The sequence below is a fragment of the Trichococcus shcherbakoviae genome, assembly GCF_963666195.1.
Taxonomy (GTDB): domain Bacteria; phylum Bacillota; class Bacilli; order Lactobacillales; family Aerococcaceae; genus Trichococcus; species Trichococcus shcherbakoviae.
In genome coordinates this window covers 806,119-921,461 of the sequence record NZ_OY762653.1, presented here as the reverse complement: position 1 = coordinate 921,461, position 115,343 = coordinate 806,119, and the positions used below count along the sequence as shown (strand labels likewise).

The window sequence follows — 115,343 nt, the reverse complement described above, 5'->3', positions numbered from 1 at the left end:
TTATTGATTTGGATCAACCATTTACGCAAATAACTGAACAGCTATTAAAACTTGCTGAAAAATCTTTTCTTAGGGTGAATAAGGGTTTTAAATAGTTAATGATTAAGTCTAAAGAATAGATAAAGAGCGACAAAAGAGATAGAATATTTGGTTTCATAAGAGGGGTAAATCTTTCAATGTAAGATTCATCTGACTAAGTGGTGTCTGTCCGCGGAGGTTTATCATTTCCAAATTGTAAGTAAGTGTATTAGACTATTATTACAAAGGAAAAGGAGTGATTTAGATGACTGAACCTATTTTGAAGGATCCAAGAGAGTTGTATCACACTGGAAAATTTGCAGATCAGGATCAAGACACCCCAGCTTTGCAAGCTAAGATGCTGCCGGAACCCGATTGCGGGGAGGAAAGCTATGTGGGCAACCACCTGTTGGAGAATCGCCGTGTATTGATCACTGGTGGGGATTCCGGAATCGGCCGGGCGGCTGCGATAGCTTATGCCAGAGAAGGCGCCGATGTGGCGATCCAATTTTTCCCTGGCGAAGAACGCGATGCAGAAGAAGTCGCCGAATATATAGAGAAGGCCGGCAGGAAGGCTGTATTGCTTCCATACGACCTTCGCGATGAATCCAAGTACCAAGAAATAATCGATAAAACCGTCAAAGAACTAGGTGGATTGGATACACTTGTATTGAATGCCGCCCAACAGATCGCGCGGGAGTCCATTTCGGAGTTGCCGTTGGAACAAGTCAAAGACACTTTCACCGTCAACATCATTTCGATGTTCGGACTGGTGAAAGCTGCTGAACCACATCTGCCGGCGGGAGGCGCAATCATCACGACAACCTCAATCCAGGCTTACGATCCCAGCCCTCATTTGATGGATTATGCTGCAACCAAGTCAGCGATTGCTAGCTTCACGATCAGTTTGGCGAAACAATTCGCCAAGAAAGGCATCCGCGTGAACGGCGTGGCGCCGGGTCCAATCTGGACACCGTTGCAACTGGACCAAGGACAACCGGAAGGTGCTTTGCCGGAATTCGGGCAAAAAACCTTGTTGGGTAGGGCGGGACAGCCGGTCGAACTGGCGCATGTCTATGTCTTCCTGGCATCCAACAACGCCAGCTATGTGACCGCCCAAATCTATGGCGTGACCGGTGGCGACGTAATCGATTTGTGATTTCTGAATCATCGATCGGAAATTGTTGAAGACACTGTACAGAAAAAGTAATTTCAAAACAAGAAGAAGGACGAGAGCAGCCAGGTGCTCTTGTCCTTTTTTTTCGTCTTTACTTATGCGCTTAACGGCGGTATCCAGCGGTATGCTGTAGCCCATTAGCAAGAAAGCACACCGCTGTTTGTGGCTTTGCCGATTGTCATTGTCTTGACTGCATTCGTCCTCTACCTGATTTGGAACAGAAGGATCATAAAAAATAAGTCCAATTTTTTAAAAAACTGGCGTATTACATGCTCTATCCACATCAAAAGGGATAGAGTTTTTATTTTGTGGAAATGAAAATCATGGACAAGGCCCATGGTTTCGGATAGCCTCCGTCAGTGTAAAAAAATTCTCACTAAGTGTCAGAATATATTCGGTTTGCCAACCAATAAATATTCATGACTTATGAGGATTCAGCTGCATGGCGCGCACGGTTATCTGATCAATCAATTTTTGCCCCCACTGACCAACGAACGGACGGATGCATACGCCGGTTCGCTAGAAAACCGTTACCTGTTTGCAAAAGAAATCATCGAGCAAATACGCGGCTCCTTCAAAGGTTCCTTATGGATCAGATTATCCCTGACAGCATACGCTGATTCAGAAAAAACAAAATAGCTTGAAAGATTGGAAAATAATCGGGAAATGGCTTGAAAAAGACGGCATCGATTGCATCGATGTTTCCTCAGGAGGGCTTCTTGACAAGAAACCGAACATCCCCGTCCGCCCAGGCTATCAAGTCCCTTACACCACCGCGATGAAAGAAGCCGTTTCGATTCCGGTATCCGTGGTCGGCCTATTGGACAATCCTGGCTTGTGCGAACAAATCCTGCAAACCAACCAAGCAGACCTAATCCTGCAAGGCAGAGCGCTTATCCGCAACATCAACTTGTTAGCTGAGGCAGTGGAAGACCTTCGCGACATTAATTTCGAAGTGTACAATCATTCTTACCAAAGAGGGCAGAGAAGAAGTTAGAGGGTTGTTGTTCCTGCGATGGAAAGTGTGATGTGGTAATCAGAGCAACCTGTTAAAATAGATTGAAAAAAATCTCTCAGGAATTCATAATTCTAAATTTTTTATAAAAGTCTGTTTATTATAATTGGAGGATTTCATTCAAAAAAGTGGCTTTTTTTTTATTTATTCTGCGCTTTCTTTATTCATGATTCAGTATTCGAATCATGTTACACTAATAAATTTGTATCAATTTTATCTAAATTTTGTTAAAATCTATAGTAATAGAAACTTTAGGAGGCTTATAGATGATTAGAGTAGTTGACTTATTTTCAGGAGCTGGCGGGTTAACTCTAGGTTTTAAAAATAAGATTCTCAACGATACTTTTGTGAAATCTGACGACTATAACATTCTATTTGCTAATGAGATAGATAAGAATGCATCTGATGCCTTTTCGTTAAACTTTCCGCAAATTCCAATGTTGAACTGTAGTATAACGCAGATAACACAAAACTATTTAGTTGAAAATAATATTGAATATTCCGATGTTGATTTAGTAATTGGAGGGCCCCCATGTCAATCATTTAGTACTGTTGGAAGACGACAATACGATGAGAGAGCCCAGATGTACAAGGAATACCGAAGAATGTTGTCTTTTTTGCAACCAAAGGTATTTCTTTTTGAAAATGTAACAGGGCTTATGACTATGAAGAATGCTGAAGGCTTACCTGTACTCGAGGACATAAAATATGAATTCAGCGATTTTTCTGATTTTGGCATTAACTTATCTTATGAGATTAAAGAAAGTGTAATGAACGCCAAACATTTTGGTGTTCCACAAAATAGAGAAAGAGTATTTTTAGTAGGGATGCGAAGAGACTTAGAGAGTGAATTCAATTGGGAGTTTCCAGATGCAGAACTTATTTCAGAAGATGAGTTTTTAACTTTGGAAGATGCCATAGGCGATTTGCCTGAATTAGGCAATGGAGAAAAAAAGGGATATTACGAAAGTAATCCATATACTTTTTATCAAAAATTGATGAGAAATAATTCGGTTGAATTAACGCATCATGTTAATGGCTTAAATGGAGAAAGAATGTTGAAAATTATGAAGACTGTTACTCCCGGAAAAGGGAAAAATTATATTAATGAACTTGTTGAAGCAGGAAAGTTAGATGAAAAATATTTTTTAACTTCCGGATATCACAATACTTATGGGAAACTATGGTGGGACAGACCAAGTTCAACAATTACAAACAATTTGTCGACACCTTCTTCATTAAGATGTATTCATCCTATTCAAAACAGAGCACTAACACCCAGAGAAGGTGCAAGAATACAATCATTTCCTGATACATTTCATTTTATTGGGAATAAAGAAAACATAAATAGTCAAATTGGCAATGCTGTCCCCCCGCTTTTGGCTATGGCAATTGCACAGAAATTAACGTCTTTCTTTGATAATTTTTGACATAACTGTTCACGGGGAGGAAAAATGGAAAGTAATAATAATGAAATATATTTTAATTTTTCTTATTACGCTTTAAACTTATTAGGGAAACAAATGTATACAAATAAATGGAGTGCTATTTCAGAACTAGTTGCGAATGGTTTAGATGCTGATGCCTCGATAGTTCGAATCTATATCAATTCTACAATAAAAGACAAATCTACTATTGAAATTTTTGATAATGGTAGCGGTATGAGTTACTTTGACTTAGCAAATAAGTATGCATTAATAGGGAGAAACAAAAGACAAGAAGATAGCGAAATATCTGACAAGGTAAAAGGCAGAAAAGGCGTTGGAAAGTTAGCAGGACTGTTTCTTTCTAAAAAGTACTATATTATTACAAAAAATAAAGGAATAGAATCCGCTTGGGTTTTGGATTCAAAAGAAGTCAAGGACTCTGATTTACCAAAATTAGATAAAATTGATGTTGAGAATGTAAGACTCGAAAGTCAGAAGATTTGGGATACCTATAGTCAGGGAACACTCATTAAATTAACTGATGTTGATATGACCAATTTTGCTGAAAAAAAATTAGATGGATTAAAGAGGAGAATTGCCGATTATTATCTGTTGGACGAATTAGGGGCGAGAATCGAAGTTGCATATGTCACAAATTCAAATGAAACCATTGATTTTCAAATAGTAACAAAAGAAGTAGCCTTTAAGAACTTCTACGCTTTTTTTGAAAGTGAGAAAAATTTAAAAAGCAAAGAGTTGAGTGCGGCTATACCTATTAAAAATAGTGGGATAGTAGAGTTAGATGATAAAAAGCGAAATGTGATTCTTTTGACTCCGGAAACTATATCATCGAATTTTGCAATTAAAGGGAAAAAAGAATTTATAGGCTTAGATGGGGGAGAGGTAAAAGTTCCATATGAGCTGAAGGGTTGGATTGGTATCCATGCTACCATTAATTCTGATGAAGCTCGATTAAATGATACTCGTTTTATGAAAAATGAGGTCTATAGCCCAAACAGATTAAAGCTCTATGTAAGGGATAAACTAGCTGTGGAGAACTTCCTGGAATATTTGAATAATAATCAGGCTTTTTCAAACTATATAGAGGGCGAAATATCTTTTGATGTTTTAGATGATGATAGATTACCAGATATTTCCACGACTAGCCGAGAAGGATTGTCTAAGGATGATGAAAGAGTTCAACTTTTAATTGACATTCTAAAAATTATTGTTAATAAACTTATTAGGGAACGAATTAATATTAGGCAAGTAATAAAAGGAGAAGCAGATGCTATATATGAACAAGAATTAGAGAATCAAAAAGCAGCTAAACAAAGAGAGCAGAAGGCTAAAGAAGAAGAGAGAAAGGCAAGGAAATCAGCGGAAGAGCATTCACAGCGATTAAATGTAGAGAACAGAAGTCTAAAAGACGAAAACATGAGTTTAAGTACACAAAACAAAATGAAAGATATTTTACTGAATGAAAGTGATCCTACAAGACAAACTTTATTAGTTCATGAACTAACGGGAGTTAGTAATCAAATTGATTATGTCATTGACGATATGGCTGAAGATTTCTTTAGGACTGAAGAATATACTCGCATTGCTCCTTATTTGGCGGATTTGAAAAAAAGTTCAGATAAATTAACAACAATAAAACAACAGTTTTTGAAGCTAAATGATTATGATATCATAGGCAAACAAAATATTGATTTAAAAGGTTATCTTAGAAGCTATTTCGAAAATATTCATTTATCAAGAACCCATATAAAAATTGCAATTACTAGTAGTTCCTATTTAGCTAAAGTGGAGATTTTTGAATTAGGAGTATTACTGGATAATTTAGTATCTAATGCTGTTGAAAGAGAAGCTAGTTTTATTGAAGTGATATTTTCAGATGCTCAAAACGAATTTCACGTCATTTCTGATACCGGGCCAATTGAAATTACACCAATAGATAATATTTTTAATTTGGGAGTTAGTAGTAAGAAGAATGGTACAGGGATAGGAATGTATTTATCCAAGGAAATTTGCGAAGATTTTGGCTGGACAATTTCTGCTAGGTCTCAAAAGAGTATTGCGGACTTTACAATTAAACTGGGGGCGCACAAATGAGAGGGAAAGTAGAAATTATTTGGCTAGAAGATAACCTAAAGAATAGAGAACATACCAGCAAGATTAAATCAGTTAGAGAAATAATTGAAAAGAAAGGTTACGATAGTAATATTGAAGAAATAAGTGAACTTGAAACTGCTAAACAAATGTTGTCAGATCCAGAAAGACGTGTGGATTTCTTTATTTCTGATTATAATTTAGGTGTTGGTGAAACTGGGTTAGAATATTTGCTAGAAATAAGAAGAAAAGGTCTATATAAGCAGTTTTTTATTTTGTACTCTAAAAATGAATATAATGAAATTCGTAATGGTGTTATTGATAAGTTAAAAGAAAATAACATTGAATTATTTTGTAATTTTACATTTATTTCCTTAGCAAATAGCTCCCCTCAAATGATAAAACAAGAATTTTCCAAAGCTGTTGATATTAGTCTTAGTCGTTGGGATGAATTAAATGCCATTAGAGGTTTATATATGTGTGAACATGCTGAATTAGAACTACTATTAAGAGAAAAGTATTCATGCTTTGATGAAAATAAAACATATAAGGATTTGTTTTATCGGTTAAAAAAATCAACTACTCCTGCTTATTTAAAACGAAGTAAAAAAATATATGAGGATTGGTCTGAACTAATTGAATATAGAAATTTATTAGCTCATACGTTAGAAGGATATGATATTAAGAATGGTTTCTATATAAAATCTGCTTTGAATGAACAAATTATTATTTATGAAAATCAATTAGATAAGTACAGATTAGACTTAAAGAACTTAAAGAAAAAGATAATTTTTTTGATTAGAAATCCCAATCGTCCATTTCCACATGAGTGGCATTGATTTTTTATTTAGAAATGCATTCAGTATTTTTGTTATTATTGTTACAATAATAACAAAAATATTGAAAAAATTAGATTCTTGCTTCATTTATACGAAATTATTTATAACAAACGTGATGGATTGATTAAAATCTCTTAAGGCATTTATATTACCGGCATTTTCCGAAATCTTCATTATAAATTTCCGGTAAGGTATAATTCAGTCAGATTTCAATCAGGATTTACGCTCATTAACTGTAACATCAAAATAAGCCGTCCAAGGGTTTCCTGTGGCGGATGTTCAGAATATGCACTTTACCACAAAAAAGGTTCCAATCACCCGATTTGGTGATTGGAACCTTTTTTTATTAACTTTATCTAATTATGTCCTAGATTTATTTGTATTAGCTCTTCTCCAATTCTTCTCACTATCTCAGTAACAAGTGCATTTCCCATAAAGAACATACGCATACGATCAGAAACATCTACTACTTCTCCAGTAGATATTTTTTTGTACTTCGTCCAGTCATCTGGGAAATCCTGAAGTCTTTCAGCCTCTATAGGTGTTATTAATCGATAACGCCCATTTATCTTCAATAAATGGGTTGAACGGTTGATAGATCCTTCAGAAGTCAACATAGTTCTTCCTGGCATAGATAAATCGTCAAATGGGGACATACTACCTTCAGAAAATGTATATGTATGGCCTTCTATAGAGGTTCTTTCAATTTTTTTAGGACCACGTAAGTATTCAAATTTTTTAATTCTACTGAGGTCTGTTAGAAAGTATTTGTCATCTATTTCATTTTCAGCTTGAATTATTTCACCTAGAGTTATAGGTTTCTCATCACCGGTAGGTTCTGTATCAATAGTAAAGTATCTTCCATGTCGCATTATTCCAGTATTCCAAACAGTTCCCGTAAAATTATCAGATACTTCAACTATGTCATCAGACAGTTCATGGGATGCTTGACGATTCTTATAGGGTTTTTTTTGAACAGGAAATTGTCTCGCAAAAAGCCCCTTATTGAAAATATAGTCATCATATAAATGCTCATCAAATAAGATATTTGGCTCATTCGACTCGAACTTATTATCAATATTGTGAGCAAAATCAGTGTCATTCCGGTAAACAAAGAAGAATACTCTACGCCTTCTCTGGCTTCTTCCGTACTCGGCTGCATTAATAACACGCCATTCCACAGAATAGCCAAGTTCATTGAAAGAGGCCAGCATAATAGCAAAGTCTCGCCCTCTCTGCTTAGAGGGGGATTTTAACAAGCGATCAACGTTCTCTAAAATAAGATATTTGGGTCTGATATGGTTAGTCGCTCGGATAATTTCCCAAAATAAAACCCCTTTCTTACCTTCAAGTCCCATTTCATGTTTCTTGCTTCGAGCAACAGAATAGTCTTGGCAAGGAAATCCTCCCACTATGATATCTGCGTCCATTTTTTCAAAGACTTCATTAGGAATTTCTTCAATATTTTCATTAATATTTATGCTATTCGGGAAGTGATAATCATATACTTCAAAAGCATCTTGAGTTTTTCTAGAAGGCTCCCATTGGTTTGCCCACTTTGTTTCAAAAACATTGGAATCAGCATTTTCTAAACCAACTCTGAAGCCCCCAACGCCAGCGAAAAGTTCCAAGACTTTTAATTTTTTTGTCATTAAGAGAACATCCTTTCGATTTGCTATCGATATTATACACCAAAATCTAAAAAAGATCAAGATCGAATTCTTAAAATGTTATAATCATAGTGATGATTATAACATTATCTACAATATATAATCCGCTATTCAATTCAATTCAATTCAATTTATGAGAGTAAGAACTGCAAACTTTTTTGGGAGGCTCATGTATGGAAGAAAAAAAATGGAGTTCAGTAGAGGAAGTTCATAGTCATGCACAGGATGCAATTGGAAAACTAGTCAAAAGTTTAGTCACAGAGACGACACTTCAAAAGTATTTTGACAAGCCTGACAATAAAGGCTGGATAGGGAATGCTATCGAAAGAGATTGGTTCGGTATTCCAAATAATTCAAGACATGAAGCGGACATACCGTATCTTGGGTTAGAGATAAAAGTTACTCCAATAAGAAATACCAGAAATGGATGGAGTGCCAAAGAACGTCTAGTTTTAAATATTTTCGATTTTAAGGATGAATATAAGAGAGACTTCGAGCGTTCATCATTCATTGAGAAAGCAAATCTGATTGAGCTTATATATTATGAATATATAAAGGGAAAAATAGGTCCAGAATTCTTTATAACAGCTGCAACTCTTTTCGATTTAAAAAAATTACCTAAAGAAGATATTCTGATTATTAAGCAAGACTGGGAAATCATAGTGAACAAAATCAAAGAAGGTAAAGCTGAAGAGTTATCAGATAGTTTGACAAAATATCTTGGAGCAACAACTAAAGGTTCAAAAACAGAAAAAAATATGACCTCGCAGCCTTTTAGTGACAAAAAAGCCCATAGACGTTCTTTTACATTGAAAGGAGCGTATATGAGTGAAGTTGCTCGTAAAGTGATGGCTGGTGAACACTATTGTGAAGAAAAAATTATTGAAGATATCGATGAGCTAGAAGTTAAATTATTTGAAGACATCGTTTTAGAAAAATTCAAGCCCCACATCGGGAAGACTAAGGTGGACTTGGCCAAAAAATTGGGTGTCGATATCCCGAAAAAGGATGATAAAGCTAGTTCAGCAGTATTGGCCAAAAAAATGTTGAATCTGCAGGGCGATATAGAAGACACCGAAGAATTCAAAAAAGCAGATATATCTGTGAAAATCGTTACTGTCGATGCCGCTAATAAAAAGACAACTGAGGGTTTTAAAATCATTATTCCAGGACAAAGCGTGATTGATCCTGCGAAATTATATAATGAGAAATGGGAGGAATCTTCTTTAAGGGAATACCTCTCATCTTATCAATTTTTGTTAGTCATTTTTGAAAGGACAACAGAGGGCGTCTATTTCAGAGGTGCAAAATTTTGGCATGTCCCATACGATGATTTAGAAGGTGAGATAAAGCAGACTTGGGAAGAGGCAAGAGATAAACTCATGAAGGGTGTTCGATTAGAATATAAAAAACTAAATAAACCCACAAAAACTGGTAAATTGTATGAAGTGACCAATGACTTACCAGGGATGTCTTCAGGAGAAATATTGCATGTTCGCCCTTCTGCTAAAGTTGCATGCTATTATGACGATCCTCGCTACGCCATGAAATTGCCAGCTAAGTCTAATTGGATAAATCGGCCTGAGTCCACTGATTGGGAGGAAGGGAGAAAACCAGCCGAAATGGTTGTCAATGAATTATCAGATGAGTACATGACAAAACAAGCATGGTGGTTGAACCGAGATTATATGTATTATCAAGTGCAAGAATTTTTTGAGTAATCAACTTCTTTGATAAATAACTGAATTGTTTTAGATTAGCGGTCTATTTATAGATTTCATTCATGATTATAGCTATGCAATCATCAAGCTGTTTGATGACCTGTTTTTCCCAAAAGTGTAGAGGAGTCCATCCTAGATTAAGTAGAAGTAAATCATTTCTTTTATCACGTGCTATGTTCTCTTCTATCTTTTCAATCCAATAATAACGATTTCTATTGAGTCGTTTTTTTCGATAACCCCAATTTTCGCCACGCCAGAACTCACCATCAACAAAAATGGCGATTTTATATTTGGTGATAGCAATATCAGGAGAACCAGGCAGTATCTTATAATTTTTACGGTAGCGTACTCCATTATTCCATAGTGATTTTGCAAGCAGGATCTCAGCTTTTCCACCTTTCAGATGAACATTTGCCATTCTTTTAGAAGTTTCTGGTATAGTCTTTAACTTTTTATGTTTCATAAGTCATTCCACCTTCAAATAACAATATCTGATTTGTATTGATTATATCACGAAGGAGCCTTTTGTAATTTCAAGTTATTAATTGCTCCTGATACTAAAACATCACTGGAGTGTTAAATATTTCAGATAGGGCGTATTTCTATGTAAAATAAGAACTAATTTAGGGCTAAAAGAAGTTGGGTGCAGTTCCACAAAAGTGCATGAAACAGCTGATGGGCCCATAGTAAAGGTAATCTTATAAACTTCTCGGTTCTGCAAAAAAACGGGAAGGAACTTTCATGGGGACGGTTCTAACTTATTGGTGGAGGATTTTATTTCGGAAGGAATTTGGATATGGATGTTTCATTCGATGAGCAGGAGGTGATAATGTCGTGTCGGTTTGCGTTGCGATTTTGGAAAGAGGAAACAATGTAGACACAATGGGCAATAATCGGGATGATGGTGGTCGTTGAAGGGTATCCGTTGTATTGTGGAATGAAAAGGACTTGGGTAGGTCTTCCTGGAATCCAACAATGCCAGCTACGTGATTGCCAAGATTTATGGTGTGGCGGCGGCGATGTGATTGACCTTTAATTGGACTTGCAGATGCAAGATATCTAATCGATTTTTGACTAAAATTGCAAAAGAGGAACGGGAGCATCTCTGGACTGCTCCCGTTCCTCTTTTTGGAGCCTACAGCATAAAAACAAAAAAATTCCAAAATCGCAGTTGACTTTCGGAATCGGTTCCATTATACTCTGTTTATGAAATCGATACCACAAACATGAAAGGAGTGATTCGCATGGCGACGATCAAGGACGTTGCGAAAAAGGCCGGGCTGTCTGTTTCAACAGTATCCCGGTATCTGAACGATCATCCTTATATTTCCGATGAGAAGAAGAAACGCATCAAAGCCGCGATGGATGAATTGAACTATTCGCCCAGCATGGTGGCGACACAACTGCGCTCCAAAAAAGGCACCATGATCGGGATCCTGGTTTCGCGCATAACGAATCCATTCTTCTCCTACCTGGTGGATTCGATCGAGAAGAACAGCAAGCATTTGGGCTACAACGTGTTGGTCATGCAGACCTACGATGATCCGGCGGCCGAGCTGAAGATGCTGGAAATGCTGAAACAGCAGGTGATCACAGGTTTGATCATGTGCTCAGTAGAAGGCAATCCCGATGTGATCGAAACGTATCAAGAGTACGGACCCATCGTTTTCTGCAACGAAAGGATCCCAGGTTCGACGATTCCGCAAGTCTATACGGATCAGGAGCAGGCAACTTTTGAAGCCACAAACTACCTGATCGGGAAAGGCTACAAAAAAATCGCCTACTGCACGGGCGGCAGCCTGACAAAGGGCGGCCACGGAAATGCCCGGACAGCGGGATTCGAGAGGGCGCTTTTGGAAAGTCGACTTCCGATGAAGAAAGATTGGATCTTCAAGGAGGTCCATACCATCGCGGATGGCCATCAGATTGCCGAGAACATTTTGAGCTTGCCGGCAAGCAACCGCCCGGATGCGATCTTTACAGGCAGCGATGAAGTGGCCAGCGGCATTCTGCAGAAGTTCCTGGAGGCAGGGAAGAAAGTTCCCGAAGATTTGGCGATCATGGGCTTCGACAATCAGCCGTTCACGGCGATGCTTGCGGTCAAGTTGACGACGATTGCGCAACCGGTCGATGCATTGGGAAGAGAAGCCACGAAGGTGTTGGTAGCGCAGATCGAAGAGACTGCTTATCAGATAGATACGAAAGAACTGAAATTAGAATTGATCAAACGGGAATCCGCTTAGGCGGGTTCTCAAAAAACAAAAATGTGGTATCGATACCATAAACGGAGGAGTCAGCATGAATAACGCAACCAAGGAAAGAAAGGGCAGTGAACGCATGGAACAAAAGCAGTGGTGGAAAGAAGATGTCGTCTATCAGGTTTATCCGAAGAGCTTTTATGACAGCGACAACGACGGCAGCGGGGACATCAAAGGAATCACAAAGAAATTGGCTTATCTGGAGGAATTGGGGATTACGATGCTGTGGATCTGCCCGATCTTCACTTCACCGATGGTCGACAACGGCTACGACATTTCCGATTACCAGGGGATCCAGCCCGAGTTCGGTTCGATGGCTGATTTTGAGGAATTGTTGGATGAAGCCAAAAAGCGGAACATCAGCATCATCCTGGATCTGGTCGTGAACCACTCCTCAGATGAACATGACTGGTTCAAGCAGGCTTTGCGCAATCCGGCAAGCGAATACCGGGACTATTATATCTTCAAAGAAGGCAAGAACGGAAACCCGCCGAACAACTGGCGGTCCATTTTCGGCGGCAGCGTTTGGGAAAAGGTTCCGGAAGATGAAAACCTGTATTACTTCCATACCTTCGACAAAAGACAGCCGGACTTGAACTGGGAAAATCCAGCCTTGCGCGAGGAAATCTACGCGATGATCAATTGGTGGTTGGAGAAAGGCATTGCCGGCTTCCGCATCGACTCCATCACCTTCATCAAAAAGGATCAGGATTACAGCGATATGCCAGCCGATGGCGCAGATGGTTTGGCCAGCGTGAAGCACAAAGGCAGGAACCGTCCGGGAATCGCCGACTTCTTGGCGGAACTGAACCGGAAAACTTTCAACAACTATCCATGCGTTTCTGTTGGCGAAGCGCCCGGTGTGACTTATGATGAATTTGACCAATACATCGGGGAAGGCGGCTATTTCAACATGATCTTCGATTTCCATTATGCGGATATCGATGTGGAGAACGGCAGCGAATGGTTCCGCAAGACCGACTGGAAGACGAAGGAACTGAAGGAACTGATTTTCGAAAGCCAAAAAGCTGTCCAAAAAGCCGGCTGGGGAGCGAACTTCCTGGAAAACCACGATCAGCCGCGGTCCCTTTCTAAATACATCAAGGATGAAGCCTATCAGAACCAAATCGGCGCGAAAGCCTTGGGAACCCTCTACTTCTTTTTGCGGGGGACGCCATACATTTATCAGGGTCAAGAAATCGGCATGAAGAATTTCAAACGGGATTCGATCACTGACTTCAATGATGTGTCCAGCCTGGATAACTATCCGCGCGCGGTGCTGGAGGGCTTCACCGCGGAAGAATCGCTTGCTTTTGTGAACCAACGCTCCCGCGACAACGGGCGCACGCCTTTCCAATGGGATGCCACGAAAAATGCCGGTTTCAATGAGGGAACAGAACCTTGGCTCAAACTAGTCGGCGATCACGAAGAAGTCAACGCTGCGGATCAAGTGAACGATCCGGATTCCATCTTCAGCTTCTATAAACAGATGATCCAGCTCAGAGACCATTCTGTGTATAAGAATACGCTGATCTATGGAGCATTCAGGTCGTTGGAGACGCCTGATGATGTAATCGGCTATGAGCGCATCGGGGATGAGGTCATCCAGATTTTTGTGAACATGAGCAATCAGGAAACCGCAGTAGAGAAGGTTTCCGGAGAAGTTTTATTGAACAACTACGAAAACATCGAACAATCCGGAACGCAATCGACTTTAAAACCATACCAAACCATCGTGATCAGAAAGGATGAAGAACATGTCTAAATTGCCGAATTACCAGGAGATTGCCAAAAAAATAGTAGCGATAGTGGGGGACGATAATATCGTCTCCGCTACCCACTGCGCGACGCGTTTGCGTCTGCAGGTGAAGGACCGCAAAGCGATCGATGACGATCAGGTGGAGGAAGTGGAAGAAGTCAAAGGCGTTTTCTATAACGCCGGCCAGTATCAGATCATCCTCGGAGCCGGCATCGTCAATAAAGTATACGCTGAATTGCAAGCGCTATATTCCTTCGGCGAAGCTTCCAAAGACGAGATCGCGAGGGATGAATCATCGGCATTGCAGCGGGGAGTCCGCAATATTGCGGATATCTTTGTCCCGATCATCCCGATTCTGGGCGCAACCGGACTGTTCCTGGGACTGAAGGGCGTGCTTTTCAATGAAACCGTACTGGGCGCGATGGGGCTTACGCCTGATGCCATACCAACTTGGCTGAGCGCCAGCGTGACCGTGTTGACGGACACAGCCTTCGGTTTCCTGACCGCCTTTATCTGTTGGTCGGCGTTCAAAAAAGTCGGCGGTTTGCCTATCATCGGCTTCCTAATCGGTTTGATGCTGGTTTCGCCGGCCTTGCCGAATGCTTATGCCGTAGCGGGCGGAACTGCTGAACCGATTATGGCTTTCGGTGTCATTCCATTGGTCGGTTACCAAGGCTCCATTTTGACTGCCTTGATCACCGGGATCATCGGCGCCAATCTGGAGAAGAAGCTGCGTAAGGTGATGCCGAACGCGATGGACCTAATTTTCACGCCGTTTGTGGTCATCCTGGTTTCCGTATTCATCGCGCTGTTTGTGCTCGGCCCCTTGGTGCACGGGTTTGAAGCTCAGGCTGTCAAACTGATCGAGATGTTCCTGCATTTGCCGTTTGGTATCGGCGGCCTGATCATCGGTTTCCTCTATCCGATAGCGGTCATGACCGGAATGCACCACATGTTCATCATGATCGAAACGTCGCTGATCGCTTCAACCGGATTCAACCCGCTGATCACAGTTTGCGCGATGTACGGCTTCGCGAACGCTGCCGTGTGTCTGGCGATTGCTTTGCGGACAAACAGCGCCGCCGTAAAAACGGCCGGCATTTCCGCGACCGTTACCCAGATGCTGGGCATCAGCGAACCGGCGCTGTTCGGGGTCGTGATGCGCACCGGTATGAAGGCGATCGGCGTGATGTTGGCGAGTTCCGCTCTGGGAGGCATGGCCCTTTCGCTGCTAGGGATCCAGGCGAACAGTTACGGATTGGCGGTGTTGTTGTCGCCGCTGATGTATATTTACGATCCGTACCAATTGACGATGTATGTTGTGATCGGCATCGCTACCTTCATCCTGGCCTTTGTGTTGACGAACGTGCTGGTGATGGGGAATGAAACAATTGTGACGAAGGTCAAAATACAGCATTAATTTTCAGACCAACTATCCACAGTAACATATGGATAGCTGGTCTTTTTGGTATCGTTTACATAATTGGTGGATCAAGAACAGGACAGATATCGTGAAAAACGTTCACAAATTGTTAATAATAAATCCGTTGTATGCGCAAAAAATGCGTGGTATATTTTGTGTGTAAATGTTACGTCGTTTCATTTGAAAACGTTTATCGTTTTTTAATCGCAACCGAGTATCGCAATGTGATATTGTTTCTATCCATTTTATCAACTGGTTCGGCGTCGATTTATCAATATAAGAAAAGGGGTCATGAAATGCAACACGCAAGCGCAAATAAAGTACAAAATGTAACCGATGACAAAAAAAATGTAAGGGAATTCGGATTACTGGATAAAATAGCCTATATGGCGGGGGATATGGCAAATGACTTGTTCTTCATTTTCTCAAGTTCTTTCTTGATGTTGTTCTATACAAAAGTATTAGGAATCAGCGGAGCAGTTGTCGGTACGTTGTTCTTGTCAGCACGAATTATTGATGCTTTTACCGATATGGGTATGGGACGTCTCGTTGATACCCTGAAGCCTTCGAAAGACGGCCGCTTCCGTGTTTGGATCAAACGTGTAGCACCATTCGCTGTTATCGCCGGTTTCCTGATGTTCTTATCAGTCGTTCAAAACTGGTCTATGACTGCAAAAATCGTCTACATTTTTGTTACGTATCTGTTCTGGGGAAGCATCTGCTACACAGCGATCAACATTCCTTATGGATCGATGGCATCCGTAATCAGTGAGAAACCTGAAGACCGTGCATCACTTTCTGTATTCCGCAGCATGGGAGCCAGCATTGCCAGCATCTTCATCTCATTCTTTGTTCCTTTGTTCGTCTATACGACTGATGCGAACGGTGCACAAGTAGTCATTCCGGAACGCTTCACGATCATTGCTGCAATCTTTGCAGTGCTTGCTTTCGCGCTATATCAGTTCTGCTATCACTTCACGATCGAACGTGTACAGATTCCGCAAAAACCGGCAATTGAAAAACAATCTTTCGGTAAAGAAATGGCTGTTCTTGTCAAAGGCTTATCAACAAACCGCGCACTAGGCGGAATCATCGCTGCAGCGATCTTCCTGTTGTTGTCCATGCTGTTGGTGAACACGATGAACGCATATCTGTACGCTGATTATTTCAAGAGTTCCAAAACATTGGCTGTTGCCGGTATCCTTGGTACTATCGGTACGCTGATGATTGCACCTTTTGCAAATAAAATCGCTTCTCGTTTTGGTAAAAAAGAATCAGCGACAGTAGCGTTGTTCTTCTCAGCAGTTGTATATGCAGTCCTGTACTTTATGCATACGGATAATGTAATGGTCTTCCTTCCGATGGCATTTCTTGCAAGTCTGGGAATGAACTACTTCAACGTTGTTATCTGGGCATTCATCACAGACATCATCGACTACCAAGAAGTCAAAACCGGAAGTGCGGATAGCGGTACAGTATACGCCGTCTACTCCTTCTCAAGAAAACTTGGACAAGCATTGGCTGGCGGATTGGGCGGTTTCGCACTGGCTGCTATCGGTTATGCATCAGCTGCGGCAACACAAGAAGCTTCTGTTCTTAACAGCATCTACGATGTGGCTACACTCGTGCCGGCTATCGGGTACACAGGCGTTGCGTTATGTCTATGGTTCATCTATCCGTTGACTAAGGAAAAAGTTGCAGAGAACGTGGCGATCTTGTCAGAACGCCGTAAACAAGCAGCAAAATAATATGAAGTAAGCTCGTTAAAGGGGCACCATCCTGTTGATCAGGGTGGTGCCTCTTTTTTGTGTGCTGTCTTTTTTTAATGTCTGACCGTCAGCTCCGGCCAAGCGAACTTTCGCCGTAGAAGACGGTCCTATTTCATCCCCAACTTCGGCGAACAGCGGCTGACCGGAGCTGAGGGTCAGATCATATCCGCTCCTCCGGCCAGGCAATCCTTCACCGGAGAAGGCGGCCATTGTGACTACCGCAGCCCAATCCATTTGATGGCACTAAATTTACATCCGCACAAAAAAATACTTCGTTTACAAAGATGCTACAAACTTCGTGTATATTTCATTGTATTTTGACGGGATATTTACAATGCCTTGCTATAGTGAATTAATAAGCAAAATGAAGGAGGTATCATCAGAATTGTCCTATCTAACAGCGCAATCCGGCAGTGATGGATTGGCGGACAACAGCATGGAGTTTGTTGGGTTCTTCTGCGACAAACAGGAAATTTCCGCCATCAAAGTTGATGTTCGGATGAACAAGGAACACCAACTTGTTCTGCACCACGATACATTGGAGGAGGGACAGTATTATGTCGCCTTGGAAGATGTGTTTGCGTATATCGCCCGGAAAAACAGCCCGATCCGCATCAATTGCGACCTGAAGGAAACAGGTCTCGAAGAGGCCGTGTACGGATTGGCCAACAAGCACGCACTTTGGCCGCAAGTGGAGCTGAGCGGAACGGTAGCCTGCAGCTATCTGTTAAAGTGGAGCAATCAGATTTTGATGAACATCGAAAACGGTATGGATGATTCATTTCATGGCGAACACATCGGGCGATGGGGAGAAAATGTATTGCTCGAAGCATTGGTCAAATTATCCCGAAGCCATGCAAGAGTCATCAACATCAATCATCAGTTGTTCACGGATGCCGTGCAGGAAAAAGGCAAGCAGTTAGCGTTGGAATTTTCCTTGTGGACTGTGAACGACTTGAACGCGATCGGAAATTACGAAAAGGAAAATATCTACAACATCACGACCAGAAAAGCCTGGAGCTACATCCAACAGAAAGGGGGGCAGGCAGGATGAAATACCTCAATCCAAAACGGATGTACCGAAGTTTCAGGAAGGTCTTCTTTTTTGAGATGCTCATTTTCGGTGTTGTTGCGCATCCGTCACACTCACGCAATAGGTGCCTTTCACAGCTAATCAGCAGGAGGCACTTTTTGTGGTTGTGAATAGAGAATTATCCAAGGGAGGAAATATGATGATCCAAATGCACACAAGAATAGAGTCCATGGAAACGATAGTAGAGAAGGAAATGGTTTTGACGCCGGCCGGCCATCAGAGGCACAACAAGATTCCGTTCGTGCTGACGAAAGCCTATCAGAGTCTGTATGCAAACTTTTCCTTTTCGACGCAGCGTGTGGATCGAGAAAAGGCTTTGGTCATCATCTCTCAGGTGCTCCCTGACTTTTTTGCGGGAACATCCGCATTGTCTGACTTGGACCAAGACCAGGTCAGACTGACGATTCAAGGAGGAAATTTAAGTGGACTATTACGCAATCGAGCTGCACGCGCACACGAATCACAGCGATGGCGGCTTCACGACTGAGGAACTGCTGGGAAGCGCCCAGAATTTCGGCTATGACATCCTGACGATCACGGACCACAATACGGTCGCGCCTTATGAGGAATGGAAAAATAATCGGCACTGGTCGGGCGATATGCTGGTCATTCCAGGGATCGAGTGGACGACCTACCTAGGCCATATGTTGGTCATCGGTTCGAAGCAGATGATTGATTGGCGCAAAGCTGATCGGGATACAATCGATTCCCGCATCAGCGAAATCAAAGGCAGTGGCGGTATCGTAGGCATTGCCCATCCTTTTTCGATTGGCAGTCCAATCTGTACCGGGTGCCGATGGGAATTTCAGGTGAAAGATTACGACAACGTCGACTTCATAGAATTATGGAACCGGGTCAATCCGGACGAAAGCTTCCGGAGCCGATTGGCATACGAAATGTGGACAGATTTGCTGAAGAAAGGCCACCGGATTTCCTGCAGCGCCGGACGTGATTGGCGCCGCATCGAAAGCGAAATGGACAACACTGCTCTGACGTATATCGGATTGCAGGAGCTGACTGAGGACGGCGTCAAGGAGAGCCTGGAGAACGGCAACTTTTACATCACGCTCGGTCCGCGGCTGCAGATGCAGATCGAACAGAATGAGCGTTTTCATCACCTTGGGCAGGAACTCCAGACTGGAGAAGCGCGGATGCATGTCAGTCTGGAATCGATTTTACAGGAGAAATTACGGAACTTCGGCTTCAAAGGAGAGCGGCTCGTCGTCATCCAAAATGAGAAAGTCATCAAAGAAATCGAGCTGAAAGAAAACCAGTCAAGGGAAGTTCCGCTTACGCTCCAACCGGGGTATGTGAGGCTGGAATTGTACGGGGAAGCGAAGGGCGAAAAGGATCGGCTGTTGGTGATTGGCAATCCGTTCTATGTGGTCTGAATCGGGCTGGCGTGCCTGCCATCCCGCACATAAAACAAACAAGAGGCTCCCTCAACTGAGAGAGCCCCTTGTTTGTTTTACTTCATTCAAACTGGACAAAAATGTCCAGATCATAAGGCGTATAGGCTGTTTCGACTGTTTTTGAATCATCCGAATAGACTTTGTAGCGTCCTCCGGTGACATAGACGAATGCGGTGAAATCCTTTTTTCCGTAATAAGGGCTTATTTCGTTCCACTGTTCTTCAGGAAGTTTCCCAAGGGACAGGCCCTCAATCATAAGGTTGCCGTCTTTGATGGCCACGTTCAGCGTCGTGACTTGTTCGTATTCGTAGATCCGCCGATTTGTCCGAGCAATCGCTTCATCCTCAAGACCTCCGAACGGTTTGCAGAAGGGATCTTCCAGGATGATGTGCTGCGCAACTTTCTGGATAAGGCTGTTATCCGCGAACAGTGCACTGCTTTTCCAGCGTGTCTGAAACAGTATTCGGCCAACGCCGTCGTTTGCATCTTCTGAAGCGTCGGCAACAGGCCGAGCCTTTTCTTTAGGCCTTTTTTTGAAAAAGTCGCGTATACCCATGATACATCTCCGTTCATTTGTAATAGTTCCTTCAATTGTATCACAGCGCCACCAAGTTCGGAATTGCGGAAAGAAATGTGTAAACAGACCGATCGGACATAGAGGATCTTTTTAGGACGGTCACTCCTGCTCGCTGCGATAGAATCCAATGCATATTAACGTATGTCATCTGTCCATATTCGGTTATTCTTAAACTTTTAGAACCAAGTGCTGTGCTATAATGGAACAATAGTGCTTGTTACTGAAGCGTTTTTTCGGCTCTAGGAACAGGCAAACGAAGAACTAAGGGGATAAGCCGATTGGAAAAATTGAAAAGAAAAATAATGAATTTTATGCGCGGAAGATACGGCGCGGATCAGCTTTACAATGCGTTGATCATTTTGGGGATGGTGTTGTACTTTTTGGGTGCAATGACAGACTTGGGTGTGTTGGTCTTCGTGGCGCAACTTTTGATCTTCTGGGCGCTGTTCCGAGTCTACTCGAAAAAAATCAATAAACGTGCTGAAGAAAACCGCAAATTCCTGAAGTGGTGGCAGCCGAACCAGAAAAAGCTGAAGTTGTTGTTCAGAAGGTTCAAGGAAATCAAAGTGGCCCGTTTCCGCAAGTGTCCTAACTGCAGGACGACATTGCGTTTGCCCGTCAAACGCGGTAAGAAGACAGTCAAATGTCCGACCTGTCATCAAAAATTCGAATCCCGCATCATTCTATAACCAAAAAAGAAGCCCCGCCAATAAAAATTGAGCGGAGGCTTCTTTTGTTTATGCTTCGTGAATCAGTACTTCTTCTTGGGTTCCCAGAAGGATTGTCTTTTCGGAAGGGCGTAGGCTGCCTTTGTTTTCGTCGCGTCCCTGCAGAACGATGCGCGGGTTTGCGTCCTCGATTGTGCGGAATGCTTCGCGCGCCAATTTTTGGGTGTCGTCGTTCATGTAGCGGTTGAAGAGGACGCAGAGTTTGGCGTCCTGCAGTTCCACCATCATATCGTAGTCGCCGGTGCTGTCCCCGAAGAGTATCAGCGGCTGTTTTTCGTTGTGCTTCGGCATCAGTTGTTCCGTGATGACGGCTGTTTTGCCTGGGCCTTTGGTGATGTTTTTGCCGGGTTCCATGCACGGTTGGATCAGGCCGTTTTCATCCTTGTTGTAATACATGCCGATGACGTGCTCGTTGTCCAACCCGTAACCGAAGTCCGGATGCGTTGCGGCGACTTGGACGACATCCACAGGTGAAGCCGAAATGACATAGACGACGATGTCGTTCGCCTTCAGGACGTGATAAAGTTCCTTCAATTCGGTAGGGAACGCCAAGCCTGTATCGTAATGGGATACGATGACGCCGGCTTTGCTCGGCAATTCAGCCGGGCTGGTCAAGGTCACGCGTTCAAATTTGCCGTACTGCAACCAATAAGAGATGGATTGGTAAGCAAGTTGGCGCAAATCTTCGCTGGTGCGTTGCGCGAAAAGGTAAGTCATCCAGGGATAGCCGGCTTTTCTTTTGAAATCGCCGTTGATGACCGTGTAGAACAGACGGATTTTTGCGGCGAATTCTTCATAGTAAGAAGTTTTTTTAGCTTCTTCAAGAGAAAGGGTACCGCCTTGCAGAAAGCCCTCATAGTTATCATAGAGCCAAGCATAGGCCGATTTGATATCGTCAGCGATATTGCCGATAGTTGCAAGCGGATTGGTCTTATCGAGGAGCGTCGCCTCTGTTGCACCGACATTTTCGAGGCCATCAGTCAAAATCGCGTGGAACTGATCGGGCGTCAAACGGTAATCCAAATGCAGCAACATGTAAAGCATCAAGGTATCTTCTATATCCATGATGGCGGAAGTATTGTCGAAATCAAATACAACGTATGGAGGGTCAGCTGGGTCGAATGAGCTGTTTTGGTTCCCGTAGGCAGCAATGACAGCATTCAGCGCTTGGTGCGTATGCGGTGCCCAGTTTTTGGAAGAAAGAATTTTATTGTGTTTTTCTGGCAAATTAAGTACCCCTTTATCATGGAATTTTCATCTGCAGTCATTTTATCAAAAAACTGCTGAAAGAGATACTGAAATGTGTCCATTTCGGCTGATCCAGTCCACAACCGCGAAATGAAATGAGAATTAACAATAAATTGTTCGTTAGGAAATATATTGTTAATGGCGCTTTATTACTCAATAAGTTTCATTTACGCGGATTTGTCTTTATGAAAGCAAGTTCTGTGGAAGTATTTCTCATAAAAAAGGCATAAAAACGGCTTTTTTTAAAGATTAGGTTAGCATACAAGAAATCGATGTTAGAAAACCTGACATTTTCACGGAACAATTTAATTGATTTTTAATCATGCTTTCATTATAATTTTGCTTAATGGTATAATAATAAGAAGCGGTCCTTTCTTGATAAGGATCCAATCCATGCTCTTGAAATAATAGTAGTATGATGACGAGCACAAAAGGGGTTGAGGCAAAATTGATTAAGTTAGAGCACGTAAATAAGTATTTCGGCGCCAACCATGTGTTGAAGGATATCAACCTGGAAGTTGCCGAAGGGGAAAAAGTGGTCATTATCGGTCCTTCAGGTTCCGGTAAAAGTACAACGGTGCGTTGCATGAATTTCCTCGAAGAACCTACAGATGGAAAAGTTTTTATAGATGGCACAGAAGTCACAACAAAAAACAAGTTGGATATTGTGCGCCATTCCTCTGCAATGGTTTTTCAACAATTTAATCTATATCCACATATGACAGTGTTAGGGAACCTGACAATCGGCCCTATGAAGCTGCAAGGCAAATCCAAAAAAGAAGCGGAAGAAATGGCTTACGAATATTTGGATATCGTTGGCTTGCGCGAAAAGGCGAATGTTTATCCTTCAACGCTTTCAGGCGGGCAACAACAAAGGGTGGCAATTGCAAGAGCGCTTTGCTCACAGCGAAAAATCATTCTTTTCGATGAACCTACTTCAGCATTGGACCCTGAAACGGTTCAGGAAGTATTGGACGTCATGATCAAGCTTTCCAGCATGAACATCACGATGGTTGTCGTGACGCATGAAATGGGCTTTGCGAGACAGGTTGCTGATCGGGTCATCTTTATGGCTGATGGCATGATTGTAGAAGAAGGCACTCCGGAGCACTTCTTCGATAATCCGACACATGAGCGGACGAAAGCATTCCTGGGTAAAATTTTAAGATAACCGAACTTTTCGGAATACAACATTATAGGAGGAATTTGGTATGAAAAAGAAAAATCTATGGGTTTCATTATGTTTATCAGCTGCATTGTTCTTGGGTGCGTGCGGCAGTGACGCTACGGATACAGCAGATTCTGCAGCTGGATCTGCAACAGATGCTTCCGGTCAAGTGACTGTAGAGTCAATCAAGGAAGCTGGCGTATTGAAAGTCGGCGTTAAAGAAGATGTACCGAATTTTGGTTTAAGAAACACTGAAACAAACGAAATCGAAGGCTTTGAAATCGACATCGCTAAGAAAATCGCTGAAGAAATCTTAGGCGATCCTGAAGCAATCGAATTGGTTCCAGTAACCGCAAAAACGCGTGGTCCATTATTGGATAACGGCGAAGTGGATATGATCATTGCAACTTTCACTGTAACAGAGGAACGTAAAGAAACGTATAACTTCTCTGATGCTTACTACGTGGATGCAGTCGGCCTTTTGGTTAAGAAAGATAAAGGCTATGCAGGATTGGCAGACATGGACGGCGCTACAGTCGGGGTTGCCCAAAGCTCGACAACAGCCGATGCGATTACTGCTGAAGCTGAACAATACGGCATCACTTTGAACTATTCAGAATTCGCGACTTACCCAGAAATCAAAGCAGCTTTGGATTCCGGCCGTGTGGACGCATTCAGCGTGGACAGATCCATCTTGGCTGGCTACTTGGATGATTCAACTGAAATCCTGAAAGACCGCTTCGCTACGCAAGATTACGGTGTTGCGATAAAAAAATCAAACACAGAATTGGCAACATCTGTTAATGAATTAATCACTGCATGGGGAGAAGACGGCACTCTTGATGCACTGACTACAGAGTGGGGCTTGGGCGAATAATGAGAAGTACCAATCCATTCGCTCTCTGGCGTTGGGAAAGCCTTCTTGAAAACAGCAGCGACTTTGGAGCCGGATTTATCCGGACGCTCCTAGTCGCTGTGTTGGCGTTATTGCTGGCTTTGGTAATCGGGGTTGTCGTGGGGACCATGTCCACGGCAAAAGGCCGATTGCCTCGTGCTGTTGCCAGAATATACGTAGAAATGTTTCAGAATATCCCGTTGCTCATCCAAATCTTCTTCATGTATAACGGGCTTGCCATGGCAGGCTTGGTTTTGAGTGAATTTACAATCGGGGTAGTCGGTGTAGGGATATATCACGGTGCCTACATCGCTGAAGTCGTTCGTGCAGGGATCCTCGCTGTTCCGAAAGGCCAAGAAGAGGCAGCTTACTCAGAGGGCTTCAACTACATCCAAACAATGCGTTACGTCATCTTGCCGCAGATGGTCAAAATCATTTTGCCGCCATTGACCAATCAAGCCGTCAACTTGATCAAAAATACTTCCGTATTGGCGATCATTGCCGGAGCGGACCTGATGTATGTGGCAGATTCTTATGCTTCTTCAAGTTTGAACTACGGTCCTGCTTACGCAGTAGCCGGTTTGCTTTACTTCCTGCTTTGCTTCCCGCTTGCAACATTTGCGCGGAAATACGAGCAAAAACTGAAAGACAATGATTCGGTTGTCGTCAACATTGGCGTAGATATTCCGGAGGTGATGGAATGATGGAATCAATCAGAACAGTCTTCACACCATCGAATGTGTCGTTCATGATGGAAGGATTGAAACTGGCATTGCTGATTTCGGTCGGTGTCGTCATCCTTTCAATCATCTTCGGTACGGTATTGGGTCTGTTGCGTAATTATGATAAAAAATTCTTCGGAAAGTTGGCCGGTGCCTACATCGAGCTCTTCCGGAATACACCGTTATTATTATGGATGCTTTCATGTTCATTCTTGATACCGGGCAGCACGATCACCTTGAAAGGGTCTTTTGCCCTGTTCCTGTACACATCGGCAGTTGTAGCCGAAATCGTGCGCGGCGGATTGAATTCGATACCGAAAGGGCAATTTGAAGCTGGGCATTCGCAAGGATTCTCATTCATGCAGACTTTGAGATACATCATTCTGCCGCAAGCTTTCAAGAAAATCATCCCTTCGTTGTTGTCTCAAGTGATCACAACCATCAAGGATACGTCTTTCCTTGCCGGGCTGGGGATCATGGAATTCACAAGAAGTGGGCAAGTTATTCTCGGAAAAGTGACAAAAACTTCAGAAGTGTTTTTGGTCTATGGCTTCCTGGCGTTGGTGTATTTCATCATCTGCTTTACGCTTTCGGCAGTCGTCCGAAGCTGGCACAAGCGCAATGCAGAACATGCTTAACAATATGAATAGCCCCCGACTTACAGCTTATAACGCTGCAGTCGGGGGCTTTTTGTCTTTATTGGATTAATGGTACTTGCGTTGTCCGATAATCCGGAAGAATCGGACAACCGGAGAGCGAATGTAGTGCGGAATGTCCGATAAACCGGAAGAATCGGACAACCAGGGAACGACTGCAGTGCTGAATGTCCGATAACCCGGAAGAATCGGACAACCAGGGAACGACTGCAGTGCTGAATGTCCGATAATCCGGAAGAATCGGACAACCGGAGAACGAATGTAGTGCGAAATGTCCGATAACCCGGAAGAATTGGACATCAGTAGTCTTTATCTTTATTCACTTCAGCCGTAGTAGCTGCCGCGGTTTTTTCCTATCATTTGGTAGTCGTGCCTGAGAATTCTATAAATGCGCTTTTGATTTCCGCAACCACACCAGTCCATTATGCGGCTGGATGTCAATTTATCTTCCGGGAATAATGTGCGAAAATCCTCGATACTGGATTGTATGGCCTTTTTGACGTTTACTTTTTTCTCACATTTGTTGCAAGAGTGGAAATAACCGCTATAGATCTTCGATAAGGTTCCGCATTCTGGACAAATGATGCCTTTGTTTAAATCAGAATAATTATATTGCGGGTTTTTTCTTAGGTAAATCGGGTCATGCTGGTTTGTAAGCATTTCGGCCAGTTTAATTTGTTCAGTATTAAGTTGAGCTGGAGCCTGTATGTTTCGAAAATGCCCGAGAATCTGGCTCGGAAGAATAAAATTTGCGTCACTGGGTGCTCCTAGCAAAGTGAATTCTGGATTTACAAAAATGACATATGCCTCTACCTTCAATGAATACCCTTTTTCCAACAGTAAAAGTTCCAGACGAACCTTCGTTTTCTCCAATTGCATCGTTGGGTTTTCCAAAAAAGTACCAGATGTTCTTGTGAATTTTTCTTTTCCCCATTGATAGAGGCCCTCAAAATTCTTGATTTCATAAAGCACAAGCACTTTGGTAGAAATCATCAAAGCATCTATTTGAAATGATGAATTTCTGATTTCCAACTGAAGGTCGTTCAGGAACAGGTGATCAATTTTAAATTGTTTTGTGTACTCATCAAACAAAGATTCTCCATCGAATCCTTTTTTTAGGTTGAGAAAATAGTAGTAAGCATCTTTTGAAATCTTGGTTCGTGTGAGCAGTATTTCGTATATGCGAAGAACTTCAGGCTTTATCCGGTCTTTGTATGCCATAAAAATCACCTCAAATAAGTTTGTTGTTGCTATTGGTAATATACGCCAATAAAAACACTCAGCTTGATTGAGAGTAAGAAGTAATCCGGTGTTGGTTGTCCGATAACTCGGAAGAATCGGACAACCAGGGAGCGACGGCAGTGCGGGATGTCCGATAACCGAAAAGAATCGGACAACCAGGGAGCGACGGCAGTGCGGGATGTCCGATAACCGAAAAGAATCGGACAACCAGGGAACGACGGCAGTTCGGGATGTCCGATAATCTGGAAGAATCGGACAACCAGGGAACGACGGCAGTGCAGAATGTCCGATAACCATAAAAATCCGACAACCGGAGGCTAGATATAGCACAAGTTGTCGGATTCTTCAATTATTATTCAGTTTTGCAATCTATCTGAAAGAAAAGAGCACCCTGTGTTTTTTACATTTGTCAAACAATCGATGCGTCATAGATGGATTGGATCGATTCGGCCAAGCTGGTCCGGAATTCATCATCCGTCAGATCAACAGACAGGCCTTCGGATAACGCCCGCGAGAAGCTCGCGATCAATCCGGGATTGTGAGTCAATTTTTCGTTGGCTTCTTTCCGCGAATAGCCGCCGGATAATGCCACGACCCGCAACACTTGCGGATGGGCGATCAGTTCCTTGTAGAAATCATCCACACTCGGAATCGAAAGCTTCAGCATCACGAACTGATCCGGATTCAGCCCATCCAGCGCCGACAACAATTCTTCCTTGAGGATCGCTTCTGATTCAGCTTTGTCCGCACTGTGGATGTCGACTTCCGGTTCGATGATCGGGATCAGACCGGCCGCAAGGATCTGCTTGCCGACTTCGAACTGCTGGGCGACGACTTTTTTGATGCCTTCACGATTGGCTGATTTGATCACGGAACGCATTTTGGTGCCGAAGATGTGGCGCTCGCTTGCGCGTACAAGTAGGGCATCCAGATCCGGATTCGGTTTCATCAACTGGACGCCTTCCGCTTCCGTATCGAGTCCTTTATCGACTTTCAGGAAGGGCACGATGCCTTTTTTCTCCCACAGGTAGTCGGCCGTATAGAGGCCCTCAACTTTGCGGTCCATTGTCTGCTCGAACAGAATGGCCCCCAATATGTGGTCCGAACTGAATGCCGGCGAGGTGATGATGCGGGAGCGCATCTCATGGACAAGCGTGAACATTTCTTCTTCGCCGTTATAGCTGTCTTCCGGAATGCCGTACAGCGCCAGTGCCTTGGGCGTGCTGCCGCCGCTTTGGTCTAACGCCGCAATGAAACCTTTGCGATTTTTCATGATATCGAATTGCTCTTTGTTCATGATACAAACCCCTTTGCTTTTCAGATTTCCGAAATCCGGATCCTGTGCTGTTTTTTTGCGGAACGAGGATTTCTAAGGTCAGTATAGCACTAGTTAATTCTGCAGGAAAAGAATTGGAACTGTTGTGATAAAATGGATGTATCGTTATATTTTGATGCGGGAACAACGAATTACGGATATTAATATGGAAAGCTTTTTGCATACAAATCATGATCAAGGAGTGAGCATTCTGGCCGACGCAATCGAGTACAGTAAAATAAATGAAGCGAGTTATCTTTCCGCGGACAATTTCCAACGCTACCGCACCATCATGCACTTTTTCTATCAGCAGCATCGGAAAATGAACGATTTGCTGTACCGGGGGGACGTGCTGGAGTACATGCAGAGCCTTGCGGGTTTTGCGGATTACTCCGAAAAAGAATTGGATCAGGATCTGACTAGCCTGGTGGGGTGGCAAAATTTGGAGACGCGTCAGGAAATGAGCGAACCCAAAAGCATAGCGGAATACAAAAATAAACATTTCCGCTACCAGATTTCCGAAACCAGCATCGCGATCGAAGAGATGCTGGAAAAATTGAGCGGCAAGACCGGCCACAGCAGAGGGGCCTTGGATAAGAATACTTTTGAAAGGTTTCTTTCAGCCATAAGGGAGTTGGACCAACAATCCGACGAGAAGGAACTGTTCAATATTTGGCAGGATACCGTCACGCATTTTACGAGCATCAAAAACAACACATCCGATTACATCGGCTACCTGAACAGCGAGCGGACGGAAAGCCAGATGCAGACGGAGGCGTTCCTGGTCTTCAAAGATCAGTTCGTCTTTTATTTGCGGGACTTCATCGTCACAATGCAGAACACTTCCTATCAGATCCAGCACGCTTTGCAGGGCGTGTCCAAGGAAAAACTGTTGCTCGTCGCCAGATGCGTCGTCAACCATGAAAAAGAGATTCCCCGCTTCGATGAAACGGTTCTGGATGAGGGGAAACTGACGGCGGAACTTTTTGGGATTTGGGATACGATGCTTGCTTGGTTCATCGACGGGCAAGGTAAGTCAAGCGAATACAGTTCCTTGATGAAACAGACCAATCAGGCCATCAGCAAAATCACCCGGATGATCCAACGTTTCAGCGACCGCATGCAACAGCATCAGAGCCGGAAAAAGGACTATATCCATTTGGCTGATTGGTTCCTGAACTGCCGTTCTGTTGAAGAAGCGCATCAGCTTTCATCGCAGGTCTTCGGTGCTTTTCATTCGCAGCACTATTATGTGAAGCCCTCCGAAACCAGCAATAAATTTGCGGATATTTGGGACATTCCGGCAACCGTCCATGAAACGATTCCGCGGATCAGGGCGTACCGGGAACGGACAAGTGCGACGGCCTTCACCCGCAATACCCAAGCGAAGAAAGAAGCCGTAGCGGCACATCTGAAGCAACGGCAAGAACTCGAAAAATCCCTGCAGCACTATATCCAGAACGGAAAGATCGATCTGATCGAACATCCCTTTATGGATGCGTCGATCCGGAAATTGTTATTGAAATGGCTAAGCTTGTCTTTCCAGAATGAAGAGAGGACCATCGCAACCGAATTTGGCCAAATTTTCGCTATCAAGGTGGATAGGAGCGTAAAAGTCAGGTTGGAATCCGAAGACGGCTTCTTGGAGATGCCAAATGTGGTCTATATGCTAATCGACAAGGAAAATACAGGAGGTGACAGAAATGCCGGCAAGCAGTGAGGAAATCCGCGAAGGACTCAGTATCCTTTTTGAAAATTTTTGGATCATACGGGAAACCGATAAGGACGCCTACCATCAGCTTTTGCGTATCGAAAACGACCTGAAACGCGTCATCCAGAGAAACTTCGGATTGCGCTTGATCGTGCATGCTAAATTCATCAAGCTGGAAAAAATCCCTTTCGAGTCCCAGGATTGGATGGGCATCACAGCTTTCAATGAGCCGATGGATTATGCCCTGTTTGCCTGCGCGATGGCCTATACGGAGGATAAAAGCGAAGGTGCAGCATTTCTGATCAATGAACTCATTGATGAACTGGACCTATTTTATCCTGAACGGGGCCTCCTGGACTGGACCAATTTCAACCACCGAAAAAGCCTAGTGCGCGTCCTGAACGTGATGACTGACATGCAATTGATCGATACGATCGAGGGGAAGACCGATGATTTCGCGACCTCCGAGTCCAATGAAGTCCTCTATAAAGTCAGTCCCTACAGCAAATATTTCATGCGTTCCTATCCGGAAGACATCACTCAATTCCAGGACTGGCGGGAATTGGTGCAAATGGAGAAGGAGCGCGCCGACGATGAAACAAGCACAATCGCTTTCAGGCGGTTGATGATGGAACCCGCCATCCTCCGCACCGAAGAAAATGACAGGCTGTTTTATTACCTGCGCAACCAGCAACAGTACATCAGTGCTTTTTTTGAAAAAAATACGCCTTACACCTTCGAGTTGACGAAGGACGTGGCGATGCTGACGCTGGAAGAACGCCTGAAGCAACAGACCTATTTCCCGATGCTGAAATCCGCAGACGAGAGCTTGCTGCAGTTGGCGGAGATGGTCCGCACTTCGGATTATGCAGCGGACGCATATGGGTGCATCCATTTATCAAAAAATCAATGGCTGGCTTTGATCGGACAGCATGCCACGCAGAATAGGCAGGGCTGGTCGAAGGAATACCGCGAGAGTGTTGACAAGAAATTAGCCAAACTGATACTGGAAAATGGCATCAAATGGCGTTTCTTTGAAGAAGATGGAGACGGGAACGTCACAATTTTCCCGACATTTGCGCGCAATACAGGTAGGTACCCGCAGGACTTCCTTCAGAAATTGCTGGAGGAAAACGATTTGTCTGAGGAAGAATTTGATGGAGATGAGGGAGACAGCAGTGAACAAAACGAATAAATGGGTAATGAACAGAGCCGGACTCGTCAATTTCTGGTACTATGACGAACAATATTTTGATTTCGCAGATGGGAAACTGCTGTTGCGCGGTTCCAACGGATCGGGCAAATCGGTGACGATGCAGAGCTTGCTGCCTACTTTGTTGGATGGCAAGACGGACCCGACCCGTCTGGATTCCTTCGGCAGCCGCGCCAGAAAGATGGAAGATTATCTTTTGGGTGAGGAGCAGGTGTCGAAGATCCAGGAACGGACGGGTTATCTCTTCCTGGAATTCAAACGGAAAGAACAGGAATCCTATCTGACTGTCGGCATCGGTCTGCAGGCCAAACGGGGCGGCTCGCTGGGGAAATGGTACTTCGGCATCACCGACGGCAGGCGCATCGGCGTCGACTTCAGCCTGTTCGAGGAGCTGAAAAGAGAGCAACTGCAGCCTTTGTCCAAACGGCAATTGATTAATCGGATTGCAGAGGGCGGAAAAGTGATGAGCTCCCAGAAGGATTACCAGGAATTTGTGAATGAACGCGTTTTTGGCTTCGACAGCCTGGGGAAATTCGAGGATTGCATCAAGCTGTTGATGGAATTGCGCAGTCCTAAATTATCCAGGGAATTCACCCCAACAGCGATCTACAACATTTTGACGAATTCGCTACCCGCCTTGAAAGAAGATGATCTCCAGCCGGTTTCGCGGACATTGGAACAGATCGATGCCAGCCGTGAACGGCTCGGCCAGTTTGAGCGCGAATCGAAGGCGGTAAGCAAAATCCAACAGAGCTACGACAGCCTGTACGAAGAGAAATTGCGGCAGTTGGCGAACCGTTGGCAGGAAAACGACAGGACGACAAAGCAGAAGCAAGCCAAGATAGAGGCCGATGCGGCAAAACGGGATGAGCTCAGCGGCATTTTGGCTGCGTTGCAGAAGGAACAGGCCGAGCTGGACCTGAATCTTTCGCTCTGGCGGAAGGAACAGGATGAGCTGAAGCAGAATAAAGCCTATCAGCTGATCGAAAAGGGGACACAACTCAAGAATGATCTGGAGAGCAGTAAGAATGCTCTGCAAAGATACAGTGATAAGGTGAACAAAAAAGAAACTCAGGTTGCCGAAACCCGCAATAAGTTGGAAGGCCATATAAGAGATCTGGAACGGGCCGAAAAGGAATTGGCCGCTTTGACCGATGAAATGGCGGAACACGCGGAAGGCTCCGGCTATCTTTCCGAACATGAGCAGCATCTGGCTGACTTCGAAAGAAAGACAGGAGAACATTCCTTCGACTATTGGAAATCGACGAACCGCGACTATCTGAAGCATCTGCGCGACATGGTCTCGCTGTTCAAGGAACTGAACGCAACTTTGAGCATTCAGAAACGCATAGACAAGGAATTGGGCGACATAGCCGAAAAATTGGAAGCAGACCGTAAAAATCACCGCCATTGGCAGGGCATATTTACGGATGAAAAGGAAAAGCTGATCAGCGATTTCAGCCACTGGCAAAAGCAAGCGCATTTCACGGTGCCGCAAAACGAATACAGCGAGGTACTTCGCAGACTGGAAGGGCTGTATGCGAAAACGATCCAGTTTACTCAGGTCACTGAGCCGATTTATAAAGCCGCCAACAATGAAAAACAGCGCGTCAGCAATGATTTGCTGCCGATCAGAAGTCAGATGGAATGGATCAGGAATTCCATCACAGAGAACGAGAAGGAAATCCGCGCCTGGAAGAATGAGAAGGATCCGGTTCCGGAACGCACCAAAGCCAGCCGGAACTACCGCGAACAATTGGTGCAAGCGGGCATTGTGGCTGAACCTTTCTACTCCTGTATAGATTTCAGATCCGACTTGGCCGATGAGAAACGCAATGCCATCGAAAGCGCATTGATGGAGACAGGATTTTTGGATGCTTTGCTTTCTGAAACGAGTTTGGATTTGGAAGGCGACAGACAATTGTTGCCGAATCCGCAGTTCTTCACGCAGACATTGGCTGATTTCCTCGTCCCCGACAGCAGCGGGCGCAGTTTGGATGCCGGCTATGTGCAGGACATCCTCCAATCGATTGCAGTCATCGACGGCGGCGAGTCCGACTCCGCGGCTCCGATCATTGTGGAAGACGGAAGCTACCGCTTGTTTTCGCTGAGAGGGAAAGCGGACACGGACCATCAGGCTAGCTACATCGGCAAAGCCAGTCGGGAACGCTACAGGATGGAAAAGATCCGATCATTGGAGGAGGAAATCGATAGGCTGCAGGAAGAGCTGCAAACATCAGCTGAAATGGAAAGCCGATTGTTGGCAGCCTTGGCCGCAATCGATGCCGATCTGACGCGGCTTCCTATCGACAAGGAACTTGCCTTCGCCAACCAGAATATTTTGGAGATGGAAGGAGAAATCAGTCGCGGCGAAAACGAATTGGCGCGAAAACAAAGGGAACTGCAGGAAATCAAAAATCAGGCGGATAACTTAAGGCTCACGCTGCATCAAAAGGCTAAAGGCAATACGATCGGCTTTACCTTGGTTGAATACGAAGAGGCCGAAAAGTGCCAAGAAGATTATCAGGCTGCCTTCCAAGACTGGACGGGCACGGTCTCTGACCGGAAGCACATTGACGACAACAGAGCGGGAGCCGAAGAATTGCTGCGCGTGCAGCGTGAGGAACTCCAGGAAATGCTGGCGGAATTCGATGAAGAGGCAGCCAAGCAACATACGCTCGAACGGCAATTGGCTTCGAATCTGGAACTGCAGAAAATCAACAATGTCGCCGAAATCACCGAGCGGATCGAATACTGCATCCGGAACATCCGGAAAGGGGGAACCCGCAAGGAGTCTATCCAAGATGAGCGAATTGAACACAATAACAAGCTCACGGTCATCAGTCTGAACCTGAAACAAATCGAAGAACAGATCCGCTTCGAAAAACCGTACACGCAACTATGGCGGGATACCTTTGCGAAGGAAGTCTCCAGATACGGCAAAGGTGGGGATAAAGTTCTGGCTGCTTTAGCCGAAGACTACTTAAGGAATTGGACCAACCAAGAGAATCGCTTGACGCAGTTGGAAGGAAATCTGGATGCCGTCCATCGGCAAATGGAATCGGACCTGATTGACTATCGCCCGAAAATCATCCAGGATCAGATCATTGTGGCCCCGACTTGGTTCAACGAGTTCGAGGCCCAGGATTTCCGTGATAAGATTGAGATTTGGCATCACGCAAATCAAATCAGGATCTACGAAGTGAACTCGGAGGGTGCATGGAGAAGTCCGGATGACCTGAATAAAATCCTGGAGGACCAAATCGAAAAAACCAAGATGGTGCTGCGCGAGGACGATAAGGAATTGTTCGAACAGATCATTTTCCATTCGATCGGGAATGTATTGCGGACGCTAATCGGGAATGCCCAAAAATGGGTGTCCAAGATGAACGATATCCTCGAACATCAGGACAATTCTTCCGGGTTGACGCTTTCGATCAGATGGAAACCGAATGCGGCGGAAAGCGATGATGGCTTGTCGACGGCTCGTTTGGTGGAACTGTTGCGCAAAGACCAGAACATCATAAAGGAAAGCGATAGGGAAGCAATCAAGCAACATTTCCAGGGACGTATCGAGCAGGCTAAACAGATGCGCGACGAATCCAATGGCGAAGACAGTCTTTATCAGGTGTTGCAGGATGTGTTGGATTACCGGAAATGGTTTAGCTTCGAACTGTGTTATCACCGGAAAAACGAAGTCATGAAGGAACTTTCCAACAACAAGTTCAATCAGTTCAGCGGTGGCGAAAAAGCGATCGCGATGTATTTGCCGCTATTTACCGCCATGTACTCCCGCTATCAGGATGCCGGGAAGGACGCCCCTTACATCATCACGCTGGATGAGGCGTTTGCCGGCATCGACGATCTGAACATCGCCGAACTGTTCAAGGCCACGGAGCAACTGGAGTTCAATTATATGATGAATTCCCAGGCGCTCTACGGAGAATATCATACGGTCTCCAGCCTGAACACGTACGAACTGATCCGGCCCAAGAATGCGCCGACCGTCTCGACGATTCAGTACCACTGGGACGGGAAAGTGAAGACGCTGATGCTGCCTGATGAAGATGATCTTTTTGAAGATGCCAGTCCGGAAAGTGCTGGGGGTGGCCAAGCTGGATGAAAGGCTTAATGAGAAACTGAAGGCGGAAGCCATCCGCTATTTTGCGGGCAAACCAGTGATGGTCATCTGCATCAAACAGATCCATAAGAAATACGAGAGCTTCGGGTGCTTCACCGGCACGATCAGCAAGTCGCTGTTCAAAAAAGTCGATACAGAGCCGTTGCTGATGTTCATGGGCATTGCCCAATGGGAATGGGAAAAAAGCAAAAGCATCAAAATCAGTGACTTCCTTCGCAATTACGAGCAGAGTAAATTCGAGCCGATCCCTTTCGAGCTGGTTGTGGAGAGCGTAAGCGGCAAGCAGCTCAAAACGAAGCAGGAGCTCGCGGAAGATGCCGAAACGGAATACGGCTCTTTCCTGGTGGAGATTGGTGAGATTTATCCACTGTTCAGGGTGGTCTTCAGCCGCAACCGCAACACCGCATACTTGGGCTGGTTCCTGAAGGAGCCAAATGCTTGCTTGGCTGCCTTCAGGAACGTTGCGGAAGCCCTGAGGAATCTCCCGCAGGAATACACGAAATTACCGGTCTTCGCCCACCGCATCAGCGGCAATCCGCATGCTTTCGATTCGAGTGGTCTGACAGGACAGCTGCTTTTCATGATGTTGTATCATAAATATGCCGAAGCCGAGTCAGCCCAAGCGATGAACGGATTCTTGTCGAAAGCGGAACTGGAAAATGAAATCTACGGACTGTTCAAGATCATCAAGGATGACATCATGAATTTCACCGCCGTGAACGGGCTCATCGCCTATCGCGGGGAAGAGCCAATCGCCATGTGGCAGGATGCCTGTCTGGATCGGATCCCGTGGAATGTTCCGGTGCGCCAGCTTTTGGATATCTCATGGATCCGGCCCGGCAAAGGCAAACAGATTTTCCTGATCGAAAATTCAGGCGTGTATTCCATCTTGCTGGATGCTTTCCCGGACTGTCCGATGGTCTGCACGAATGGCCAGTTCCGCTATGCGGTCTGGCTGCTGTTGGAACGGATTCCGGATGAGGGGATCACCTTGTACTATTCCGGCGATTTCGATCCGGAAGGCTTGCTGATGGCGGATACGTTGAAACGACGGTATGGTGAAAAGCTTCAGTTGATCGGGATGACCACCGACCACTATTTGGCCTCAAAACCGGTAACGGAAATCGATGACAAAAGGCTGCAGAAGCTGAAGCGGGTTCAAGCGGGTGAGCTCCGCGGTCTGGCGGACCTGATGGCGGAAAAGAAAGTCGCCGGCTATCAGGAAGGGATTTTGGATGCGTTGCTGGATGAAATCAGGATTCTTCGCGAAGGTTAATAATGATGTTTTGTGAGCTGCAAGGAAGCTTGTTCACAATGTGTAACGCGTAAGGTTCATTTTTTTGTTGAAACCTTTTTGATTTAGGAGTAGAGTTGACTTGTTGAAAATTTTCAAGCAATCATTCATAAGCATATCAACAAAATCGAACGAAAGAAGGCGTGCAGATGATTTTTTGGCTGAAATCGGACAAAACAAATGCAGAATACACGGAACTAAATGTCTACAAACGTGGCATCCTGATGGGCGGGATTTCTCATCACAAGGACGACGATTTCTGGCAATGGTGGGTGGAAGGCGTGGGCAAGAAGAAAACCCGCAAAATGTACAAAGAAGCAACTGAGGACGAAGCCAGGCGGGCTGTCGAGTACGAAATCTGATAGTGAAATAGTGGCGCAGGGCAGGGATCATTCTTAGGATGAGACTTTGCCTGCGTTTTTATTTTGGGGTTGTCGGCTGTTGCATTTTAAAGTTGTCCGATAACCGGGAAGAATCGGACAACCAGAGAACGAATGTAGTGTGCGTTGTCCGATAACCGGGAAGAATCGGACAACCGTAGAACGAATGTAGTGTGCGTTGTCCGATAACCCGAAAGAATCGGACAACCGTAGAACGAATGTAGTGTGTGTTGTCCGATAACCCGAAAGAATCGGACAACTACAAGTATAAACGCAAAAAGCAGCCGATGAGGCGTCCCGTCGGCTGCTTTTTGCGTATCTACAAATCTACAAATCTACACACAGTACTGTTTGTTTTTCTCCGCGAATGCTTCGTTGTGAGAGGACACCATTGCGTGCTTTTCAGCGGTGGGGTTCAGGTATTGCTTGACGCTGTTCACAGCATTCACGGCGTCCTGGAAGGTGCCGACCAGCAGATTGACTTTGCCCGAGTAGGCGATCGCGTCACCTGCCGCAAAGATGCCCGGGTAGCCGATTGTGCTGTCGGGGCTGCCTTCGATGAAGTTGTTTTCGTTGAACTGCAGCTCCATTGCATCACCGAACGCAATCGCCTGTTTGCTGGCGAAGCCGTGGTTGACGATGACCGCATCGGCAGCCACAGTCCGATGCTCACCGCTGACCGAAAGGGAAACGGCTTCGATCTCGCCTTCGCGGTTGGAACGGAAGGAGCGGATCTGCGTTTCCAGAAGCAGCTTGCCGCCGTTGTTGAGGAAGGTCTCCACGCCGTGTTCATGTGCGCGCAGTTCATTGCTGCGGCAAGCGAGGGTTACGCCGTTTGCGATGGACAGCAATTCGTTCGCCTGTTCGATCGCTGTGTTTCCGCCTCCCGAAAGGAAAACCTGTTTGTTGCGGAACGCATGAAGACTGGTCGGGATGTAATGCAGATTGGTCCGTTCGAACTGCTCCGCACCGTCGACCGCCAGCCTGTTCGGTGTGATGATGCCGCTGCCGTATGCAAGGATCACCGCTTTCGTGTAATGATGGTCGCCATTGCTGGCGCGGATATCGAAAACGCCCGCGACTTTGGTGATCAGGCTGACTTCCGTATTCAGACATACGGTCGGATGGAACGTCAGGCCTTGCGTGATGCAATTGGAAAGGAACTGTTTGCCGGTGATCGGTGTCAGACCGCCCACATCCCATAAGATTTTGTCTGGGTACAGGTTGACTTTGCCGCCAAGGACGGGCTGGGATTCGATCAGCTTCGTCTTCAGATTGCGCAAACCGCTGTAGAAAGCACTGTACAGACCCGAAGGCCCGCCACCGATTATCGTTACGTCAAATACTTCGTTCAAAAGACCACCTCATTTTCTGTTGACTAATTGGATGTTATGAATGATAATAGAATAAATTATAAATGAGAATGATTCTCATTATCAATTAAATAATTTTTATTCGAAAATGTCAAGAACGATCCGGAAATGAATCGCTTCTGCAAGGATAAAGAAAGGGGAATGAAGGCATGTGCAGCCTGAAAGTTGAGGAGGTGCAAATCAAGTACGACAAGCAGATCATTGTGAAAAATATCTCAGTCACTATCGCACCACAGAAAATCACAACAATCATCGGGCCGAACGGTTGCGGAAAATCGACCTTATTGAAGGCGATGTCGCGTATCCTGACTTGCTCGAGCGGCGACATTCTGCTGGACGGTGTTTCGATTTTTACGATGGATACGAAACGGTTGGCGAAACGGATTGCAATCCTGCTGCAGCGTCAGGAAAACCTTTCCGGCATCACGGTTGAAGAGATCGTTTCGTACGGCAGGTTCCCACACCGGAAAGGCTTGAGGGGATTGGGCAGCGAGGACAAGGAAATCATCGACTGGGCCATCAAGAAGACGCAAATCGACGAGCTGCGTCACCGCTATATCGATGAACTGTCAGGCGGGCAGCGGCAACGGGTCTGGCTGGCGATGGCGTTGGCGCAAAAAACCGACATAATCTTTTTGGATGAACCGACGACCTATCTGGACATCAGTTACCAACTGGAAATTTTGGAACTACTGAAGAAACTGAATGAAGAGGAAGGTTATACGATCGTGATGGTGCTGCACGACATCAATCAGGCTTCGCTCTATTCCGACCATATCGTGGCGCTAGCGGACGGCAAAGTCGTCTGTCAAGGTGCGGCGGATAAAGTGATCACCGCCGCGAATATAGCGTCCATCTTCAACATCCGTCCGACCATCCAGCCGGACGCAAAGACAAATAAACCCGTCATCATCGGATACGAATTGATAAATAGAGGAGAATGAACATGAAAAAAATAAACAAACTATCACTGACAATGTTATTGAGTGCCGGATTGATTTTGGGAGCCTGCTCCGCTACGGACACAGCCGATGAATCTAGCGAAAGCGCAGCAACCGAAACAGTGACGTACACAACGGTCGACGGCGAAGAAATCGCGGTTCCCGCAAACCCGGAACGGGTAGTGGTGCTGTCGTCCTATGCTGGGGATCTCATCAACTTCGACATCAACATCGTCGGCGTGGATGCTTGGTCAGCCGGTAACCCGAATTTCAGCGAAGGTCTTTCAGGCGTCGCAGTCGTATCGAATGCCGACGTCGAAAAAATTCTCGAATTGGAACCGGATTTGATCATCGGCTTGGACAATATCGAAAATGCCGATCAATTGTCGGAAATCGCGCCGACCGTCCTGTTCACATACGGAGACCTTTCTTACCTGGATCAGATCGTGGAAATCGGGAAAGTAGTCAACAAGGAAGAGGAAGCTGTCGCGTGGGTGGAGGCATTCCAAGCTGAAGCACAAACGGTAGGTGAGGAAATCAAGGGTGCCATAGGCGAGGAAGCGACGGTCACGGTTGCCGAGAACTTCGATAAACAGATGTACATTTTCGGCGACAATTGGGCACGCGGCACGGAGATTCTTTATCAGGAAATGGGGCTGAATATGCCTGAAACGGTCAAAGAAAACGCCCTTGATGCAGGTTATTATGCCATTTCCGAAGAGGTGCTCGGTGATTACATCGGCGACTACCTGATCCTGAGCTTGGCCGCAACCGATCCGGAATCGAGCTTTTTGGATGCCGAATGGTTCAAGAACATTCCGGCTGTGCAGAACAACCAAGTGTTTGTGGCTGATGCCGAGACATTCTATTTCAATGATTCGCTATCGTTGGATTACCAACTGGACTTCTTCGAGGAATCCTTTTTAGCGGAATAAGAGGGGACGATTGCAGTGATTAAACGGAAACGAAACGCCTTCGGAATCTATCTGGCTGTAACGGTTTTGTTGCTGATCGCGGCAGCGGTGCTGGCGCTTTACACAGGAGCGGCGGACACGGATTGGTCTGACCTGATCGAAGCAATCATCGGGGAAGGCGGCGGAGATTATTACCTTGTGCTTAGGGGCATCCGTTTCCCGCGCATTCTGGGTGCCTTCTTCGTAGGCAGTTCCTTGGCTGTTGCCGGAGCGATCATGCAGGCGCTGACGCGGAATCCGTTGGCCGACCCCGGGCTTTTGGGGCTGACTTCCGGAGCAAACATCGCTGTGGCCTTGGTCTATGCCCTGGCTCCGCAGAGTTCCTATCTGCTCGTTTCCATTGCCTGTTTCGTGGGTGCGGGTTTGGCTATGCTGTTCGTGTACGGTCTCAGTAATGCGATCAGAAGCGGACAATCACCCTTGAACCTGATCCTGATTGGAGCAGCCGTCTCGTTCTTTTTCCAGGCCATCGCGGACGGGATCGCGATCTGGTTCCGCATCTCGAAGGATGTTTCGATGTGGACTTCCGGCGGCCTGATGGGCGTGGATTGGAATATTTTGAGCATAACGCCTGTCATCGGGCTGGCGCTGCTGCTGAGCTTAGTGTTCAGCGGCCAGTTGACTGTGCTGAGTTTGGGCGAGGAAACAGCGATCAGCATGGGGCAACGGACCAATCTGATCCGGACCGCCCTGATTCTTTTGATCACGCTGCTTGCAGGCAGCGCAGTCGCCATCGCCGGCAATTTGGCCCTGATCGGTTTGATGATTCCGCATGTCGTGCGCAAAATGGTCGGGCAGGATTACCGCAAAATCATTCCGTTGTGTATCACGGTCGGCGGGACTTTCATGATCCTGGCTGATTACATCGGCCGCACGGTTGTCAGTCCTTTCGAAATTCCCGTTGTGGCGATCGTTTCCGTGATTGGCGTGCCTTTTTACGTGACGATCGCCAGAAAAGGGGGAATCCGAGCTGTTTAATGAATGGAATCCGACTTATCGGAAAAAATTGTGGCTATTCCTCTTTTTGTTCGTGGCGGCTTTCATCGCTGCCTTGTCCATGGGTTATTCTTCGCTTCCGTTGGACCGCATCCTGCAGGTGCTGTCAGGGAATGGGGCTTTTAAAGAAAACTACGTCTTTTACCAGATCCGCTTGCCTCGGGCATTGGTATTGACGATGGCCGGCGCCTGCTTGGCAGGCGCTGGCATCATCCTGCAGACCTTGAGCAACAACGACTTGGCCGATTCGGGGCTTCTGGGCATCAATTCCGGTGCCGGCCTCGGCGTGACGATCTTCTATCTGTACGCGGGCGAAGGCATGCTTCAGTTTTCTGCGGCATTGCCGCTTGTCGCTTTCCTCAGCGCGCTGGTGGCTGCCTCCACAGTTTACCTGCTTAGCTACAGCCGCAGCCACAAACAGCATGCGATGCAGTTGGTCGTCATCGGAGCGGGGATCTCCTCCGCCTTTTCGGGGTTGATCATCCTGCTGATGTCCTCCTCCGACCGGACCGACGTCAGTTTCATCACTGCTTGGATGTCGGGAAACATCTGGGGTTCGACCTGGCCCTTTGTGTTCACGATCCTGCCCGGTTGGCTGTTGGCGATGGGGATCCTTTTTCTGAAGGCCCCGACGCTGAACATTCTCGCGTTGGGAGAGGAAACCGCTCTTGCGTTGGGATTGAGGCTCCGGAACGAAAAACTGATTCTGCTGCTTTGCGCGGTCGCCATCGCTTCAGCGGCGATCTCGTTGACCGGCAACATCGGCTTCATCGGTCTGATGTCCCCGCACATCGCCAAAAAACTGGGCGGCAAACGGCATGAACGCTACAGTTGGCTTGCACTGCTGATCGGCAGCATCATCCTGTTGGTCGCCGATGCGATCGGCCGTACGGTGATGGATACCGCTTTTCCGACCGGTATCGTCGTTTCCCTGATCGGGGCGCCTTATTTCCTGTATTTGCTGTTGGGGAGGATGCGCTGAGTCGATTTAAGTACGGTTCGGCGGGAGCAGATGGCCTGGATCGAGTGTTCTTCTCCGGCGAAGCCGGTGCGGGCCGGTGCAGCCGGCCCGAAACAATTAGTCTGCTCCTGCCAAGCGCTCGCCGCCGGAGCAGAGGGTCCGAATCAGACTCTCAACTCCGTCGAAGGTTCAGTTGACCGGAGCTGAAGAAAAACACCAAAAATCCTTATTACCGAAAACCTCAAAAAACGCGTCATCAGCCGAAAAAGGGCTTGATGGCGCGTTTTTTTGTTGTCATAGTGCAGTTTTGTTGAAAAATTTCACCGCCGCAACAAGAGCTGAACCGATCATCAGTCCCGTCGTCAGCAGCGGATTCCAAAGTTCCTTAAGCAACAGCGTCCCCTGCAGCATGTCCATGTTGCGCGAAGCCAGCACCAGCGGGTTCCACTCGGCCGCTTCCGGGAACAGGTTCCACAAAAACAGCACCATCAGGAAGGCACCCGTGAACAACAGTGGCCCGTAGGCATTTTTGAACAAGACAGCCCCGAGCAGCAGGCCGGCAATCAGCAGGATGCCGAACAGGTAGAGGCTGACGACGGACAAGGCCAGATTTTCCGTCGTGCCTTCAGGGAAGTAATACAGCGTGTACCCCAAAGTGATGAAAAAGCAGACCCAATAGCTGACGGTCCAGAGCAGCAGAGCGCCTGTGAATTTTGAAAAAAGGATGGTCCGGCGCGGCAGACCTTTCGTGACCATATTGATGAGCGTGCCTTTTTCATATTCCTTAGCCATCATGCCGCTCAAGAGGATGACGATGATGAACAGGCCAATCTGGGTGCCGTTCTTGAAGAATTGGATCCAGGAATCGAGGTTCGTCGGTTCCGCAATCAGGATCGTGATCCCTTCCGGCATGAAATTTCCCAACAGATCAGGCAAAAATTTGGCCGTTAACGGATTCATGATGCCCAACAGCGCAAACAAGGCGATCGCCAGGAACAGTTTGAAGTTGCGCATATATTCAGTCAGTTCCTTTTTTGTGAAGGCAAGATACGCTCTCATCGGACCACCTCCAGGAAGATATCCTCCAGTTTGGGTTCGGCCGTTTCCAAATGGAGCGGTACCAATCCGGTATCGCCCAAAATCCGGATGATCAGAGCCATGGCTTGTTCCGGATCCTCGGCTTGGATGGTGAGGGAAGGATCATTTGCACGCATAGAAGTCTTCATCATGCTTAATCGCGGATCTGCCCGGAATACAGCGGCATCCGCCTGCGTTCGGAAAGTGACCGAACAGGAATGTCTGGCGTGCGTGGTTTTCAGTTCGGATACCGATCCGGTCAGGACGAGTTTTCCGCCATCGAGGATGCCCACCCGATCGCAGATGGCTTCCACATCGGTCAGGACATGCGTCGAAAAGAGCACGGTTGTCCGTTCCTTCACTTTCAGAAGGATATCCAGGATTTCCCTGCGGCCGATCGGATCCAGTGCGGAAGTGGGTTCGTCGCAGATCAAGAGTCGCGGTTCGTTCAGCAAGGCTTGGGCGATCCCCAGCCGCTGCTTCATGCCGCGGGAGAACGTGCCGATGCGTTTTTTCACATCCGCCAGCCCGACCAGCTCCAGCAGTTCTTCGGATTTTGTTTTGATAAGTGCGGACGGCATGCCTGTGATCTCGCCGCACAGCCGCAGATATTCCTTTGCGGTCATGAAACCGTAGAATTCGGGGACATCCGGCAGATAGCCGATGAAACGGTTTGTACGGGTGTCGCCATAACGCACTTTTTCGCCGCAGATGCTGATTTCTCCGGCATCCGACTGCAGCAAGCCCAAAACGATCTTCATTGTCGTCGTCTTTCCTGAGCCGTTTTTGCCGATGAAACCGTAGATCGAGCCTTCGGGGACGGAGAAGGACAAATCAGCGAGGACGCGCTGGCTCCCGAAGGATTTCCCCAATCCGGCGATCGTGAGGATATCCATCACTCATCTCCCCTTCCGATCAGGAAATACAGGACCGGGCCGACGATGTTCAGGAAGATGATGATGAAGATCCAAAGATTTTTGCTGCCTATTTTTACTTGCGGATGCTTGTTCAGGTGGAGCAGGGCCGTGATCAACAAAATAATCTGAATCACGACCAAAGGGATCAGAATGGGTAAGTATGGCTGCAAATCAGCTATCATAAAAGCTCGCCTTCTTTCTTTTTTACGCCTATTTTTTCATATCTTCATTTTACGTGTCCAATCGGTTTCCCACAACCTCAAACCTTCCGTTCGTTATATAACAAGTATAACACTGGTAGGGGGATTTGCAAGCCGGAAGAGTGACAAGCCCATCACGCAAGGAGGCATCTCAAAGGTTCACGGCTATATGGGACTGGCGCTTTCCTGTGCTATAATGAAGCAAAGATACCAGAACAGCCAACGCTGTCAGAGGAAGGACAGAAGGATGAATCCATTTTTTAAATTGATGCTTAAGTTGATGTCATCACCAAAAATCAACATGCAGGAAGACTACGCCCGTGTCCGCAAAGTGCAGCATATACTGGCTCCCAAGCCGAAAAAGGGCTATATCATCATGGACCACAAAATCTATTCGGAGGACCGTTCCCATGATATTCCTGTGCGGGTATTCTATCCAAAAGAGCGTCTGTATAAAGAACCGTTGCTGTTTTTTCATGGCGGCGGGTGGGTCATCGGCGACATCGAAACGTATACGAATGCCTGCATCAATATGGCGGATCTGACCGGCAGAACCGTCTACTCCGTCGACTATCGCTTGGCGCCGGAGCATCCGTATCCGGCCGGCCTCTATGACTGTTATCGGGTGGCTGAAGTATTGCTGAAGCACTTGGAAAAGAGCGGTCTGTCGGATGAAACGGATCTGATTCTGATCGGTGATTCCGCGGGCGGAAACTTGGCTGCAGCCGTGTCTTTGCTGCTCCGCGACAGAGGCCAAGCGATTCCGGTCAAACAGATTTTGCTGTATCCTGTCACTTATTGGGATCATTCGGAAGCATCCCCGTTCGAATCGATCCGCACAAATGGGCATGATTACGGACTGACTGCGAAAAAAATGGAAGAATACATGGCGTTGTACCAACCCGACCCCGAGTTGCGCAAGAATGGCTATGTCGCGCCTTTGATGGCGGAGGACCTGTCGAATCAACCGGAAACGTTGGTGATCACGGCCGAATTCGATCCGTTGCGGGATGAAGGCGAAGCCTACGCGGAAGCCTTGCGGAATGCCGGCAACAAGTCACAAGTCCATCGCGTGAACGGTATCGTCCATGGTTTCATCACCTATCCGAAGACAGCCGAATCGGTTGTGGAAGCCTACGAAGTCATCAATGCGTTCCTGAATGCATAAGCCGAGAGGGCTGTTCAACAGATTAAGAGGAAGGGGGAAAAACAGTGAACCGGAAAAAATGGGTACGTTTGGACAATGCCTCCAATATATTTTTGGCGGCCATGACGAGCAGCGATACGAAGGTCTTCCGCATGAGTGCGGAGTTGACCGACTCCGTGGATCCGTTGTTGCTGCAACGGGCGCTCGATGAAGTCTATGAGAATTATGTGCTGTACCACAGTGTGCTGCGGCGCGGTTTTTTCTGGTATTATTTGGAAGAAAGCGACCTGAAGCCGAAAGTGACGGCCGACGTGTTGCCGCCTTGCGCGCAGATCTATCATTTTGACCGGAGGGAACTGTTATTCCGTGTCTTCTATAACCAAAACCGGGTTCACTTGGAACTGTTCCACGCCTTGTCGGACGGAACCGGTGCGCTCTGGTTTTTCGAGGATCTGCTGAAGGCCTACATCATGCTGCGGCATCCCGAAGCTTTTGAAGGCCTGGGTGCCGCCGCGCATGACCGCTTGAACCACCAACTGGAGGACAGTTTTGCGCACTATTTCCGCAAGGAAAAGAAACAGAACTTCACGGATGCGGCGCAATCCGCCATCCGCTCCGTCGCGAAAGTCAGTCAATTGGCCGGAAAGAGCCCTGCGCAAAAGAGCACCTCGCTTGAGGAAGCGCATCAAAAAAAGAAAGTCAAGGTGCACCAGTTCCGCGGCAAAAAGACGCCTGACAACCGGCCGCATGTCATCGAATTGGAGATGCCGGTCAAGGGCGTGCTTGCGTTGGCCCGGGAACAACAGACTTCTTTGACCCTGTATCTGACTGCAGTATTTATGCTGGCTGTGCGCAGAGCCAGTCCCGATTTTAAACCCGGGTCGGCTATGGCCGTTTCCGTACCGGTCAACTTACGGCAGTTCTTCCCGTCCAATTCTGCCAGAAATTTTTTCAGCACGACCCGCCTGATCTACACCACAAATGAAAATGAAGCAGCGGATGACATTGCCGCAATCGGCCAAACTCTAAAAGAGCAGTTCCAGCAACAGATTACGCCGGAAAGTCTGGAGGACAAGCTGAGGACGCTGATTGCCTTCGAGTACAGCCCCTTCACGCGGATGGTCTTCCGGCCGATCAAAGACCTTGTTCTGAAGCTGGTGAATTACGTCAGCAACCGGAATTTGACGATAGCGATCTCGAATCTGGGCAAGGTTGCCTTTCCTGATCCGATCGACGGCTACATCGAGAAAATGTATTTCCACACTTCGGCGGTCCGCCCGCAATTTTGCGCCATCAGCCATGGGGACCATCTGACTGTCAGTTTCACTTCTCCATTTGTCGATTCCAAGATCGAGGAACAGTTTGTCAGGGTATTGACTGATGCCGGCGTGGCCGTAACTGTCGCAGCAAACAAAGTCACCAGTGAAGATTTGGAAGGTGAGTCATCATGAAATACTGCCAACATTGCAACGCGACCATCAAGGGAGAATGGGATCAATGTCCTTTGTGCCAAAAAACATTGGATGAAGCCACCGATCCGCTGCTGCCGGATCCCTACCCGAAGGTCCCTTTGCGGTTCAATAAAGAGGTTGTCTGGAAATATTTGACATTGATTTCCTTTGTGCTGATCATCGCTTTTCTGCTGATTGAACTGATTTGGATCGGACGGATGGAGAACCTTCAGCTCGCTCTGTTCGGGATCATGAGCATGTGGCTTTCCGTTTTGATACTGATCCGGAAAAGGCGGAATATCGCAAAAGGCATCGTGTATCTGATCGTCTCCTTGTCGCTCCTGTGCATCTATTTGGATTATCTGTCAGGATGGAGCGGTTGGTCGACTACCTATGCTGTGCCGATCATCTGCAGCTTTGCGATCGTATCCTTATACATCGCCGTGCGCCTCGTCAATTTGGGCGTCAGGGACTATGTGCTGTACCTTTTGACAGCCGCCTTGTTGGGGCTGCTGCCGGCGCTATTCCTGACCTTGGACTGGGTCACGACGTCATTGCCTTCAAGCCTGTCGGTCATGATGAGCGCAGTCACCTTGGTCATTATCCTGCTCTATCACGGCGGAGAGATTTGGCGCGAGCTGGAGAAAAGGATGCATGTTTGAAATAACGGAAAAAAACCCCGAGATCTCGGGGGTTTTTGCTTGGATGCAGTTGTCATTCCGTCGCGTAATATTCATCCCAACAGCCGTACACATAGGTGTTTTTGATGCGCCACTGCTGGAAGCGGATGGGCACGACAAAAGAATACAGTCCCAAAGTCAGGATCGAAAAAAAGGCCCATTTCAGCAAGGAAAGCCATAAATCACAAGCTTTCCCGACAAAGTGCAACTGGTGTCCTTCGATGTAGGTATGCTTGGCGACCCATTTTTCTCGATAACAGAAAGCCCAGGGCGCAGCCAGCCCGAAAGTAAAAAATCCCGCAAGACCGCAGATAAGAAGAATGCCGAAATATTCCACAAGCGTTCCGGTGAAATAAGAATCATTATGATGGCGCAAAATATCACTCCTTTATATTTACTTAATGATATAATACGACATTTAATTAATTTTTAATCTATAAATATATTGATATTGTTTCGCAAGGGCGCCTTATCATTGCCCTTAATGCGCAAATGCGATACGCTAAAGGCATCAATCATTTTTAGGAAACGCGAGGGACAAATAATGACAAAAAAAATAGCGCTCATCACAGGCGCGAGTGCGGGCATTGGGCAAGAGTTCGCAAAAAAGCTCAGCCAACAAGGGTATGATCTGATTCTGGTCGCGAGACGTGAGGATCGGCTTGTGGAGCTCAGCAAACAGTTGACTACAAAAAGCCAAATCATCACAGCGGACTTGGCGAAGGCGGAGGAATGCTTCCGTCTGTACGAAGAAACGAAGGACAAAAATATTTCCATGCTGATCAACTGTGCCGGTTTCGGTGATTTCGGCGCGTTTACGGCGACCAGTCTCGAAAAGGAACTTGAGATGATCGACGTCAACATTAAGGCGGTCCATATCCTGACCAAGAAATTTCTGCCGGATATGCTTGCGAGAAATGAAGGCTACATTCTGAACGTGGCTTCGGTTGCTGGTCTGATGCCGGCGGGGCCTTACATGGCGACCTATTATGCGACAAAAGCCTACGTAACGAGCTTCACTTCCGCGATTGCTGAAGAGTTGGAAGAGAAGAAGAGTAACGTTTATGTCGGTTCGTTATGTCCGGGACCGGTAGATACGGAGTTCAACCAAGTGGCTGATGTGAAATTCAATCTGAAGGGCATCACTTCTGAATACTGCGTCAAGTATGCGTTGGACAAGATGTACAAGCGCAAGAAAATCATCGTTCCGACGATGCTGCTGAAGGGCGCGCTCTTCTCGTCGAAATTGGCGCCGCGCAATTTGGTCGTGCGCCTGACCAGCAGACAGCAAAAGAAAAAACAAGGCTGACGAATGGGGGGGCAGCTGGCGCAAACGAAGCTGGCCGGAGGAACTGAACTGGATCCAGCTGTTCTTCTCAAGTGAGGGCTGATGCGGCCGGGGCAGTCGCCTAAATAAGCTCCTTAACTCCGGCGAAGTGCTCGTGACCGGAGGAGGCAACCCAAACCCGCCAATCTCCTCCGGCGAAGCTCCTCTTAGCCGGAGAACTCGAGCCAAAATTGAAGCCGAATATCTGACCGACCCTCTGTAATCGAAAAAAACGCAAGAGCAACCAGTATCATCCTACTGGCAGCTCGTGCATTTTTTTTGTTGTGCTGCATCCGGAAGCTGACAGGCAACGCCCTCCCATTTGGTGCAAACTCGTTTTCTTGGTAAAATAGATACAAATGGGTGGTGGAACCAAAATAGCATAAAAAGTCGCTGCCTTAGCCCGGATGGATAGCGTGCCGGTGAAGAGAGGGGTTTTGATGATGAAAATCGACAGAATTGAAATTGGGGAAGTGGCCATCCCGCTGCGGACGCCATTCCAAACAGCATCGCGTACGGTTGACGCTGTGCATAACATCCTGATCCGCATCGTGACCGATGACGGGACCGCTGGATATGGGGAGGCGCCACCGACAGCCTTGATCACCGGCGAAACAAAGGCTTCCATCCGCGAGGCCATCATGCAATACATCGCTCCGAGCATCATCGGAATGGAAATTTTCGATCTCGATACCATCATGCAAAGGATGCATGCCAGCATCGTCAACAACACATCGGCGAAAGCTGCTGTTGACATGGCGCTCTACGATCTATATGCAAAAAAACTCGGCCAACCTTTGTATAAAGTGTTGGGCGGGGCGAAACGGAAAATCGAGACTGCCCACACCATCAGCAACCATTCCATCGATGAGAGGATACGCGACAGTCTGCAGGCCGTTCAGGACGGCTTCAGCATTCTGAATGTGAATGTCGGGAGGAATGGGCTCAAGGATGTGGAAAGCTTGTTGGCCATCCGTAAGGCAGTTGGACCGGGCATCCGCATCCGGGTAGAGGTCAATCAGAGCTGGAGCCCCCAGGAGGCGGTCCGGTTCATCAGCATGCTGGAGGATAAGGGCATGCAGGCCGAGCTGGTGGAACAGCCGGTGAAGGCGCACGATCTGGCCGGCCTGAAATTTGTGACGCAACACGTCCAAACACCGATAGTGGCTGACGAGAGTGTCTTCTCTGTGAAGGATGCCCTCCACATCATCCAGACTCAATCAGCTGACCTCATCAATATCAAACTGATGAAGATCGGCGGCATTCACGAGGCACTCAAAATCTGTGCAGTGGCGGAAACATACGGGTTAGACTGCATGATCGGCTGCATGTTGGAAAGTAAGATTTCGGTCAGCGCAGCGGCCCATCTGGCAGCCGCCAAAAACTGCATCACGATGGTCGACCTCATTGGGCCGTCGTTCTACAGAATCGAAGCTTATGAGGGCGGTCCGCTATTCACCGGGGGCACGATCAAACTGGGTGATGCGAATGGCATCGGCATCAACGCTTTTCCAAAAGCCCATTTCAAAAAGCTGGGAATCGTAAAATAAATAAATGTCCTCCTTAATAAGGCCAGGAAGGAAAAGCCATGAAGTTGAGAGATTTTTATGTGAAACGAGCCATCGGTTTTATCATCGTTATGCTTCTTGTGTTGATTATTTTGTTGCTCAACAAGTATATCCTGCATCTATTCTGAAAAATATAAAAACCGCCACCGGAAACATAAAATTCCGATGGCGGTTTTTTGGGTTTGTTCTAGATCAGGCCAACTTTTTTCATGGCTGCGGCCAAACGGTCAATGACCGCTTGATCGGCATCCGTCAACGGCAGACGCATTGGTCCGACGTTGAAGCCCAGCAGTTGCATTCCGGCTTTTACAGGAATCGGATTCGGCTCCACGAACAGGCAGTCGATCAGTTCTTTGTACTGTGCTTGCATCGCGGCAGCTTTTTTGATGTCGCCATCCAGGAAAGCATGCGTCATTTCCGATGTAGCTTTCGGTGCGATATTGGCAAGGACAGAGATGACGCCTTTTGCGCCCAAGCTCATCAACGGGATGATAGTGTCATCATTCCCCGAGTAGATGTCCAGGCGATCGCCCAAAAGACTCAGATTGTCCACGGCTTGGCTGAAGTTTCCAGTGGCGTCCTTCAAGGAAACGATGTTATCGATTTTCGCCAGTTCCACCAGTGTTTCAGGGGTAATGTTCTGACCGGTGCGGCCCGGCACATTGTAAAGGACGATCGGAACTTTCACGCTGTTGGCGATGGCTTTGTAATGCTCAATCAAGCCTTTTTGCGATGTTTTGTTGTAATAAGGGGTTACGCTGAGGATCGCATCCACACCGGTTGCCTCTACAGCGCGCGTCAATCCGACCCCGTGGCGCGTGTCATTGCTTCCGGCACCGCCGATGACAGGGATACGGCCGTTGACTTTTTCGACAGTGAAACGAATGAGATGAAGTTGCTCTTCATCCGTCAGCGTTGAAGCTTCCCCGGTTGTGCCCGCGATGATGATCGAATCGGTGCCGTTCGCGATATGGAACTCGATCAGCTCTTCCAATACCTCGTAGTTGATTTCTTGGTTCTCCGTGTCTTTAAACGGCGTAACGATCGCAACGCCTGATCCTTCAAAAATTGCCATGCTTATCTTCCTCCTGAATTCTGTTTTATATTTATGAATAGACAAAAAACGACTATGAGCAAATGGTCTCATAGTCGTTCAAAACAGGCTGCTTAAGCTGAAGCGTTGCATCCATATAGTGAATTCCACCAATTTGCCCCAACGTGAGAAGCTCACCGAACAAAGCTGGGCGGCTTTGTCCGACAGTGCCAGATTTATTCAACCTTGGCCCCAATACAGAGTATTTCGGCAGCAACACCTTTCAGGGAATCCCTTACTGATTGTTAACCGCGACCTCTTCATCACATCGAATCGTATTTTGTTACTTCCACACTATCAAATACAAATCAGTCTGTCAATCATATTCTGAGTGGATGCTGAGAAAATACTTTGAAAAAGATGGCAAAAAAGACACATAAGGTGACGGTACATGAGGATGCTTCCGGGAACGCATATGCGCCGCCAATGTGATAAAATCAAATTGAGGAAACGCTTTTACGGAAAGTCCAAAAAGGGATTCCGGGATGTTTTGTTGCAGGCCATCCGCGCAGAGTTTATCTCCAGCGCACCGGCAAGGATGATGAGAGGACGTGAATAGCGATGAAGATTGAACATGTTGCAGTGTGGGTGGGCGATTTGGAGCTGATGCGCGATTTTTATGTTCGTTTTTTTGATGGAAAGGCCAATAAATTATACCGGAATCCTGAGAAAGACTTCCAATCTTACTTTATTACTTTCCGTGAAGGAGGGGCCCGTTTGGAGCTTATGAAAAGGATGGATGTCAACGAACGCTATCCCCTTGATATGCTTGGCTGGGCGCATCTGGCCGTCTCCGTCGGCAGCAAGCAGAACGTCGACTATTTCACTGATAGACTCATCAAAGCGGGGTACACATGCAAAAGCCAGCCGCGCATTACAGGGGATGGCTATTATGAAAGCATGTTCCTTGATCCGGAAAAGAATGTCATCGAAATCACGATCTGAAAGAACAGTCAGGCCGAAAAAGCAGGGGGGCTGTCAGCCATGAAGAAAAGAAGCCATCTATTTGCCGATCAAACGAAAGCCGGAAGGGATATGCGCAAAAAAAGGACGCGCTTCCTGATTGCCGGAGCGATCGGTACGGGCATCGGGCTGGCCGGCGGATTCTGGTTGCGTTGGGAATTGGCCCCTTTGATCGGTTGGGACAGTGCAGCAATCATTTTGTTGTATTTGCTGTGGAAGGATTTTCATCCGCATGATGGCACGGAAACCGAGCGGATTGCGCAAGAGGAAGATATCCAATATTCGACGATCGATTTTTTTGTCCTTATGGCATGCCTGATCAGCATCGGGGCTGTCGCGTTGATGCTGACGACTCATGTACGCAGCTTCGGGACGATCGGATTTGGTCTGTTCAGCATCGTGCTCTCCTGGACGACGGTGCACAGTCTCTACATGTTGCGGTACGCGGAACTCTATTACCGCGATGTGAACGGCGGCGTCATCTTTGAGGGTACCGAAAAGCCTAATTTTTGGGACTTCGCCTATCTGGCGTTCACGATCGGGATGACTTATCAAGTCTCCGACACGACTTTCACGACAACGGAATTCCGGAAGGCCGCGCTGGGCCATGCGCTGCTGTCCTTCGTTTTCGGGACGGCCATCATCGCCACGACCATCAATTTTGTCGCAAGCCTGAGCAGATGAATCATTTTGAATTTTTGATTGGTGGAGGATAAAGGAGGAGTTCATGCATGTTTTTTAAATCATTTTTCGATCCCCAAGTAGCGCAATTTTCCTATTTGGTGGGGTGTCAAAAAACAGGAGAAGCCATCATTATCGATCCCTTGCGCAAGTTGGATGACTATATCTTGGCAGCCGAAGACGAAGGGTTGGTCATCACTGCGGCAACGGAAACGCATATCCATGCCGATTATGCATCAGGCCTGCGGGAGACCGAAAGGCGTTTAGGCGCCAAACTGTATGTCTCGGACATGGGCGGGGAGGACTGGCGTTACCAGGATCTGCCGGAAGGAAGCGTGCTGCTGCAGGATGGGGATATCATCTCCGTAGGGAAGGTCAAACTGGAGGTGCTGCACACACCTGGGCATACGCCGGAGAGTGTGTCCTTTCTGTTGACGGATATCGGCGGAGGTTCGGACATTCCGATGGGGTTGTTCACCGGCGATTTTATCTTTGTGGGTGACGTCGGCCGACCGGACTTGCTGGAAGAGGCAGCGCATATGCAAGGCACCACCGAAATCGGAGCGAAAGAAATGTTCCGCTCTCTTCAGAGAATGGCTGACTATCCGGACCATCTGCAGATTTGGCCCGGGCACGGTGCCGGCAGCGCCTGCGGGAAGTCGTTGGGCGCCGTACCGATGACCACTTTCGGCTACGAAAAAGACAACAACTGGGCTTTCCAACATGACGAGGAAACGAGTTTCATCGATGCTTTGACGGATGATCAGCCTGAGCCCCCGACCTACTTTGCCCAGATGAAGAAGATCAACAAACTGGACGGCGGCGCCTACGTGCCTTATCCGGTCTTCCCGCTTCAGCAGGCCGGCCCAAATGACAGGGTGATCGATCTGCGCTCAAAAGAAATCTATCAAGCTGGACACATCGAAAGGACGCTCAATATTCCGCTGAATAAAAAGTTTTTGACTTACGTCGGGTGGTTCCTGGATTACGAAGGGCAAGTGACACTCATCGGAACCAAAGAGCAGGCTGAAACGGCTGCCCGCCACCTGCAACTGATCGGGTTCGACCAAGTCAGAGGCTATCTGGATGCCGGCCAGATCAAGGATGATAAGATGACCGAAACGATCACGGCAGCCGCATTCATCGCATTGCGCCAAGCAAAGGATCTGCAAATATTGGACGTGCGTTCGAAGAGTGAATGGGATAAAGGGCACCTGTCCGATGCCAAACGCGTCCTACTCGGCAAGCTCTTGGAGGAACCGTTGCCGTTCAAGCGGGATGAGCCTCTTTACGTCCATTGCCAATCCGGCGTCCGTTCCGCCGTCGCCATCGGTGCGTTGGAGGAGAGGGGATTCAAAAAGATTGTCAATATCCTGGGAGGATACACTGCAATCGAAAAGATCCTCAACGAATAGACACAAATGCGCCAGGACTTGCAAAACGCAATCTGAACAACAAAAACAGCCGGAAGGGAGAGCTGCAACAGGTCTTTCCTACCGGCTGTTTTTTGAATTGGAACGTTTTAATCCAGGTACAAGGAATAGCCAGAATCCCTGTGCGATGGTATACTACTAATTGTCGCATTTAGTGGAGTAGACCGAATAGTCCAAGAGTTTTCTTAAGAGAGAGGTGTCATTTGGTTGCATAAAGATCTAACGAAAGAACAGGAACGTGTCCATCGCGTCATTAAAGTCATCAACAACGAAAAAACGCGATTGGCCGAGCAAGTAGAAGAAAAAAGTGAAAAGCAAAGACAGCAATTAAAGGAATCCAAAGAGATCAAAATCAGCCAAGGTTCTTCAGAGAGCGTCTGGGAATCGTCGGCTGAACTGCGGGCTTTTGAGCAGGAGCTGATGATCCGCAACAACGAATTGCAGAACAGCAACGAGCGTGTCGCTGTCTTGGAAAAAATGCAGGATGAGCCTTACTTCGGCCGTATCGATTATCACGATGATTTCGGCAATGAAACGATCTACATCGGGATCGGATCCTTGTTCGAGAAAGATGAGAACCTGATCGTCGACTGGCGTTCGCCGATTGCCTCGCTTTATTATGAAGGCAGCAAAGGCGAAAAAGTGAAGCTGATGATAGCCGATCAACCGATGTCCTACGGCGTTGACCTGAAGAGGCAATTTCTGATCAGACAGGCGGAAATCATCCGCATGATGGACACGGACAATGTCATGGGCGATCCGTATTTGCTGGAAGTGTTGGAAGGACCTTCATCCTATCAGATGGGCACGGTCGTATCCACCTTACAGAAAGAGCAGAACCAAATCGTCAGGGAAACCAAAGCGGCCGTCACGCTGATAGAAGGGGTTGCCGGATCAGGGAAAACGGTTGTCCTGATGCAGAAAATCGCCTATCTGCTGTATGCTTTCCGGGACCAATTGAAGTCGGAAGAAGTCGTCCTGTTTTCCCCGAACAAAATATTCCAGGAATATGTTTCCCAAGTGTTGCCTGCATTGGGCGAACTGAATGTGGGGAACACAACCTTCAGCGAATTCATGGAGCGGAAAGTGACCGGATTTTCTTTGCGCGCCGATCAAGAGGACAGCTTAGCCAAGGTTACGGTACTGAAGGGCAGCTTGGCCTTTTATGAAGCGTTGCAGAAATACGGTACGCTCCTGAAGAAGCGCTACCTGAAATTCTCGGATATCCGTTTCCGCGATGATATCATCCTCTCGGAGAAGGAGATCGAGTCGGCCTTCTACAGCATCGAAAGCCAAGGTTCATTGGCCAGCAAATTGGATATCCTCAAAAGGCACTTGCTGCAGCGCGTGGAACGCATCCAGCAGTCGCAAAAAGGCAAGCCATGGGTCGAAAAAGAAATGATCGCCATGTCCGATCTGGATCTGTACCGTTACGAGAAAGAGACCCACAACCAAAAAGCGATGGAAGAGGCCATGACGGCGGATATCCTGGAGGACGCTTTCGAACCAATCGTCGCGAGGATCGAAGCGCTGGCCTTTATCCGTTATAAGAACCAATACATCCATTTCCTGAGAGCCGTTCCTAAATTGCTCTCATTGGATGTTTTCGGCTTGGATGAGGATGAATGGCGCACCCACATCGCTGTGGTTGCGGCACACATGGCAGAGAAGAGCGTGCTGCTGGAAGATCTGGATGCCTACTACAGTCTGCGGTTGTTGCTGAAGGGACCATCCAGCGACATGAAATACCAATACATCTGCCTGGATGAGGTGCAGGACTTTTCACCTTTCCAACTGCAGATGCTGCAGCATGCCTACCCGAGCGCACGCTTCATCCTGAGCGGCGACTTGAATCAGAATATCCTGAACAGACGCCTTTCCTTTGATGATCTCCGGACCATTTTTTCCGAAAGTACATTCCGTTCGTACCGTTTGCTGACCAGCTACCGATCGACGAATGAAATCGTCCGTTTCTCGGAAAGCTTCATCGAAGGCGAAAAACCGGAAGGGACCTATATCCGTTCCGGCAAGAAACCGGAAGTACTGCTGACCGACGATGGCGGGCTCGATATGGACTACATCAAACAGAAGGTGGACGCGAGCGTCGCTGCCGGCATGCGCGTGGCTTTCATCAGCCGCAATGCGGAAGATGCGGAACGCATCAGCCAGGAACTGTCGGTTGCCGGCTTCGATTTCAAACTCGTGCAGCAGGATACCGACAACAGCCACCATCCGGTATTGATCACGCCGGCCCGTTTGGCGAAAGGTCTGGAATTCGATGTCGTTTTTGCGATTTGCCACTATCCGGCAAAAGCTGCCCAGAACGAAATGCAGATCCTCTACACAATCTGCACCCGGGCGATGCACGAGCTCTATCTGACCGTTTCCGAGAAGGAAGCCGGACTGGTGGAACGCGTGGATCCGGATTATTATGACGTAAGAAAAATGTGAAACTTGAACAGCCCCGGCGGAGTCTGCAGTTTACATGCAGCTTCCGCCGGGGCTGTTTTTTGTGTTGTGTTGGCGGATCAGACGATCTGATAGGTTCCGCGCAGTTCTTTTTCGTAAGGACCCATCTCGGCCAGATAATCCATCATGGCTTCGACTGCATGTTTTTCCAGATTCTTGTGTTCTTTTCCGAATTTCTTCGGAACGCCTTGGTTGGTCACATAGCTGACGTTGTATTCTTTATCCGGGATGACTTCTTCGCCCGCGATGAATAGTTTTTGGACACGGGTGCCTTTCGGATTCTCCAGTTTCAGGTAAGCGTGCAAGCCCATCGCCCGCTTCAGGTAGCCGCCCATCTGATCAAATGGGTCCGCTGCGTAGGTGCTCTCGAGATTTTCTTCCAGCAGAGCGACTATTTCCGAACCAGTCAGGATAGCAGTTGAAATCGGCGGATCCATCGGAATGATCTGATACAATTCCCTCAGCGTCACCGGGCCTTTCAGGATCGGAACCCCGTAGCGCCAGCCATTGGAGAAGGCCAGATCCGTTTTCGTGTGGAAAAGGATCGCATCCAAGAGGAAGTTGTCCATCGTCGTTTCGACGCTCCAGCCGCGGTGCAGCACTTTTTTGGTTTCGCCGACTTGGCGACCCAGTTTTTCGCGGTAAGGGGCTAAAGCTTCATCGATCAAAGCTTTCATTTCCGCATCTTCGGGGATGTCCTCCGTAACCGGAATGAGTTGATGTTCGATGTTTTGGATCGCGCCGTCCTCAACGGTCAGTTCGAGTGCGCCTAGGAAAGAGCCGTGCGAACCGGACTGGATGACTGCCGTATCGCCTACTGTGACAATGTGTTCCTGCCGATTATGGGTATGGCCGCTCAGACAGATCGCCACGCCTTCGACTTCGCTCATCAATTTCAGGTCCTGCGGGAAACCGAGATGGGACAGGACGATTATTAGATTGACCCCTTTTTCCTTCAGTTCCGCCACATAGCCGGGCAGCTCCTCGCGGCCTAAAGTGAAGGAAAGACCTTCGCTGAAATGGGGCGGCATGGTTTTGTCGATGATGTTGCAGGCGATGCCGATTAGGCCGATCGAAAGTTCGCCAACGGAGAGGATTTTATATGGCTCGAACGCCAAATTGCCGCTTTCTTTTTCGTAGGCATTGATTGCGAGAATCGGATAATCCAACTGATTTCCGATTTGTTTCAGATTGGCCGGCCCGAAGCCGGTGTCCCAATGGAACGTCATGGCATCGAAACCGACTTCGTTCAGGATCGGCAGCATGTGCCAGCCTTTCGAATCGATCGCTTCATAAGTGCCGTGGATCGTGTCGCCGTTATCGAAAACGAGTGTCGGATTTTTGCTGCGGAAATCTTTGATCAGACTTTGGAGACGGGCATAGCCGCCAGCTTTGCGGAACGCCAGTTTTTCCTTTTCGTAGAACAGTTCGTTGTGAAGCTCCAAGTAGCTGTGGGTGTCGTTGATCTGAAGGATCGTCAATTTTTCCTGCATAGGAATCCACCTTTCTGGACGAAATGTGACAGTAGCATTGGTTATATTATTGTTTCCATTCTAACACTCTGTGCGGAGGATACCGATTGATATGCCCCGGATCGTAGAGGCTGAATCGTGAAACTGAATCGAAAACGCAATTTCAGCGCAGAACTGTGTTAGAATTTGGATATATAAATGGATGGAACAGGGGAGGCGTTCGGGTTTTGGATGTTGGGGTTGTATTTGGTAGGATGATCATGTTGGTGTTGATCATGTTTGTGGGCTATCTAGCGACGGTCATGAAGGTTTTCGACAAGCACGCGAACGCCAATTTTGCGGCATTGATCACCTATGTCACGGTGCCGGCACTCGTCATCGCATCGGTGGAAGGCGCAGGTGAGGTGGGTACGAAATCGGACACGCTCTTTGTTTTGTTGACCGCGACGCTGATGTATCTTTTCACGGTCGGATTGGCCAAGTTCAGTCCCAAACTGTTCCGAGCGGATAAAGAAACGGAAGGAATCATCGAGTTCCTGACCATCTTCACGAACAATGGCTTCATGGGGCTGCCGGTCGTTCAGGCCATTTTCGGCACAGGCGCGCTTTTTTATGCCTCGCTGTACGGCATCCCGAACAACCTGTTGATCTACTCTTTGGGTGTCTTCCTGATTGCGAAAGGCTCGAAAAAATCGCGGGCGAACTGGAAAGCGATCCTGCTGAATCCCGGCAACCTCGCTTCGCTGTTCGCGGTTTTCGTTTTCTTGTTCGACATCAAATTGCCGGCGTTGGTGATGGACACCGTCACCAGCATCGGAAACATCACGGCTCCATTGGCAATGATCATCATCGGCGCGTCATTGGCCGACATCGATATCCTAGGCGCCTTCAAGGAATGGAAAATCTATCTGTTTGCGTTCTACCGTATGATCGTGATTCCGCTGTTCCTCTGGTGGGCTTTGAAGGGCATCCTGACGAACCCGACCATGCTGGGGATCCTCGTCATCATCTCGGCCATGCCCGGCCCGGCGATGGCTGTGGCGCTTTCCATGCAGTACGGAGGCAACACGGCCTTCTCAACGCGCTACGTTTTCATTTCGACACTGCTATCGGTGTTCACGATCCCGCTGTTGGCGGCGCTGCTGTTTTGAGCGGCATATATGCACAAAGAACGCCCACTCCGCACGGTTCGCGGAATGGGCGTTCTTTTTGACACCAACTGAGCAACAAAAGCGCGCAAGCGATGAAATCTAGATCAGCTTTCATCGCTTGCGCGCACATTCGTCATTTCAATTTCTTCGTGATGTAAGGATTCAACCAACGATACAAGAGGGTGGACAAGAAAGCCCCTACGAGACCCTGCGCAATGTTCAGCGGGAATGAAGCGATCGCGGCACCGAACCCGAAAAGGATCGTGTCCCCGATGGCGTATCCGATCGCCATCCAGATACCGGCGATCACCGTGGCAACCAGCGGCTTCTTGTGATCCATTTTCTGGAACAACCAGCCGGCAAAGAATCCTTCCAAACCTTTCACGACAAAAGTGATCGGTGCATAGAAGGCATAGCCAGCGAACAGGTCGGCCAACATGCTGCCGAGTGATCCAACGAAGAAGCCGGCGCTGCCTCCGAAGGATAGACCGGCCAACAGGAGCACCATGTCTCCCAAGTTAACGTAGCCGAAAGGAATCGGGATGCGGAACAATAAAGTCATGACGACGGTAAACGCCATAAATAAGGCCAAAATAACCAATCTGTAAGTACTGTTTTTTTCAGTTTTCATGCAACTCTCCTCCAAGCATTATTTTTTATTATAGCCCTTATGCAAAAGTTTGCACTCTTTTTCTCATCGTTTTCACAATAATTTCCAAAATGATGGAAAAATGAGAAAATCCAATGAAAAGATGATAGAATGTGAATAATTGAGTTTTTAAAGTTAAGGGGTGAAGCATTTGAGTCAACCAAGAGTATTGATTATCCAAGATATTTCCGCCAGTTGCCGCATTTCGATGAACGTGGCGGTTCCTGTAGTGAGCTGCCTGGACAATTGGGTGAGCATCCTGCCGACAGCACTGTTGTCCACCCATACGGGTAAAGAATTTGAAGGCTATACTTTTTTGGATCTGACCCAGGAAATGGGCGGCATCCTGCAGCATTGGCAGTCTTTGGGCATCAAGTTCGATGGCATCCTGATCGGCTATCTGGGTTCGCGTCAGCAAATAAACATCGTGCGTGATATTATCCATACATTTGCGGCCGAAGATGCCCACATCATTCTTGATCCGGCGATGGGCGACCAAGGCGTGCTGTATCCGGGATTCACGCTGGAATATGTGGATGAAATGGCGGCACTCTGCAATGAAGCGACCGTAATCACGCCGAACGTGACCGAAGCCTGCTTTTTGACGAAACGGCCCATTTTGAAGAAACCCTACGCTGAATCGGAAGTGTCTGAACTTCTTGCCGACTTGCGCGCTTTGAACCCGAATAATGTTGTACTGACGGGGGTTTCCTTGGAATCGGAAACGATAGGTGCTGTCTGCGTTAGCCAAAGCGAGCCTGAAGCGCATTATGCCTTCGCGAAACATTTTCCCGGCCATTATGACGGCGCGGGAGACTTGTTCACAAGTGTCGTTGGCGGCTTGCTTTTCCAGAACCTGCCGCTGACCGTAGCCACCGAAACTGCCGTTCGATACAACAGCATGGTGATCGAGCGCACGCTGAAAAGCGGACGCGAACTGCACTATGGCGTCCAATTCGAGACGGATTTGCCGTATCTGATCGAACAGTTGCGTAAATACAAACCAGCTGAATAGAGAAATTTTTTCAAGATTTTTTTCGGAAAGAGGCGTGAGAAAATGAAGATACAAACTGTAGCCATCGTCGGATTGGGCGCATTAGGGATCCTCTATGGTCACCATTTCACGAAGGCCATCGGGAAGGATCGTGTGCGCATCGTCGTCAACAAAGAACGGATGGCGCGCTACCAAGAACAAGGCATTTCCTTCAACGGAGAGCCATGCGATTTCCAATACGTCGACGAAACGGATGCCAGTCTGGAACCTGCAGACCTGGTCATTCTGGCGGTGAAGGGGACCCAATTGGATGAAGCAATCAAAACCGCCCGCAACCAAGTCGGACCGGAGACGACGATCATTTCGGTCCTGAACGGCATTGCCAGCGAGGAAGTCATCGGCGCAACATTCGGCGATGAGAAAGTCATCCACTGCGTAGCCCAAGGAATGGACGCACTGCGCATCGGCAACGATGTGAAATCTGTGCATATCGGCGAACTGCGCATCGGCCTCGACGCTCCTGAAAAACAAGCGCGTTTGGATGCGGTGGCAGCTTTCTTCGAAGAAACGGCCTTGCCGCACGTAGTTGAAGCGGATATCCTGCACCGCATGTGGGCGAAATTCATGCTGAATGTCGGCGTGAATCAAGTCTTGATGGTGAAGGAAGGCACTTTCCGCGACATCCACAAAGAGGGACCAACCCGCAATCTGATGATCGCCGCCATGCGCGAGGTCTTGCCTATAGCCCAGAAGGAAGGCGTCAACTTGACGGAAACCGATCTGGAAAATGATTTGGCGATCATCGACGGACTGACGCCGCTGGGGATGCCATCGATGCGCCAGGACGGCATTGCGAAACGGCCTTCAGAGGTCGAACTTTTTTCCGGCACCATCCTGAAAAAAGCTAAAAAGTACGGATTGCCTTCCCCAACGAACCAGTACCTCTACGACCAGGTCCAAGCTATCGAAGCAACATACTGAGAGAACGGATTACCGGCCTTCGCAGGCGAAGGCATCAAGCCCTCGCCTGCGGGGGCTTTTGCATTGTTGCTGAGGTTTCAGGCAGCGCTGGATGATTTTTGGCGAGCCCAACTCCGGCGGGGCCCTCCTCGCCGGAGGTCAGAGAGCTGTGGGATGCCGATCTCCGGCGAAGCCGCTGTGGTCGGAGGTGATGGTCACTATCGATGCTTTCCTCCGGCGGAAGGACTCCTGCCCGGAGCTGGCCAGCTCCAATGAAAAGAAACCGCTCACCAGGGTACAGCACGACGCCGGCCGCATTTTTTTGTTATAATGGAAGCATTCCATTCGACATTCGTCGAATAGCACGATTAAAGGAGCCAAAATCATGACACAAGAACAACTGAAAAACCGCGCGGACGTCCCTGAGGCATTGACTTGGGATGTGACTGCACTCTATAAAACAAGAGCAGACTTCGAGGCAGCTTTGAATGGCCTTAAGGCAGCGACCGCAGCCTTCGCAACGACGTACGAAGGTAAACTAACGGATGCCAAAACGATCCTTGCTGCAATGAAGGAATACGAAATGCTCATCGAAACCGCGACATTGGCGGATCACTATGCGATGGTGCCGGAAGCGACCGACTTGACCGATCCGGACAACGTCGAGCTGTCCCGCCAAACGGCGAACGCGATGGCTGACATCAGCGCCCAACTGACATTCTTTGAATCGGAACTGATCGGCTGCGACGCCGCTATCCTTGATCAGGTCGTTTCGGAAGAAGCGCGTTTCGCTTCCTATATCCGCCACATCAAGAAAAACAAACGTATCCAGCTGGCGCCTGAAGTCGAAAAAGCGTTGGCCCAATTGGCCCCGACCTTGGATGCGCCGAGCGCCATCTATGAGCAGGCCCGCCTTGGCGATATGGACTTCGGCACCTTCACGGCCGACGGGAAGGAATATCCGCTGAGCTTCGTGCTCTACGAAGATTACTACATGTACCATGACGATACGGCGATCCGTCGGGCTGCTTTCGATAAATTCTCCGCTGTCCTCAGCGATTACGAGAACGTGGTCGCGACTGCCTATTATACCCAGCTGCAGAAGGAAAAGACGCTGGCGACGATGCGCGGTTTCGATTCCGTGGTCGACTATCTGCTTTACGGTCAGGAAGTGACTCGGGAGTTGTATGACCGTCAAATCGACACGATCATGAACGACCTAGCGCCGGTGATGCAGAAATACATCACGCATCTGAAGGAAATACGCGGGCTGGACAAAATGACCTACGCCGACTTGAAAATCGCGCTGGATCCGGAATATTCGCCGCAAGTTTCGATCGAAGAGTCGCAGACGATGGTGGAGGATGCCATAGCGGTATTGGGCCAGGACTATACGGATCGGATCATGCAGGCTTATCCGGAGCGTTGGATCGATTTCACCCAGAACATCGGCAAATCGACAGGTGGATTCTGCACGAGCCCGTACGGCACGCACCCGTACATCCTGATGTCATGGGCGAACCAACTTTCGGACGTCTACACGCTGATCCATGAATTGGGCCATGCCGGACAGATGATCTTGTCGAACGAAAACAACAGCATCCTCGGATCGGAGCCATCGTTGTACCTGATCGAAGGTCCATCCACCTTCAATGAACTGCTGTTGACGGAGTCATTGGCACGCAAGAGCACGGATGCGCGCATGCAGCGATTCGCTTTGACGAAGATGCTTTCCGATACCTATTTCCACAATTTCGTCACACACTTGCTGGAAGCAGCCTATCAAAGGGAAGTCTACGATTTTATCGACGCGGGCAAGAGCTTCGATGCCGGCAAATTGAGCGAAATCAAACGGAGCGTGCTGGAGCGATTTTGGGGTGATGCTGTGGAAATCAACGCCGGAGCGGAGCTGACATGGATGCGCCAGATCCATTACTACATGGGCCTGTATTCCTATACCTATTCGGCCGGTCTGACGATCGCGACGCAAGCCTTCCTGCGCGTCAAAACGGAAGGTGAACCGGCTGTCGGAAAATGGTTGGAATTCCTGGCTCTAGGGGACCAATTGGAAGCCGCAGAAGCAGCAGCCTTGGCAGGCGTGGACATCAAAACAGATCAGGCGCTGCAGGATACGATCCATTATTTGGATGAAGCGGTCGATCAAATCATCACACTAAGCAAAGAGCTTGCTTAAGAAAGAGGAATTTATGGACGGAAAACTTAGAAAAAACATCAAAATCGGCGCTTTGGTCGACATTGTCTTGAAGAAAGACCAACGCACAGGAAAACTGACAAGAGGGCATGTGAAACGGCTGTTGACGAACAGCCCCAATCATCCGCACGGCATCAAAGTCATGCTGGTTGAAGGCGACCAAGTCGGCCGCGTGCAACAGATCGTGGATGAGGTATAAATTGGATTAGAAAATGAGAAAAAGATCGATTGATCGCTACTTTTCTCAGAAAAAAGAACCAGATGAAAATCCGATGATAGTTTTTTTGTTGACAGTTCTTTTCAAATCTTATATTATGATTTCATACCACAACTGAATAGAACAAAGTCAGTGATGAAGAGAGTAGATTTGAATATTTTCTCCAGCGAGCCGGGACAGAGTGGAAGCCCAGCAGTAAAATATCAAATTGAAGCGCACTTCGGATGACGAAAAGGTGAACGTTCAGTAGCCTTTTACGCAATTTATGCGTTATTTTAATCGAGGTGGATTTGTTGTTTCGCAACAGATCAACTAGAGTGGTACCGCGGAATCAAACATTGACCCGTCTCTTGTAGCAATACAAGGGGCGGATTTTTTATACCCTAAAAGACCGCATCAATCATAGCAATCATAATAAAGAAGGAGAATGCAAGCAAATGAATTTAGATTTTATTCAGAAATACACAGACGTACTTCAGACCTACATGCCGATTTACTTGCAAGGCGCTGGGTATACAATCTCACTTTCCATCAGTTCAATCATTATAGGGGTAATATTGGGTACAGGGTTGGCATTGATGAGGATGTCACCGAACAAGATACTTCAAAAACTGGCTTACGGTTATATTCAGATCATCCGAGGGACCCCGCTGCTTGTGCAGTTGTTTATCATCTATTACGGATTGTATGTCATCAACATCGAACTGCCGGACTTCCTGTCAGGGGTCATCGCCATCTCGATCAACTCAGCGGCTTATATCGCTGAAATCATCCGTTCCGGTATCCAAGCGGTCGACAAAGGCCAGATGGAAGCAGCCCGTTCCATCGGGATGAGCAAGCGTTTGGCCATGCAGAAAATCATTTACCCGCAAGCGGTCAAAAATATCCTGCCGGCGTTGGGGAACGAGGTCGCAACACTGATCAAGGAAACATCCATCGTGTCCGTGCTGGGACTGCGGGACTTAATGTTCGCATCCGACATCGTCCGCGGAGCAACCTTTATGCCATTCTTCCCGTTGGTGATAGTCGCCGTGATTTACTTCATCCTGACGACATCCGTTTCGAAGTTAGTGGATATGCTAGAAAGGAAGATGAAACAAAGTGATTAAAACAGAAAATCTTACCAAATCATTTGGCGATAAAGAAGTATTGAAGGGCATAACGGAAGAAATCCAAGCTGGCGAAGTGGTCGTCATCATCGGCCCATCTGGATCTGGAAAGAGCACGTTTCTCCGGTGCCTGAACCTTTTGGAAGAACCTAGCTCAGGAGAAGTGATTTTCGAAGAGCAGGTCATCAATAAAAAAGAGACGAACATCGATGCAATCCGCACAAAGATGGGGATGGTGTTCCAAAGCTTCAATCTCTTCCCGCATTTGACGGTCTTGGAGAACATCACCATCGGGCCGACTCAAATAAAGAAAGTACCAAAAGAACAAGCGGAAGCAATCGCCATGAAGTTGTTGGCGCGCATGGGCATGACTGAAAAAGCGAATGTCTATCCGAAATCCTTATCCGGCGGCCAGCAACAACGGATCGCAATCGCACGAGCTTTGGCGATGGAACCCAAAATGATGCTATTCGATGAGCCGACATCGGCCCTTGATCCGGAAATGGTCGGGGAAGTATTGCAGGTAATGAAAGACTTGGCGCTTGAAGGGATGACCATGGTTGTGGTAACGCACGAAATGGGATTCGCGAAGGAAGTGGGGGACCGCATCCTCTTCATGGATGGCGGCTATATCGTGGAACAAGGAACGCCGGAACAAGTTTTCGACAATCCACAAAATGAGCGTACAAAGGACTTTTTGTCAAAAGTCCTATAATACAAAAAACAAAATTTGGAGGGGTTAAGATGAAAAAAGGATTACTGAAATTAGTTTTGGGAACAATGAGTATTTTAGCTTTAGCAGCATGCGGCAACACAAGCGATACGGCAGACAGCTCTGCAACAGATTCGGCAGCGTCCACGGCTACGACCGATAAATTGCAAGAAATCAAAGATAAGGGCAAGTTAGTGATGGGTACGTCCGCCGACTATCCTCCATACGAATGGCATCTGATAAAAGATGGAAAAGATGAAATCATTGGATTCGACATTGACATCGCCCAAGCAATCGCAGATGAACTTGGCGTTGAACTGGAAGTGAAGGATATGGCCTTTGACGGCCTGATCCCAGCGTTGTCTACAGGGAAAATCGATATGATCATCGCTGGCATGAACGCCACTGAAGAAAGAAAACAAAGCGTTGATTTCACGGATGTCTATTATACGCAAACAGACATTGTCGTGATCAGAAAAGAAGATGCGGATAAGTTCACTTCAGAAGACAGCTTGAAGACAGCTAAATTGGCTACGCAAAAAGCGACAGTCCAAGAAACGTATCTACTGGAAGCTTTCCCAGACGCTGAAATCCAATCCGTACCGAAATGGAACACAGCAATCATGTCCTTGACGACCGGAAAAGTGGATGCCGTAATGATGGTGGATACCGTTGCGAAACAATTCATTGCACAAAATGATGATTTGATGGTTGCCGACTTTGATATCAACAGCACGCCAAATGCAGCAGCTATCGCAGTTGCGAAAAACGGCGGCGACTTCCTGGAAACAGTCAACAATATCGTAAATGAAATGAAAGAAAGCGGCAAAATCGAAGAGTTATACCAACTTAACGATCAAATCGTAACAGACAATACAGCAGAATAAAAAATTAACATACCAATAAAAGTGCAAGGGGTGCTCTGAAAAGGGCATCCTTTTTTAAGGCAATGAATGCGGAGGAATCAGGATTGAAAAAAGGGTTTATGAAAATGGTTTTGGGAACGATGAGCCTCTTGGCTTTGGCAGCATGCGGAAACACGAGCGGGAAAGCGAACAGCGTTGCTGCTGAGGCAGACGGCGCATTGCAGGAAATCAAAGACAGCGGTAAATTGGTCGTCGGAACCTGTGCCGATTATCCCCCGTATGAGTGGCATCTTGTGCAGGACGGAGAGGACAAAATCATCGGTTTCGACATCGATATCGCCCAAACCATCGCGGATGAACTGGGGGTCGAGCTGGAGGTCATAGATATGGACTTCGACGGCCTGATTCCGGCATTGTCCACAGGCAAGGTCGATATGATCATCGCCGGCATGAACCCTACGGAAGAAAGAAAACAAAGCGTTGATTTCACGGACATTTACTATACTCAAAAGGATGCCCTGGTGATCAAGTCGGAGGATGCGAAGAATATCCGATCGGAAAACGACCTGAAGAAGTCCAGCCTGGCGACGCAAAAGGCGACGATCCAAGAGGAGTATCTGCTGGGAAATTTCCCGGATGCTGAAATCAAGTCCGTGCCGAAATGGAACACGGCCATCCTGTATTTGGTGACCGGCAAAGCGGATGCCGTATTGATGGTGGAGACTGTTGCAAGGCGATATGTCGAAGAGAACGAAGGCCTTGAAATCGCCGACTTCGACGTATCGAGCACGCCGAACGAATCAGCCATCGCCGTCGCGAAAGACAGCGAAGATTTTCTGGAGGAAGTGAATGACATCCTTGACGAAATGGAAGACAGCGGCAAGATCGAGGAGCTGATCCGTACGAACATTGAAATTATGGATGAGAACACCGGGGTTTAGTTGGATAGCAAAAAGAAGAGAAGGAACAGTCAGCCGCGGAGGTGAGTGTTCCTTCTCTTTTACTTCGTTTTATTTCCGGACGCTGTTTTCAGCTTGTGCCGGTTTTTTTATTTTTTCTTCTTCAGATCCATGTAGCCGTTGTACACAGTTGCGAAGATCCCGAAGAGGATGCCGACGATTGGAAAGATGATCCAGGCGCTCGCCCAAGCGTAATACACGAAGCCGGCAATCAGGTAAACGGCCGCGGCAAGCGGGAAGACGACGCCCGCAACGATTCCGACCACCTTGTTCTTCTCGGCTTTGTCCTTCGCAAACTCACCAATTGACAGCAGTTTTTCGTAGGTCTCATCCTGGATGCCGTAAAAGATAAACAGGAAGACGCCGATTGCGATGAAGCTGAGCAGGAACACAAGCGACAGACCATTCTCTTCCCCGAGAAAGACGACGGAAAGCAGCATAGAGACGGGAGCCAGGATGCAGAGCGCGACCCCAATCGCGACAGCGACGGCCAACCGCGGACGGAAGGCTTTGTGAGCAGCTTTCAGCCTAGCGTAGGTTGTGGCGTCGAGTTGGACTCGTTTCTCCTCAAGTTCAAATTGCTGTTCCTTCATGCCGTAAAGGATAAACAACGCGACGCCGGCTGCGACAAAGATGAACAGCGGCACGAGTGTCAGAATATCCATCAGGTCACTCGTACGGCCTCCCTGACCATCTCGGTAGCCGGCAAGGTACTGACCGAGAAACAGGCTGGCTGGACCCATGATGCACAGGAAAACACCTGTCGCCATCGCCCAGGCGAAGTGATGACGATGATCGATGTACTCGTCGACTTGTTCGGGAGTAAGGTAGACTTCATTATCGGGAATTTCTGCAGGTACAGCCGCTAAGTCTGATTTGGTGAAATCATCAATATTGCCATGAGCCGCTATGGCGCCGCTGATTGCTTCGTACTCACTTTTGCCTGCTGATTTCAGCTGTTGGTACTTGTCCTGCATCCTATTTAGCATGGCTTGTTTTTGGGCCGACAGTTCAGGTGACTCCGGAACTGTTGCAAAGACAGAATCTACATAATTGCTGATCGTGTCCATAGTATTCTCTCCATTCTTGATTCTGATTTGCTAGCTGTTGTGAATGTGAACCTTACATAACTGAGGTTGATATGATAATAGCTTTTTACCTTCATTCCCGGATTATTATAACGTGGTACTGAAAGAGCCCGTACCTACGGCCTTTTTTCACCAACCTCGTTATAAATCGCTACAAATATTTATAACGAGGTTTAACTAAGAAACATTGATTTATCAACCTTTCAACGCTCCGCGTTATAATTTTACCGGGAATCCAGGTTTTTAATCAACTAAAGTGTAGCACTTTTAGATGGGGTGGGGAAATGATATGAGCAGAGTGAAGATAATTGAATGCGAAAAGCAAAGAGATTGTGTAGTTTGATAATCGTACTATAACAGGGTATAATTTATAGTATGAAAATCACGATAAGGAGGGGTTAATTGTGAAGGACGAAGAAGTGAAAGCAAAGAGTGATCGTGCCAATAAAATGGATCCGAAAAAAATTGAACAAAAGGGACAAGAATCGCAAATTGAAGAGACTTTGAGTGTTTTCGTTAGCGAAAGTAAAGGAATCATTCAAACGAAGGATCTGACAAAGCGCGGCATTCACCCTGAACAATTTCAGAGATATTTAAAAAAAAGTGGGAAAATCGAAAAAGTTGCTCACGGCATGTATGTGAATGTTGACGATTTTACCGATGAATTACAACTTCTACAAACCCGCTTCAAAAAAGGAGTCTTTTCGTTCGAAACAGCCCTGTTCCTGCATGACTTGACGGATGTGACGCCATTCGATTATCACATGACCTTTCCGCAGGGATACAACAATAAACACCTTGCCGAATCAGGCGTCATCCCTTCGTATGCGGTGCCTAACCGTTATAATCTTGGCGTCATCATAATGGAAAGTCCGTCAGGAAATCCCATCCGAGTATATGATGTTGAGAAAACGCTTTGCGACATGTTCATGCCCGGCCATAAAGCTGACAAGGATGTACAATTGACTGCTTTAAGAAGATACATGAAACGAAAAAATAAAAAACTTTCCGAATTAATGCGTTACGCGAAACTACTAAAAGTTGAAAAAGGAATGCGGCCATATTTGGAGGTGCTCCTTTGATAACAGCAACGCAATTGAAGCAAAAGATTCGTCATCTAGCAGCACAAAAGAAAATGGACCCACAATTACTCCAGCGGGCCTTTGTCATGGAACAATTTTTGTTTTTGCTGGGACTCACAAAACACAAAGACAACTTCATTATTAAAGGTGGCTTCCTTATTCGTTCACTGCTTGGTGTAGAAAAACGGACTACTATGGATATTGATACAACCGTTAAAGGATTTACGCTAAACAGAGAAAACTTAGCCGCCATCTTTAATGAAATATGTTCAGCCAATACCATTGAAGGAATATCCTTTAGGGTAGAAAAAATAGAAGAAATCCGGGAGGAAGATGATTATCCGGGGTTCCGCGTGTCGATGATCGCAACTATCCAAACAATGGGTGTTCCATTTAAGGTAGACCTGACAACTGGCGACGCCATTACACCAAAAGAAGAACTGACAAAGTACACTTCTATTTTAGATGACAAGGAAATCGAATTATGGAGTTATCCCATAGAAACAGTTTTAGCCGAAAAGCTTCAAACGGTCCTATATAGGACGACTTTGAGCACAAGAGCGCGGGATTATTATGATATTCATATGCTCTATCTGTTAAAAAAAGATGAAATCAATTGGAAGGCATTGAACGAATCTCTTCAAGCAACGATGATTAAGAGAGAAACAGTCGATCTGTTGGATGACTATTCTTCTGTGCTTATGCTTATTGAAGCAGACGATAACCTTCAAAAACTATGGATACGTTATCAAGATAAAAACAGCTACGTAGGTAATATCTCATTTAATGAAACAATACAGTCAGTAAAAGCTGTACTTGATAGAATTATTGTATCCGTATAGACAAGATGTTTTAGAATGTTCATACGTGAATATTGCACGTTAATTGATTTGCATTTAACGTGCATTAATCACAAATGGTGTTAAGTGAGTGTAATCATGAATATTTTAAAGATCCTAATTCAAATTGTAGACAAAGGTGATGGAATGAAGGAACACAATTCTTGGAAAAGAATCAAAGCAGAATGTATAAGGTATTTTTTCTGCCCATTCCCTTTCCAAAAATCTACGGTATAATTAACTTGGTATAAATAATTTTTGAAATACATAAATAACAACGTTTTAATGGGATAAAAGAGGGTGAACATATGAATAAATATCGGACGGCATTGATGAATCGTCCCTTTATGTATATTGAGAGTAAACGCATTGCAGAAATGATACTTCAAGGAAAGACGGAAGAAGAGCGATGGTATGAAGCAATCGAATTGAATGCCCTCCAGATGCCTTCCCCTGATCGAAGAAAGACATCATACAAGGAAATCAGTCACCGCTTATCCTTTTTGGATGAGTTCTTGTTGGAAAAATTCATGAACAGCGATGCTGATACTGCGAAAGCAATCCTCGCTTATGCGATTTTGCAGGCAGATAAGCTTTATTTTGAATTTATGCGTGAAGTATATCTTGAAAAAATCTTACTTTTACAAAAAGAACTGACTAAAAAAGAAGTCATCAATTTCCTGTACAAAAAATCGGAACAGAGTGAAGTCGTCGCCAAGTGGGCAGATAATACGAAAGAACGTTTAGCGAGTGGATTTATCCAAATGATGCGAGAATCCGAGTTTATCATGAGCAATCATGAGGAGCATCAAGTCAAGCGCCCTTTGATTAACCAAAGCGTGGGAGAGTATCTGCGAAAAAACGGCATCAAACCCATTGTTGAGATCATGTTAGGAGAATTACTATGAAACAAATTATCGAAAGACTGAACGATCTACAGGAAATCATATTGGAACCGGACTTCACAAACAAAAAAGGCTTGGGTGGCGAAATCGGCTTTTACATCTTCGATTATGATGCAGCTGATGAACTGATTGTCCGTCAAGCAATCCCGGACCTGATCCAATATAGCAAAAAAAGAAATGAAGCTTTACGATTCCAAGTATTCGATTTATACGATATGATGATCCGCTTTTTCGAAAAGCGAGGATACATCGAAAAAAACATCAAAATGGAACAGCAGAAGTCCAGCGAAGAATTGTTCAGTGTCATGCGTAAAGCCCTCAAAATCGCAACCAATCGGGATGTATTCGTGCAGACCATCCGGGAAGAGTTGGAGCCGGGAGCGATCGTTTTCATCACAGGTATCGGTAAAATCTATCCGATTCTGCGCTCACATGTACTATTGAATAACCTGCAGATTGTAGTCGAGGACCAGCCCTTGATTTTATTTTTCCCGGGAACATACGAGGACAACAAAATGCAACTGTTTGGAGAATTCAAGGACGATCATTATTATCGTGCCTTTCAATTAGTAGGTAGATAGAGGAGGAATACTATGAAAATCAAGCAACTGTTCAAAAAAGATATCGCGCGTGAAATTAAAGGTGTTATCAAAGTCGGCCAAGAAGCTGAGAACGATGTCCGCCAAGAGTTGGATGAATATGTCGTGACCGATGAATTACAGGCGCATTTTGTTTATTTCTTCAAGCAATATCTGAAATCACTGGATGTGCCAACGGATCAGATGGGCGTCTGGATTTCCGGATTCTTTGGTTCCGGGAAATCGCATTTCTTGAAAATCCTGTCTTATTTATTGGACAGCAATCTTGAAGTAGACGGAAAAAAGGCGGTCGAGTTCTTCAGAGAGAAAATTGAGGATCATGCCTTATTGGATCAAATGCAGCAGGTAGCAGATGCACCAAGCGATATTATCCTGTTCAACACACCTTCGAAATCTGAGGATGATAACGGCGACAGTAAGCTTTCGATCGTCAAAGTCTTCAACAAAGTCTTCAATGAAAAGTTGGGCTATTCCGCTAGCATCCCTTGGGTTGCGCAAATGGAAGAAATCCTTGATCAAAATGGCCAATATAAGCCTTTTAAGCAAGTCTTCCAAGAGAAGTCTGATCTGGCCTGGGAAGATGCCCGCGAGGAGATTTATTACAACGAAGATATGATTGTAGAAACCCTTGTTGAAGTCGCCAATATGAGCGAAGAGAGCGCCCGCCGCTGGATCGACAACGGTGAAGAAAGCTATGAAATCAGTGTGGATTCCTTCGCAAAACGTATCAAAAAATATGTGGACAAGCAGCCGGCTGACTATCACTTGGTTTTCCTGGCTGATGAAATGGGGCAGTTCGTCTCCGATGATGTCCACCGTATGCTGGACCTGCAAACAATCGTTGAAGATTTGGGCAAGTACACGCTCGGAAAAGTTTGGGTCATCGTAACGAGCCAACAAGATATCGATGAACTTGAAAAAGATATCCATTCTTCTCAGGACTTCTCTAAAATCCAAGGCCGCTTTAATACGCGATTGAGCTTAAGCTCCGCTAATGCGGATGAAGTAATCAAAAAACGTCTGTTGGAAAAGAATGATACAGGCAAAGATGCAGTGCAGTTATTGTATACAGGCGAAGTTCAGGCCTCATTACGAAACAAAATCAACTTTTCCGATGGGACCATTTCATTGAAAAAATATGATTCCCTAAAGAATTTCAGTGAATTTTATCCGATGATCCCGTATCAATTGGATCTGCTGCAGCAAGTGTTCACGAAAATCCGTGAGAACAGTTCGGCCGGGAAGCACTTTGCCAGCGGAGAGCGGAATTTGTTGGGTGCGGTCCAATATGCCGCGTTGGAATATGCTGAAAAAAATCTGGGTATCCTGGTTCCGTTCCAAACCTTCTATGGTCACCTTGACCAAGGCTTGGATCACTCTGTCCGAGCGACCATCATCAAAGCACAGTCCACTCCGACGTTACAATCTTTTGATGTTGATGTGCTGAAAGTCCTCTATCTGATCCGCTATTTGAAATCCGTTCCGAGCACAGTCGAGAATATCACGACCTTGATGTTGGATGAACTGGATGCTGACCGTTTGAAATTGACTGAAGATATCACTGCTGCTTTGGACCGTTTGACAAAAGAGTACTTGGTACAACGTACAGGATTGGAATACCTGTTCTTGACGAATGAAGAGCAGGACATCAATCGTGAAATCAACCATATGGATATACCGACTTCGAAGATGCAATCATATATCGGTGAAATGATCTATGACACCGTGTTGGAACTGAAGAAATATAAATACGTACCTTTTGCGGAGAAGAAGACTGTCGCTTATGACTTTGACTGCGCCAAATGGATCGATGAATCCGCACGCGGGAATGCAACTGCGGAAATCGGCATTCATGTGGTGACACCATACAGCGATGATTACCGCAATCGTGAAACGCTTCAACAACTGTCCACGCGCGAAAACCGTTTGGTCATCGCATTGGGCGATTCCGGAACGTTCTACGATGACACGATGATGCTGTTGAAAATCAATGAGTATTTGCGCAACCAATCAAGCAAACAAAACTCAGGAATGAAACGTGAAATCATCGACCGCAAATCCAATGAACGGAATGACCTGATGAAGTCTGTTGAACGGCAAGTGCGCGAAACTGTCCAAAACGCCACCTATTACATCAACGGCAGTGAAGTATCCCTTGCAGGAAATCCGACCACAAAGGTTGATCAAGGGCTGCATGACGTAGTAGAAAATATGTATCTGAAAATCAAGTACATCAATAAGTTCTACGACCGCGATGATTTCAGCGGCGTCATTTCACAAGGCCAAATCAACTTTATGCACGATAATTCGGATGATCCGAACCGTTTGGCAACTGACGCTTTGGAACAATACATCGAACAACATACGGAACGCAAGATGATCACGTCCTTATTCGAAATCGTCCAAGTGTTCGGGAAAGCGCCATACGGTTGGCGTGAGGACGACATTTTGGTTAGTTTGATCCGCTTGTTGAAAGACGAAAAAATCCAGTTCAAATCCAGCGGCAATACAATGAACATTCATGATGCCATGTTCCCAAGAACAATCAAACAAAATCCATCGCAGGCAAAAATCATGGTCGAAAAACGCAAAGTCATCGGCGAAGAACTGATCCGCAATGCGAAAGTAATCGCGAAAGAAATGTACGGGAAAAATCTGGTGTCCGAAAAAGAAGATGAGTTGAAAGAAGAAACGATGCGGTTGTTTATCGGTACCCAAAAGACAATGGCAAACTTGCTGGATGAATATCGTCACCGTAGCTATCCTGGCGAAAAGGAAATCGAAGCGTTATTGCAGACATTGAAAGAAATCCTCAAGTACCAAGATGCCGATCAATTCTTCAGATGTCTGTACGATAAACGTGACGAACTTCTGGATCTGTACGACGATATCCAGCCCGTCCAATCCTTTTTCGAATCCCAAAAACCAGTATTCGATACCAGCTTCAAGCTACGTAAACGCTATGAGATCGACAAAGACTTATTGCAGACTGCCGAAGCAAAAGCAGCCGGTCAGCGCATCTCGGAAATATTGGCGATGAGTATGCCCTATGATTTCATCAAAGAATTACCCGATCTGAATATGCAATATGAGCAAGCCTTGATTGCAGAATTGGATAAAGAATCTGAACCCCTGCTGGAAGTAATCCAACAAAAAGTAGCCACTTTGGAGGACACCATTACAGCGATGGAAACAGTCAGAGCTAAATTTGAACCGGTCATCAAAGAGCGTTTCACGCTTTTGAAGAACAAGATATTGAGTGCGGAAACATTGACGGATCTTTTCTCATATCGGTCACAAATCGATCATTTGACGCAACAGTTAAGCACGCAAATCAATGATTTCATCTCGAAAATACAGCCTACACCTCCGCCTATACCTGTATCTCCGAAACCACCAATAGACGGCGGAGGCGATCCTGTTGTTGTAGATCCGGTAAAGCCAATAGCCAAGAAACCGGAATTTGTACATAAAAACAAACTGATTCCGCAAAACTACGAGAAAATCGAAACGGAAGCAGAGCTAGATGCCTTGTTACTTGCCATCCACGACGAACTGGAAAAAGTTCTCGAACAAGGCAAAACCATTCGTTTCATCTAATGATTAAAAATTGCAACAAAGTGAGGGTAACAATGGATAATACAGCATTAAAGAAATTTGCAGTTAGTGCCCGACACAAAATAACAACTGGTGTCCGCAATCGTGCGGCCCAGTTTGGTATTACCGCCCAAGGGATTGCACCTATCCAATCCCTTGCTGACGGTTTTATCGTAAATGGACACATTTTTGATAACAAGACGCAAACGCAATATGAACATCTGCGCAGAAGAGTAGAGATTGATGGCTACGAAGCAGTTATGGAGACGGCAAGTTATACTTGGTTCAATCGTCTGGTCGCCTTGCGTTTCATGGAAGTCCATGATTACTTGCCGATCCGAACGCGCATTTTATCGTCTTTGAAGGCGAATAAAGTGGAGCCGGATGCGGTTACGGAAGTCCTGCAACTGGTTGAGGAATTGTCGCTTGATAAGGAACTGATCTATCACTTACAAGATACGCATAATACCAACGAATTATTTAAATACATCATCGAAAAACAAGGGATGCAACTGGAAAAAATGTTGCCGAATGTTTTTTCGCCAGTGGAAGGAGATTTCTATCTGCTGCTACCGAATGATTTGTTGCAGGACAACGGCATCATCAGGGACTTGATTACGCTTATCCCTGAAGAAGCATGGGATGATATCGAAATCGTTGGGTGGTTGTATCAATTCTATGTTTCCGAAGAAAAAGACCAGATCTTTTCGGACTTGAAGAAGAACAAGAAAATCGGCAAACAATCGATAGGACCCGCTACACAACTGTTCACGCCTAAATGGATCGTTGAGTATCTGGTCGATAATTCTTTGGGGCGCCTGTGGCTAGAGAATAATGCATCCAGCAATCTGAAGGATAAACTGCATTACTATTTGGATGCAGCCGAACAAACACCGGAAGTTATGGAACAATTGGCAGCCCTAAAGTATGAGAGTTTGAAACCGGAAGACATCAAAGTGATGGATCCCGCTATGGGGTCTGGACATATGCTGCTACATGCCTTTGATGTTCTTCGTGAAATCTATCTGGAACGAGGATACAATCCAAGAGAAATTCCGCAATTGATTGTGGAAAATAATCTGTATGGAATGGATATCGATAAACGCGCAGCACAATTAGCTTCATTCGCAATCGCCATGAAGGCTCGTTCCTATGACAGACGCTTCTTCAGCAGAGAAGTTACGTTTAATCTGATTGGATTTGAGGAAAGCAATGGGTTAGCATTATTCCACAATACATCTTTACCTAATGAAGATGACGTAAATGCGGCACTAGAAAATCTGTATGCTCAATTTTTTGATGCAAGGATATATGGTTCTATTCTAAAATTTGAATTCATTGATGTGGAGCTTATAGAAGAAGCTATCAAACAGTTAAGAACTAGCCGTGTTGAAGATATCATAGCTCAAGGCTATTTAAATTTTGAGGTTCCTATTATTGAAGAACTTCTTGAACAATATAGATTGCTAACAATGAAATATGATATTGTTGTGACGAATCCGCCGTATATGGGTGGAAAAGGTATGGATGAAAAACTTGATAAATATGTTAAAAAACATTATCCAAATACAAAATCAGATTTATATGCAGTTTTTATGGATGTATCAATAATTGTGACACAAAAATATGGTTACTATGGAATGATTAATCAACATTCTTGGATGTTTCTATCATCATTTGAAAATTTAAGAGAAAATATTATTCGGAATCAGACAATAGTAAATATGTTGCATACAGGGACCAGAACTTTCCCGGAAATAGGGGGAGAAGTTGTTCAGAATACTGCGTTTATAGTTAAAAATTTTTTGCTTGATTTATATAAAGGTCGCTACGTTCGATTAGTTTCTTTCACCAATACTGATGAGAAAGCAAGAAATATAATGAATGAAGATTGTACTTACTACAGAAACCAAAATAAATTTAAAAGCATTCCAAGTTGTCCAATAGCGTATTGGGCAAGTGAGAAAGTATTTGATATATTTTCTAGTAGCTTAAAAATTGATGATATAGGACATGCCAAAAAAGGTTTAGATACCAGTAAGAATGATATTTTTTTAAGAGGATGGCATGAAATAGACATTAATCTCAAAGGAGAAAAATGGGTTCCATTAAATAAGGGGGGCCAATTTAGAAAATGGTATGGGAATCAGTATTATGTAATAGATTGGGAAGAAAATGGTAAAAAACTTAAAAATTATAAATCTTCAAATATAAGAAATGAAAAATTTTACTTTAAAGAAGGAATAACATGGTCAGACTTAACCAGTGGAGATTTTGGAGCACGTTATTTTCCAGAAGGTTTTATTTTTGAAGCTACTGGACCATCTTTTTTTAGTGAAGACCTAGAAAATACACTTGGCTATTTTAATAGTAAAGTATTTAATTTTTTAGCAAAATACACGATGTCAACTATGCACTATACGAATGGTAGTGTTGCAAAAATGCCATATAAAGAATTTGATGTAGATATACAATCTACAGTTTGTGAAAATATAAGTATTTCTAAAAATGATTGGAACTCATTTGAAACCTCATGGGATTTTGAAAAACATCCTCTGATAATTGATTCAGAACGTTATTCAACAATTTTCGAAGCGTATGCAAATTGGAATGCTATTGCAGAAGAACGATTCAACCAATTAAAATCCAACGAAGAAGAACTGAACCGCATTTTCATAGAGATTTATGACTTGCAAGATGAACTGACTCCAGAAGTCGAAGACAAAGACGTCACCGTTCGTAAAGCAGAGGTCGATCGTGATGTCCGCAGCTTCTTGTCTTATTTGGTCGGTGTAATATTCGGTCGATACCGCTTGGATAAACCAGGTCTTGCCTTTGCGGGTGGTGAATTCAACCTTGATGAATTTGGTTCGTACAAACCGGATAAGGATAATATCATACCGATTACAGCTGAACATTATTTTGAAGATGATATCGTTTCGAAGATTACAGAATTGGTTGCGATCATTTATGGCAAGGATACATTGAATGAAAACCTGCAGTTCATCGCAACGCATTTGGGGATGAAGGAATCCGAGACAGCTGAAGACACGATCCGCCGTTATTTCATGAAGGATTTCTACAAGGATCATCTGAAGATTTACCAAAAGCGTCCGATTTATTGGCAGTTCAGCAGCGGGAAGAAGGGCGCCTTCAAGGGCTTGATGTATCTGCACCGTTATGATAAATACACGTTGGCGCGTATCCGTACCGACTATGTCTTGAAATTGACGACTACCTTGAACCAACTGATCGAACATGCGCAGGTCATCATCGACGGCAATGTTTCCGCTAAAGAAGTGGCGCGTGCGCGAAAGGAAAGAGAAGCTTATGAAGCGCAACTGCAGGAGTTGCGCGAATACGATCTGATTCTGAAACAGTTGGCCGATCAGGAAATCGATTTGGATTTGGACGATGGCGTAAAAGTGAACTATGCCAAATTTCAGGACATCCCGTTTAAGAAAGACAATGGCCGTTCTGATAAAAAAAATCTATTCGAAAAAATCTAATAATAGAAAAAGTTGCCAAGAGGGAAAAATGTTTCCTTTTGGCAACTTTTTTGTATTTGCTAACTGGTGGATGTGACATTTTGGCAACAATAGAATTGTGGTTCGGTCCCGTTTGCTATAAGATAAAGGGAGATATTTTTTTGAGGGGATAATGGACATGTATGAAGCAGAAAAAAGGCTGCTGGAAGTTTTCCAACAGCCGTTAAAGGATTATCAGAAACGCCGCATCGTCTTCTGGTATGATAAATCCCAATCATTTTCGGATGAACTGAAGGAATATCAACTGGAGGATGTGTTGGTCTTGCGCTGCGATGACCAGCATTATTTTGAAACGAAGTATTTGGTGGAACATGTGCATCCCGAGCAGAATGTGCTCATCTATTTTGAGCATGAGCGGCCGGAGAACGAAAAGAATCCGTTGTTGGATATGTATTTTTACAGCCAAGAATTCAAGATGGACCCTATGGAGAACCTGAAGGACGAGTTGGGCATCAGGTTTGAGACCAGTGATGTGTTCTTCAAATCCTATCAATTGTTCTTCAACAATAAAAAACGCCGCAATCAATTTGTAACTGTGCTGGCAGAGAAGCAGGATATCACTGAAAACGACTTGGAGCTAGCAGTGCTATGCGTGTTGACGAAGACGAAGGAATTGACTGCTTTTGGCGTCTTCCGCTCACTCTTCGCGGAATATGGGGCCGGACAGGACACCTTGTGGCAACAAGTAATCAAATTCGGAAGAGCGGATGCATTCTGGCGTTTGGCCAAATTATCCTTCGGTTACGTGGAAGCTGAGCCAAGCATCGCCACTTTGCTCCAAGCTGTATTCCAAACGAAGCTGGATGCAGAGTTCGAAGGGAAAATCCCGGCGAATTGGGAGAAGCAGTTGCTGAGACAAGCGAATAACTGCGTCGTATTCCTGAACCGCTGGATGAACCTGCGTGATGAACAGGACAGCTACAACCGACTGTCGGATAACGTCTTCGAAGAATTGCAGATCGTAAAATGGATGAAGAATAAGCCGGCGAAATGGTTGGCGCAGTCGGATACGTTCCAAGCTTTTGATAAGCAACTGGTAGAAGGCATCGCTGTGCAATTGGCGGAAGGCGCTATCCTATTTGATGAATTCGAGAACATCATCTTGAACCGTCGCGCGTCCTATTGGTTTGATTCCTTCGGTAATGAGTATGAAGCTTTGCTGGCGGCTAGCCGCTTGCTGAAGCAAATTCATCTGATCGAAAAGGAAGGGTTCCCTTATCAGAAAGAGGCATTCTGGAAAAGCTATCAGGAACGCTATTATCAATTGGATAGCTATTATCGCCAATTCTACGTTGCCTTTGACAAAGGGAGCGCGTTGTCCGATGCTTTTGCGGACTTGCGCATGACGGTAGAAAACTATTATAAGAATGGTTTTCTTGCCAAATTGGCCGAGACTTGGATGACTTTCTTCAAAGATGCTCCTGCTTTTTCAGTTGAGAACACCTTGAAGCAGGAGCGTTTTTACAAAGATTGGGTCAGTAGCTATGCCGTAAAAGAGAACAGGATCTTTGTGATCATCTCTGATGCATTGCGCTATGAAGTGGCCGTCGAGTTGGGGCAACAACTGGAAGCAAGCACGCATTACAATGTGACAACGCATGCTCTCCAGGGTGTCGTTCCTTCCTACACCGAACTGGGCATGGCAAGTCTCCTGCCGCATCATCAGTTGAGCCTGTCCGCATCTGGCGAGGTTGTTGCCGATGAAATGGGCACAAAAGGCCTGCACCAACGGAATGCCGTCCTGGAAGCCAAGTTGGGTGTAGATAGAGCGAAGGCTGTCGATGCCAAAGCGGTATTGAACAGCTCCAGAAGCGAACTGCGGGAAATGTTTAAAGGCAGCAACTCAATCTACTACATCTATCACAATACGATTGATGCGATCGGAGATCATGCTGCTAGCGAAAGCCATGTTTTTGAGGCTGTCGAACTTGCACAGCAGGAACTGATTCGATTGATCGACAAACTCTTCAACGGAGTCAGTGCCGTTCGCTTCCTTGTGACGGCGGATCACGGCTTCCTTTACACGCGGGATGCCTTGCGTACGTTGGATAAAGTGAATGCCGACAGAACGGATGTCATCGCCTCGAACCGTCGTTTCTTCACGAATCGGGAAGCTGACAGCCAGAATCCGGGGTTGCTGGATTTCAAAGTGGATGCCTTGGCCGATGGAGATGTTCATGTGCATATCCCAAGGGGTGCGGCTCGATTGGCTATTCAAGGCGGCGGATCCAACTTTGTCCACGGCGGTATTTTGCCTCAGGAAGTGATGATACCTGTCTTGGAAATCACAACGGAGCGCGGAAAGGAAATCCATAAATCGGTGGATGTACAGTTGATCAGCAATACCGACCGCATCACGAATATCGTTACGTACCTTGATTTCCTACAGGTACAAGCTGTTTCAGCGGAACGAAGGGCAAGGAAAGTGAAACTGTACTTCAGCGATGGGATGGATAATCTTATTTCCAATGAAGTCACGCTCTTGGCGGATTCGCCCAATGAACAGGCCAGTGATCGGATGGTTCGTGAGAAATTTGTCTTGATGAGCCAAGCCTATGATCTGCTCAGCGAGTACCAATTCATCATGATTGATCTGGAAACAGGAGAAGAAATCAACCGCAAGAAATTTGTGATTGATTTGCCGGATGCAGGATTATTCTAGTAACACTGTTTAAATTTTCGGATAATAAAGTTTAAGAAAGTGTTTGCATTTCATTAAATAATAGAGTATAGTTTGTTTATAAAGTTTTAGCCGACTTTATAAGGAAATTATAGTAAGAGCTCCCTTCGGGGACTCTCGCAAAGCTCTAACCCCAGTTTCTTCGGAAGCTGGGGTTATCTTTTACACTTTTTTTGGAGGCTATCATGTCGAAAGAAGGAACATCAAAGTTACCTATTATGATACCGAACGAACATGCGCTTGTTATCTACAAACTGTTGGCTGAGGTCAACTATAAGGTTGGATATGCAAGCGGTCAGTACAATCGGTCTTTCATGAAGAAATATATTGAGAATTTGTTCTATTTGAAGGAATCTATACACTCAACCAGAATTGAAGGAACACCAGTCACTTTTACCGATATGGTAGAAGAAAGAGGCGAGAAAAATCCGAGTTGGGAAAGGATAGAGGTACTCAATTATCAGGAAGCCTTGCGGCAAGGGGCTTCAAGCATTAAAACTGGCTATCCCATCAGCACACGTTTAATCAAAGAATTGCACCGGACTTTGATGGGAAATGCGCGAGGTTCCAACGCATCCGGCGGTGAATTCAGAAATATACAGAATTTCATAGGTCCCAGCAACAGGATAGAGGATGCTGTGTATATTCCGATTGCGGCAAATGAAATCGATGAATACATGGAGAATTTAAATTTTTACATGAATGGCGTTCCTAACAGTAGTTTCCGTAAATTCAACAAAACGGACGGATTCGTATTTGATGAAGAGTGCGATCCGATCATTAAAGCGGCTGTCATGCATGTTCAATTTGAGTCGATTCATCCGTTTTTGGATGGGAACGGCAGGTTGGGAAGAATTCTGATTGCTCTTATCGCTATTAAAGAAGATCTGGTGGATGTCCCGGTATTCTTTGTGAGCGAAGAGTTGGAAAAAGAACGTGCTCGCTATTATGCCATGCTGAACGGGGTAAGAGGAGACAACCCTGATTGGTATTCTTGGATCAAGTTTTTTATCACCGCATGCGGACGGATGGCTGATTCTTTGTTGAGCAAATTAAAAGCAGTCGAAGAACTCGCCTCGAATGGATTAAAAAAATGTTCGTTAGAATCCGAGAAAAATATTTGGCTGTATACTTTTTCCGACCCCTACACAACTGCAACTCGCGTAGCAGAAAACTTGCATCTTGCTCCTGGCACCGCCAGAAAGGGATTAAAAGCCTTATCTGATGCAGGTCTTTTGTATACAGACGAGACTGCAATCAGAAACAGGAAGTATCGCAACTATGATTTAATGCGAATTTTGGACTGAATAACTATCGTTTTGGACAGCAGAGGCTTCTTCGGAGGCCTTTTTTTTGTTGTATAAAACGTTTTCTTTTGGTACGATAATATTAAAATATTGACATGATCCAAAAATCAGGAGGACTACATATGGGAATCAAGATTGGGTTGGATGTGGGAATCACATCGGTTGGGTATGCTGTGTTACGTACCGACGATGAAGGCGTCCCTTATAAAATAGAAATACTGAATTCCGTTATCTTTCCCGCTGCGGAAAATCCAAAATCGGGCGAGTCTTTGGCAGCTCCGCGTAGAGGCAACAGAGGCTCTCGCAGAAGGACACGCCGTACCAAGTTCCGTAAATATCGGACGAAGCGCTTGTTTATTCGTCATGGTTTATTGACAGCCGAGGAAATTGAGGATATTTTCAATCATAAATTAGGGCACAAAACGATTTATGAACTGCGGACAGAAGCTTTGGATCGGAAGCTTACAAATGAAGAGTTATTCCGAATCCTTTACTTCTTCGCCGGACATCGTGGCTTTAAATCGAATCGGAAGGCTGAAATCGAGAATGCAGATGCTGAAACGGGAATGGTGCTATCAGCAATCAGCGAAATCAAAACAGCATTGGAAGAGGGAACTTACCGTACTTTGGGCGAATATATGCACGCCCATCCGAAATATGAGGAGCATAAACGAAATAAAGATGGCAAAGATCGTTATTTAGGTACCGCTCGGCGAGATTTTATCACTGACGAAATTAAACAGATCGTAAATGCTCAACGCGGATTCGGCAATGAGGCTTTGACGGATACGTTCGAACAAGAATTCATTGGTAATGGTGAAGGCGAAGCAGCCGGAATCTTCACTGCCCAGCGTGATTTTGATGAGGGTCCAGGCAAGGGAAGCCCATATGGCGGCGATCAAATCGAGAAGATGATCGGCTGGTGCACCTTTGAGAAAGAAGAACATCGTGCAGCAAAGGGAACTTATACTTTCCAATATTTTGAACTGTTGAGCAAACTTAATAATCTGAAAATACAGGAATTTGCCGGGGACGATTGGAAAGAATTGAACCCTGATCAAAGGCAATTGATCATCGACAAAGCCTTCAGCAAGGATAAGCTGCAATATGCGGAAATCAAAAAAATGTTGAAGTTAGAACCGGAAGCGAAATTCAATTTGTTGTCCTATGGCAGCAAGACTGAACAGGACAAAACTGAGAAGACGAACTTCGTCGCACTACGTAGCTATGACAAAGTACGCAAAGCGCTTGGCAAGGAAGTCTATGAAGCAATGCCGAGCAGTTTAAAGGATGAAATCGGTACAATCCTGACGACTTATTCCAGCGACAAGAGCCGCCGCAGAGTATTTGCCGACAGGTTGAGTTTGACGTCTGAACAGGTTGAAGCACTCTTGCCGCTTACGATGACGCAATACGGGCATCTTTCCTTGAAAGCAATGCGAAATATCATCCCTTATTTAGAGATGGGACTAACTTATGATAAAGCCGCAGAGTCTGCTGGATATGATTTTAAACACAACGCAATAGACAGAGCCTTTATCCATGAGAATGTGTCCAATCCGGTCGTGAAACGCGCTGTCAGCCAATGCATCAAGGTTGTAAGCCAATTGACCCGCGAGTACGGTAAACCGGATGCAATCAATATCGAGTTTTCTCGTGAGCTCGGAAAGAACTTTGAAGAGCGCCGTAAAATTGAGAAGAACCAAAAAGAAAATATGGCGCGCAATGAAAGTATTGCCAATGAATTACGCGAAAACGGCATAGCTGTTAACGGAGAGAACATTACCCGATTGAAATTGTGGCGAGAACAGGGCAACATGGATCCATATACTGGGAAAGAAATTCAGTATGGAGATGTATTCTATGGGCATTATGATGTTGACCATATTATTCCTTACAGCATTTCCTTTGACGATAGTTTCGGCAACAAGGTGTTGGTCAGTTCAGCCGCCAACCGTGAAAAGGGGAACCGCATTCCGATGGAGTATTTGGCGAATGATCCGGTTGGTATTCAGAACTTGGAAAAAATTGCGGGAACCATCCGTAATTATAATAAACGTGAAAAATTACTGAAGAAAAAATTAAGCCCTGAAGATGTGGACGGCTGGAAATCACGTAATATCAATGACACGCGATACATTGCCAGACTGTTGCGCAATTACTTCAGACAGAATATCGAATTTTCCGAGAAGGAAAACATTAAAGAGAAAGTTGCCGTTAATAATGGTGTCGTAACCGCTCGGATGCGTGCACGCTGGGGACTCGGTCCAAAATATAGGGATAATGATCGACATCATGCGATGGATGCAGTCGTGGTTGCTTGTATGACTCCCGCATTTGTCAGAAGGGTCACAGTCTACAGTAAGCGCCAAGAAGTGCGCTTCAACAAATCCTTGTGGAATGAGGGCACATTGGAATCAGATCTAGCCCACATGAGTTTGGAGAAGCGTGAAGAATACGAAAAAATGTTCAGTAAAGCTTTCCCTCAGCCTTGGGAAGGGTTCCGGGACGAATTGAATGCGCGATTATCGGATAACCCGAAAGAACTGATCAAGAACATCAAGAATACATTGGGCACCTATACCGATGAAGAAATCGATAAACTGAAACCGATGTTTGTGGTGCGAAGACCGAATAAGAAAATTACCGGACCGGCGCATTTGGAAACAATCCGCAGCGGCAAATTGTTGAATGAAGGGAAATCCCTGAGTCGCGTCAGCATCAGCAAACTGAAACTGAACAAGAACGGTGAAATTGGAACGGGAAATGCTGAGTTTTACAAGTCAGAGGATAATGGCTGGATGCCTGTTTATAATGCCTTGAAAGCAGAAATGGAGCAAAACGGCGGCAGCGGTGAGAAAGCTTTTCCGGATGGCGTATTCACCTATACACAAGAAAATGGGCAAACCCATACCGTCCGAAAAGTGAAAGTCATTCAAAAATCTACGCTGCAAGCTGTACTGAATGACGGCAAGGCAATGGCTGACAATGGTTCAATGGTGCGTATTGATGTGTTCAGAACACCTAAGAAGTATGTGTTTGTGCCGGTGTATGTGAAGGATACCGTGGCGAAGGAACTGCCGGAGAAGTATTGTGTCCAAGGGAAGAATTATGTTGATTGGCCAGAAATCTCAGATGAGGATCAATTTGTTTTCTCTCTTTATCAGAATGACGTTGTACGAGTTGATCACAAAAGTGGGATGCCTTTAACGTATTCTGGAGAAAATATTGGTGTTGAAAAAATGGAGAATTTAATTGGATATTATTCAAGTGCAAATATCGCTCTAGGTTGTATAACAATCAGATCAAATGATAGCTCGTTTTCAGCTGTCAACGTCGGTATTGCAACATTACGTTCGCTTGAAAAAATGCAAGTGGATTATTTAGGCAATCTGAGTAAAGTCAAAGAAAAAACCAGACAAACGTTTTCTAATATGAAGAGGTGATAGTGATGGGGTTTCGAAATATCTATATTGAAAATCCAGCTCGATTAAGTATTAAAAATCGTCAATTAATTATTTCTCAGGATCAGGATATTTCGGTCCCCGTTGATGATATTGATAGCATTGTGATTGATTCTTTACAATGTACATTAACAGCACCAACCATTTCTTTTTTGGCAGAAAATCAGGTTGTCCTTTATACGTGCAATAAGCAGCATATGCCCTGCGCAGTCTTGAATCCTTTGGGAAATCATTCCAGAAAGTTAAGCATTTTACAGAACCAGATGGGTGTGACTAAACGATTCAAAGATAGGGCTTGGCAAAAAATTATCCGGCAAAAAGTGTTGAATCAAGCTAGATGCTTGGAGTTGACTTCGTCTCCCAATGTTGCTGAATTGAATCAGTTGGCCACACAAGTTTTGGAAGGCGATAAATCTTTCAAAGAATCAAGTGCAGCAGCTCTGTACTTTCGTTCGCTATTTGATACAAGTTTTAATCGCAGGCACGAAACGGTTCATAACGCAGCACTGAATTACGGTTACGCCATAGTGCGCGGAGCGATTTCTAGAGATCTGTGTGCATATGGTTTTGAGCCAGCATTCGGGATCCATCACCACAATGAACTGAATGCATTCAATCTTGCGGATGATCTGATTGAGCCGTTCAGGCCATATGTAGATTTATGGGTGGCACAAAATGTTGATCCCGAAGAAAAAGTTCTTACTTCCTCTTACAAACGTGATCTTGTTTCCTTATTGTTTACAGAAGTAAAAATCGATAATGAATTACATTCCCTTACCAATGCAATCCGAAAAACGGTAGCTTCCTACACCAATTGTTGCAGAAATAACACAACGACCAATTTGAAATTGCCCGAATTGGTTCCGTTGCGACCGCACGAGTATGAGTAGCCGCTTTATGAGAATGGTGGTTATGTTCGACTTACCCGTGGAAACGAGAGAACAAAGAAAAATTGCAACAAAATTTAGGAAGTACCTATTGGATGAGGGATATGTAATGATGCAGTTTTCGGTTTATTATCGGATTTGTAACGGAAAAGACATGGTGAATAAATATCTGTTGCGCTTGGAAGATAATGTTCCGGAAAAGGGTTCTGTCAGGTTAATTACCTTGACAGAAAAGCAATTTAGTGAAATGAAAGTTTTGGTAGGTGGCGTTTCACCCATAGAAGAGAAGCTGGATTCCAGCAATCTGTCCGTATTTTAGACACGCCAAACGGCCCCTCATAGTTGATATGAAGGGCTTTTTCGCGCGAGATGTTTTATTTTAGCCGATTTTGTAAGGAAACTATAGCGAAAAATCTTTTGACAATCTCCTTTATAGGTTTTATTTTAGCCGATTTTGTAAGGAAACTATAGCGCATTAGATGTGCGCCTGTTAGATTACACAGTTTTATTTTAGCCGATTTTGTAAGGAAACTATAGCTGGTGTGTGGAGGTCTATATCCAATCGGTAGTTTTATTTTAGCCGATTTTGTAAGGAAACTATAGCAACCTTGGTTTGTTGGCAAAGACGTGGCTGGTTTTATTTTAGCCGATTTTGTAAGGAAACTATAGCAAACGAGTGCGTCATGGACGACAGAGGAGTGTTTTATTTTAGCCGATTTTGTAAGGAAACTATAGCCTTTCGCATTTCTTCTTGTGCGTCCAAAAAGTTTTATTTTAGCCGATTTTGTAAGGAAACTATAGCTTACCCAACAACTGCTCAACAGGGTAGTCTTGTTTTATTTTAGCCGATTTTGTAAGGAAACTATAGCTACAATCCCTCTCATGCTATTGAATTGTTTGTTTTATTTTAGCCGATTTTGTAAGGAAACTATAGCGATAGTTGAATTCGCTATTTCTTTAGCTCCGTTTTATTTTAGCCGATTTTGTAAGGAAACTATAGCTGTCCAACGAACAAGCAATCGCAAAACTAAGTTTTATTTTAGCCGATTTTGTAAGGAAACTATAGCAAGAAGCACCGAAACAGGGATTCTATTTACGTTTTATTTTAGCCGATTTTGTAAGGAAACTATAGCGCGAACAATACACTATACAAAGATATTTAAGTTTTATTTTAGCCGATTTTGTAAGGAAACTATAGCTTGAGGGGTATCTCCAAGTGAGTTGATGTAGTTTTATTTTAGCCGATTTTGTAAGGAAACTATAGCGCATCGTCGTTCTTCCTTTCCGTTCCAGTTGTTTTATTTTAGCCGATTTTGTAAGGAAACTATAGCCGAGGGGCTGCATGGCGCGATCGGATTCGCGTTTTATTTTAGCCGATTTTGTAAGGAAACTATAGCAACGATAAAGCTTCAGCAACATGCGATTGAGTTTTATTTTAGCCGATTTTGTAAGGAAACTATAGCCTTTCTATGTTGAGCGTTATTTGATAAATAGTTTTATTTTAGCCGATTTTGTAAGGAAACTATAGCCAAACGAACAAGATATGTTATTGCTAGCAAGTTTTATTTTAGCCGATTTTGTAAGGAAACTATAGCCATGAAAATGGATAGGAGTTTTTTTAATGGGTTTTATTTTAGCCGATTTTGTAAGGAAACTATAGCTTTCATGCATCGTTAATACTTCCCTTCTCGGTTTTATTTTAGCCGATTTTGTAAGGAAACTATAGCCACTGTCGCAACGTAAGGATTTAGAATTGAGTTTTATTTTAGCCGATTTTGTAAGGAAACTATAGCCAGCTGCTGCTTCAGCTTGTAATATTTCTTGTTTTATTTTAGCCGATTTTGTAAGGAAACTATAGCTACAAAGGTTCACACCGCTACCTAGCTTGCGTTTTATTTTAGCCGATTTTGTAAGGAAACTATAGCCCATCATGTAAACAAGCAGCAAAGCAATCAGTTTTATTTTAGCCGATTTTGTAAGGAAACTATAGCCTATCAGCATGAATAAGTTAGCCGCCACACGTTTTATTTTAGCCGATTTTGTAAGGAAACTATAGCCCGACCCAATACAAACAGGTGGTAGGCTCGGTTTTATTTTAGCCGATTTTGTAAGGAAACTATAGCTTATGATTCGGCCTATTTTATGCACCCACGAGTTTTATTTTAGCCGATTTTGTAAGGAAACTATAGCCCTTGCGGATTATTTCCGATACTTTTGCTAGTTTTATTTTAGCCGATTTTGTAAGGAAACTATAGCCTTTGGGTACGATCTGTTTTTTGACAACTGGTTTTATTTTAGCCGATTTTGTAAGGAAACTATAGCGTTATGGTAAAGTCACCGATACAGTGAACGGTTTTATTTTAGCCGATTTTGTAAGGAAACTATAGCCTATCGCTATGATGAGTTCTGGAGAGCAGAGTTTTATTTTAGCCGATTTTGTAAGGAAACTATAGCGAAGAGGCTCCGGCTGTACCGAAAGAAGCAGTTTTATTTTAGCCGATTTTGTAAGGAAACTATAGCTGCTGAAGCTACAAAGCAAGACGCTTCCGGGTTTTATTTTAGCCGATTTTGTAAGGAAACTATAGCGATTATCTTTTCTCTTAGTAGAATTCCACAGTTTTATTTTAGCCGATTTTGTAAGGAAACTATAGCTCTAAGCTCTTTAAATAATGCCTGCTGAATAAATAGCTATTTTTAGCTTACGGGTTCACAAGGGGTTCAATTCTGGGTAAGCTCATCAATTGGATGATAGTCAAAAAAATGCGCAATGAAACCTTGGACAGGTTCATTGTAAGAATGGATAAAGCAATCACACACAGACTGGTCTCTTCAAGGCGTGTTCGAATAAGCCTGAGCCCGAACTTTCTTTTCGCCAGGCTGAAGCCTCTTTCGACCTCTACTCGATCGCAGTTGTCGGTGTATTCTTGTTTTTTGTCAACCTTTTGATCCTTCTTGGGCCTGCCGAGCGACGGGCCGGATAATCGGATTCCGAGTTCTTTGCAGTAGCTCAAGTTTGTGCGATTTCGGTATATTTTATCCGCCAAAACTCGTTCAGGATACACTCCCATCCGTTCTTTGTAGCGTTCCACTGCAACTATGAGGCATTCGCTCTCGTTGTAGGCATCGAAGGAAATTTTTTCGAGTCGGGCGTACCCATTGGTTATGCTCATGTCCAGTTTGGCTCCGAACTCCACCGGGTTCTTGGCTTTTCCGCGGACAATCGGGCGAATAAACGGCTGGCTGATACTGACGATGCGATCCTGCACTTTGTGCGTCCTGCTTGTGTGCATATAGAGCTGCTGTTCATACAATTTCCGCAAAGTCCCCAACAGGTCGACTTGCTTCGTTCCTAGCGTATAACCTTGCTCCAGAAATGCGTCGATGTACCCTAAATCTCGCCGGATGTAGTTCAGTTGCTTGCCGATGGCTTTGCGAATTTGTTTGCTGCTTTTCTTTTTCTTGCGCGCGATGTTGAGATAATCCCTTCGGGCCATTTTCCGATAGGTGCGGGGTTTGGGAAGGTGGTTTGCTTCGCAGATTACGTCGATGATGCCTTCCAACTTTTCCCGACATTCGTTCAACAGTTCCGTGTCTTGCGGGAACTTGATTTCTGAAGGCGCGCAAGTGGCATCTAGAATGAGCGTCCCTTCATTCTCAGATCCTGATGCATCATTGTCATCATTATTGTCATTATCGTCAGTTTGGGAATCATCTGCTCCATCCTCTATAGGTTTGAGGATCAATTCATTGATTTCAATCAGAATTTCGGACGAGAGACGTTTGCGGAAGTGCACCATCGAAGAAGCATCGAATGGCTTTTCATCCTTATAGGAAGGTAGTCCGACAAAGTACTGCAGATAGGGATTTTCGCGAATCTGATTGACGACTTCGGTATCTGCATACTGAAATTCGCTTTGAATAATCAAGGCACCTAGTGCCATCCTTACCGGTTTGGCGATGTTTCCTCTGTCACTGTTGAACAGAGCAGCATACTTATCTTCAATGACTGACCAGGGAATCGAATCCGCTTTTTTGACCCAACGGTTTTCTGGGTTCATCGTAAGGCCCAATGGCTGATCGAAGTCATAAATGGTTAATTGCCGATTCGTCTGCTTTTTGTACATTTTCATCGCCTCTTCGTATCATTTTTGAAAAAAGTGCACGGGTTTTTGGTGTTTTGCCCTGGATTCCATGTATCTATTATACCAAAAAACATCTAAAAACGCTGTTATGATAAGGTTTGTTAATTATTCAGTAGACATTAAATACATAGATGATGAAGTTTTATTTTAGCCGATTTTGTAAGGAAACTATAGCCTATTTCATCATCTGAATTATCATAGTCGCGTTTTATTTTAGCCGATTTTGTAAGGAAACTATAGCTCATCAGGAACTGCTGTAGAGAACCTATATGTTTTATTTTAGCCGATTTTGTAAGGAAGGAAACTATAGCAAGGTCACTATCTCAAGTTCTTAGAGATGAGTTTTATTTTAGCCGATTTTGTAAGGAAACTATAGCTCTTGTGATACCGCCATCATCGGTCCATGAGTTTTATTTTAGCCGATTTTGTAAGGAAACTATAGCAAACGATTGCAGAACTTGAAAATTGACTTAGTTTTATTTTAGCCGATTTTGTAAGGAAACTATAGCCCTTCAGCTTTTCATAAACGCTCGGATCGGGTTTTATTTTAGCCGATTTTGTAAGGAAACTATAGCTCAAGTGGTATGCGTTTGTTAAATGCCATGTGTTTTATTTTAGCCGATTTTGTAAGGAAACTATAGCCTCGACTTGTTCGTTATACATTTCATCTTTGTTTTATTTTAGCCGATTTTGTAAGGAAACTATAGCGCCGTTTGATCCAAGTAAACCAGCGCGTCAGTTTTATTTTAGCCGATTTTGTAAGGAAACTATAGCAATTCTCTATCTCTCCGCTGTTGCTCTTGCGTTTTATTTTAGCCGATTTTGTAAGGAAACTATAGCCAATCAAATAATCACTTGTCTCATACGCATGTTTTATTTTAGCCGATTTTGTAAGGAAACTATAGCGATGCCTTGCGGTACTCCCTAGAAGCCTTTTGTTTTATTTTAGCCGATTTTGTAAGGAAACTATAGCTACGGCTTTAATGCCTTAATCATGTTAGAAGTTTTATTTTAGCCGATTTTGTAAGGAAACTATAGCCGCTACACAGGAGACACGATAGACCAGGTGCGTTTTATTTTAGCCGATTTTGTAAGGAAACTATAGCATGTTGGACCTCGTTTTCTTTCAAGATAAAGTTTTATTTTAGCCGATTTTGTAAGGAAACTATAGCTTGTCTTTCGTCTGGCAGATGCCGGACGTAGTTTTATTTTAGCCGATTTTGTAAGGAAACTATAGCAACATACAGAAGTGTTTGCACTTTTATTTAAGTTTTATTTTAGCCGATTTTGTAAGGAAACTATAGCTAGTGTATCAGTAAACAAATGAGCAACATCGTTTTATTTTAGCCGATTTTGTAAGGAAACTATAGCGGCATTGTCGATGAAACAAACTTCCACCAAGTTTTATTTTAGCCGATTTTGTAAGGAAACTATAGCCAGGAGGAGGTATGAACAGCAGCCGTACCTGTTTTATTTTAGCCGATTTTGTAAGGAAACTATAGCTAGTCGTTGCTGCCCAGCTCGTCGTCCCATGTTTTATTTTAGCCGATTTTGTAAGGAAACTATAGCCAAACTGCGCCTGCAAACCCGCCACCGTTTGTTTTATTTTAGCCGATTTTGTAAGGAAACTATAGCCAAGGGGAAGCGGGGTACTCAGTAAAATGGGTTTTATTTTAGCCGATTTTGTAAGGAAACTATAGCTTAAGAAGTTTATAAACCCAACAGGAGTGAGTTTTATTTTAGCCGATTTTGTAAGGAAACTATAGCTAGGAAGGTTAGGACCTGCTGTGCAGAGGCGTTTTATTTTAGCCGATTTTGTAAGGAAACTATAGCACTAGGAATGAGAGTGGCTGCAATTGTTTCGTTTTATTTTAGCCGATTTTGTAAGGAAACTATAGCAATACACAGGTCTAATAAGTTACGAGGACCGTTTTATTTTAGCCGATTTTGTAAGGAAACTATAGCAATGGCTTTGTCTTCACCAGTTGGGTCTGTGAGTTTTATTTTAGCCGATTTTGTAAGGAAACTATAGCCACCCTGCACAACGGCATTCCTACTTTTAAGTTTTATTTTAGCCGATTTTGTAAGGAAACTATAGCCCGTGAAATAGGTTTGTGGGATTGTTGCATGTTTTATTTTAGCCGATTTTGTAAGGAAACTATAGCTAGTTTCTCAGTATCCGAAAGCTCGCGCTTGTTTTATTTTAGCCGATTTTGTAAGGAAACTATAGCCTGTGCTTCCGACTTCAATCATTTTTGACTGTTTTATTTTAGCCGATTTTGTAAGGAAACTATAGCGTACGGTTAATGTTTCTGGGAGCGCGTGGCGTTTTATTTTAGCCGATTTTGTAAGGAAACTATAGCGCCGTTTGATCCAAGTAAACCAGCGCGTCAGTTTTATTTTAGCCGATTTTGTAAGGAAACTATAGCTATATAGATAAAAAGAATTAGGGGACAAGGGTTTTATTTTAGCCGATTTTGTAAGGAAACTATAGCTATACACCTATATAGGGAAGAAAGCTAGTTGTTTTATTTTAGCCGATTTTGTAAGGAAACTATAGCGGTCAACTAGCATTTAGTTCACCTACTTTTGTTTTATTTTAGCCGATTTTGTAAGGAAACTATAGCTATAGGGGAACAAAGCAAGTTTGTGAAAAAGTTTTATTTTAGCCGATTTTGTAAGGAAACTATAGCGAAATTCAAAAAAGGTGATACCGTAATTTTGTTTTATTTTAGCCGATTTTGTAAGGAAACTATAGCTGATTGCATCTTGAATAGTCAATGGAATTCGTTTTATTTTAGCCGATTTTGTAAGGAAACTATAGCTAGTAGGGGGAAAATAAAACAAAAAAAGTTGTTTTATTTTAGCCGATTTTGTAAGGAAACTATAGCTGGTTGCCAGTTTAAATGTCGGGTACATTTGTTTTATTTTAGCCGATTTTGTAAGGAAACTATAGCAAGCCCAGTGCATTCTTGTTGAGGAAAGATGTTTTATTTTAGCCGATTTTGTAAGGAAACTATAGCAAACCGGCGGAGGGGTAATCAATGATTAAAGTTTTATTTTAGCCGATTTTGTAAGGAAACTATAGCTCACGACTGCTTCAGATAGCTGAATCCCGAGTTTTATTTTAGCCGATTTTGTAAGGAAACTATAGCAGAGAGTTCGGCAATGCGCCTATGACTGAGGTTTTATTTTAGCCGATTTTGTAAGGAAACTATAGCTATGTAATCAAATAAGAGATGGAAGAGGGAGTTTTATTTTAGCCGATTTTGTAAGGAAACTATAGCCATTGTCCTCGTACCCATTTTGTAACCCTTGTTTTATTTTAGCCGATTTTGTAAGGAAACTATAGCAAGGAATGTGATGCGCTATTAAGTACCATTGTTTTATTTTAGCCGATTTTGTAAGGAAACTATAGCATGATGGCATCGGCTTCCGGCATCGCCTCTGTTTTATTTTAGCCGATTTTGTAAGGAAACTATAGCCTAAGGCAACTGGTAAAGTCGACACAGCTAAGTTTTATTTTAGCCGATTTTGTAAGGAAACTATAGCATTCGCAGATCAGGCGGCATCAACTACGTGGTTTTATTTTAGCCGATTTTGTAAGGAAACTATAGCAATGTAAGCGCTTCATAAGTTCGAATTCATGTTTTATTTTAGCCGATTTTGTAAGGAAACTATAGCTGGCGACGTTCTCCAGTAAATAGTCTTTATGTTTTATTTTAGCCGATTTTGTAAGGAAACTATAGCAATCACATATAGCACTATAACAGACCTGTTGTTTTATTTTAGCCGATTTTGTAAGGAAACTATAGCTATTACAAAACACATGATGGGATGGTTGGTGTTTTATTTTAGCCGATTTTGTAAGGAAACTATAGCTTCTGGTTCAACGGTTGGCGCGTCGTCAGGGTTTTATTTTAGCCGATTTTGTAAGGAAACTATAGCTAAGCATTTAAAAGCTGGAAAGAGTTCGGGTTTTATTTTAGCCGATTTTGTAAGGAAACTATAGCATGAACAAGAACTACCAAAGCATCATGAAAGTTTTATTTTAGCCGATTTTGTAAGGAAACTATAGCGCACCATACGTGCGATATGCGGGTTCAATGGTTTTATTTTAGCCGATTTTGTAAGGAAACTATAGCTTCAAAGCTCCTTCTAATGTTTTCACGGCTGTTTTATTTTAGCCGATTTTGTAAGGAAACTATAGCCGTTCCGCCTGCACCTATATATTTCACGCTGTTTTATTTTAGCCGATTTTGTAAGGAAACTATAGCCTACATACAAGAGGGAGATCAAGGGTTCATGTTTTATTTTAGCCGATTTTGTAAGGAAACTATAGCCTATTGCATTTCATTATAGATTGCAATGGAGTTTTATTTTAGCCGATTTTGTAAGGAAACTATAGCTTACAAAGCTATAAGCCGTACATCTTAATTGTTTTATTTTAGCCGATTTTGTAAGGAAACTATAGCATTCGCAGATCAGGCGGCATCAACTACGTGGTTTTATTTTAGCCGATTTTGTAAGGAAACTATAGCCAACTTCGACATGACCCGACACATTGACCGGTTTTATTTTAGCCGATTTTGTAAGGAAACTATAGCCCTCCATGACTTTATCTAGAGCCGTTGCGGGTTTTATTTTAGCCGATTTTGTAAGGAAACTATAGCAGAATGGAAGTGCTAAAACAATAACGCTGAGTTTTATTTTAGCCGATTTTGTAAGGAAACTATAGCTCTTGACACAAGAGTTTTTCGGTTTCTCCGGAGTTTTATTTTAGCCGATTTTGTAAGGAAACTATAGCAGGTAACAACAATGCCATACAAAGCCGACAGTTTTATTTTAGCCGATTTTGTAAGGAAACTATAGCGTTCAAATCCTTTAATACTCTTCCGGTATGTTTTATTTTAGCCGATTTTGTAAGGAAACTATAGCTGAATTCTATTATTTCATAGACCCATGGTAGTTTTATTTTAGCCGATTTTGTAAGGAAACTATAGCCGAAGCATTCGCTTCAACGTTATACTTTAGGTTTTATTTTAGCCGATTTTGTAAGGAAACTATAGCCTCTGCTAAATCGGTATCAGTCCATTGTTTGTTTTATTTTAGCCGATTTTGTAAGGAAACTATAGCTCTTCTGAATGAGTTTGTTTGATTTTGTAAGTTTTATTTTAGCCGATTTTGTAAGGAAACTATAGCAAGTTGTGTTGTCTTTCCACGTGCAGCCACGTTTTATTTTAGCCGATTTTGTAAGGAAACTATAGCGATTGCCAACGCAACATCTTTCGTGTCCTTGGTTTTATTTTAGCCGATTTTGTAAGGAAACTATAGCTGCCATTGAGTTTCACGAGGTTTCAGGTTTGTTTTATTTTAGCCGATTTTGTAAGGAAACTATAGCGTAACAATGGAACGGTATTACAATAATTTTGTTTTATTTTAGCCGATTTTGTAAGGAAACTATAGCTAAAACAACTGAAAGCGAGGTGAGAAAATTGTTTTATTTTAGCCGATTTTGTAAGGAAACTATAGCCCGGGATGCTGACTTTTAAAGCTTGCTTGCGTTTTATTTTAGCCGATTTTGTAAGGAAACTATAGCGATGCTATCCTCAATCTGATCAGGCTTATTGTTTTATTTTAGCCGATTTTGTAAGGAAACTATAGCGCCTTGACGCTCATGCCATTCAAGCAGCGTGTTTTATTTTAGCCGATTTTGTAAGGAAACTATAGCCCATCATGTAAACAAGCAGCAAGGCAATCAGTTTTATTTTAGCCGATTTTGTAAGGAAACTATAGCGATGCAGTGGACGTTGCAGAAGGCGTTGCGGTTTTATTTTAGCCGATTTTGTAAGGAAACTATAGCCATTACTTGAGGATTGATTAAATCTGCGATGTTTTATTTTAGCCGATTTTGTAAGGAAACTATAGCCAAAAATTTCTGTTTTCCTTTTTTCGTGTTGTTTTATTTTAGCCGATTTTGTAAGGAAACTATAGCCTATCAGCATGAATAAGTTAGCCGCCACACGTTTTATTTTAGCCGATTTTGTAAGGAAACTATAGCAACAAGCGAGAGAGGCCATTGAAGAAGAATGTTTTATTTTAGCCGATTTTGTAAGGAAACTATAGCCCTTGATAGTCAATGTGCGACGGCCTGCTTGTTTTATTTTAGCCGATTTTGTAAGGAAACTATAGCCGCAAAAGTACAGACTTCTACCACAGTATCGTTTTATTTTAGCCGATTTTGTAAGGAAACTATAGCCTTAGCTAAAGCGGATCACCTTTCCAGCTGAGTTTTATTTTAGCCGATTTTGTAAGGAAACTATAGCTGCCCGCAGCCGAAAGAGCCGTGAGGGGTGGTTTTATTTTAACCGATTTTGTAAGGAAACTATGGCGACCCGACACTTTTGCTCGAATCGACTTACGTTTTATTTTAACCGATTTTGTAAGGAAACTATGGCATGCTTCTTCACTCCTTAGAATAATGTAACATTTTAGTTTAGCCGATTTTATAAGGAAACTATAGCTTCAACAGTTTAACGTCAGATCGAACTGGGTTTATTTTATAGAGCAAAAAAACTAATCCAATCCTCAAAATGTGAAGATTGGACTAGTTTATCTTTCATCGGGCAGGGTACATTATGATCAGCACTTTATAAATGTTTTTTTCTTCTTTTTTCCGCAGTAAAGAATATTTCATCATCTGCTCTTCTTCCGATAGCAATGATCTCAATGATTTCTATACTACCATCTTTGCAGGGTTTGAAAATGAGACGAATACCCAGTCTTTGATTCTTTAGTTCTTTAAAACCTGCTAACTTCGAATAGGTAGTGTTTCCGATGTCTTTACCAATTTCTGATCCTCTTTCTTTTAGTCGATCTTCAGCAGCGTTGACCCACTGTTTCAAAGTGCCATCCAATTTTTTATAATCTCTTTCGGCTTCTTTCCAAAAATACACCTCAGCCATTAGTCAAACAAATCCTTATCAGACAATGCGGAGAAAGGATTATGTTCTTGGTTGGATTCGATCACCTTTTCAGAGGGAATGAGCTCACCGGGACCGTCTTTAACTCGATTGTTTAGTTGGCTATAAAAGAGTTTTTCTTCAAGGACCATGTTTCTTTTTACAAGTTCTTCGTAAGTGGTGTTGCTGAGTATGACAGCTTCAGGCTTGTTGTGATTAAAAATAAAAGTTGGCTCTCCGGTTTGATTGATATCTTTGATAATTTTTGAAAATTCTTTTTTGGCTTCAGTAACTGATTTAGTGTTAACATCTAATATTTTTAGCATCTGAGACACCCCCGATTTCTTATCTTGATCTTATTATAATGGTAAAAGGCATTTAAATCAATTCATAATAAAGAGCTTTATTGAGGTTCGAAACGATGGGAGGATAAATGTTTTATAAATCGATTTCTACCATGACAGGAATATGATCACTGTAGCAAATCCATTTGTCGTGAGCTCCTATTTCCAATGATTGTATAATGTTTGTTGAGCAAAAGAAATAATCTATGTGATATGGTTGAGCTTGGTGTCTGTATAAATAAAAGGTATTTTGCGTTTCGCATCCTTGAATTTCTTTGTTCAATACATGATAGGCGCTATCTAATCCTGCAGATTTTAATTCACTGACAACCGCTGAGTGATTTCTGCGTTGATGTTTTTATCCCATATAGCGTTACTGTTAAAGTCTCCCCCGATTATACAATTTTCTAAATGCCGCTTATGGATTTGGACGTAGGTGTGAATATCTTCTATGTAGTTATTACATCCCCATATGCCCAATAAATTGAATTTATCATCGACTCTGCAAGATAGAAAGTACTCTAAACCATAACTTGGCCAATTATTATTTTTCAATTTTATCGTATCTCTTGCAAAGATTCCCAAACCTTTATGTCCATGCCCAATCCAAATATGGTTGTTTGCAACCTGCATTCCCGAATTGTGTAACGATAATCATTCGAAAAACCGCTGTAACGATTGATATATAGCGGTTTTTTTGTAGACTTATAACTCGTTATATAATATAATGTATAACGAGGAGTGTTGATATGGCAGTTATTTTTCAGACAAACAAGAAAACGGGCATTACTTATGCCTATCAGAATGAACCCTACTGGGATAAGGAAAAGCAACAATCACGCGCTAAGAGGACACTGATTGGAAAAGTCGATCCGGTTACAGGTGAAATCATCCCAACACGTTCGTACAAAAAGAAACCGGCCCCGACTTCATCGGAAGTTAAGCCAGGGCCGATTCCAATGACACAAGTCCGAAGAATCTTCTATGGGGCAGGTTATCTGCTCGATCAAATTGGCAAGCAGACAGGCGTATACGCGGACCTTAAGGCCATCTTCCCGGAGCATTATAAGCAAATTCTGTCGATCGCCTATTACTTGATTCTCGAAGAGAATAACGCCTTGAGTCGTTTTTCCCATTGGCAAAAACTGCATCATCACCCGTATTGCCAGGATATTCCTTCACAACGAAGCAGCGACCTATTCCAAGCAATCGATGAGGAAGGCCGGATGGCCTTCTTTCAGAAACAAGGCAACCGCCGGATGGAAAAGGAGTATTGGGCATTTGACACTACGTCGATATCGAGTTACTCAGAGGTCTTATCGCAAGTGAAGAAGGGACGAAACAAGGAACACGACCGCTTGCCACAAATCAACTTGGCACTCTTGTTTGGGGCGCAATCCGGACTGCCCTTTTATTACCACAAGCTCTCCGGAAATATCACCGATGTTAAAACGGTTCGGCAACTCATGAAGGAATTTGATGTAATGGGCTACAAAAAGGTCAACGTGATATTTGATCGAGGTTTTTACAGCAAGGATAATATCAACGCCTTGTATAAACACCACCAGAAATTCGTGATAGGAGTGCAACTCAAACTCAAATATGTCAAGGGTGTGTTGGAAGCGGAACGTGAGAACTTGAAACTTTGGTCAAACTTCGAAACACAGTTCAACACCTACGGTGTATGTCGCACAATAAACTGGGAATACGAACAGGAACGTCCGTATAAAGGTGATGTGATAAAATTGGAAAAGCGCGCGTATCTGCATCTGTTCTACAATCCTGAAAAAGCGATTAAAGATCAGGTAGACATGAACGACTATCTGACAGCCCTTCACCAAGATCTGAAGGAAAATACACTAAAAGATTATCGTATGAAAGATTATGATAAGTACTTCGAAGTTACTGAGACACCTAAACGAGGGAAGAAAATCACGCCTAAAGAAGAGGCGATGCGCAATGCGGTTAGAAATTATGGTTACTTCGCCTTGCTTTCTAATGAGGTCAATGATCCGTTTGAAGCGTTGTCTCTTTATCGCAGCAAGGATGTTGTTGAAAAAGCCTTCGGCAATTTAAAAGAGCGCCTCAACTTCAGAAGAATGCAAGTTTCATCCGAATTGTCCCTGAATGGGAAGCTTTTTGTGGAATTCATCGCCTTAATCTACTTATCCTACGTGAAAAAGAAGATGCAGGATGCCGAGCTATTTAACCAATGGACCCTTCAAGGTGTACTGGACGAACTGGACATGATTGAATTATTTGAGGCCCCCGGGCACGGTCGCGTGTTGGGAGAGGTTACGACGAAGCAGAAGGAATTATACGAGGCGTTAGGCGTTGCCCTTCCCTCGTTATAAATTCCGGGAATTCAGGTTGCAAACTGCGTATAGCTTGCTGCATTTGTTTTATTTGGGTCTTCACATTCTTGTATGATATAAATATCCGCATTAAGTTCGTTCAACCTACTAAACTTATTACGAAATGCACCATTGCAGTTCCAAGAAACAATCTTCACAAATATTCCTCCATTTCAAAATTTCCCATTCATTCCCATGTGTTTTGAGTGGAATATGTGGATACGAAAAAAGAGCCCAGCGAGCTAGACTCCTAATTTATCTTTTAAAGCTTCTGTCAATGTCGCGGAAAAATTGATGCCGGCTTCTTCAGCTTTTTCAGCCAAATCGACAGGAATCGTTGTATTTTTTCTGACAACAGGCATTTTTACTTTTTTAGCGGCTGCAATAAGATCAACCATAATATAGCTCACAATCGCTTTGGGATTATCGGCTTGGACATCTGATAAGTGAGATGCTGTTGGTAGGTTTTTTTCATCATAAAGCATCAATTCCAATGCTTCAGCGCCGTTGGCCAGTGCATCTGGAATTCCGACTCCTTCGGAAATTGCGCCCGGTACATCCGGAAAGGTTACTGTGTATGTTCCTGTATCATTTTCGCTATCGTCGAGAACTGCTGGATAAGCAACATAGTGCGTGTGCGCCATAATGATTTCCTCCTCTATATAAATCAATTATTTTAGTCCGGCTTGCTTCAGGATGTTGTTGTATGTGCCCGGAGCTATTTCATCTTTGAGACTACTGTAGGGAACCGTTACTTTATGTCCGTTGCCATCTTCATAACGATGATGGTCACCGATGATGCGAACTTCCATAAACCCAAGCTCTTTTAATAACTTCAAAACTTGTCTGGCTGTCTGTGGCATTACTGCAACTCCTGTCCATATTTACATTATATACGCACTATGCGCATTTATCAATTTTGTGATTCATTAAAACAATCTAATTCTACAGATTTTACCTATTCCATCAATCTTCTAGAATATACGGAAATATACTCTGGAAACTTTAAAATTTCGTCTATGTGCAACTCATTTCGGACCGTGTTTCGCCAATCTAACTCTAAGGCAATTGAACAGGGCTTTAATCCAAAATTCATAGAACAAGCGTTCTTGAATATGCGGTCCAATAGACGTATACTTAGGACGTATCTTTACTGTGACTGGGGAAGGGGGACCTCCAAAATGTTCGATTTCATAAATAAAATATTCAAAAATAAGAAGCTTACTGAAGAAGAAAAGATATCGATCATTGAATTGGTGAATAATGAGGAGTCTTTCATCAAACCAAGAGATCTCATCGTGGAGCAGAGGCATCAGAAAAAAGCTAAAGAGAGAGCTGAGCAGAAGGCCTCAGAAAGAGCTTGGATCAGCTATGTTTCGCCGCCCGTAAGATTGAATGACAATTTTACTAGGCAAATCGAGGAAGTGGTTGGTGCATTATTTGAAAGATTATGCGCCATCGTCGATGTGGAATTGAAAAAGAAGCATAAAAACATAAAACATGTGAAATATGAGCGTTACTATTATCATGTGACTGCTTTTGACGAAATCTATCGGTTATCCAGAGAGGTTGTTTGTTCTTCGTATCGACTGGATAATGTTCAAGTGTCTGTGTTTTTTTCCTATGACCTGAGAACCATGCTACCCTTGGATATCCAAAAAATCCTTACGCATGAAGTAGATGCGTACCGAAAAAATTTACCCTTTCCGGATGAGGAGACCAGAATAAAATTTGGATTGACGCAATTCGGCACCAAAATTGTTTGGTGGGATCCATCAGGAATGCTACGCGACAAACAATTTTTTGACGGGATCGAAATGGCGTATTTCGATCAGCTGAGGAAAAGGGTGACGAGGTTTACGGAAGTACCGTCTGTCATGAGCCTTTGTTTGCGGAATTACGCAGACCTTATGCAGCTTGTGTTGCATGATCTGGAGGATGGCTCCATCAAATGGAAGATCAAGCCCAATAATTATTTTAGGAAATATTTCCAATTACCACTGGATGATGAGCGTATCTGGGCAGAAACGGTCCGTTTGCCGGCAGACCTTTATCTCCTAGCCGAAAACATGATCCGCAAGGAGGTCGAGGGTCTCCGCGTGGTGCCTGCTGAGGAAAGCCTGCAGAATCTGCAAAAATATTTGCCGGATGAAACGTTCATGAAGATTCAAGGCTATCTGAGCCAAGAAGTTGAGCTGGAGCTGGATTATCAAACCATAACAGCCTTGCGGGACGTGAACAAAACCGTCTGGCATGAGGCCGCCAATCTGTTAATCAGCCAATCGCTTGAGCAGATCAGCGGGCTGCTTGAGGTTTTTGCAAAAGATCCGGACTTGAAGAAGATAGCCACGAAGGTGATCAAGCAAAGCGAGGATCCGGATAAGCGCATCATTTTTATATTTTTAATGGAAAGGATGGCTTTGCCGGTATCAAAAGCGCTGCAAAAAGAGCGGGATGGCTTCATTCAGCCAACCAGACAGGCCGATTATCAGCGGTTACTGGCTGATGCGGATCTGACATTCGAAAGGTTGCCGGGGCTTTTGAAGGAATGCACGCAACCGGTACGCAGAGAAATCAAACTGGACACAGCCTTAATCACCGCATCACATTCTGCTTTGGATACCATTATTGATATGGTTGACTCTTACCTGAGTGAGGAGAAAACCGATGAAGGGCTGGATTCGGCTTTGAGCCTGAATATTTTTGCAGAGATTGAAATGTCACTGGCTGAGGAGCAAAACGAAGCAGAAAGTAGGGTCTCCACATTGGTATCTCCTTCGGCTTCTATTATAGAAGAGCCCGAAAATCCGGACAGCGAGCAGGAGTCTGAGCATATGCTGTTCCTGAAACAGTTGGTGGTAGGCAACGGGATATCTTTGAATGATTTCAAGGAACACGCAAAAACTAAAGGAAAACTCCATCAGGCGTACCTAACAGAATTGAATGAAGTGCTGTATGAAATATTTGATGATCAAGTGCTTGTGATAAGCCAACAGCAGGTCATCATTGAAGAGGATTTTATGGAAGAAATGAGGGAATGGATAGATGGCTGAAATCAAGCTAAGAAAGAAGGATGCCCAAACGATTATTGCCTCGCTTGAGGCAGGCGTTGTTCCGGTAAAAGGGGTACAGCATGTGTTGGTAGGCAGGAGCAATGAAGTCAAGGAAATCATTGACACCTTGCAAAAATTGGAGGACGGCAACAGTGATTTGCGGTTTTGGGTAGGCGATTTCGGGTCAGGCAAAAGTTTCGTGTTGCGGACGATCGAATCGTTGGCGCTGCAAAAGAATTTCGTCGTCTCCACGATCGACTTGACCCCAACGCGTCGTTTCTATGATTCATCCGGGAAAGCGTTGGCGTTGTACAATGAAGTCGTCAATAAGATCGTCATCAAGAACAACCGCGACGGGAATGCGATTGAGACTATCGTGCAGCAATGGATTCAGGTTCTGCTCGAGCAGATTGCCGCGGAAAACAGTCTCACCGTTCCCGTTTTGATGGAAAAGACCCATTGGAAATTGGTGGAGAATGCCATTCTGAAGACGACGAATTCCTTCTATTCATCGGGGCTTTCCTATGAATTCGGGCAAGCGCTGATGAAGTATTTCGAGGGGATTGCGGGCGACAATATGTCCCTTCAGATTGAGGCGATTCGCTGGATCCGCGGGGATATCACGACGAAAACGGAAGCCTCCAAAGAATTGGGCATCAAGAACGTCATCAACGACTCGAATTATCTCATCGCCTTGAAAAATCTGGCGGAATTATTCCTGAAGATCGGCTACAAGGGATTTGTCATAAACTTTGATGAATCCGTCAATCTGTACAAATTACCGCGTTCGTTGACCCGTGAAAAAAATTATGAAATGATCCTCAATCTGTACAACGAAACGAAAACGAATGAAGCAAAAGGCTTATTCATCAATTTTGGCGCTACGAAGAACACGGTATATGACGAACGCAGAGGGCTGGCCAGTTATGGCGCTTTGAAAACACGCTTCGGGAACGAATTGATGAAAAATAAGGACTATGTCAATGTGAACAGCACCGTCATCGATCTGAAGCCGCTGACAGCGGAGGAAATCTTTATCCTTTTGACCAAGCTGTTGGAAATATACAATACGGCCTATCAAACGACGCTGACCGTGAAGGACAGCGAAATCAAGCAATATATGGAAGAACAATTGAACCGACCAGGAGCTGCTGCCTTTCTGACGCCGCGGTCCGTCATCAAGGATTATATCGAAATTCTGTCCTTGCAGCGCCAGAACCCGGACTATTCTTTCAGCCATATCCTTGCCGATCGCTTCGGCAGAAAGCCTTCAGTTGTGGCGAAGGACGCAGATGACCACGATGAAATAGAGGTTTACTGATGCAGGCATTTGACAGTCTCAGCCGGGACATCCAGCAGTACATCTATGATAAAGGCTGGCCGAGCTTAACGCGTATTCAAAATGCTGCCATCAAACAGGTTGCCAATACCGATCATAACATTATTCTGTCAGCTCCGACGGCATCGGGGAAAACGGAAGCGGCATTCATTCCGGCGCTGAACAGCGTGGAAGATTGGGATACGGGGCTGAAGGTGCTGTACATCTCTCCTTTGAAAGCACTGATCAATGATCAATTTCAGCGCATCAGCGAACTCAGTGCGTATTTGGATATACCGATCACGCCCTGGCATGGTGAGGTTTCCCAGGCTCAGAAAAAGAAAGTTGTCAATCAACCAAAAGGTATTCTGTTGATCACACCGGAATCGATAGAGGGCATGCTGGTGAATCGTCCTGGCAAGGCGCAGCACCTCTTTAAAGGGGTGGAATGGATCATCATCGATGAGTTGCACAGTTTTCTTGGGACGGAACGTGGTGTTCATTTGCAATCGTTGCTGCAACGGATCAGCCAATTCATGCAAGCGCCACGTTTCATCGCGATGAGCGCAACCTTGAACAAGAAGGATTTCGGTTATGCGAAAGCCTTCTTCGGCAGCCAGAGGGATACGGATATTCTCGTGGACCGCGATAAAAATGATCTGCTCGTCACGATAGACTACACGAGTGGTGAGGCGGGTCCCTTTGTCGCAAGGGAATCCTTGGCAGCGATCTATCAGTATTCCAAAACGGAAACGATGCTGATTTTTCCGAATTCCCGCAACAGAGTGGAAGAAATCACCCATAAATTGGATAAGATGGCAAAAAAAGAGAACGCGCCCATCCGCTATTTTGCCCATCACTCATCGGTGGACAAACTTTTGCGTGAAGAAGTGGAATTTTTTGCCAAAAATAATGAGGATCAGCTGTTCACGATCACCTGCACCTCCACCTTGGAATTGGGAATAGATATCGGATCGGTGGACAGTGTGGTGCAGTACGGTTCTCCTCCATCCACTTCTTCGTTGAGCCAAAGACTGGGGCGCAGCGGACGGAGAAGCCACCAAAGCATCCTTCACATTGTGGAAGATGACTCCTGGGAAATGCTTCAGACCTATGCCGCATTGGATTTGCTGGAACGGGGTGAATTGGATGCAACAGAAATGATCGAGACTCCCTACAATGCTTTGGCGCATCAGGTGATGGCAATCCTTTTCCAAAAGGTCAGTATGCCGATGACGCAATTGTTGCAGCTGAATAAAACCTTTCCGGTCTGGTCAGCGATTTCGGATGCAGATTTGGCGCTGTTGATTGATTATATGGTTGAAAAAGACTTCATCGAAATCATGGATGAAGAGGCGATTGTCGGTTTGGAGGGAGAGCGTCTGCTGCGTTCCAGAGATTTCTATGCACTGTTTTTCACTACCAGTGATTTTTCTGTCCATTACCAGCATGAGCGCATCGGCAGTCTGCCGTTCACACCCGATATCCAGATCGAAAGCAAAATTCTGTTGGCGGCCCGGGTGTGGATCGTGAAAGATATCGATGTGAAGGCTAAGCGCATCATGGTGGAAATGACGAAAGAAGGAAGACCCCCGAAATTCATCAGCGACGAAGGCTTCGTCTCCAACGAAGTGCGTGAGAATATGGAAAAGCTCTTGCGGACGGGAGATTATCTGACCCTGAACAATGACAAGATCACCCGCGATTTTGATTTTTTGAAGAGTGAACTATACTACGATGACGGGAACTATTGGTATGAGGACAATCAGACGAATATAGGCATCGTGACATTCAGGGGGACTAAGTTCAATATCGCGTTGCTGCTGCTCATCAAGAGCATCGCAACTGAGGGAGAAAAATATCAACTGCATGACAAACACTCCTTGATCACGGGTCCCGACATAAAAAGGATGGTGGAACGACTTGCTGGAGGGGATGTTTCTCTGGATAATGTCGTAGCGTATCTGGAGAAAAACGAGAAGGCCATCGAAGAGTTGACGGCCCATCAAAAATTCATGCAATTGGTTCCCGCAAGCTTGAAAATCAAGTGGATTCTGAACAACTTCTTTTCGATTTGAATGTGACAGACGACGAAAGAGCGCATACCATCGTTTTTGGTGGAGTGCTCTTTTTCGTGTTTATGGATACGATTTTGAAATTGACTGATTTGAGATCCTATCAACTATCGTATAAAGTAGAATACGCCTGCTGATATCGACAAGCTTGAAGAAGGATTGTCTTAGAGCCATATTTTATGTATACTGAAAATATAGACTTTTTTCGACAAAGCCTAATTTTTTTGATTTTTCTTGCGTCAAGCTTAATTATTTTACGAGAGGTGCAATGCTAAAATATGCAAAAATATGTCATCATATCCAATGATATTCGGAATAAAATCGTAAACGGAGAGTACGTTGCCAATCAACAGATTCCCTTCGAAAAAGATATGTGTATTCATTACAATGCAAGCAAAATGACTGTAAAAAAGGCATTGGACATCTTGGTAGCAGAAGGATTGGTCATCAAGCGGAGAGGTTCCGGTACTTTTGTGAAGGACCTGAATCTGGAGGAAATCAAGCGCGTGACGATGGCGAATCAATTCCGCGGCATGACTGCGCTATATGCCGGGAAAAAGGTCCACAGCAAAATACTGAATTTTTCGATTGTGAAGGTGCCGGAGGTTGCAGCCAAAAAGTTGAATATTTCGCTTGGCAGCTTTGTGTATGACATCTATCGGGTACGCTATTTGGAAGACGAACCAATCGTAATGGAAAAAATCTACATGCCGATTGATCTGATACCGAACATCAAGGATAAAAATCTCAAAGGCTCGATCTATGAATATATTGAAAATGATCTAAAGTTGAACATTCAGAGCGCGCATAGGACGGTTGCTGTTCGCAAAGCCACTGATTTTGAGGCGGAGGAGCTTGGACTGGACAAGGGTGATCCAGTGGCGGTAGCCGAGCAGGTCGGCTATCTTGATACCGGTAATGCGTTTGAGTTCTCCACTTCTGTCCATCGCTACGACAAGTTTGCCGTCGAAATCGTTTTGACGCGCAATTGAGCGGAAGTTCTGTGAGGGCAGTTGCGATTCGACCGTTCGGTGGCTTGACCTCCGGCGAGATTGGTATTGGACGGAGAAGGGGAGTTGAATCGATCCGGTCCTACGGTGGCGCAGAGCTCGCCGGAGCAGGATACTCGAAGAGCATAAAGACCTCCGACTAAGCCGTCGTTCGCCGGAGCAGGATACATTACTGGAATTTTGGATGCAAAGAAGGGTCGCCTCATTTGAGGCGGTCCTTCTTTGCTTTTCTTAGTTTTTCATGCCTTCGATAAAATCGATGGCGGACTGCAGGATGCTTTTGTCGTTGTCGTAGGTGATGGCCTGCAAAGCTTCATTGAACGGCATCCAGGCGAAGTCGGTGATCTCGGCATCCTGCTTTTCGATTGTTTCCGTATGGGCGAAGGCGATGAAGTAGACGACTTCTTTCATTACGCCGGGAGCAGGGGAGTAGCTGACGGATTTCCGGAAGGTGGTGCTTAGATCGGTGCTCAAGCCGGTTTCTTCCTTGATTTCCCTCAATGCTGTTTCGACTTCCGTTTCGCCTTCCTCGACGTGGCCTTTCGGGAATGCCCAATGGCCGCCGTTTTCGTGTTTGATCAATAATACTTTTCGGTTAGTGTTATCTGGGGAGAGCACGATGGCTCCGCACGATTTTTCTGATTTCATTGCTTATGCTCCATTCATCTGTTTCATTTACTACAGTATAACAAAAAATCAGACTACATCGCACCCGTATCTGACAATGATATATAAAGCATAATTCGTTATTTCAATACAAATACCCAAAAAAAATTCGAAACGTTCGCTTTTAACCCTTTTAACGTCTAAAAATGTGAAGATTCTCATAATGAAAGCCCTTATAATTCGTTTTTTACACTTTACAATTGTATGTGATATCGATATAATTTTATTTGTCGTTAATAAACGAATTATATTTTGTTTTGCAATCATTAATGTTCGTTATCAGGAGGAGAAACATGGAAGAGAAAGTACATACAGGCCTGACTTACGGTGTGGAAGATAAACCGGATTTAGGCACGACAATCGTTTTAGGATTTCAGAACGTCATCACCGCTTTCGGTGGTTTAGTGGCAGTACCGCTTATCATTGCCGGAATCGCAGGTTTCGGGGTTGAGGATACTGCTTATATGGTCAGCGCGGCGCTTTTGGCTTCGGGTATCGTTTCAATCATTCAATCCAAAGGTTTCGGTCCGAAATGGTTCCGCGTCGGAGCGGGCTTGCCGACGATCATGGGAACTGACTTTGCATTTGTGGCACCGGCTGCTGCCGTCATCGGAGCGGGCGGCATCACTGCCTACTTCGGTGGTACGATGTTGGGTGCTTTACTTGAAGTTGGTTTAAGTTATTTTGTAAAACCATTGTTGAAGTTTTTCCCGCCGGTTGTTACCGGTTCGGTTATCTCTTTGATGGGGATGACGCTGATGTCCGTTGCGATGGGCTGGGCAGGCGGTGGCTTCGGATCTGAGGATTTCGGTAATCCGATGAATATCGGTATCGCAGTGCTCGTGTTCCTGATCATCGCTTTGATCAACCATTACGGACCAAGCAGAATCGCGCCAGCCGCTGTTCTGATCGGTGCCGCAATCGGTTATGTCGTCTGCATTCCGTTGGGGATGGTCGACTTCGGCCAGGTAGTTGCCGCTGAATGGTTTGCCTTACCACAATTCTTCAAATTTGGAGTGCCTGATTTCAAGCTTGAATACGCGATTCCTTTCGTATCCGGCTATCTCGTAACCGTCATTGAAACAGTCGGCGTTATGCAGACTTTGGGTGCCGTTACGGAAACAAAACTGACGGATGAAAGAATTGCTGCCGGTGTCCGTGCGGATGGTTTCGGTTCGTTCATCGCGCCTTTCATCGGGTCCGGTCCAGCTGCAACTTTCAGCCAAAATGCCGGATTGATCCCGTTGACCCGCAATGCTTCCCGTAAAGTAGCCATCATGGGCGGTATCATCATGATCGTGATGAGCCTGTTCCCTAAATTTGCTACCCTGATTTCAATCATGCCGCAACCTGTTTTGGGTGGTGCAGGCATCTTGATGTTCGGTACAGTTGCCGCTGCCGGTGTGCAATCACTGTCCCGCGTTGAATTCAACAACCGCAACATGATCATCGTCGCTTCTGCGTTGGGTGTCGGTCTGGGAGTTTCCTTTGTTCCCGATACAGTGGCACAATTGCCAGGCATCTTGAGCGGATTGTTCTCTTCCGGTATCTCGGCAGGTACGATCGTTGCATTGGTCTTGAACATCATCCTGAAAGAAAAAGTCTGAACATACGCTGCTTGAGCAGCTTGAATGAAAAGAAACACGTAAGCATCCGCTTGGCTGCTTGCGTGTTTCTTTTTGGGTAAATGAAGGCATATTGAAAAGACGATAGGCTTCCATTAATAATTTTCGAAAAATTATTTTGCGCGCTTTACTTCAATTCGATAGCCATCAGGGTCCGTCACAAAGAAATAGGTTGGTGTGCCGCCTGAAAGTCCTTTTAATTCACCTGTTTCGTAAGCAGAAGCTTTACAAACTTCATGCATTTTTTCTAAGTCACTGACAGTCACACCTAAATGACTGAAGCCATTTCCTACATTATATGGCTCGGCATCGTAATTGTAAGTGAGTTCAATTTGTACAGAAGAGCCGGGAGAATTCAGATAAACTAAATCAAACTTATCTTCAGGGAATTTTCTGTGGCTGGCAACTTCAAAATCAAATAGATTAGTATAGAAGTCTAAAGTAGCGTCAATATCTCTGACACGCAGGCAAATTTCAACGAGTTTTTGGTTCATAATAGCATCCTCCAATAGTATATTATTTTCATTCTAACATGAATAGGTCATATAGGCATTTTATTTACCCGAAGCGGAACTTATTAAAGGCGTTGAGGGACCCGTATGGGAAGTACTGATTAAAAAAACGCAGCAACAAACGATAAGGTAGTTGTCCGATAACCCGAAAGAATCGGACATCCCGGCCTTCTACGATGATGCGGATGTCCGATAACCCGGAAGAATCGGACAACCGGAGCCCGGCTGATGATGCGGTTGTCCGATAACCCGGAAGAATCGGACAACCAGAGCCCCGCTGATGATGCGGATGTCCGATAACCCAGAAGAATCGGACAACCAGCCCCCGGACAACCACGTTTCGAAAATACAAAAAACCTCCGAATCATCAACAATCCGGAGGCTAGCTGGAGTTGCCTCGGCAGCAAACCAAATGCAGCACAACGTAAATTCGCCTTGCGACTCATTTACTTCCTTTTATGCACGCATTCGCCCTGGACCCAAACCTCGCGGATGTTTTCCGGGCGGCTCAAAAAGAGGATTTTGTGCAGCAGATTTTCCATCGAAATCCCTTCGTCGAACAGCGGCAGTTTGGCGTTAGGCGCGTTGACGTCGATCACTTGGACATCCCAGGCATAGTTTTCCTCTAACCGTCCGATCGGCAGGCTCAAGCTCTGTCCTCCGCCGGCAGTCGCATAGTAGAACGCCTCGTTAGCGGTAATCCGAGAATGCGGTAAGCCGCGTTCCGGAGCCGCAAGCGACGGATCAACGCCTTCCTCCAGCATCCTCGAGGAGATGACAGCCTGTCGGATATTGTCGAAAAGGCTGGGGGAGAAGCCTCCGGAGATGTCCGTTCCCAAGCCGATGTCGATCCCTTTCCTAGTGAAACGGGCAGCGGGAAGGACACCGTTCGAAAAGCAGACATTCGAAATCGGACAATGGGCGATTGCTGTGCCGGTTTCGGCAAACAAATCGGCATCCGCATCCGAAAGGAAGACGGCGTGCGCCATGACTGCTTTGTCCTGCAGAAGTCCCATCTCATGGAGCGCAAACGTGTCGCTCTTGTGCATCCGCTCGAGGACATAGTTGTGCTCCCAATCGCTTTCGCTGCAATGCGATTGGATGTGCGTGCCGTATTTTTTCGCCAATTCGCCGAGACCCGCCAGCGCTTCGTCCGTGCAGCTCGGGATGAAGCGGGGAGTCACAACCGGGTAGACGCCTTGTTTGGTCGTCTTGTTCAATTCTTGGACCAGTTGGATGAAACTTTCCGTGTCCGCCAATGCGGTTTCCGTGCTTTCATCCCGGTAAAAATCCGGATTCTCTGCCTTGTCGTCCATGACAACTTTCCCGACCAAACCGCGTTGGCCTTTGTCGGCGCAAAGCTGGGCCAAAAGAAAGCTGGCTTCCTTGTGTACGGTCGCGAAATAGAGCGCAGTCGTCGTACCGTTCGCCAACAGCGTTGTGACAAGATCCTGGTAGACTTTGCGGGCGAAATCTAGATCGGAGAATTTCGATTCCAGCGGGAAAGTATAGGTGTCCAGCCAATCATGTAATGGGATGTCCATGGCAGTGCCGGCTTGCGCCCATTGCGGAGCGTGGATGTGCAGATCGATGAACCCCGGCAGAAAATACTGTCCCTCAGCAAGTTCACGGAATTTTTCCGATCCTTTGTATGCGGCCAAAACGTTATCATATTCAGGATCCTGCTGCTTCAGTATGCACCGGATCACCCCATCCGCATCCAGACAAAACAGACAATCCTCCCATACGCTCACTTCTTGAGGCGACTTGCTCGTGAAAGCAGTCCCCCGAAACACTTTAGCATATGCATGATCCATATGAATTCCTCCTTGTCCTGTTTCCTTGCCTCCATTATATCACTCCGGACGAAAGAGCAGATCACGAAAGCAAGGATATCTAAGCGAAGATTATTCGTGTATACTTAGAGTAAGCGAACTTTTTGGAAGGAATGAAGCAAAGTGCCCGTAAAGATCATGGAACCCGCAATACCAAAGGATTTGCCTGAAATAAATTTCGACGACTGCTTCGATCCGGATGAACCTTACCTAGAGCATGCCCTCTTCAAAGATACTGCCATCGACCTTGGCGACAGACGAGGAGTGGAGTTCACCGAAGTCAGATTCCAGAACGTGACTTTCAGCGAAGCGACGGTGCCGCAATTGTACTTGCGGGATGTCATCTTCGAAAGCTGCGATTTCGCCAATGTGCAGCTGGATGAAGTGACGATGAAACGTGTCCGCTTCGTGAATTGCCGGCTCATTGGTACCTCGATGACCGAAGGGGTCTTTGAGGACGTGCTTTTCCGGGAATGCAACCTGCAGATGGCGGCTTTGGGATTCAGCAAGCAGAAGAATGTCCGTTACGAGAACTGTCGCCTGAATGAGGCCGATTTTTATACATGCAAACTGAAGAAAGTCGATTTTTCGGAGTGTGAGCTGTCCGGAATCAATTTCACCGGAACCCCTTTGAAGGCAATCGACATCAGCAGTTGCCGATTTGAGCGCATCAGCGTCACACTTGAGGATCTCAAAGGCGCAATCGTCAGCGAAGAACAGGCGCTGGACTTCGTTGTGATGCTCGGACTGGTCATCAAAGAGTAAAAAATGTGAAGGATAGAATAAGGATGAAGATATGGAGAAAAAAGTGTTGGCAAGTGAACTTGCTTTGGCGATGGGCGTGATGTGCAATGCCATTGCCGTGTCGTTGATGATTAAAAGTGAATTAGGGGTGTCGACGATTTCATCCGTGCCG

Annotated in this window: 89 protein-coding genes, 2 CRISPR repeat arrays, 1 riboswitch and 1 other annotated feature (2 of these 93 only partly in view); of the genes, 66 read left to right on the top strand and 23 right to left on the bottom strand. The window is 45.2% G+C overall.

The window, feature by feature from the left end:
* The 7 genes from ACKPBX_RS04185 to ACKPBX_RS04155 form a co-directional block, all read left to right on the top strand.
* Positions 1–95: the 3' end of a 5-methylcytosine restriction system specificity protein McrC gene (locus ACKPBX_RS04185; RefSeq protein ID WP_319996094.1), read on the top strand. The gene continues 967 nt to the left of window position 1, outside the view; only the last 95 of its 1,062 coding nucleotides appear in the window; the start codon falls outside the window, past its left edge; the stop codon is at positions 93–95.
* A 188-nt stretch (positions 96–283) separates the two neighbouring features.
* On the top strand, positions 284–1,177 hold the full coding sequence (locus tag ACKPBX_RS04180; RefSeq protein WP_319996093.1) for an SDR family oxidoreductase: 894 nt from the start codon (positions 284–286) through the stop codon (positions 1,175–1,177).
* Between the two features lie 444 nt (positions 1,178–1,621).
* Positions 1,622–1,834, top strand: a complete 213-nt coding sequence (locus ACKPBX_RS04175) for an oxidoreductase (RefSeq protein WP_319996092.1) — start codon at positions 1,622–1,624, stop codon at positions 1,832–1,834.
* A 1-nt stretch (position 1,835) separates the two neighbouring features.
* Entirely contained in the window at positions 1,836–2,192 is a 357-nt protein-coding gene (locus tag ACKPBX_RS04170; RefSeq protein WP_319996091.1) for a beta/alpha barrel domain-containing protein, read from the top strand.
* A 284-nt stretch (positions 2,193–2,476) separates the two neighbouring features.
* Positions 2,477–3,640: a DNA cytosine methyltransferase gene (locus ACKPBX_RS04165; protein ID WP_319996090.1), complete on the top strand. Its 1,164-nt coding sequence runs from the start codon at positions 2,477–2,479 to the stop codon at positions 3,638–3,640.
* A gap of 24 nt (positions 3,641–3,664) precedes the next feature.
* Positions 3,665–5,752, top strand: a complete 2,088-nt coding sequence (locus ACKPBX_RS04160) for an ATP-binding protein (protein WP_319996089.1) — start codon at positions 3,665–3,667, stop codon at positions 5,750–5,752.
* A complete protein-coding gene (locus ACKPBX_RS04155) occupies positions 5,749–6,588 on the top strand; it encodes a hypothetical protein (protein ID WP_319996088.1) in 840 nt (279 codons plus the stop codon). The genes ACKPBX_RS04160 and ACKPBX_RS04155 overlap by 4 nt, the downstream gene beginning before the upstream one ends.
* A 356-nt stretch (positions 6,589–6,944) precedes the next feature.
* On the opposite strand, the gene dcm is transcribed toward ACKPBX_RS04155, so the two are convergent.
* Positions 6,945–8,240, bottom strand: coding sequence for a DNA (cytosine-5-)-methyltransferase (dcm, locus tag ACKPBX_RS04150; protein ID WP_319996087.1), 1,296 nt, complete (start codon positions 8,238–8,240; stop codon positions 6,945–6,947).
* Positions 8,241–8,431: 191 nt separating this feature from the next.
* Here dcm and ACKPBX_RS04145 point away from each other — a divergent pair, with 191 nt between their 5' ends.
* Positions 8,432–9,979, top strand: coding sequence for a Sau3AI family type II restriction endonuclease (locus ACKPBX_RS04145; protein ID WP_319996086.1), 1,548 nt, complete (start codon positions 8,432–8,434; stop codon positions 9,977–9,979).
* A gap of 43 nt (positions 9,980–10,022) precedes the next feature.
* Here ACKPBX_RS04145 and ACKPBX_RS04140 read toward each other — a convergent pair whose 3' ends face one another.
* Positions 10,023–10,442, bottom strand: coding sequence for a very short patch repair endonuclease (locus ACKPBX_RS04140; RefSeq protein ID WP_319996085.1), 420 nt, complete (start codon positions 10,440–10,442; stop codon positions 10,023–10,025).
* 781 nt (positions 10,443–11,223) lie between these two features.
* Between ACKPBX_RS04140 and ACKPBX_RS04135 the strand changes: the two genes are divergently transcribed.
* The 7 genes from ACKPBX_RS04135 (at position 11,224) to ACKPBX_RS04105 (ending at position 19,672) form a co-directional block, all read left to right on the top strand.
* Positions 11,224–12,222, top strand: coding sequence for a LacI family DNA-binding transcriptional regulator (locus tag ACKPBX_RS04135; protein WP_319996084.1), 999 nt, complete (start codon positions 11,224–11,226; stop codon positions 12,220–12,222).
* A gap of 94 nt (positions 12,223–12,316) precedes the next feature.
* Positions 12,317–14,002, top strand: a complete 1,686-nt coding sequence (locus ACKPBX_RS04130) for an alpha-glucosidase (RefSeq protein ID WP_319996404.1) — start codon at positions 12,317–12,319, stop codon at positions 14,000–14,002.
* Positions 13,995–15,416: a PTS transporter subunit EIIC gene (locus tag ACKPBX_RS04125; protein WP_319996083.1), complete on the top strand. Its 1,422-nt coding sequence runs from the start codon at positions 13,995–13,997 to the stop codon at positions 15,414–15,416. The genes ACKPBX_RS04130 and ACKPBX_RS04125 overlap by 8 nt, the downstream gene beginning before the upstream one ends.
* A 299-nt stretch (positions 15,417–15,715) precedes the next feature.
* On the top strand, positions 15,716–17,167 hold the full coding sequence (locus tag ACKPBX_RS04120) for an MFS transporter (protein WP_319996082.1): 1,452 nt from the start codon (positions 15,716–15,718) through the stop codon (positions 17,165–17,167).
* 406 nt (positions 17,168–17,573) lie between these two features.
* A complete protein-coding gene (locus ACKPBX_RS04115; protein WP_319996081.1) occupies positions 17,574–18,242 on the top strand; it encodes a PI-PLC domain-containing protein in 669 nt (222 codons plus the stop codon).
* A gap of 139 nt (positions 18,243–18,381) precedes the next feature.
* The gene (locus ACKPBX_RS04110; RefSeq protein WP_319996080.1) at positions 18,382–18,768 is read left to right on the top strand and encodes a hypothetical protein; all 387 of its coding nucleotides are present in this window, start codon (positions 18,382–18,384) and stop codon (positions 18,766–18,768) included.
* A complete protein-coding gene (locus tag ACKPBX_RS04105) occupies positions 18,704–19,672 on the top strand; it encodes a CehA/McbA family metallohydrolase (protein ID WP_319996079.1) in 969 nt (322 codons plus the stop codon). Before ACKPBX_RS04110 ends, ACKPBX_RS04105 begins: the two co-directional genes overlap by 65 nt.
* Positions 19,673–19,754: 82 nt before the next feature.
* On the opposite strand, the gene ACKPBX_RS04100 is transcribed toward ACKPBX_RS04105, so the two are convergent.
* Complete coding sequence (locus ACKPBX_RS04100) at positions 19,755–20,249, bottom strand: hypothetical protein (RefSeq protein WP_319996078.1); 495 nt, start codon at positions 20,247–20,249, stop codon at positions 19,755–19,757.
* A gap of 299 nt (positions 20,250–20,548) precedes the next feature.
* Between ACKPBX_RS04100 and ACKPBX_RS04095 the strand changes: the two genes are divergently transcribed.
* Complete coding sequence (locus ACKPBX_RS04095; protein WP_319996077.1) at positions 20,549–20,959, top strand: zinc finger domain-containing protein; 411 nt, start codon at positions 20,549–20,551, stop codon at positions 20,957–20,959.
* Positions 20,960–21,007: 48 nt separating this feature from the next.
* On the opposite strand, the gene ACKPBX_RS04090 is transcribed toward ACKPBX_RS04095, so the two are convergent.
* Positions 21,008–22,225, bottom strand: a complete 1,218-nt coding sequence (locus ACKPBX_RS04090) for an HAD family hydrolase (RefSeq protein ID WP_319996076.1) — start codon at positions 22,223–22,225, stop codon at positions 21,008–21,010.
* A gap of 469 nt (positions 22,226–22,694) precedes the next feature.
* On the opposite strand from ACKPBX_RS04090, the gene ACKPBX_RS04085 reads away from it, so the two are divergent.
* The 4 genes from ACKPBX_RS04085 to ACKPBX_RS04070 are packed head-to-tail and all read left to right on the top strand — an operon-like array spanning position 22,695 to position 25,669.
* Positions 22,695–23,417, top strand: a complete 723-nt coding sequence (locus tag ACKPBX_RS04085) for an amino acid ABC transporter ATP-binding protein (RefSeq protein ID WP_086627535.1) — start codon at positions 22,695–22,697, stop codon at positions 23,415–23,417.
* Positions 23,418–23,457: 40 nt separating this feature from the next.
* Positions 23,458–24,291 (top strand): transporter substrate-binding domain-containing protein, encoded by an 834-nt coding sequence (locus tag ACKPBX_RS04080; RefSeq protein ID WP_086626953.1) that lies wholly within the window; start codon positions 23,458–23,460, stop codon positions 24,289–24,291.
* Positions 24,291–25,013, top strand: a complete 723-nt coding sequence (locus ACKPBX_RS04075) for an amino acid ABC transporter permease (protein ID WP_086626954.1) — start codon at positions 24,291–24,293, stop codon at positions 25,011–25,013. Before ACKPBX_RS04080 ends, ACKPBX_RS04075 begins: the two co-directional genes overlap by 1 nt.
* Positions 25,010–25,669 carry an amino acid ABC transporter permease gene (locus tag ACKPBX_RS04070; RefSeq protein ID WP_319996075.1) on the top strand — a complete coding sequence of 220 codons (660 nt, stop codon included), beginning with the start codon at positions 25,010–25,012 and terminating at the stop codon, positions 25,667–25,669. Before ACKPBX_RS04075 ends, ACKPBX_RS04070 begins: the two co-directional genes overlap by 4 nt.
* A 342-nt stretch (positions 25,670–26,011) precedes the next feature.
* Here ACKPBX_RS04070 and ACKPBX_RS04065 read toward each other — a convergent pair whose 3' ends face one another.
* Positions 26,012–26,908, bottom strand: a complete 897-nt coding sequence (locus ACKPBX_RS04065) for a nuclease-related domain-containing protein (protein WP_319996074.1) — start codon at positions 26,906–26,908, stop codon at positions 26,012–26,014.
* A gap of 430 nt (positions 26,909–27,338) precedes the next feature.
* Positions 27,339–28,226, bottom strand: a complete 888-nt coding sequence (locus tag ACKPBX_RS04060; protein WP_319996073.1) for a fructose bisphosphate aldolase — start codon at positions 28,224–28,226, stop codon at positions 27,339–27,341.
* 136 nt (positions 28,227–28,362) lie between these two features.
* Between ACKPBX_RS04060 and ACKPBX_RS04055 the strand changes: the two genes are divergently transcribed.
* The 5 genes from ACKPBX_RS04055 (at position 28,363) to ACKPBX_RS04035 (ending at position 36,965) form a co-directional block, all read left to right on the top strand.
* The gene (locus ACKPBX_RS04055) at positions 28,363–29,964 is read left to right on the top strand and encodes a TIGR02677 family protein (RefSeq protein WP_319996072.1); all 1,602 of its coding nucleotides are present in this window, start codon (positions 28,363–28,365) and stop codon (positions 29,962–29,964) included.
* Positions 29,948–31,150 carry a TIGR02678 family protein gene (locus tag ACKPBX_RS04050; RefSeq protein WP_319996071.1) on the top strand — a complete coding sequence of 401 codons (1,203 nt, stop codon included), beginning with the start codon at positions 29,948–29,950 and terminating at the stop codon, positions 31,148–31,150. Before ACKPBX_RS04055 ends, ACKPBX_RS04050 begins: the two co-directional genes overlap by 17 nt.
* Positions 31,134–35,291 carry a TIGR02680 family protein gene (locus ACKPBX_RS04045; protein ID WP_319996070.1) on the top strand — a complete coding sequence of 1,386 codons (4,158 nt, stop codon included), beginning with the start codon at positions 31,134–31,136 and terminating at the stop codon, positions 35,289–35,291. Before ACKPBX_RS04050 ends, ACKPBX_RS04045 begins: the two co-directional genes overlap by 17 nt.
* Entirely contained in the window at positions 35,230–36,585 is a 1,356-nt protein-coding gene (locus tag ACKPBX_RS04040) for a DUF2399 domain-containing protein (protein WP_319996069.1), read from the top strand. Before ACKPBX_RS04045 ends, ACKPBX_RS04040 begins: the two co-directional genes overlap by 62 nt.
* 167 nt (positions 36,586–36,752) lie before the next feature.
* On the top strand, positions 36,753–36,965 hold the full coding sequence (locus tag ACKPBX_RS04035; RefSeq protein ID WP_086626957.1) for a hypothetical protein: 213 nt from the start codon (positions 36,753–36,755) through the stop codon (positions 36,963–36,965).
* 353 nt (positions 36,966–37,318) lie between these two features.
* On the opposite strand, the gene ACKPBX_RS04030 is transcribed toward ACKPBX_RS04035, so the two are convergent.
* Positions 37,319–38,338, bottom strand: coding sequence for an NAD(P)/FAD-dependent oxidoreductase (locus tag ACKPBX_RS04030; RefSeq protein ID WP_319996068.1), 1,020 nt, complete (start codon positions 38,336–38,338; stop codon positions 37,319–37,321).
* Between the two features lie 167 nt (positions 38,339–38,505).
* On the opposite strand from ACKPBX_RS04030, the gene ACKPBX_RS04025 reads away from it, so the two are divergent.
* Genes ACKPBX_RS04025 through ACKPBX_RS04010 form a run of 4 tightly spaced genes read left to right on the top strand, consistent with a single transcriptional unit; the run spans position 38,506 to position 42,249 of the window.
* A complete protein-coding gene (locus ACKPBX_RS04025) occupies positions 38,506–39,300 on the top strand; it encodes an ABC transporter ATP-binding protein (protein ID WP_319996067.1) in 795 nt (264 codons plus the stop codon).
* Positions 39,301–39,302: 2 nt separating this feature from the next.
* Positions 39,303–40,232, top strand: coding sequence for an iron-hydroxamate ABC transporter substrate-binding protein (locus ACKPBX_RS04020; RefSeq protein WP_319996066.1), 930 nt, complete (start codon positions 39,303–39,305; stop codon positions 40,230–40,232).
* Between the two features lie 15 nt (positions 40,233–40,247).
* A complete protein-coding gene (locus tag ACKPBX_RS04015; RefSeq protein WP_319996065.1) occupies positions 40,248–41,249 on the top strand; it encodes a FecCD family ABC transporter permease in 1,002 nt (333 codons plus the stop codon).
* A gap of 52 nt (positions 41,250–41,301) precedes the next feature.
* On the top strand, positions 41,302–42,249 hold the full coding sequence (locus ACKPBX_RS04010; protein WP_319996403.1) for a FecCD family ABC transporter permease: 948 nt from the start codon (positions 41,302–41,304) through the stop codon (positions 42,247–42,249).
* Between the two features lie 273 nt (positions 42,250–42,522).
* Here the strand turns inward: ACKPBX_RS04010 and ACKPBX_RS04005 are convergent, their stop codons facing one another.
* Genes ACKPBX_RS04005 through ACKPBX_RS03995 form a run of 3 tightly spaced genes read right to left on the bottom strand, consistent with a single transcriptional unit; the run spans position 42,523 to position 44,404 of the window.
* Entirely contained in the window at positions 42,523–43,287 is a 765-nt protein-coding gene (locus tag ACKPBX_RS04005; protein WP_319996064.1) for an ABC transporter permease, read from the bottom strand.
* On the bottom strand, positions 43,284–44,201 hold the full coding sequence (locus tag ACKPBX_RS04000) for an ABC transporter ATP-binding protein (protein ID WP_319996402.1): 918 nt from the start codon (positions 44,199–44,201) through the stop codon (positions 43,284–43,286). The genes ACKPBX_RS04005 and ACKPBX_RS04000 overlap by 4 nt, the downstream gene beginning before the upstream one ends.
* Positions 44,201–44,404 (bottom strand): PLDc N-terminal domain-containing protein, encoded by a 204-nt coding sequence (locus ACKPBX_RS03995; protein WP_107994950.1) that lies wholly within the window; start codon positions 44,402–44,404, stop codon positions 44,201–44,203. Before ACKPBX_RS03995 ends, ACKPBX_RS04000 begins: the two co-directional genes overlap by 1 nt.
* Before the next feature lie 265 nt (positions 44,405–44,669).
* On the opposite strand from ACKPBX_RS03995, the gene ACKPBX_RS03990 reads away from it, so the two are divergent.
* Genes ACKPBX_RS03990 through ACKPBX_RS03980 form a run of 3 tightly spaced genes read left to right on the top strand, consistent with a single transcriptional unit; the run spans position 44,670 to position 47,682 of the window.
* On the top strand, positions 44,670–45,590 hold the full coding sequence (locus ACKPBX_RS03990; RefSeq protein WP_319996063.1) for an alpha/beta hydrolase: 921 nt from the start codon (positions 44,670–44,672) through the stop codon (positions 45,588–45,590).
* A gap of 44 nt (positions 45,591–45,634) precedes the next feature.
* On the top strand, positions 45,635–47,020 hold the full coding sequence (locus ACKPBX_RS03985) for an alcohol acetyltransferase (protein WP_319996062.1): 1,386 nt from the start codon (positions 45,635–45,637) through the stop codon (positions 47,018–47,020).
* Positions 47,017–47,682 carry a DUF6320 domain-containing protein gene (locus tag ACKPBX_RS03980; protein ID WP_119093808.1) on the top strand — a complete coding sequence of 222 codons (666 nt, stop codon included), beginning with the start codon at positions 47,017–47,019 and terminating at the stop codon, positions 47,680–47,682. Before ACKPBX_RS03985 ends, ACKPBX_RS03980 begins: the two co-directional genes overlap by 4 nt.
* Positions 47,683–47,734: 52 nt before the next feature.
* Here ACKPBX_RS03980 and ACKPBX_RS03975 read toward each other — a convergent pair whose 3' ends face one another.
* Positions 47,735–48,076, bottom strand: coding sequence for a YjgN family protein (locus ACKPBX_RS03975; protein ID WP_119093807.1), 342 nt, complete (start codon positions 48,074–48,076; stop codon positions 47,735–47,737).
* Between the two features lie 168 nt (positions 48,077–48,244).
* Between ACKPBX_RS03975 and ACKPBX_RS03970 the strand changes: the two genes are divergently transcribed.
* A complete protein-coding gene (locus tag ACKPBX_RS03970) occupies positions 48,245–49,009 on the top strand; it encodes an SDR family NAD(P)-dependent oxidoreductase (protein ID WP_319996061.1) in 765 nt (254 codons plus the stop codon).
* A 458-nt stretch (positions 49,010–49,467) separates the two neighbouring features.
* Positions 49,468–50,577: a mandelate racemase/muconate lactonizing enzyme family protein gene (locus ACKPBX_RS03965; protein WP_319996060.1), complete on the top strand. Its 1,110-nt coding sequence runs from the start codon at positions 49,468–49,470 to the stop codon at positions 50,575–50,577.
* Positions 50,578–50,782: 205 nt separating this feature from the next.
* Here the strand turns inward: ACKPBX_RS03965 and dapA are convergent, their stop codons facing one another.
* Positions 50,783–51,670, bottom strand: a complete 888-nt coding sequence (gene dapA, locus ACKPBX_RS03960) for a 4-hydroxy-tetrahydrodipicolinate synthase (RefSeq protein ID WP_119093805.1) — start codon at positions 51,668–51,670, stop codon at positions 50,783–50,785.
* Positions 51,671–51,810: 140 nt separating this feature from the next.
* A riboswitch (Lysine riboswitch) is annotated at positions 51,811–51,957 on the bottom strand.
* A 292-nt stretch (positions 51,958–52,249) separates the two neighbouring features.
* Here dapA and ACKPBX_RS03955 point away from each other — a divergent pair.
* The 4 genes from ACKPBX_RS03955 (at position 52,250) to helD (ending at position 57,216) form a co-directional block, all read left to right on the top strand.
* A complete protein-coding gene (locus ACKPBX_RS03955; protein WP_086626970.1) occupies positions 52,250–52,633 on the top strand; it encodes a VOC family protein in 384 nt (127 codons plus the stop codon).
* A gap of 39 nt (positions 52,634–52,672) precedes the next feature.
* Positions 52,673–53,335 (top strand): DUF1345 domain-containing protein, encoded by a 663-nt coding sequence (locus tag ACKPBX_RS03950; RefSeq protein WP_233442715.1) that lies wholly within the window; start codon positions 52,673–52,675, stop codon positions 53,333–53,335.
* Between the two features lie 47 nt (positions 53,336–53,382).
* Positions 53,383–54,747 carry an MBL fold metallo-hydrolase gene (locus tag ACKPBX_RS03945; protein ID WP_319996059.1) on the top strand — a complete coding sequence of 455 codons (1,365 nt, stop codon included), beginning with the start codon at positions 53,383–53,385 and terminating at the stop codon, positions 54,745–54,747.
* A gap of 225 nt (positions 54,748–54,972) precedes the next feature.
* Entirely contained in the window at positions 54,973–57,216 is a 2,244-nt protein-coding gene (gene helD / locus ACKPBX_RS03940; RefSeq protein ID WP_319996058.1) for an RNA polymerase recycling motor HelD, read from the top strand.
* A gap of 77 nt (positions 57,217–57,293) precedes the next feature.
* Here the strand turns inward: helD and ACKPBX_RS03935 are convergent, their stop codons facing one another.
* Entirely contained in the window at positions 57,294–58,727 is a 1,434-nt protein-coding gene (locus ACKPBX_RS03935; protein WP_319996057.1) for a bifunctional metallophosphatase/5'-nucleotidase, read from the bottom strand.
* A 206-nt stretch (positions 58,728–58,933) separates the two neighbouring features.
* Between ACKPBX_RS03935 and ACKPBX_RS03930 the strand changes: the two genes are divergently transcribed.
* Entirely contained in the window at positions 58,934–59,857 is a 924-nt protein-coding gene (locus ACKPBX_RS03930) for an AEC family transporter (protein WP_319996056.1), read from the top strand.
* 133 nt (positions 59,858–59,990) lie between these two features.
* Here the strand turns inward: ACKPBX_RS03930 and ACKPBX_RS03925 are convergent, their stop codons facing one another.
* A complete protein-coding gene (locus tag ACKPBX_RS03925; protein WP_086626975.1) occupies positions 59,991–60,488 on the bottom strand; it encodes an ECF transporter S component in 498 nt (165 codons plus the stop codon).
* Between the two features lie 169 nt (positions 60,489–60,657).
* Between ACKPBX_RS03925 and ACKPBX_RS03920 the strand changes: the two genes are divergently transcribed.
* The 8 genes from ACKPBX_RS03920 to ACKPBX_RS03885 all read left to right on the top strand — a co-directional run bounded on the left by ACKPBX_RS03920 (position 60,658) and on the right by ACKPBX_RS03885 (position 68,517).
* On the top strand, positions 60,658–61,521 hold the full coding sequence (locus tag ACKPBX_RS03920) for a pyridoxamine kinase (RefSeq protein ID WP_140185334.1): 864 nt from the start codon (positions 60,658–60,660) through the stop codon (positions 61,519–61,521).
* A 42-nt stretch (positions 61,522–61,563) separates the two neighbouring features.
* Positions 61,564–62,481: a ketopantoate reductase family protein gene (locus tag ACKPBX_RS03915; protein WP_140185333.1), complete on the top strand. Its 918-nt coding sequence runs from the start codon at positions 61,564–61,566 to the stop codon at positions 62,479–62,481.
* Positions 62,482–62,845: 364 nt separating this feature from the next.
* Positions 62,846–64,654: an oligoendopeptidase F gene (pepF, locus tag ACKPBX_RS03910; protein WP_319996055.1), complete on the top strand. Its 1,809-nt coding sequence runs from the start codon at positions 62,846–62,848 to the stop codon at positions 64,652–64,654.
* A gap of 13 nt (positions 64,655–64,667) precedes the next feature.
* The gene (locus ACKPBX_RS03905) at positions 64,668–64,871 is read left to right on the top strand and encodes a YwbE family protein (protein WP_319996054.1); all 204 of its coding nucleotides are present in this window, start codon (positions 64,668–64,670) and stop codon (positions 64,869–64,871) included.
* A gap of 141 nt (positions 64,872–65,012) precedes the next feature.
* Positions 65,013–65,243, top strand: a binding site (T-box leader).
* An 83-nt stretch (positions 65,244–65,326) separates the two neighbouring features.
* Complete coding sequence (locus ACKPBX_RS03900; RefSeq protein ID WP_200831799.1) at positions 65,327–65,998, top strand: amino acid ABC transporter permease; 672 nt, start codon at positions 65,327–65,329, stop codon at positions 65,996–65,998.
* The gene (locus ACKPBX_RS03895; protein ID WP_119093793.1) at positions 65,991–66,713 is read left to right on the top strand and encodes an amino acid ABC transporter ATP-binding protein; all 723 of its coding nucleotides are present in this window, start codon (positions 65,991–65,993) and stop codon (positions 66,711–66,713) included. Before ACKPBX_RS03900 ends, ACKPBX_RS03895 begins: the two co-directional genes overlap by 8 nt.
* Positions 66,714–66,742: 29 nt before the next feature.
* Complete coding sequence (locus tag ACKPBX_RS03890; RefSeq protein WP_319996053.1) at positions 66,743–67,597, top strand: transporter substrate-binding domain-containing protein; 855 nt, start codon at positions 66,743–66,745, stop codon at positions 67,595–67,597.
* An 83-nt stretch (positions 67,598–67,680) separates the two neighbouring features.
* Entirely contained in the window at positions 67,681–68,517 is an 837-nt protein-coding gene (locus tag ACKPBX_RS03885; protein ID WP_319996052.1) for a transporter substrate-binding domain-containing protein, read from the top strand.
* A 107-nt stretch (positions 68,518–68,624) separates the two neighbouring features.
* Here the strand turns inward: ACKPBX_RS03885 and ACKPBX_RS03880 are convergent, their stop codons facing one another.
* Positions 68,625–69,605, bottom strand: a complete 981-nt coding sequence (locus tag ACKPBX_RS03880) for a hypothetical protein (protein WP_319996051.1) — start codon at positions 69,603–69,605, stop codon at positions 68,625–68,627.
* A 422-nt stretch (positions 69,606–70,027) separates the two neighbouring features.
* Between ACKPBX_RS03880 and ACKPBX_RS03875 the strand changes: the two genes are divergently transcribed.
* The 11 genes from ACKPBX_RS03875 to cas2 all read left to right on the top strand — a co-directional run bounded on the left by ACKPBX_RS03875 (position 70,028) and on the right by cas2 (position 88,850).
* Positions 70,028–70,705 carry a type IV toxin-antitoxin system AbiEi family antitoxin domain-containing protein gene (locus ACKPBX_RS03875; RefSeq protein WP_319996050.1) on the top strand — a complete coding sequence of 226 codons (678 nt, stop codon included), beginning with the start codon at positions 70,028–70,030 and terminating at the stop codon, positions 70,703–70,705.
* Entirely contained in the window at positions 70,702–71,547 is an 846-nt protein-coding gene (locus tag ACKPBX_RS03870) for a nucleotidyl transferase AbiEii/AbiGii toxin family protein (RefSeq protein WP_319996049.1), read from the top strand. Before ACKPBX_RS03875 ends, ACKPBX_RS03870 begins: the two co-directional genes overlap by 4 nt.
* Before the next feature lie 305 nt (positions 71,548–71,852).
* Positions 71,853–72,452: a DUF1819 family protein gene (locus tag ACKPBX_RS03865; RefSeq protein WP_319996048.1), complete on the top strand. Its 600-nt coding sequence runs from the start codon at positions 71,853–71,855 to the stop codon at positions 72,450–72,452.
* Positions 72,449–73,030, top strand: coding sequence for a DUF1788 domain-containing protein (locus ACKPBX_RS03860; protein WP_319996047.1), 582 nt, complete (start codon positions 72,449–72,451; stop codon positions 73,028–73,030). Before ACKPBX_RS03865 ends, ACKPBX_RS03860 begins: the two co-directional genes overlap by 4 nt.
* Positions 73,031–73,042: 12 nt before the next feature.
* A complete protein-coding gene (gene brxC, locus ACKPBX_RS03855) occupies positions 73,043–76,648 on the top strand; it encodes a BREX system P-loop protein BrxC (RefSeq protein ID WP_319996046.1) in 3,606 nt (1,201 codons plus the stop codon).
* Positions 76,649–76,680: 32 nt separating this feature from the next.
* Positions 76,681–80,154: a BREX-1 system adenine-specific DNA-methyltransferase PglX gene (gene pglX / locus ACKPBX_RS03850; protein ID WP_319996045.1), complete on the top strand. Its 3,474-nt coding sequence runs from the start codon at positions 76,681–76,683 to the stop codon at positions 80,152–80,154.
* 157 nt (positions 80,155–80,311) lie between these two features.
* Entirely contained in the window at positions 80,312–82,855 is a 2,544-nt protein-coding gene (gene pglZ, locus ACKPBX_RS03845) for a BREX-1 system phosphatase PglZ type A (protein WP_319996044.1), read from the top strand.
* A gap of 203 nt (positions 82,856–83,058) precedes the next feature.
* Positions 83,059–84,180, top strand: a complete 1,122-nt coding sequence (locus ACKPBX_RS03840) for a Fic family protein (RefSeq protein ID WP_319996043.1) — start codon at positions 83,059–83,061, stop codon at positions 84,178–84,180.
* A 122-nt stretch (positions 84,181–84,302) separates the two neighbouring features.
* Positions 84,303–87,626: a type II CRISPR RNA-guided endonuclease Cas9 gene (gene cas9, locus ACKPBX_RS03835; RefSeq protein ID WP_319996042.1), complete on the top strand. Its 3,324-nt coding sequence runs from the start codon at positions 84,303–84,305 to the stop codon at positions 87,624–87,626.
* A 5-nt stretch (positions 87,627–87,631) separates the two neighbouring features.
* A complete protein-coding gene (cas1, locus tag ACKPBX_RS03830) occupies positions 87,632–88,534 on the top strand; it encodes a type II CRISPR-associated endonuclease Cas1 (protein ID WP_319996041.1) in 903 nt (300 codons plus the stop codon).
* Between the two features lie 7 nt (positions 88,535–88,541).
* Positions 88,542–88,850 carry a CRISPR-associated endonuclease Cas2 gene (gene cas2 / locus ACKPBX_RS03825; RefSeq protein WP_272161477.1) on the top strand — a complete coding sequence of 103 codons (309 nt, stop codon included), beginning with the start codon at positions 88,542–88,544 and terminating at the stop codon, positions 88,848–88,850.
* Positions 88,851–88,902: 52 nt separating this feature from the next.
* Positions 88,903–91,183: direct repeats of the CRISPR family, unit length 36 nt; unit sequence GTTTTATTTTAGCCGATTTTGTAAGGAAACTATAGC.
* A 47-nt stretch (positions 91,184–91,230) separates the two neighbouring features.
* On the opposite strand, the gene ACKPBX_RS03820 is transcribed toward cas2, so the two are convergent.
* The 3 genes from ACKPBX_RS03820 to ACKPBX_RS03810 form a co-directional block, all read right to left on the bottom strand.
* Positions 91,231–92,655: an IS5 family transposase gene (locus ACKPBX_RS03820; protein WP_319995243.1), complete on the bottom strand. Its 1,425-nt coding sequence runs from the start codon at positions 92,653–92,655 to the stop codon at positions 91,231–91,233.
* A gap of 157 nt (positions 92,656–92,812) precedes the next feature.
* Positions 92,813–99,197: direct repeats of the CRISPR family, unit length 36 nt; unit sequence GTTTTATTTTAGCCGATTTTGTAAGGAAACTATAGC.
* 126 nt (positions 99,198–99,323) lie between these two features.
* Positions 99,324–99,638, bottom strand: a complete 315-nt coding sequence (locus ACKPBX_RS03815; RefSeq protein ID WP_319996040.1) for an addiction module toxin RelE — start codon at positions 99,636–99,638, stop codon at positions 99,324–99,326.
* A complete protein-coding gene (locus ACKPBX_RS03810) occupies positions 99,638–99,961 on the bottom strand; it encodes a type II toxin-antitoxin system Phd/YefM family antitoxin (RefSeq protein WP_119093778.1) in 324 nt (107 codons plus the stop codon). Before ACKPBX_RS03810 ends, ACKPBX_RS03815 begins: the two co-directional genes overlap by 1 nt.
* 767 nt (positions 99,962–100,728) lie before the next feature.
* Here ACKPBX_RS03810 and ACKPBX_RS03805 point away from each other — a divergent pair.
* Positions 100,729–102,333, top strand: a complete 1,605-nt coding sequence (locus ACKPBX_RS03805) for an IS1634 family transposase (RefSeq protein WP_319996039.1) — start codon at positions 100,729–100,731, stop codon at positions 102,331–102,333.
* A gap of 242 nt (positions 102,334–102,575) precedes the next feature.
* On the opposite strand, the gene ACKPBX_RS03800 is transcribed toward ACKPBX_RS03805, so the two are convergent.
* Both ACKPBX_RS03800 and ACKPBX_RS03795 read right to left on the bottom strand, forming a co-directional pair.
* Positions 102,576–103,004, bottom strand: coding sequence for a type II toxin-antitoxin system CcdA family antitoxin (locus tag ACKPBX_RS03800; RefSeq protein WP_319996038.1), 429 nt, complete (start codon positions 103,002–103,004; stop codon positions 102,576–102,578).
* Positions 103,005–103,196: a type II toxin-antitoxin system HicA family toxin gene (locus ACKPBX_RS03795; protein WP_068558799.1), complete on the bottom strand. Its 192-nt coding sequence runs from the start codon at positions 103,194–103,196 to the stop codon at positions 103,005–103,007.
* A gap of 39 nt (positions 103,197–103,235) precedes the next feature.
* On the opposite strand from ACKPBX_RS03795, the gene ACKPBX_RS03790 reads away from it, so the two are divergent.
* The 4 genes from ACKPBX_RS03790 (at position 103,236) to ACKPBX_RS03775 (ending at position 109,771) form a co-directional block, all read left to right on the top strand.
* Positions 103,236–105,386 carry a tellurite resistance TerB C-terminal domain-containing protein gene (locus ACKPBX_RS03790; RefSeq protein WP_083546382.1) on the top strand — a complete coding sequence of 717 codons (2,151 nt, stop codon included), beginning with the start codon at positions 103,236–103,238 and terminating at the stop codon, positions 105,384–105,386.
* Positions 105,379–106,707: a BREX system ATP-binding domain-containing protein gene (locus tag ACKPBX_RS03785; RefSeq protein ID WP_068558795.1), complete on the top strand. Its 1,329-nt coding sequence runs from the start codon at positions 105,379–105,381 to the stop codon at positions 106,705–106,707. Before ACKPBX_RS03790 ends, ACKPBX_RS03785 begins: the two co-directional genes overlap by 8 nt.
* Positions 106,707–108,782 carry a DEAD/DEAH box helicase gene (locus ACKPBX_RS03780; protein WP_319996037.1) on the top strand — a complete coding sequence of 692 codons (2,076 nt, stop codon included), beginning with the start codon at positions 106,707–106,709 and terminating at the stop codon, positions 108,780–108,782. The genes ACKPBX_RS03785 and ACKPBX_RS03780 overlap by 1 nt, the downstream gene beginning before the upstream one ends.
* 275 nt (positions 108,783–109,057) lie before the next feature.
* Complete coding sequence (locus tag ACKPBX_RS03775) at positions 109,058–109,771, top strand: GntR family transcriptional regulator (protein ID WP_319996036.1); 714 nt, start codon at positions 109,058–109,060, stop codon at positions 109,769–109,771.
* 249 nt (positions 109,772–110,020) lie between these two features.
* Here ACKPBX_RS03775 and ACKPBX_RS03770 read toward each other — a convergent pair whose 3' ends face one another.
* Complete coding sequence (locus ACKPBX_RS03770; protein ID WP_319996035.1) at positions 110,021–110,437, bottom strand: bis(5'-nucleosyl)-tetraphosphatase; 417 nt, start codon at positions 110,435–110,437, stop codon at positions 110,021–110,023.
* 311 nt (positions 110,438–110,748) lie between these two features.
* Here ACKPBX_RS03770 and ACKPBX_RS03765 point away from each other — a divergent pair, with 311 nt between their 5' ends.
* Positions 110,749–112,062, top strand: coding sequence for a uracil-xanthine permease family protein (locus tag ACKPBX_RS03765; RefSeq protein WP_086627004.1), 1,314 nt, complete (start codon positions 110,749–110,751; stop codon positions 112,060–112,062).
* A 131-nt stretch (positions 112,063–112,193) separates the two neighbouring features.
* Here the strand turns inward: ACKPBX_RS03765 and gloA are convergent, their stop codons facing one another.
* The gene (gene gloA / locus ACKPBX_RS03760) at positions 112,194–112,574 is read right to left on the bottom strand and encodes a lactoylglutathione lyase (protein WP_086627005.1); all 381 of its coding nucleotides are present in this window, start codon (positions 112,572–112,574) and stop codon (positions 112,194–112,196) included.
* A gap of 464 nt (positions 112,575–113,038) precedes the next feature.
* Positions 113,039–114,409 carry a guanine deaminase gene (gene guaD / locus ACKPBX_RS03755; protein ID WP_119093766.1) on the bottom strand — a complete coding sequence of 457 codons (1,371 nt, stop codon included), beginning with the start codon at positions 114,407–114,409 and terminating at the stop codon, positions 113,039–113,041.
* A 141-nt stretch (positions 114,410–114,550) separates the two neighbouring features.
* Between guaD and ACKPBX_RS03750 the strand changes: the two genes are divergently transcribed.
* Positions 114,551–115,192: a pentapeptide repeat-containing protein gene (locus ACKPBX_RS03750; protein ID WP_119093765.1), complete on the top strand. Its 642-nt coding sequence runs from the start codon at positions 114,551–114,553 to the stop codon at positions 115,190–115,192.
* Positions 115,193–115,223: 31 nt separating this feature from the next.
* Positions 115,224–115,343, top strand: partial view of a YczE/YyaS/YitT family protein gene (locus ACKPBX_RS03745; RefSeq protein WP_319996034.1) — the 5' end (the start) only. Its footprint extends 537 nt past the window's final position; 120 of the gene's 657 nt are visible here — the first part of the coding sequence; its start codon is at positions 115,224–115,226; its stop codon lies beyond the right edge, outside the window.

What these genes read in the sequence shown, in the direction of transcription:
- ACKPBX_RS04180 (WP_319996093.1), top strand. Translation starts at nt 284, where the DNA reads ATGACTGAACCTATTTTGAAGGATCCAAGAGAGTTGTATCACACTGGA.
- ACKPBX_RS04175 (WP_319996092.1), top strand. Translation starts at nt 1,622, where the DNA reads ATGAGGATTCAGCTGCATGGCGCGCACGGTTATCTGATCAATCAATTT.
- ACKPBX_RS04165 (WP_319996090.1), top strand. Translation starts at nt 2,477, where the DNA reads ATGATTAGAGTAGTTGACTTATTTTCAGGAGCTGGCGGGTTAACTCTA.
- ACKPBX_RS04160 (WP_319996089.1), top strand. Translation starts at nt 3,665, where the DNA reads ATGGAAAGTAATAATAATGAAATATATTTTAATTTTTCTTATTACGCT.
- ACKPBX_RS04155 (WP_319996088.1), top strand. Translation starts at nt 5,749, where the DNA reads ATGAGAGGGAAAGTAGAAATTATTTGGCTAGAAGATAACCTAAAGAAT.
- dcm (WP_319996087.1), bottom strand. Translation starts at nt 8,240, where the DNA reads ATGACAAAAAAATTAAAAGTCTTGGAACTTTTCGCTGGCGTTGGGGGC.
- ACKPBX_RS04145 (WP_319996086.1), top strand. Translation starts at nt 8,432, where the DNA reads ATGGAAGAAAAAAAATGGAGTTCAGTAGAGGAAGTTCATAGTCATGCA.
- ACKPBX_RS04140 (WP_319996085.1), bottom strand. Translation starts at nt 10,442, where the DNA reads ATGAAACATAAAAAGTTAAAGACTATACCAGAAACTTCTAAAAGAATG.
- ACKPBX_RS04135 (WP_319996084.1), top strand. Translation starts at nt 11,224, where the DNA reads ATGGCGACGATCAAGGACGTTGCGAAAAAGGCCGGGCTGTCTGTTTCA.
- ACKPBX_RS04130 (WP_319996404.1), top strand. Translation starts at nt 12,317, where the DNA reads ATGGAACAAAAGCAGTGGTGGAAAGAAGATGTCGTCTATCAGGTTTAT.
- ACKPBX_RS04125 (WP_319996083.1), top strand. Translation starts at nt 13,995, where the DNA reads ATGTCTAAATTGCCGAATTACCAGGAGATTGCCAAAAAAATAGTAGCG.
- ACKPBX_RS04120 (WP_319996082.1), top strand. Translation starts at nt 15,716, where the DNA reads ATGCAACACGCAAGCGCAAATAAAGTACAAAATGTAACCGATGACAAA.
- ACKPBX_RS04100 (WP_319996078.1), bottom strand. Translation starts at nt 20,249, where the DNA reads ATGGGTATACGCGACTTTTTCAAAAAAAGGCCTAAAGAAAAGGCTCGG.
- ACKPBX_RS04080 (WP_086626953.1), top strand. Translation starts at nt 23,458, where the DNA reads ATGAAAAAGAAAAATCTATGGGTTTCATTATGTTTATCAGCTGCATTG.
- ACKPBX_RS04075 (WP_086626954.1), top strand. Translation starts at nt 24,291, where the DNA reads ATGAGAAGTACCAATCCATTCGCTCTCTGGCGTTGGGAAAGCCTTCTT.
- ACKPBX_RS04070 (WP_319996075.1), top strand. Translation starts at nt 25,010, where the DNA reads ATGATGGAATCAATCAGAACAGTCTTCACACCATCGAATGTGTCGTTC.
- ACKPBX_RS04065 (WP_319996074.1), bottom strand. Translation starts at nt 26,908, where the DNA reads ATGGCATACAAAGACCGGATAAAGCCTGAAGTTCTTCGCATATACGAA.
- ACKPBX_RS04060 (WP_319996073.1), bottom strand. Translation starts at nt 28,226, where the DNA reads ATGAACAAAGAGCAATTCGATATCATGAAAAATCGCAAAGGTTTCATT.
- ACKPBX_RS04055 (WP_319996072.1), top strand. Translation starts at nt 28,363, where the DNA reads ATGTATCGTTATATTTTGATGCGGGAACAACGAATTACGGATATTAAT.
- ACKPBX_RS04050 (WP_319996071.1), top strand. Translation starts at nt 29,948, where the DNA reads ATGCCGGCAAGCAGTGAGGAAATCCGCGAAGGACTCAGTATCCTTTTT.
- ACKPBX_RS04040 (WP_319996069.1), top strand. Translation starts at nt 35,230, where the DNA reads ATGAAGATGATCTTTTTGAAGATGCCAGTCCGGAAAGTGCTGGGGGTG.
- ACKPBX_RS04035 (WP_086626957.1), top strand. Translation starts at nt 36,753, where the DNA reads ATGATTTTTTGGCTGAAATCGGACAAAACAAATGCAGAATACACGGAA.
- ACKPBX_RS04025 (WP_319996067.1), top strand. Translation starts at nt 38,506, where the DNA reads ATGTGCAGCCTGAAAGTTGAGGAGGTGCAAATCAAGTACGACAAGCAG.
- ACKPBX_RS04020 (WP_319996066.1), top strand. Translation starts at nt 39,303, where the DNA reads ATGAAAAAAATAAACAAACTATCACTGACAATGTTATTGAGTGCCGGA.
- ACKPBX_RS04005 (WP_319996064.1), bottom strand. Translation starts at nt 43,287, where the DNA reads ATGAGAGCGTATCTTGCCTTCACAAAAAAGGAACTGACTGAATATATG.
- ACKPBX_RS04000 (WP_319996402.1), bottom strand. Translation starts at nt 44,201, where the DNA reads ATGGATATCCTCACGATCGCCGGATTGGGGAAATCCTTCGGGAGCCAG.
- ACKPBX_RS03995 (WP_107994950.1), bottom strand. Translation starts at nt 44,404, where the DNA reads ATGATAGCTGATTTGCAGCCATACTTACCCATTCTGATCCCTTTGGTC.
- ACKPBX_RS03990 (WP_319996063.1), top strand. Translation starts at nt 44,670, where the DNA reads ATGAATCCATTTTTTAAATTGATGCTTAAGTTGATGTCATCACCAAAA.
- ACKPBX_RS03980 (WP_119093808.1), top strand. Translation starts at nt 47,017, where the DNA reads ATGAAATACTGCCAACATTGCAACGCGACCATCAAGGGAGAATGGGAT.
- ACKPBX_RS03970 (WP_319996061.1), top strand. Translation starts at nt 48,245, where the DNA reads ATGACAAAAAAAATAGCGCTCATCACAGGCGCGAGTGCGGGCATTGGG.
- ACKPBX_RS03965 (WP_319996060.1), top strand. Translation starts at nt 49,468, where the DNA reads ATGATGAAAATCGACAGAATTGAAATTGGGGAAGTGGCCATCCCGCTG.
- dapA (WP_119093805.1), bottom strand. Translation starts at nt 51,670, where the DNA reads ATGGCAATTTTTGAAGGATCAGGCGTTGCGATCGTTACGCCGTTTAAA.
- ACKPBX_RS03955 (WP_086626970.1), top strand. Translation starts at nt 52,250, where the DNA reads ATGAAGATTGAACATGTTGCAGTGTGGGTGGGCGATTTGGAGCTGATG.
- ACKPBX_RS03950 (WP_233442715.1), top strand. Translation starts at nt 52,673, where the DNA reads ATGAAGAAAAGAAGCCATCTATTTGCCGATCAAACGAAAGCCGGAAGG.
- ACKPBX_RS03945 (WP_319996059.1), top strand. Translation starts at nt 53,383, where the DNA reads ATGTTTTTTAAATCATTTTTCGATCCCCAAGTAGCGCAATTTTCCTAT.
- ACKPBX_RS03935 (WP_319996057.1), bottom strand. Translation starts at nt 58,727, where the DNA reads ATGCAGGAAAAATTGACGATCCTTCAGATCAACGACACCCACAGCTAC.
- ACKPBX_RS03925 (WP_086626975.1), bottom strand. Translation starts at nt 60,488, where the DNA reads ATGAAAACTGAAAAAAACAGTACTTACAGATTGGTTATTTTGGCCTTA.
- ACKPBX_RS03915 (WP_140185333.1), top strand. Translation starts at nt 61,564, where the DNA reads ATGAAGATACAAACTGTAGCCATCGTCGGATTGGGCGCATTAGGGATC.
- pepF (WP_319996055.1), top strand. Translation starts at nt 62,846, where the DNA reads ATGACACAAGAACAACTGAAAAACCGCGCGGACGTCCCTGAGGCATTG.
- ACKPBX_RS03905 (WP_319996054.1), top strand. Translation starts at nt 64,668, where the DNA reads ATGGACGGAAAACTTAGAAAAAACATCAAAATCGGCGCTTTGGTCGAC.
- ACKPBX_RS03900 (WP_200831799.1), top strand. Translation starts at nt 65,327, where the DNA reads ATGAATTTAGATTTTATTCAGAAATACACAGACGTACTTCAGACCTAC.
- ACKPBX_RS03890 (WP_319996053.1), top strand. Translation starts at nt 66,743, where the DNA reads ATGAAAAAAGGATTACTGAAATTAGTTTTGGGAACAATGAGTATTTTA.
- ACKPBX_RS03880 (WP_319996051.1), bottom strand. Translation starts at nt 69,605, where the DNA reads ATGGACACGATCAGCAATTATGTAGATTCTGTCTTTGCAACAGTTCCG.
- ACKPBX_RS03865 (WP_319996048.1), top strand. Translation starts at nt 71,853, where the DNA reads ATGAATAAATATCGGACGGCATTGATGAATCGTCCCTTTATGTATATT.
- ACKPBX_RS03860 (WP_319996047.1), top strand. Translation starts at nt 72,449, where the DNA reads ATGAAACAAATTATCGAAAGACTGAACGATCTACAGGAAATCATATTG.
- brxC (WP_319996046.1), top strand. Translation starts at nt 73,043, where the DNA reads ATGAAAATCAAGCAACTGTTCAAAAAAGATATCGCGCGTGAAATTAAA.
- pglX (WP_319996045.1), top strand. Translation starts at nt 76,681, where the DNA reads ATGGATAATACAGCATTAAAGAAATTTGCAGTTAGTGCCCGACACAAA.
- pglZ (WP_319996044.1), top strand. Translation starts at nt 80,312, where the DNA reads ATGTATGAAGCAGAAAAAAGGCTGCTGGAAGTTTTCCAACAGCCGTTA.
- ACKPBX_RS03840 (WP_319996043.1), top strand. Translation starts at nt 83,059, where the DNA reads ATGTCGAAAGAAGGAACATCAAAGTTACCTATTATGATACCGAACGAA.
- cas9 (WP_319996042.1), top strand. Translation starts at nt 84,303, where the DNA reads ATGGGAATCAAGATTGGGTTGGATGTGGGAATCACATCGGTTGGGTAT.
- cas1 (WP_319996041.1), top strand. Translation starts at nt 87,632, where the DNA reads ATGGGGTTTCGAAATATCTATATTGAAAATCCAGCTCGATTAAGTATT.
- cas2 (WP_272161477.1), top strand. Translation starts at nt 88,542, where the DNA reads ATGAGAATGGTGGTTATGTTCGACTTACCCGTGGAAACGAGAGAACAA.
- ACKPBX_RS03820 (WP_319995243.1), bottom strand. Translation starts at nt 92,655, where the DNA reads ATGTACAAAAAGCAGACGAATCGGCAATTAACCATTTATGACTTCGAT.
- ACKPBX_RS03815 (WP_319996040.1), bottom strand. Translation starts at nt 99,638, where the DNA reads ATGGCTGAGGTGTATTTTTGGAAAGAAGCCGAAAGAGATTATAAAAAA.
- ACKPBX_RS03810 (WP_119093778.1), bottom strand. Translation starts at nt 99,961, where the DNA reads ATGCTAAAAATATTAGATGTTAACACTAAATCAGTTACTGAAGCCAAA.
- ACKPBX_RS03805 (WP_319996039.1), top strand. Translation starts at nt 100,729, where the DNA reads ATGGCAGTTATTTTTCAGACAAACAAGAAAACGGGCATTACTTATGCC.
- ACKPBX_RS03795 (WP_068558799.1), bottom strand. Translation starts at nt 103,196, where the DNA reads ATGCCACAGACAGCCAGACAAGTTTTGAAGTTATTAAAAGAGCTTGGG.
- ACKPBX_RS03790 (WP_083546382.1), top strand. Translation starts at nt 103,236, where the DNA reads ATGCGCATTTATCAATTTTGTGATTCATTAAAACAATCTAATTCTACA.
- ACKPBX_RS03785 (WP_068558795.1), top strand. Translation starts at nt 105,379, where the DNA reads ATGGCTGAAATCAAGCTAAGAAAGAAGGATGCCCAAACGATTATTGCC.
- ACKPBX_RS03780 (WP_319996037.1), top strand. Translation starts at nt 106,707, where the DNA reads ATGCAGGCATTTGACAGTCTCAGCCGGGACATCCAGCAGTACATCTAT.
- ACKPBX_RS03775 (WP_319996036.1), top strand. Translation starts at nt 109,058, where the DNA reads ATGCAAAAATATGTCATCATATCCAATGATATTCGGAATAAAATCGTA.
- ACKPBX_RS03770 (WP_319996035.1), bottom strand. Translation starts at nt 110,437, where the DNA reads ATGAAATCAGAAAAATCGTGCGGAGCCATCGTGCTCTCCCCAGATAAC.
- ACKPBX_RS03765 (WP_086627004.1), top strand. Translation starts at nt 110,749, where the DNA reads ATGGAAGAGAAAGTACATACAGGCCTGACTTACGGTGTGGAAGATAAA.
- gloA (WP_086627005.1), bottom strand. Translation starts at nt 112,574, where the DNA reads ATGAACCAAAAACTCGTTGAAATTTGCCTGCGTGTCAGAGATATTGAC.
- guaD (WP_119093766.1), bottom strand. Translation starts at nt 114,409, where the DNA reads ATGGATCATGCATATGCTAAAGTGTTTCGGGGGACTGCTTTCACGAGC.